The following is a 115,343-nucleotide window of genomic DNA, read 5'->3' on the forward strand; positions in this document are numbered from 1 at the left end:
TCGTTTATTAATAAAACGAAGGAGCAGTGTGGGGATTGAATATAATTTGTTTAAAAGAAAGGGGTCAGAGCATTTTTTTTAAAGAAATAGGCTCTGACCCCTTTGTGGTTGTTCCTTTTCACTGAGGGGTCAGAGCTACTGTTCTTATTTTAAAAACTATCCTGTCGTGCTACTGAGACACTTCCTACACCTAAATCGTGTAACTAAGAAGTACAAAAAAAGCTGCCCTGATGGGCAGCCTTTTCTTTATGCAATTTTTGAATATGCTACTACGGTTGAACTTGTGCCGAATATCCGCCGTATACAACAGGATCCGGTGTCGTATTGACGGCACGTATCCTGACCGGGTAGCTGCCACCGCCGTAATTGGGGCTGTTAAAAGTCAGCGTAGCGGTATTCCCACCGGCCACATCTATGACATTCCAGACGTCCTGGCGATAATACTCAACCTGGTATGCAGTGGCCCCCTTGACAGCTGTCCAGGTGACCGTGTAGGTGTATGTCGCGTACCAGTCCCAGTTATAGCTAGAATCAACGGCCAGGTTTGTCGGCACCCTGAGCGTGAACGTGGCTGACCTGCCGTCACTCAATGCGCTCGATCCTATATCATTGACCGCTCTTACTTGGTAAAAGTATTCAACTCCCGCCTCGATGGTCCCTTCGTTAACGGCCAGTTCCTCAGTCATGCTGGTCCCGGTCTGGTTTTCACTGATCAGGTTGTAATCACCATCGATGCCATTATCGGACCGATAAATAGTGTACCGCTTCGTCCAGGAATCGGCAGCGGACCATGAAACAGTTATTGTCCCGGCATTATAATCCATGGAACTTACCAGGTTTCCAGGCACTCCGGGAACATCGGGATTAGCATACCCTTCCGCTGCCGTAGCATTCATGGCGCTTTCCATTTCATTTACACCCGACGTACTCCAGGCAGTAATCTTATAGAAAAATGTCGTCCGGTCAGATACCGGCGCCATGGACGTATCATCATAGGCAACATTCCCCTCTACTACAGCGGGAGATATCTTGTCGGCGACTATTACCGGAGATGTGAAAGTGCTGGAGGTGCTCCTGTAAATCGTATAACCGCCGTTTGCGCCTCCTACTTCGCTCCAGGTAATGGTGATTACATTGGTCATTCCCCTGGAAGCTCTTACAGTCGTCGGTGGATTCAACTCGGCAGGTATGCTTCTGTCGACGGATCCCGTTTCCGAAAGCCCGCTATCGCTCTGGCCGCCGGAACTGAGGGCGATTACCCTGTAATAGTATGGAGTCATGTCTTCTATTGTCGTATCCTTGTCCTCATAGACAAGCCCGGTGACGTTTTCGGCGATCATGGAATACTCGCCGGCGAAACCGCCCTCATCGGGGGCTCTCATGATGGTGTATGACGCGGCATAGTCCGCTTCAGTCCAGGTAATCCTGACCTTCTCACCGAAGGTGGCGTCTGTGGCGGATAATACCGGTGTTCCCGGCCAGACCGGCACCTGCTGCAGCGCGGATCCTGAGATTATTTCGCTCTGCGCGCCTTCACCATACTCATTGACAGGCACCACTTTATAGTAGTACTTAACGTCGGGATCAACCGTTGTATCGGTGAATGACGTTTCCGTAATATCCGCTGCGTTAATCTTCGCGTAGGTTCCGTACTTTACGTTGCACCGGTAAACATTATAGGAATCAGCGTTTATTACACCATCCCAGTTCAGGGTGATCTGTCCTATTTCGTTTACGGGAATACTCACCGATTCCGGAGACATCGGTGCACCCTTCAAGGCAAAACCCATTACCTCGGCACTGGGAGCGCCCCATATAGATCCTCTGGCGGCCGCTACTCTGTAATAGAAAGTCCTCCCCGAACTTACGGGCGTATCGCTGTATGAAAGGCCGGTTACAGCGCTGGCAATGGCCTTGAACGATTCAGGCGTTTCAATTGCTTTGTATATCACGTAGTACCGGGCTCCTTCAACAGCGTCCCAGTTTAAGAGAACGCTGTCTTCCAGAGTCCCCTGCGTTGCACTGACACTGGATGGCGCAACAAGAGGCGTTCCATCCCCGGCATCCGAGCTTGTAACAGTATCGGTGCCGCAGGCGGACAGAACAAACGCCAGGAAACCGGTTATCAAGAGAGATTTAAAAAAACTTTTCAGTTTCATATTCATGCGCTCCTTTAAAAACTTTCAAATCGCAGTGCAGACAAGGTTCATCTGCCCCTGATCCTTATTTGTCTCTATTTTCTTCTAAAAAATCGTTTTCTTTCCGGCTTCGCTGTCAGTTCCCGAATCACCGCCGAACATCCTGTATGTCACGCCTATGGAAACACTGTACCTGCTCTCCTTGAAAGTCTTGTTCATGTAGCTGTTTGTTCCATCGGTCACTTTGACATACAGAACGTAATAAGTTGTCGCCTCTTGGAAATACTGATAAAAAGCGCCGATGTTGATATCCAGTCGCTCATTTACGCTGAATTTCGCTCCCGCACCGATCGTATGTGAACTGAGCAGCATGTCGGCCTCGTCGCGCTTTTCGGGCTTGATGCCGAAGTCGTTATAGAGATACCCTGTGCTGAGGGTTATCTGCGGACTGAGGATGAATTCCACACCGCCCCCAGCCTGGAAGCCCATATTGTAGTCCTTTTCCCTGCCATCTAGGTCGCGCAGCTGGCGGAAGGAGACCTGCGCCGAAGAGAGAAGCTTGAGCCAGTCAAAGAGCAGGTAGGATAGTCCCAGGTTGACCGTGGGCGCGTAGGTAACTTTCAGGTTTTTCGTTCCATTGCCGTGCGCATAGCCGGTGCCGCCATTGAAATCGTGATTTGATGTGCCGTCCTTGAATATATCGATATTGCCGCTTGACTCCACCGTGGCGGGAGCCATGAGGCTGTTCGTTTTCTTTTTCAGCTCCATGGGCAGGTAGTACTCCAGCCTTAGCGCTGCGTCCAGTCCTTTCAGGGCCGGGACCAGGGCTTCGGGCCTGAAGTGCGTCCCCAGGATAATGCCGTAGCCGATTCCCTTTGTATCGGTATCGATGTCCCAGTCATCGCCATCTTCTTGTGAAAGCCCGGTTCCCGCGCCAACTGGATCATAGATAATATAACTTGTATCTGTGACCTTGACCGACATGTTACCCGTAGCGTATATCACCCTGAACCCTCCCCCGGCCGAGAGCCAGTTCAGCAGCTTGTACGCCCCGCCCAGGGTAGCCCCGATGTACATCTCATTTCTTACCGCCTCGGCATCCCTCGAACACTGGTACATGACATTATCATTGCTAGCATTGGTTAAACCTGTATATTTGCCCAGAAGTATGCCCCAATCAAGCACGGCAAGGCCATCTCCGAAGGTCATGTCCGTTGCGGCCTGCATAACAGCGATATCAAGATAGGCGGCCCAGTTGTCCTGCTTCCATACTACATCGAATCCCGGCAGAACGGGAGCGGTAAGTCTGGCACCGTATTCATCAGGCAGGTTTCCCTTCCATGAAGGTAAAGTATTCATTGTTGGTTCAGGACCCATCAGCCCGGAATTCTCATTATCAATAGCATAGTAATTCATGGTGTGAGTTTTTTCCACATGATAGGTCTGGCTGGAAAAATTTATATACAGTCCGTTCCGGGCCATGAAGGCCAGGCCCGCCGGGTTATAAAAGGCCGCGTCAGGATCAATTGACGTATTCCTGTTCAGAGACCTCACATACTCCGTTGAATGGTTGGTCATCACACCGTCCTCCTGGTTGAGCTTGGACGCGTTACCGGCCATTCCCTGGAGAAGAAGCGCCAGGCTTATTCCGGCCATAAAAAATCTTTTTTTGATAAAATTTGGCATTATAATATCTTCCTTTTTCAATTTATCATATCCCGGAACGGCCTTATGCCGTCCTGGACACAGCACTCTGTCACTGTCCGTCACTCCAGGGCTCAAACCAGTTGTAGACGTTGTCGAACGGATATGGCCTGTTTGCCGCAAAGCTGTAATACTGCAGGTGCCATTCCTCTATTCCAAGATACCTGATCCCTGTATAGGAGTCGGGATCCTCTGCCGGATCGGCGTTGACAACCCTAAGATGGTAATCCAGTTCAGCCACGTTCTCACCGGCCGCAGTCCTGACATGGAAGGGAGGATTCAGGGTATAATCCCAGCCATCCTTGACAAAAATGCTCTCCAGGTCCGCCGTATGCGCCCCGTTTATAACAATGCCGCCGTCGTTGTACAGGTATCCCAGTTTTCCATCATTGTAATTGGTGAGGGTGATAGTGCTCACGGGAGCCGTGGTCACCACCCAGTTGACATGCCCAGACACGTAACCGTCACGATCAAATGTCCCCGGCTGCGGCTTGGTCCATGTTTCCTTTGAATTATCCATAGAGGGCCCGTATATACCCCAGTAGAATTCATCGGTGTTAAGCAGCTTGGCGTAGAGCCTGTATGTCTTAGTCGCTCCGCTGGCCGCTGTTACGGTAATGCTCACCACGGTCACATAGCCTGCGTCAAGATCAATGGTCGCAGTGGCAGTGCCGCCCGTATAATTCTGAGTCGATACGACTCCTGCCGCGGCACCGGCTGTTCCGAAATACCTTACTGCGGCGAATTGTACGCCTGAAGCCGCCGAATCATCAACCGCTGCCGTGACCGTTATGGAGCTGAAACCGTAAATTACCGTCACGTAGTCCGTTATGGACTTGGTAAACCGGACAGAGTTGGGATCATGATACGTGCCGTCACCGCGGTTGAACGTACCGGGATGTACAGGCCTGGTGCTCATGGCGCCCATTCCCACCCTGAGGCTCTTCAGATCAGCATTGGCGCTTGCGGTGCTGACAGTCGCTGTTATTTCATAATCCTTCATAGTGCCGCTGTCAGGATTTTCCACCATGATTAAAATCGAATTATAGCCCTCGTTGAGCGAGATCGCGCTCAGGTCAGCAGCAGGTGTTCCGTTGACTGACACTGCGACTGTCGCCGAAGAGGACTCGGCCTGTACCACAAGAGTCACGGGGATCATGGAGGCGCTGAGAGATACCGAGTATAATGTGGTGTCTTTATCAAAATCCGGGTTAATAGAGGTCCCTGTAATCGACAGGGCCACAAGATCAGCCGTTGTGGTGACCTGCTGTCTGAACACGTTCAGGGTATAGGTCTCGCTGGTCACACCGTCACCGGCGGTACAGATTGCCTCGATGACATTCATACCGGAAACAAGAGGAATCGAGCTCCAGTCGGCAACCTCGTCGCTATTGGCCCTCAGTTCCACAACGGCTCCATCACCGGCGGCGGATGCATAAGCCGTTACATCTATGTTATCCTCGTTAACGCTCGCGGAAAAAGACCTGTTGCCGCCGGCAGGATCAAAAGCTGGCGTCAGGTCAGCTCCATTAATTGAGAGCTCAGAAAGCGTAGCATCGGCATGCCCTGCCGTATGCCGGTTCACTCGGATGGTGTAAGCCAGTTCCTGCCCATCCTGAGCCACGACAGTAATGATAACTATATTCTCTCCCACCTCAAGGCTGATAGGTCCCGAGGGGTCTCTGTTTGTCAGCTCGGTTCCAAAATCGGGATCACCCAGGTATATCCTGGCCCAGGAATCCTTCTTCTCCGCAGTTACTGTAATTGTATTTATCCCGTTTGGGACATCAAGTTCATTCTCCCATTCGCCTGGAGAGAAGGGATATTTCAGAGCAAGCTTCGTTGCGTTGGGATCATCTTCATTATACAGTGAAGGGGCATCTACGGTCAGACTTGTTATAAAATAGTCTGAGCTCAGACCATCATCCATGTCTCCCACCATAACCCCTGCAGTCTCCACATCGCAGCCTGATAAAACCGCAATAAATAATACCGCATAAATCATTAAATACTTCCTGATAAGCTTCATAGAACCTCCATTCTAAATGTAAACCGGCAATTCAGTATGTTTTGTATTTTCAATTTTCCACAACCAGACTGATTATTTTTTTAATATCTAGAACCGTCCAGACGGTCTCATGCACTCTTTTAAAAAAAGGCATTTTTGAAATGCCCTGTTCCGATCACTAAATCCGGTTCATTCTATAATAACGTATAATGCTAATAAAATAATACATTCTCCATAATTGTCAAGATTTTTTACCGCAGAAACTCCAATAATACTACATTAACGAACATATAACCTATTTTTTTGGATAATATCAGAATCTGATCAGGATTTTATCATAAAACCAATCCACTTGGGCTTTTCCCAAGACCGATATCATTTTTCACTTGCAAAAGAGGCTCTGACCCCACATACATCGTCGAGGCTCTGACCCCGGTACATGTTATTTAAGGAATGATAAAAAACTTACATGAAGGAACTTTTATGAAATTTTTCCGTAAAAAAGTACCCCTGGCGCTTTTCTCATCACTACTGATGGTACTGGCCTTTCCAAGCCATGACATCTATCCCCTGCTCTGGATTGGATTTATTCCGCTTCTCATGGCCATGGAGGATACAACCGTACGGGAATCGTACTGGCTGGGCCTCATCACGGGATGGGCCGGTATTTGTGGTGCCTATCCCTGGCTGAGCCATGTGACCAAAATATACATGGAAGCCCCTGTACCGGCGAACTACCTGATATGGATACTCTATGGCTTCTATCATGGGCAGCTCTTCGGCCTTGCAGCGGCGCTTTTTACCTGGGCGCGGAAGAAAACGGCGCTGCCCGTTATCGTCATTTTCCCGATTATAATGACGGGCCTCTGGACCATCTTTCCGGCCCTGTTTTTCTTCAACCTGGGAAACGGCACAACGGGCTTCATCACAGCCCTGCAGGGCATTGATATCACCGGCATCTACGGTCTGGATTATATAATTGTCCTGTGCAGTGCCTTCATATACAGCATCATCCGGCATAAAAAATTAAAAACACCGGGGATAATCCTGGCCGGGGCTGCCATTATTCTCATGGTCTGGTTCAGCTACGGGATATATGCCCTGCATACATGGCGGGAGGCTCTGACCCCCGGGGAAACGAAAAAAATTGGCATCGTTCAGCCCAACCGCCCGTCATCGCTCTTCATACTCCCTCCCGAAGAGGGTTACAGTACCACCTATCCCCTGGAGATGGCCCTGAGCAAGGCACTGATCGGGGACAGACCCGACCTCATCATCTGGCCCGAAGGCAATTTTTACGGCTATTTCGAGGATATTTCCGTACGACTGGCCTTTATGAAACAGGTCCGCGACTGGGGGATTCCCCTGCTCTTCCATGATTATCCCTGGGACCTGGGCGCTACGGGCAAACTGTACCGGAACAGTTCCGTCCTCATCAGGGATGACGGCTCCTACGGCGGCCGCTATGACAAGCGCTTCATCGTTCCCTTCGGCGAATACATACCTTTTGTCAACTACGACTGGTCCATCATTCAAAGCCTGGAACTGCCGCCGCCGCTGACTCCCGGGAAGGGCCCCGTGACTTTCCACGCCGGCGGCATGAAAATTGATCCCCTCATCTGTTACGAAACACAGTTCAGCGCCTTTGTAGCCGATTCCCTCGGGAAGGACCCGCAGGGAAAGATAATCACGGTTCAAAGCAATGACGGGTGGTACGGCCGTGGATCGGAAGCGGCCCAGCAGAATTCCTCGATAATACTGCGGGCCGTAGAGAACAGGGTTCCCGTCATCCATGTAGTCAACAACGGTCCCTCCATGGCGGCGGGACCCGATGGCCGGGTCCTGTTCAGTTACGGTTTCTGGGAAAGGGGCAGTTGGATAGCATCGATCCCCTATAATGAAAAGAGCGGTGGTTCCTTCTATACCAGGCATCCCGCCCTTTTTACGACTTTGATGCGGATATTCTTTATAGTGCTAATCGCATGGGTGATATTCAGGAACAGAATTACCGCACCCAGATCACCCGGTCGTTCTTGACTCCCTGGGATACGATAAAATCCCGATACTTGGCGTCGATCTTGGTACCGTCAAGAACGGCCCCATAGAGACGGGCCTGGCGCAGATTGGTGCTGCTCAGGTCGGCGCCGGAAAGATTGGCCCCCCGCAGATCACAGTTGGTGAGATCGGCACCGCTGAAATCAACGCCGGAAAGGTTGGCATTGCTGAGATCGGCATCCTCCAGGCGTGATCCGATGATTTTAGCCCCGCTCAGGTCCGCTCCACGAAGTTTTACCATGCTCATTTCCGCTCCGTTCATTTCGGCGTTAGAAAGAGACGCATTGACAAAATTAACACCGCTGAGATTGGCACCGTTCATGCGAGCCTGAGGTATCTTCTTCCCGCCCAGGTCCACGCGGGTAAGCCGGGAAAAATAAAATTTTGTATTACTAATAGTGGCATTCTTCAGCCTTGAATCCCGCAAATCGGCGCCGAAAAAATTGACACCGTTGATCTCGGCATTATTGAAATCGGCGTCGATAATAAATGCCCCGCTCATATCCACATCTATCAGCCGGGCTTCCTCGAACTTGGCCTTTTTCAGCGTGGCCCGTATAAAATCGGCCCCTTTAAGGTCAGCCCGGGTAAAGTCGGCGCCGGTAAGATCCGATCCATAAAAACGGGCACCGCGCAGATCCGCCCCCCGGAAGGTGACATTACGCAGATCGGCATTTCTTAGATCAGCATTCGCCATTTTTACCGCACTCAGGTCGGCTCCGGCGCACTTGGCGTCCCGGAAGTCTGTCTCTTCGCAGATCGCTCCCGTGAGGTTTGCCGATTCCAGGTTTGCTGCCCTGAAGCTGCTTTTATTTATCGAGGCTTTGCTCAGATTGGTCTTTTTAAGCAGCGCCTCGTTCAGGTTGGCCCTTTCCATGACTACGTTGCTCAGGTCAAAACCGCTAAAATCCCGTTTCTGAAAATCGGACCCGGAAAGGCTTTTGCTGCCCTCCTGCAATTTCTTCATATCCTTGTCGGCACTGGAACAGCCGTATATCATAAAAGTGATTGTTATCATGCAGAAAAGCTTATTTTTCACGCTCATTCTCTTTCTCCTTGGATTATGCCTGATACTTTATAGTACATATACTGGTAATTAATCAATACAATTTTGCCCGGGCAGTGCAAATACCCGATATTCACCTCATCGGGGTCAGAGCCTGTTTCAGACATAAAAATTTATACCTGAAACAATAAGTTTTTTCTTTCCTTTTATATTTAATTATGCATGATAGTTGCGATTATTGAATCTACGGTGGAAAGGGCATTAAAACCGGACACAGGCAGGTTCCTGCAGTCCCGGTCACGCTGTACCGCACCACTTTACCTGAAAAAAGGAGACGGCAATGAGCAATTCACTCAACATCGAAACCCATAAGACAATCAATCACAACCTCTGCGGAACACCTAAAAAGATATCGGCGGGAGAGTCGCTCATAGAGATGAAAACGACCAAGGATATGGCCGTTGACAATAAGGGTCTGGTCCATGGAGGGTTCATCTTCGGGCTGGCCGACCATGCTGCCATGCTGGCGGTGAACCATCCCTTCGTGGTGCTCTCAGGATCCAGTTGCAGGTTCCTGAAACCCGCCATGCCGGGACAGCTGCTCATTGCCGAAGGAAAAATCATCGATGAAGACGGCAGGAAAAAGACCGCCAGGGTCACGGTGCGCAGGGAAAATGAAATCATTTTTACCGGTGATTTCACCTGCGTTGTCCTGGAAAATCACGTGCTGTCACCGGTTCAGCAAAGTTCCTGAAATTTTTTGCGCTTAATCCTGCATAGTATAAAAGGAGAGCCAGGATGAGATTAAACGGCGGCGATATCATTGCCATGACCCTGAAAAATCAGGGAATTTCCCATGTATTCACCCTTTGTGGAGGCCACATCTCACCGATCCTGGTGGGATGCAAAAAACAGGGACTGACTATCATTGATGTGCGCCACGAGGTGAACGCGGTTTTCGCCGCCGACGCCATGGCACGGCTTACAGGCAGACCAGGCGTGGCCGTCGTGACAGCGGGTCCCGGCGTCACCAACACCATCACTGCGGTCAAAAACGCCCTCATGGCCCAGGTGCCCCTCATCCTCCTGGGAGGAGCCGCTGCAACAGTCATCAAGGGCCGCGGTTCCCTGCAGGATATTGACCAGTTGTCGCTCTTCAAAACCGTGACGAAAATGGCCGTATCGTTAAAGAGAAGCTGTGATATCATCCCCGTCCTGGAGAAAGCCATGACGATTGCCCTCTCGGGCGTTCCCGGCCCGGTCTTTATTGAGTGTCCCATCGATCTTCTCTATGACCCGGAACTGGTCAGGAAATGGTACGGCAAAGCCTCGACGCCGGGAAATAAAGGTGATCTGAAAAGCAGGCTCCTATCGTGGTACCTGAACCGCCATGTCGATGCGATGTTCGCCTGTGACTTCTCCGATATGCACCCCCACGATCTGCCGGCCCGCGTTCTTCCGGTGCCGGAAAGAAAAATCCTGAGAGCATATAAAGCCGTCAAAAAGACCCGGCGTCCCGTCATGATAATCGGAAGCCAGGCCATGCTGCACCCTTCAGGGGTTTCCCGCCTGGCAGCGGCCGTTGAATCGATGGGAATACCGGTCTTTCTTACCGGTTCAGCCAGGGGACTGCTGGGCACCGACAGCGCTGTCCAGGTCCATCACCACAGAAGGGAAGCGCTGCAGCAGGCCGACACCGTCATCCTGGCCGGGATGCCCTGCGACTTCCGGCTTGATTACGGGCGGTCCATTAACCGGAAGGCCCGCCTCATTTCGGTAAACCGAAGCAGGCAAGACCTGTACCTGAACCGAAGGCCCAACCTGGCGGTTCACTCCGACCCGTTTCTTTTTATCCTGGGACTTGCGGCGCAGTTCACTTCTCATATCATGAACCATCAGGCCTGGCTTGACGAACTGAAGAGGAAAGACACCATTAGAGAAAAGGAAATCGTTTCCCTTTCAGGAAAAAAAACAGAAGGGATCAACCCGCTGTTCCTGCTGAGAAGACTGGAGGAATTTCTGAGTGACGATTCCATTATCGTGGCCGACGGCGGTGACTTCGTAGCTTCGGCGGCATATATCCTTAATCCCCGCAATCCCCTTTCATGGCTTGATCCCGGCGTATTCGGAACGCTGGGTGTTGGAGCGGGATTCGCCATGGGTGCCCGTTGCGTTCATCCCGAAAAAGAGATCTGGATCATTTACGGCGACGGAGCCGCAGGATACAGCCTTCAGGAGTTCGACACCTTTGTCCGCCACGGCCTGCCCGTCATCGGTCTTATCGGCAATGACGCGGCCTGGTCGCAGATCGTCCGCGACCAGGTTGAGTATCTTCATGACGACGTGGCTACATCGCTGCGTCATTCCGATTATCATCTCGTGGCTGAAGGATTCGGAGCGAAAGGGTATCTGCTGGACCGGAAGGAAAAAATCGATTCCGTATTCAGCAGTGCACGCAAAATGGCGCACCGGGGCACGCCGGTCCTTATCAACGCCATTACAGGAACAACGGATTTCCGTAAAGGATCGGTTTCGATGTAGCTTTTAAGGAACCTCTAAAAACAGGGTTTCTTATGCCTGCAAAGCAGGCAGTTCCAGAAGTGAAATCACACAGGATACAGATAAAGACTTTAATAGAAGAAAACACTCTGTCAACTGGATCAGTAAAATTTTTATTATGATTGCTTTTCTGCAGGCATGGCTCTATTCTTTGCAATCTGAAGTACCTACTTCAGAAAAATCAGGCACCTATGCACACATTCAGCAAACGAAGGTATTTTTTAATAATCCTTGCCGGTCTTATCCTGCCCGTACTACTGTCGGGCATGGCGGCCGCCATCCCGGAGTCCATACTGGCCGTGGACAGGATTGCCGAGAAGGTCCCCCTGACATCCTTTCTCGAATATTATGCCGATCCCTCGGGATATCTCACCCTTGAAGATATGCAGACACCGTCGTTTGATAAAGAATTTAAAAAAATGACGGGGCATAAACCGGGATTCGGCTATTCCCATTCATCGTACTGGTTCAGGCTTCGTATTGTTAATAAAAGCAAAGACCCGGTCTCCTGGTACCTGGAATGGGAATATCCTCTCACGGATATTATCGACTTCCACCTTCCATCGGCCGACGGGTATAAAACTGTTACCGTGGGGGACGCCCTTCCCTTTGCATTGCGCCCCTTTAATTACAGGACTTTCATAATACCGGTGAAAACAGAAAAAGGGACTCACTCTATCTACATGCGGGTAAAAACCAAGGGCTCCCTTATTGTTTCGCTTAATGCCTGGGCGGCTGAAATGTTCTATCCGTCAAAATACGGGGAATTTAAGACTCTCTGGTTCTTTTACGGATTCATGCTGGCAATGATATCCTACAACATTGTCATTTTCATCTGGCTCCGGCAGCGGGTATATCTGTTCCTTTCACTCTTTACGATTTCCTTTTCGGTATACACCATGATTCACAACGGACTGGCCTTCCAGTACCTGTGGCCAGCCAGTCCGGGCTGGGGAAACTCCAGCAACCCGGTTATCGCTTTCGTCGCTTCCATTCTGGCACTCCAGTTCGCCAGAACCTTCCTCGAAACGAAAAAGGAGGCACCCATACCCGATCGGGCCCTCAAGACCCTGATGATCACCGGCGGAGCGAATATCCTGCTCATGCTTTTCATTGATTACTATTATGCCTCGCAGTTGTCCACGGTGCAGGTCACGCTTTCCATGATAGCCCTCCTGGGCACCTCCCTGTATCTGCTGAAAAAGGGAAGCCGCGAAGCACTTTTCTATATCCTTTCATGGCTCTTTCTCTTTATCACCATCATGCTCCACATAATGCGCGCCTTCGGCATAATGGAAAGAACCATCCTGTCGGTCTGGGGATATTATTTCGGCGGATCCCTCATGATCCTCCTCCTTTCCCTGGGGATCGCCGACAAGCTGAGGACGCTGATTACGGAACGCGAGAGGTCTCAGGCCGAACTCTACACGGCGCAGCGGCTTATGGCGGTCCAGCTGGAACAGAAGGTCCTGGAACGGACCGAAGAACTGAAAAAGGCCCATGAACAGATTAACATGACTTACGAGGAAATGAAAAAGGACCTCCAGCTGGCGCGCACAATTCAGATGAATATCCTTCCCGATCCTGTGGAGGTTATCGGCGGTCTTCATTTCTGCGTCGAGTATATGCCTCTCATAGAAATAGGCGGCGACATCTACGACATCCATGAACTGGACGATGGGACCGTCAGGATTCTTCTGGCCGACGCAACAGGCCACGGAATCGTCGCATCCCTCATCACCATGCTTATCAAGAGCGAGTATGAACCGCTGAAAATAGAAAGCCCCGATCCCAGGACTATAATATATTCACTGAATGAAATCTTCTGTACTAAATACAAATCCCTGGAGATATTTTTTACCGGCCTGGTCATTGACATCAACAGGTCAAGGAATAAACTCACCTATTGCTCGGCGGGACATATGCCCCAGTACCTTATAATGAGCAAGTGTATCACGGACATACAGCGCACGGGAAGAGCCATCGGAATCATTAACAACATTGATTGTTATGAAAGGATACTGGACCTGGAGGAAAAATTTAAAATTCTTCTTTTTACCGACGGTCTCATCGAGGAAATGAATCAGAAAAGCACGTCCTTCGGCGATGAGAAGTTGAGAAGCATTGTTACCAGGCATTCTGAACGTCCGGTCCGGAACATCATCCAGGAAGTTTTACAACAGGTGTTTTCATCGATACATGATGAAAACCAGTGGGATGATATCACCATTATAGGCATTGAATAGTATCTGAAAAATCCGTAAATGTATTGACAATTTTCAACCAATCCCCTATGCCACAGCCATCGCACTAATCCAGAACAAGGAGATTACCATGAGTCTTCTCGAAAAAATCGAAGCTGAAATGAAAGAGGCGCTCAAGGCCGGAGATACGGTCAGGTCTGACACACTGAAAATGCTGAAAACCGATATCACCTACGAGAAAGCAAAAACAGGAGAAACCGTTTCCGATGAAAAAATCCTCGAGGTAATAGCCCGGGCTGCAAAAAAAAGGAAAGAGGCCATGACGGAGTACCGGAAGGCAAACCGTGAGGACCTGGCTTCCCGCGAGGCCCAGGAGCTGGCCCTCATCGAGGCCTATCTGCCGGAACAGATGGCCGAAGAAGATATCAAAAAATATGTCGCGGACCTCGTTGCTTCCATGGGCGGAGTCACTAAAAAGGATTTCGGCCGTGTCATGGGACAGGCCATGAAGGACCTTAAAGGCAAGGCCGATGGAGTCCTGGTGAAAAAAATCATCACTGAGAGCCTGGGAGAATAACAGAACGGGCTACTTTTTACTGCACGATGAATATACGAGGTCGTGCACATCCTCGCAGCTTACTATACCCCGGTACACGGGACAATCGCGGCACGAGGGATAGGGATGGAGGCATTTTTCATTCGAGGCCCAGCAGGGACGCGTTCGTACATTATAGGCAGGACATTCACTTCCATTCCTGGAGCCGCACTTTCTCAGCTTCCAGCAGGGCACAAAGGCGAGGATTCTCCTGATTCCTTCGAAGTTGAGGCCTTCTTCCTGTATCATTTTTTTGATACACCGCGTCTTCTCCAGTTCCAGGTCCGAATAGAGCCTTCTTCCCGTTTCTGTTTTAAAGGGAATCAGCAGGCCTTCGGCTTCGTAAAGACGCAGGGCATGGACCGAGACGCCCAGTTTCGCCGCCGCCACACCAATGGTGTAGACCGGTTCATAAAAATCACGTTCGAACCTTTCCCGGCCAGCTGCTTTGTTTTTGTCCTGTTTTATATCCACCACTGCCATATTATATCCCGTCTCTCAAACACCTTACTTCTTCGCAGCCAGTTTTACAGAGTCATCCCTAATAGTCAATATATATACTGTTCCGTTTATTCAAATACCTTTCGGCAAAAAAGCCCGAAAGGTATAATTGCGGTTAACCATGAGACTCGCTTTAACTCTCTTTGTCTCAACAGCCTTCCAGTTTTTTCTTTTTGCTTTTCGGTTTTACCGCGCCGCTACCTTTACTGTCAGTGCTCTTCACCGGATTGTCCGTTGATTTCACCGCATTTCCACCCCCGAAGTATGAAGATATGGATGCGGCAAGATTATACTTCAATATCTCATCATCAGAGGAATCCTTTGCCGGTTCAGGATTGAGTATGGCCGCGACCCAGTGATTGAATCCGCCTTCCAGAACATAAGCATCCTTTCCGGCCGCCTTAAGCACAAGCCATGCCTGGTGGGCGTGAGAATTGCCGTTGGAATAGAGAATGATCATTTTCGAATCGCTGAGATCCGTATCAATCGTGCTTCGTTTTAAAAGATTCTCCAGCGGGATATTTTCCGATGTTTTAATGTTTCCCTTCGCATATTCCTCGGAATTGCGAATATCGATGAGCTGATAATCGGTTTTACCTTCGATAATCCACTGCGACAGATCCTGCGGCGATACCTGATCGCCTTTTTCATTTATCGTTTTTGCCATCACCTCGGGCTCGAAACGATATTTATTTTTACTGGAGCCGGGAAGGAACAGCATGATCACCGCCAGGATAAGAGCCGTGTAAACCGCGATCTGCCTGTTTTCTAGTTTTAATTTCATATCTCTACCTCTTTGAATCGTTACGTCGCTATTCGACTATTTCACCGTATTTCTTTTCAACCCATTCCGCACCGAAAAAACCACCCAGGGCGATGAGGACAACAACAAATCCGACAACACCCGCCGAGACTCCTAAATATTCATAGATGGTCACGGTCCCCATGAACCCGCTGTATTTACCGCTGTAAAAGGCATCGATGGAGGGGGCTATCTCGCCGAAGACAAACATGCCGAGAAATATCCCTGCCAGGTAAAAAACGGCATCAACCTTCAGGGTGGCAAGACCGGCAAAAGATGTGCCGGGACAGTATCCGCCGATGGCGAAGCCAAAACCCATTATCACGCCACCGGCGATGCCGGACCAAAGATAGGTTGGATTGATCAGCATGCTGTTCACGTCGAGCCATCCAAAGGCATCTAAAAATATAATCCCTGCCATGGCCGTAATTATTGCCGTAAACATTACTTTAAAAACCGTCAGGTCCTTGAAATAGAATTGCCAGGCCAGCTTCCGTGAATTACCGAAACCTCCGCTCTCCAGGGCGAAGCCGAAGCCGATGCCGATCACAAAAGCAAAAACAAAATTTATTCCGTTACTCCAATTGCCGAATACCGCTAATGGTGCAAACATATCCTTTTCTCCTATGTCCAGAGTTTTTTAACAAATATTGCCATGAGGTACGCTCCGGCGAAGATGGCCATCATGGTTGCCCAGCTTCCCAGGGCAAGACTGGCCCCGCCCGAAAGGGCGACTCCACTGGTGCATCCCCGGGCCAGGCGAGCGCCGAAACCGAAAAGAGAGCCTCCCACAACGGCAAAAATCCAGCGTTGCTTATCCGTTATGCGTGGTCCCCGGTTTGTTTCTTTTTTGATACGTCCCGCCAACGCTCCGGAAATCAGGGCTCCCACGAGCACGCCCAGAACTTCGAAGACGAGCCAGTTATCAAAGGGATTTTTATCCCCGCCGCCGTAATGGGCGAGATGAGAATTATTATTCACATGCTCCGGCGAAACGGCCTTTTCGGCGGCCACAACGACGCGCATCATTGCTCCGGAAGCTCCCAGTCCCTGTCCTGAAATGAAAAATGATCCGAGAAGAACAAGGCCGAGAAGTACGCCGGCTATATAGGGCGACATATACTTTTTGGACTGCATATATTCCTTTCCTCCAAATATTATTTTATGCAAAAATGACTCTATCGTAACAGCTGATCAATGGACATATCCCGCCAGAGACAGCATACCTTTACCAGAACAAAGCGAAGCATGAGACCGCCGAAAAGCACCATGACGGGCGGAAGTACGGCTGGAATATCACGCCCCTTCATCTCGAGCCACTCGAATACCAGTGGAAGAAACAGGCCCAGGGTGAAAACGAATATCCAGAACACGGGGGTCATGATACTGCCTCCCAGGAGAAGCGAAATGGCCTCCTGCTGGGCCTTCCCGGACGTGAGCTGCCCGATAAAAAAGAGAAACAGTATGAACAATTCCACTACAATGAGTCCCATATCCATCCTGGCAAAATAATGCCGTTCATCATCACGGGAGAGGAGAGCGATGAGGGCCACTCCCGTGGACATCCCCGACACCAGGAACAGTGGTCCCAGTATTGCCGAGTTCCAGATGGGCCTGGCCGCAAAGGCGCTGAGAAGTATTCCCGTATAAATGCCGAGTCCGATGCCGATGGGTATGCCCGCCTTCGCGAATATATTTTTCCTGGTCTCGGCAAAATCCACTACCGCTTTAAACCAGGGCAGAAACCTGCCATCCCTGATCTGTTTTATCCTTTCTTCCACCCATCCGTACACCGCGGGAAATCCCTCACGAAAAGTAGCCAGGACCAGCAGGATCGTCACGGGATACACCAGCACCAATATCCATGAGCCCCATGACATGACCGATGTAACCTGAAAAGTTGTATAAAAACGCCACACATAAAGTTTGTGGGACAGATCAAGAAAAAGTGCGCCCATCCCCAGGGAGATAAGCACGGGGGCCAGGACCATTATTTTATTCGTGGCCACGGGATATTCCTTTCCCCTGTTCTTCAGTATCATCCAGGACGCCACGACGATAATACCGGCGGTCAGGCCGCCAAGGAAAAGATATACGGGTATTTCCCATCCCCATATTTGCCATCCCTGGGCGTGAGCGCCGGCCATTTTTTGCGTTGTGATGGTAATCTCCTTCATTATGACCTCTTCATCATGTTAAGTAATATATGTTGGGCTCCGTCCCCACTTCCGGCATGAGCACCCTGTATTGACGTTTTTTCAAAAGCAGCGAAACCGTGCTTTCGGGATTGTTCAGATCACCGAAAAATATGGCGTGAGCCGGACATACGGACATGCATGCCGGATCAAGTCCCTGATCCAGGCGGTGTTCGCAGAATGTGCATTTACTCGCATATCCCTCGGGCATGGTGAAGCGGGCGTCATAGGGACAGGCCGCCATACAGGCCTTGCAGCCCGTGCATTTCCCCGGGGTTACCAGCACCAGGTTTTCCGTGTCCTCGCGGTAATGGCTGGCCCCCGTGGGACAGGCGCTCACACAGGGAGCATCGGAACAGTGATTGCAGCGCTCGGACCGAACCTCCATGAAAAGGTGGGGATAGGAACCCGTGATCTCCTCGACTATCCAGTCGCGATGAAGCCCCTCGGGGACCTCGTTTTCAGTTTTGCATGCCACAACACAGGCTCCGCAACCCACACATACCTTTGTATCTATCACCATTGCGTATTTCTTTTTCATTTTTTTCATATCAGACACCCCTGTCAACCTACCCTGAAAGTCACAAAATTTCCATGCATGGCCTGCCCGCCCATTATGGGATCAACCTTGACACGGGTCATGAGGCTCTGGTCGTCAGCCCCTTTGTTGTAGGCCTTTTTCAACTGCTTCTGCGTGCTGCCAAAACCATGGACCATATATACGCAGTCGGGCCGTATTCTCTCCGTAACCTTCGCCCTCACCCTGTTGCTCTCCACACCGTCCTGGTTTACAAGACGGACATACTGTCCTGGCTTAATACCCCATTCCCGGGCCACGGCGGTGTTAATCCACACCTCGTTTTCACGATCGAGCTGGGTTAGAATCGGATTGTTCGTTGTCCTGGCAAAGGAATGAGAGGGCGACCGCCCATAGAGAAGACGAAAATATCCGCTCTCAGGCTCATCATGCCTGGTGAATTGCGGCACCGGATCGTGCCCATAATCCACCATAGTTTTTGAATAGAGTTCTACTTTTCCGCTGTCCGTGGAGAACCGGTAATTTTCGCCTTTGCCGATATAAAGCGGTGTTTCTCTTTCAAAATTCTTTACACCCACCTTCTTCATCTCTTCGAGGGACGAGCCGGCTTTTTTCAGTTTGAAATCAAGATATTCTTCCACGTCTTTCCAGGGGAAGTAAGCACCGAGTCCCATTTTATCGGCGAGATTCTTCGCTATCCACCAGGCTGGTTTCGAGTTGTAGCGCGGTTCGAATACGGGACTGCGAAGCGCTATCTGGGGCGTCCTCCCCTGTGAAGTCCTGATGTCGTCATAACGCTCCAGGTAAGTTGTATCGGGCAGCACCACATCGGCCCATCCGGTAATTTCCGTGGGCAGAATATCCACCACGACGACCAGTTCCAGGTCTTTAAGAGCCTTGATGGTCTTCTCCGGATTGGGAAGCGCCTTGAGAAGGTTTGACCCGTAGATGAACCATGCCTCGTAAAAACTCCCGTGATTATCTCTCACGGAATGGATCGTAGCGTCGCATACGCCGTCCGATATGGCCAGGTTTGCCAGCCCGAATTGGCCGCCGATATGCGTATCCTTGAATGTTTTTTTCGGTTTGGGAAAGGCCGGCACGGGAAACTCGGCAAGATGTGCCTTTTCGGGAAGGAAAAAACCTCCCTTCCGTCCCCAGCTTCCCAGCAGGGCGTTCAGGATTGCTCCTGCCCTGACACGCTGTGTGTCATCGCCGTACCACACGTTATGACGTCCGGGATGCAGTAAGGTGGCCGGTGCGTTCTTGGCCATTTCGCGTGCCGTCTCGCGGATGATATCGGGTTTGATCGTGGTAACAGGATAGGCCCACTCCGGTGTATTATTCTTTACCGCCTTTTTCAATTCATCGAAACCAACGGTGTAACGGGCAATATAGTCGGCATCGTATAGATTTTCCTCGATAATGACGTTAATCCACGCCAGCAGCAGTGCCAGGTCTGTACCCGGTTTTATGGGAAGCCAGTATCGGGCCTTGCCCGCTGCAATGGAAAAACGGGGATCGACCACAATCACCGTGGCACCCGCCGCGATGGCAGAAGTGAATTCATTCACCTGCTGGCTGTGGGTATTTTCACCGATATGCGACCCCAGGAGGACCACGCATTTGCTGTTTTTCATATCCGTGCGTTCCGGTGTATCAATGGGCTCACCGTAAGTGATGATATAGCCCTCCTCGCGGGGCCCCCGGCAGTTGGCATAGGACGGCGCAGCAAAGCTGTTTGTACCATAGGCCTTGAGCAGTGTTTTAAACCATTTACCACCCGATCCATGACTGAAAAGGGCCACGCTTTCCGGTCCATGTTTTTCGGCAATGATTTTCATTTTATCGGCAATGTAATCCAGTGCTTCATCCCAGGTCGCTTCACGGAAGGCCTGCTGCCCCCGTACCTCGGTTCTGATGAGAGGCGTTTTCAGCCGGTCAGGATCATCATATACACCGAACCCTGCGGATCCCTTGGTGCAAAGCCTGCCATAGCAATGCTCGTCCAGTTCATTGCCCACAAGCTTCCAGGGTACTCCGTTTTTAGTGTATGCCCATCCGGCACACTGATACGTGCACATTTCACAGTATGTTGGGGTTCGTGTAATACTGTCGGGTTTTCCATTCTCTCTGACATAGTCATAAATGACCTTGCCGGCACCGGCGGCAACGGCCAGACCGCCCACACCCGCACCTGCAATTTTTATAAACTCGCGTCGGTTTATTTTCCCTGCCATGGCAACTCCGTAAGCTATATCATTAGATTCATATTATAGTGATGCTTAATACCATATAATCTATATCATATAGTATAGATTATATGGATTTTAGTCAATATATTTTTTTTTAACATAATACATATTTTTCCTCATGGGGAGAGCAACACATGGATATTGTCCACGGACAGAACAACACAATTACATGCATTAATATGGAGCATATGTTCATTCCCGCCAGTGCAGACGGCAGAGAGTTGATTTCAATGGAAATTAAAGAATGATTGAGGACTCAGGATGGAAATTCAGATCAGTTTCTTCTGCTCAAATTCACTGTCAACAATACCCCTTTACAGGATCATTAACTATTCACCGTCATACCCAGGACCCGGCTGATAACGCTCTCCAGGTCTTCGAGGCGGAAAGGCTTTGTGGCCACTCCCAGGAAACCATAATCCAGGTATTTCGACATGACCGGATCATTGGAATATCCGCTCGATACAATGGCCCTGACACGGGGATCAAGTTCTTTCAGTTTTTGTATCGCCTTTTCCCCACCCATGCCGCCGGGAATAGTCAGGTCCATTATCACGCAGTCAAAGGGCTCTCCTGACTCAAGCGCAGACCTGTATTTTTCTATGGCTTCGTCGCCCGACACAGCCGTGGACACACGGTACGAAAGATGTCGCAGCATTTTTCTGCAGACATCGAGAACCATTGCATCATCATCCATGACCAGAATTCTTCCGCCGCCGTTATTTGTGTTTCTTTCTTCGGAAACGGTCATTTCCGCCATCGATGACGTGGCAGGCAGGTACACAGTGAAGACCGTCTCTTTTCCCGCCTGTGATTCAACATCAATATAGCCGCCATGCCTTTTTACAATTGAATAGGTAACGGAGAGCCCCAGGCCGCTCCCCTTTTCCCTGGTGGTGAAAAAAGGGTCAAAGATATTGGGAAGAATGTGTTCATTGATGCCCATCCCCTGGTCCTTTATGGCAATGCGCAGGTAATTCCCTTTTATCAGGGGGATAGTATCTCCGTCATTATAAAAGTTTTCCGCCTCTATCCTTACAATACCCTCATTGAGCATGGACTGCCGTGCGTTCAGCACCAGGTTGTGTATCACCTGGCTTATCTGCCCTTCGTCGATATCGGCGTTCCTGAGATCGGCGTCGATGACGAATTCCGATTTTATATTGGAACCGCTAAGCACGAACGATACGGTGTCCCTCAGAAGGCCTTCTATAGAGGTGGCCTTCTTAACCGGGGCCCCTCCCCGTGAAAAAGTCAACAGCTGCTGGGTCAGGTCTTTTGCCCGGAACGAAGCCCTTTCTGCCATGGTCAGTATTTCCATGGCGCGGTCATTTCCATCCACGTTGTGTTTTGCCAGTGATATATTGCCCACAATAGCAGTAAGAATATTATTGAAATCATGGGCGATACCGCCTGCCAGGATTCCCACGGATTCGATTTTTTTCGCCTTGAGTATCTCGTCCTCGGTCTTTCTCTGCCGCGTTACGTCATTCATTATGACAAACCGATATATGCCCACGGGCAATATACGGAATTCCACATCGCGGACATACCCGTTTTTACAGGTTACTTTCCACTCATGGGGCTTCACCTCTTTCCCGTCTTTCACGGCTTTCTCAAGGGCAACTGCCACGCCCCTTTTCACGGTTTCCCGCTGTTCTTCATCGGGAAAAACCTTCTGCCAGCAGATCTCGATGGTGGGGATTTCATCCTCGGTATAGCCGAACAGATCGATGACGCGCCTGTTCCTGAAAATGATATCGCCGTTATTGTCAAAAACCACCATGGCCAGAGGAGATTTTTCCATGAGTTCGCGGAATCGCTTTTCACTCTCGATGAGGGCGTCTTCGGCGGCCTTCCTGGCCGTAATATCCTCAATTATCCCGGCACCCCCGGCGATCTCGCCCTGTTCATCGTACCTGGTCTCGGTCTTCATCGACATGATTATGGTGGCGCCGCTCGTGGTTGATATATAAGGCCCTTCGTATAATCCCTCTTCACCGCTGAGCGGGGCCTGGATACAGCGTTCTATCCTTCTGTCGACAATCGATTTCAGGTCAAAATTAGTTAGTTTTTCCCTGGTCGATTTCAGCATCTCGACAAAACGGTCATTACAATGGGTGATGATAAAATCCCTGTCGTAATAGAATATACCCACGGGAGACTGATGAAAAAGAAGTCGGTGCTGTTCTTCACTCTGCCGCAACGCATCTTCAACGGCCTTTCTCACGGTAATATCAACAAAGGATGCCAGCACCGATGGCTGCCCCTTGAAGCTGATGTTGTCCGCCATGATCTGCAGCCACTTGATCGTTCCGTCACGGGAGATTAGCCGCATCTCGTACATCAAGGGGACCGTGTCGCCTTTGAGGCGGGCAAAATATCGTTCTAAAAACATCTTCCGATCTTCGGGATGGATTAAATTTTCAAGCACGTGAGACTCGGCGTTGAGGATTTCCATTATGGAATATCCGCTTATGAGAGAAATTCCTTTATTTGCATAGAGTATGCGCGGCGGAGTCCCCTGGGCAATGACATATCCGAGGATATTCTGGTTCAACACTTCCATGAGCCAGTCCACATTCCCCTTGAGATTTTCATTCTCTGCGCTCAGAATCCGGACCTGGTCCCGAAGATCGTCTATTTCCCTTTGTAGATTTTTTGAAGTCCCGAACATCAGTCCTCTTCAATCACTCCGTTAAACATACCAGAATGCGAACAGGCAACACAGCTGCGGTCACCATATTTTAGTATTTTGAGGGCCTGCATAAAGAAAAGTCAATACTTTTTTAGACGAGGCGATCGGCAAGGCCTGATGCGCGGGACACTCTTCGGGAAACTCCCAGAGACAGGATTTCCCGGTCAGCCATTACCTCCATGAGATTTCGCGCCCTTGTGAGTGCCGTATAGATGAGCTCCCGGGTAATGATGGGATAATTTTTGCCGGGGACGACAAAGAGAACCCGGTCAAACTCCGATCCCTGGCTTTTGTGAACCGTCATGGCATAAACCGTTTCATGGGCCGGCAGCAAAGAAGGCATGACAATCCTGGCCTGGCCGGGAACCGTGGAGGGAAAATAGACCCTGCGCCGCCCCGATTCATCCTCGCGCACAATCCCCATATCTCCGTTAAAAAGGCCCATGGAGTAGTCATTTTCCCGAACCATGACCGGCCGGTTGATGTAAAAAGCGCCATCCCTGGTGATGAGTCCGGCCTCTTCCAGGATTGACTCCACAAGCCTGTTCAGTCCGTCTACCCCCCATGGACCGCTTTTGACCGGTGTGAGTATGCGGTAACTGTTCAGCATTGAAAGGGCGGTCATGGCATCGTGTTCATTGATATACCGGCCGTAATTTTCCAGCACCGGTTTCATTATTGCCCCGCGCATGGCCCTTTCACCAGGCAGATCGTAGAAGGCGATTCCCTCACGGGGCCCGTACTCCTGGAATATGTTCATGAGCCCCTTACCGGTCACGCCCGAACGAACGGCGCTGCTGAGCCTGCCAATCCCCGCTTTTTTCTCGAAACGCCAGCTCCTGGAAAGCTGTATTACATTATTTTTCAGCAGCCCCTCGCGTTCAAGGGCACTGCCGCAGATGTCGGCCAGCACTGCACCGGCTTCCACGGAGGATAGCTGATCCCTGTCTCCAAGAAGAATGAGTCGTGCACCGGGTTTCAGTGCCTGGAGAAATTTTGCCATGAGGGCCGAATCGATCATGGACGCCTCATCTATGATAACGGCATCGTGATGCAGGGGATTCTCCCTGCCGTGACGAAAATGTATTGATCCGGGACGCGAACCAAGAAGACGGTGCAGCGTGGTTCCTTCAATTAAAGAAAATGCCTCCAGTACCCGGGACATGTCTCCTCTGCCCGCCGTACCGCCGCTGGAAATTAAATTTTCAATAACCGACCGCGCCTTATCAACAGCCTCGGCCATGCGTGCGGCCGCCTTGCCCGTGGGTGCCGCCAGAGCTATGGACATCGCCGGATCTTCACAAAGCATGAGAAAAAGTATCTTCGCCACGGTAGTAGTCTTACCCGTTCCGGGACCGCCGGAGATAACACAGAGCTTTCCCGCCAGGGCCATGCGTGCTGCTTCGAACTGAAGGTTCCCCTCCCCGTCATCGGGAAAGAGCCTGGCGGGAAGATCATCATCCCCGGCTCCCGTTGTTATATCTGCGGCTCCAACACGGCCGAGGAGCTCCCCGGCAATGATCTTTTCGTAGGTCCAGTAGCGGTGCAGGTACACCCTGCCGCGCTCCACCACGAGGGGGAAAAACCCGTCATCGCCTGCGGCAGCGCCGGACTCCGCCAGGCATGCCTCCCATAAGGCGGCATCGGGAAGCACCATGGAGGAGAGGACCGGATCATCGTCATCAACAGCCCTTCCGGCAAACTCCCGGAGTTCCATGCACACGTGTCCGCGGGACAGTTCCCTGCTCAGAAGCGCTGCCGTCAGACCCGCCAGGTCCGCGTGTTTTTCAGAGTGGCGCGCCATAAAAAGGGCCAGGTGCCGGTCAATATCATCGAAGGCCGAAGAGCCCGCAAGGGCCGGTAAATATGCCTGTTCCATGTCAGCCTGCCATCATCGTCATGATCTTTTCAACTTTTTCCCTGCCGGGCCGGTCATAAAAAATGCCGTACCGCGTCCCGGGATCGGCTCCCCGGAGAAAAATGTAGTACACCCCGCCGAAATTATTTTCATAGGAATAGTCCCCGAGAGTGAGGGACAGGTAGCGGTGAAGGGCCACGGTGTATATATGATACTGCAGATCATAGCGGTGCTTTTTCATGGCCTCGCGAAGTTTTTCTTCCCCGTAGTCTTCGGGCGAATCACCGAGGTAATTGGATTTCCAGTCGATAATATAATACCGTTCGCCGACACGGAAGATGCAGTCAATGAAGCCATGAAGAAACCCCTCCACCTCACCGATGCGTATATCGGCGTCAATGCACTGCAGGGAATCGGGAGAAAGATGCCCGATGGGGAAAAAGAATTCCAGTTCCGTAAGCCGGTCCTCCCATGGCACCATGGACAGCGTAAAGGAATCATCCTCCCCCAGACGAACCGCCAGTACCCTTTTCACCATGTCCCCTGCCAGTTCGACGGCAGAGCCGTTTTTCCCGGAGAGGTCATACTCGGCGAGAACGGCGGGAATCACTGTTTCCAGGTCCGGCGCCGTAAAATCAATAAGCTCGAATATTCTGTGGAGGGCCGTCCCCGTACGGGCTCCCCCGGGAAGGACAGCGGTTCGATCCCGGAAAACTGCCGCACCCTGCGCCTTTTCCGTGGTTTCTCCGGCCAGGCCGTCGCGGTCCTCGACCCCGGCGTACGAATGCCCCCCGGCAAGAGCGGAGAAGCTGCTTATTTTCCAACGCCGCGTAATTGCGCCGCTGAAACTCCGGCAGGCATATTCCGTATCGGGCAGGGAACGTTCATACCTGGAAGCACCCATGAGCGGGGCTTCCTCAATACTGATCACTTTGCTGTGCCCCAGGCGTTCCTCCATATCGTTGAGCAGATACCAGGCGGCGCTTCCCCCGGTTTTATTGAAATTCCCCCAGGCCAGGTAGCATCGGTGCTGGGCCCTTGTCACGGCAACATAGAAAAGCCGCAGCTTCTCCCCAAGGGATTCGCGGCCCGCTGCTTCAACGGCAGCAGCGTCATCGATACCGACGGCGAGATATTCCTTTGTCCCGTCATGATAGGTGAAGGCGCTCTCATCCCGGAGATCGGCGGTGTCCCACAGGAAGGGACAAAAAACAATGGGGTACTGGAGACCCTTGCTGCGATGGACTGTCACGATCCTGACAGCGTTTTCATCGCTTTCGAGGCGCTGTTCATATTCCTCGCTGCGGGTCTTCTCATCGCCAATTCGTTCCATGAACCATTTGACGAGATCATGCATACCCGTGACCCCATGCAGCGACTGCCGGTGCAGGAGTTCCACGAGGTGAAAGAGATTGGTGAGACGGCGCTCACCGTCCGTGGCGGCCATCAGACCCGTCTTTATACCGTTGTCGAAAAAAAGGCTGGAAATCATATAGATAAATCCCTTCTTTTCCCACAGGCGGTGATACTCCCTGAACCTCTGGAGCCATTCTTCACGGAGGACATCATCACGGTTGAAGTTTTCCAAATAAGGAGGATCATACCCCATGAGGTTCGTAACCAGGGCCCCGCGCATGGATGAGTCGTTTGAAGGCTCCGCCACGGCCCGAAGGACGAGCATGAGATCACGGGCTTCACCGGAGGCGAACACGCCGGCCACGCCGCTCATGATGGCGGGGATACCGGCGGCATCAAGGGCCAGCTTCAGGTCACGCGCCTCATACCATTTCTGTACCAGGATGGCGATATGACCGGGCCTGACCCTGCTACCGCCCAGGACGGCCCCGCCGGAAAGAAGGTGCTGTATCTCGGCCACAACTCTCTCGATGATCATGGGCTGCGCCGCTCCTTTTGACAGAGGCTGCTCCGAGGGATAGTTCCATATAACCAGGGGGGGCCGCCTTTCTCCGTTGACAAGCAGGGGACTCTCATCGGCCCTGCCTGCCGCTTCCACGTCTTCATACCCTATCCCCTGAAAAACAAAGGGATTCTCCCTGGCGAAAAGTTCATTGAAGGCCTGGACCAGGGGCGCTTCGGACCTCCAGTTTATCTTCAGGGTGTGCTTTTTGGCGATTTTACCCGAGGCTTCTATATACGAAAATACATCGGCTCCACGAAATCCGTAAATTGACTGTTTCGGATCTCCGATAAGAAAAAGAATCCCATCGCCGTGGTTGAATATGCCGTTGAATATGAAATACTGCAGCGCGTCCGTATCCTGGAACTCATCGATAAGGGCGGCCCTGTACTTTCCCCTGAGAGCGCGCACCAGCATTTCACCCTGTCCTTCCGATTTGAGCGCATCATAGAGCCGGACCAGGAGATCGTCGAAATACTGGACATTGTTCCGTTCCTTCCGCAGCGGCAGTTCATCACGCACGAAGCGGAAGAGTTCACCCTTCAGGCGGTGCATGTTCGATTCCATGGCATCCACAAGGTTTTGACAAAGGTCGAAGAACGGGTGTTCCGGCGTTGTCTTTTTTGCCTTTGTCTGCTCAGCCATATTGGACGCCGCGAACTTCGAAAACACACCGTAATCGGCATCGTCATGGTCCATGCAGAAATTCACCTGCCGGAAAAGCGTTTCCAGGGACTGATGTTTGAATCCGTTTTTAATGTTTCTATTCAGATCCGGCGAAGTCATGAGGATATTTTTTATATCCTCGGCAGAGGTTTTCCATTCATTCTTCACTGAATTCCAGGCCAGCAGGGCATTTTCCTGAACGGCGTCACGGGGATACCTGAGTTCCACGAGCTGATGATTGATGGCGACGCCGATGAAGGCCATGAGCATATCCACGGTAAATTTCCGGGACCGCAGGTATGCCGCCACGGGCGCCGGAGCCGGCACGATCATGTTCCGGTAATAATCTTCCACGATCTCCCGTACTATTTCACCCTGATCCGTGATCATTTCCACCGTATACAGGGAACCCGTTTCAAAGGCGTAATCGCCCAGAACGCGCTGGCAGAAACCGTGAATGGTGAAAATGGCAGCCTCGTCGAAACAGATGACAGCCTGCTTCAACAGGCCGAACCGTTCCTCTCTGTCGGGGCTCTCCAGCGAACGGTCTACAATTTTCCCTATATCATCCTCGGTGCCCCTCTCACAGACGGGCCGTCCCTCCCATATTTCCACGGCGGCCCGGAGAAAATGACGAATCCTCCCCTTGAGTTCCGCCGTGGCTGCCCTGGTGTAGGTCACCACAAGTATTTTTTCCAGGGGGATTTTCATCTCCACGATAAACCGCAGGAAGAGAACGGCAATACTGTAGGTTTTGCCCGTTCCGGCGCTGGCCTCTACCAGGGCGGTGCCCCGGAGCGAAACGGCATGGGGATCGAAGGGAATCCGCCTAGTCATTCACTGCCTCCTCGCGGGCATGGAGATTATAGTCCCTGAACACGATACGGGCGCAGTTTACAAAATCATCAGTCATGTCCCGAATATCCATACCGCCGAAACAGAGCTCAACATAGGGGTCACTTTCCCGCTCGCCGGCAATTTCAAAACCATCGTTCCATTTACCCATAGCCTTCTTCAAGGCTGACGCATGGCCCGGATCCCGTCCCTGGAAAAGACCTTCATAATAGGCCCAGGAGGAGGCGGGGAAGAAGGGTACGCAGCGCCCGAGTCCCTCGCGGAAGAGATCGATTATTCCCCGGAGTATATCCGCGGCGCCCTCAACCGGTTCCATGGACAGCTCCGCATTGTAAGAGAGAAACGTGCTTTTAACGGGATAGCCGGCGGTGCAAAGATAAAGATGATATATCCAGAGCCGGAGACGATCCATGGGCTTCAGGCCCGAGGGCCTGAAAAGAATCAGCTCATCGTCATACAAATTCTTTACCGCCGCCGAAAGTTTAACATCCCCACAGGGGATTGAAAGGACCCGCCGGCTGCATTCCTTTCCGGCCACGGCGCGGGTTATCCTTCCGCCGAAGTCACGGATGCGCGCCGACAGTCTTTCATAATCGAGTTGTCCCGCCGTACCATGGGGCAGCAGGCCTTTGGCCCGGTAAATCTCCATGAGACCGCGATCTTCTCCATTAACAAGAAAATGTTTCAGCAGATCATCGGACAGCATATAGCGCGACAGCCGGTCCAGGACAAACAGCTCCCGGTCATCATACTGCGCCTGTACAGGAGCCATATCGACATGGAGACGCCTCCCCAGAAAATGGGCCGAGGTGTTTTTCAGGAACCGGATCAGTTCCTCCACGCTCATATCCCCGAATTCTTCAGTGAGGTTCGGGAGGGGTATGCGATACCGGTAAAAATTTCGTCCCGGTTTTCCCTGGGAGGAGAGCCTTTTCGCCGCGTCACAGTTATCCTGCCGAAAGCTGAAGAGGCGGTCGTCGCCGCCGGCAAAATAACGGGGACTGAAAGACTGCAGGGGATGCTCCACGACAATGCGGTCCCTGATTCCGCCGGGATTCGATGAAATATAATTTTTTTCAATATAATCCAGGAGCTCCACCACCAGGTTCGAAGGAAGCATCTCGGAGTTATCCCTGATACTCCTTCCCTCGTAGCTGATATACAGTCTTTCCCGGGCCGAGAGAAGCGTCTCCAGGAAAAGATAGCGGTCGCTTTCCCGTGTGTTCCTGTCGCCGGGCAGGGGACTGAGGGCCATGAGGTCAAATCCCGGAGGCCTGGTGCGCCGCGGAAAGGCTTCATCGTTCATTCCCAGGAGACAGATGACGCGGAAAGGAATGCTGCGCAAAGGCACCATGGACGAAAAGGTCAGTCCGCCCGTTATAAAGCCCCGCGAGGTCATTTCATTATCGAAGCGTTCCGTAAAAAAATGCTTCATGACGGCAAAGTCCACGACCTCTGAAAAACCCGTTGTCTTTTCAACAGTCTCAAGCAGGTCGAGCTGGTTGCGGATGTACCGGAACTCATTCTCCTTTTCGTCGGTGGTCATAAAAAACGAATCGAGCATATCAATAAAAAACAGGCGCCACGCCGACAGGCTCCTGGCTTTCCCGACTCCCTCCACCAGTTCCAGAACCCTGGCCATAAAGGTCATGAATTTTCCCAGCACGCCTGCCAGGGTCCCTTCGATCCGGTCGAAGGGAAGGACATCATGAAAAAAGGCTTCCCCGCCGCCGGCCATGGCATAGCCCAGGATCATCCTGTCCAGGCCGGCAATCCAGGTATTTTCCTCGTATCCCGGAAGACCCAGCTTTTCCCTGAAAGCACCGTCGGCTCCCCATCGGATGCCTGTGTCGGCAACCCATTGCTGGAGCTGATCCAGGGCGGCCAGGTCAAGACCAAAATGATCGCGGACCGGTTCTGCTCCCAGGAGGGTGAGCACCTTTGATGCTTCAAGGCGGCTCACGGCCAGGTCGCAGAGGCCGAGGAAGAGCCCGGCTATACGGTTGGCCGAACTTATGCTCCTGTCGGCGATGGAATAGGGAAAACGGACATTCTCGCTGGCCGTGCCGAACACGGCGTCGATGTAGGGGGCATAGGCGTTGATATCGGGCGTCAGTATGAGAACATGGGACGGCATGAGGGTGCTATCCTCATCAAAAAGAGACAGCAGGTAATCATGGAGAACTTCCACCTCCCTCATGGCGCTGTGGCACGAGGCGACCCGAACCGAGGCGTCGCGGGGATCCAAGGGTTTTTTTTCCCGTACCTCCCCGCCGTTTTCCGATAGGTTAAGAATATCTCCCTGTATCCGCATCAGAAGCGTCTCCCCCTGCGGTTCATCAAAAAATGATTCTTCAGCGGCATCCATATCGCCGCCGGAATATATCGATGAAAAGAAATCCCTGCCCGATTTCCCCATGGAGGCCAGGAGGGTATTTCCCTTTTCATAATGGTATTCCTCGAGCGTCGTGTCCCGGTTTTTCAGTTTCATTCTCAGGCGCGCCAGTTCCCGGTCCGAGCGGATATCCCCCCAGTAATACCGGCAGGGATTCATGAGAAATAGGTGTACCGCCGTATGGGCGGACAGACCGCGAAGCAGGCTGATATAAAAATCGGGAAGTACCGATATGCCGAAGACCAGGACCCTTCGCGGAAGCCGGTTCATCGCCTCGGCGTCCGGTGATTCCAGGGCGCGCAGGCAGCTCATCAGTGAGGTATATCGGTTAGGATACCGGGAACCGTGTCTCTCCTTCAGGGCAAGCCAGATTTTCCGCTGCCACAGCTCATGGGGACTTTCATAAAACAGCTTCCCCGATTCCCAGGCCTGGAGCATCTGCGGCCGGTATATGGCGTACTGGTCAAACATATCGGCGATCTTCGAAGAAACCTGGTAGAGCTTGAGCGCGTTGCCTGCAGCATAGTCTGTCACGATGGACAGATCATGATCCTCCCCCGCCGTTTCGTCCAGAAATTTCATAATGGTCCAGGGAAAGGCGTTCCTTTCGAAGGGGGAACCGGCATACGAGGCGGATATGACGTCGCGTTCTATCATGGAAAGGAGTTCAGCCGGTGATATGAAAAGTCCGTTGGAAAAGATGCCGTTGTGGTCCGCCATGCGCAGCGAGAGCCACCGCTTCATTCCCTCGGTCTGGACCATAATCACCTCGCGATGAAACGGTGAAGGGGCCGGGTCCTCGCGGAGAACGCGGGCGGCCTCATGGGCGAGAGCTTCAAGCCTGTTGCTGGTATAGAGATGAATTCCCGGCGTTCCCGTCATGCCATGCCGTCCGCTGCTCCTGTAAGTGACTCTTTATACAGAAGTACAGCAGGTGACATAAGATGTCAAGGAAAAGAATGCTCACGAGCGGGATATTCTCACCGCAAGCCTTTCTTTTTTCCGTGCCTTCAGAAAAACAACCTGGCCCTCCCTGTCCTCGACGATATCCGCTCCCTGGGCCTCAATCGCATATCCCCGGGGATACTGCAGTGCCGGAACAAATATTTCCGTAGGCTCAGGAATATCCGGATCTGCCTCAAAGACCAGCACAAAAAGCCCGCTCATCAAGTCAAATTTCATTTCCAGCGGCGTTCCCTGTACCAGCCGTGCAAAGGGACGGACAAAGCCTTCCAGTGCCCTGCCGCCGCTGCTGCTGTCATTTTTGTCCGTCTGCTGATCGCGTGAAAAAATGCTCAGATCCTCCTGGTTCCAGCCATCGCCGGCGCGCAGATCGTTTCGGTTCGAGGCAGTATAGTTCCATTGCGTGGAATTAAGAAAGAGCCGGTCCATGGCATTGTACATGAGGTCCAGGGCCTGCACGTGCTTCTTCCATATCCTGCCGTTCCGCTTTCCCCTGTCCCATTTCCTGTAGGCCCGTGCCCCATTTATATCGTAGGGAATGCCGAATTCACCTATAAGCGTGGGACAGCCCCCGTTGATCGCTGTCGAGGCTTCCCGGAAACGACCCAGCTGGTGCACATACATGTTTTCGATATTGCGTAACCCGAAAACCCACCGGTCCCTGAGCAGATCCCTGGTGACGGGATAGCTCACCATTTTCAGGCCCAGTATCACGTTGTCATACCAGTGCGTGGCATTGATGAAGTTTTCCGGCATGCTTCCGCTTAAACGGGGATGATAAAAGGCCTTTTCGGCCGGCTTCTCACCGAAAATCATCCAGTCCTTCCTTATGGAACGGACTGCATCGGCTACACGGCCCATAAAGGGAGACAGGCAGTCCTCTTCGAATTCAACGGGCTTTCCCTTCACGGTCCGAAAGAAATCATTGCGCAGTATGGCAAAAGAGCCGTCCCCTTTCAGTTCCCAGGCCCCTGCCGACTGGAAGGGATCGGTGTGTCCCGGCAGCCAGATGGAGACCCTGTTCCTGTTGACTGTTACGGTCCCGCGGGGCACGGGCCTCCCTTTCAGCAGGGAAACCTTCGCCATGGGAACCTCGAGACAGAGGCCATGGGAAGCTGCCAGGGCGTTCACGGGCGACCAGATTATGCCCGGCATTTCCGGTTCCCCTTTGTAATAATCGACATCACTGAGATCCATAGCGCTGCCGATCCATCCCTGGCCGGGTTCATTGAGGGAATCGAAGCCCAGCACATGGGGCATATCCTTCACCCGTTTCGCCACCTGGACCATGGAATCGATATAATGCCCCTGCAGATAGTCCTGGACGTTTTTACCGTCAATCAACATTTCCGGTGCGAAGTCACGGCCGGCGAAAAAGAGCGTCCACATGATACCATTTACGCTGTACCGGTAATTGGTGAACCAGTTCATGGTGGGATAGTTTTCTTCCTGCCTGGGCCGGGGATCGCTGTAATCGTACTTCATCTGCATCACCAGGGCCGCGTCAGCGGCACTTATCTTCGTGTAATCAATACCGATTTTTTCAAAGAGCCAGCAGGGAGCGCCGTCACCGCCGGTCATGCGGCTCCATACATCCTGGTGAAAATCGACAAAGACAAACAGGCCGTACCTGCCGGCCATATCACATATCTTCGCGTAATAATCGAGATATTCCTCGTCATATTCCCCTGGTCCCCGGTGCTCCACGGCCTCCCAGGTGGTGAGGAGCCGCAGCACGTTAAACCCCCAGCCGCGAAGACGCGACAAGTGCTCATGGGCCTCATCGAGAGGGAAGGGTCTGCCGACAAAGGAAACCTCGCGGTGATCGGAAAAATCCGTGGGAATATGAGTCCCGCCGTCGGGCCAGGGCACCTTGCAGTCCCCGCCCAGGTTGACGCCGCGGAGAATTACCCTGCGGCCGTACTCATCGGTAAACCATTGCCCGTCTATGTGCAGTTTTGAAAGTTCCATCTTTTCGATCTCCTTTATCATGTTACTCGCTCATTTACTTATGGGCACCTCGAAAAATAAAGTTTTTCATTAACAATATAATGAAAAACTTTATTTTTCCCGATCACCCGCAGCATTTCTTGTATTTCCGTCCGCTGCCGCAGGGACAGGGATCATTTCTGCCGGGACGCATACCGGCAGCAGCAATCCTTTTCGCCGATTCTCTTTCAGCATCCCCGGCACGCTGCGCCTTCCAGCGGGCAGCCAGCATCGTTAAAACGGGATCGGCATGTTCAAAAAACATCCGGAACGCCTCGCAGAGATAGCTTTTGTTGTTTTCATGAGATACACCGTGCCTGTCCTTCGGGCACCCTCCACTGCAATAAACAAGCCACGGACAGGCGATGCAGTCATCATGAAGCGCCGATTTCAGCCTGCCGAACTCGAGCTGCCGCGGCGAATTGAGCATTGCAGCCAGGTCCTCCTTCATGAGATTTCCCAGGAACCAGGACTCCCCGACGAAAAAATCACATGAATAGACATCGGCGTTATGCTCCACGACAACATAGGTCCCGCATTCCTCCAGAAGAGTACAGTCGGGGGGATTCATTCCCACATAACGGTAAAACACCGAATCGAAAAAACGGACCGATATGGACGGAATCCCGTCATGAAAATCACCGATCCATCGATCAAAAATGGTGCACAGAAAAGAGCCGTATGCATCGGGCGTAACGGAAAAATCCTTCACCGCTAACGTATGGACCTCATGAGTTTCAACACAGGGAATGAACTGCATATACGTGAGGCCGTTTTCTTTTAGAAAATCATATGTCTCGCCGGCATGCCGTACGGAATAATCATTCACCACGGAAAGGGCATTGACGGCAACACCGGCATCGAGGAGAAGTTTTGCCGCATCAAATACTCTTGCCCAGGACCCCCTGCCACCGGCAGTCCTGCGATAATGGTCATGCACATGTTCCGGCCCGTCGATTGACAGTCCCACAAGAAAATTGTACTGTCGGAAAAAAGCGGCCCAGTCCCTGTCCAGCAGCAACCCGTTGGTCTGCATACCGTTTCCCATGACCTGCCCCCTGCCGTAGCGCTGTTCCAGTTCCACGGCCCTGCGGAAAAAATCCAGTCCCATGAGAGTAGGCTCTCCGCCCTGCCAGCCGATGGAGGCTTCTCCGGTGCTCTGCCCAAGGAGCTGCCTCAACATCTCCTCCAGCACCTCCATGGACATGCGGTGGGGGCTTCCGCCGGGAAACAGCTCCTGCTTCCCGTAATAAAAGCAATACCGGCATGCCAGGTTGCAGTCAGGCCCTGCCGGTTTAACAAGAATGGAATTCAGCTTCTTCATAGCCTTTTAATGACAATGGCCGTAAGGTCATCATCCAGCTCCTGCCGGCCCACCACGGAGTAGAAGTGATTCAGTATATAATTCAGAACCTCATCAGCGGTCCCCTGCGGCGCTTCACCGAAAGCTTTATTCAGACGTCCGTGCCCATATTGTTCATCGGAGCCTCCAATTATGGTTTCCACCAGTGAATCGGTATACAGAAGCAGAAAATCACCGGGGTTTACGGGCCGTGAAACACACCGGTAACGGTCCTCCATGGCGGCTATGCCGAGATAGTTGCCGCGGATACTCTCACCGCCGCCATCAAAGATCCCGACTTCGCCGCCGGCTTTTCTCAGCAGAACATCGGGATGACCGGCATTAACATAGTCTACCATGTCATCCCGAAATCGAAGAAGGGCGCCTGTGAGGTAGTTGTTCACTCCCCCCAGTTCCTCTATAAGATTATGGTTTCCGTCCTCGAGAACAACATTGAAATCGGGATGATCGATACCCCGGCTGAAACTGCGGAATATCATTGATCGGGCGATCATGGTTATGAGCCCCGATGCTATGCCATGCCCTGAAACATCAAAAATTCCCAGGCCGCGCAGTTTTTTATCAAAAACATAGAAATCATAGAAATCGCCCGATACCTGGACCATTGGTTTAAAGGTATAGGCAACGTCCCAGGAGTCCGATTGCGGAGCCTCAAGAGGCAGGAAGCTGCGCTGCACATTGGCGGCCATGTGCATATCACGCTCGGCTATCTCCTTAGTCCGTTTCAGGTTAACATTGCTCTCCTGCAGATAACGGTTCACCAGTTCCACTTCATTCAGCGCCTTATTGAGTTCGCGGGTTCTCTCGCCGACCCTCACCTCCAGGCTGCCCGTCAGTTCCCGCAGTTCATCGCGGTTCTTTTTGAGGTCCAGGTTCAGGTCATACAGATCGAGCCGCATAACATTTATCTCATCTGCCAGGCCCAGTGAGAAGAGAATGACTATACATGCCGAACCTATCTGGATGCCCCATTCGGTAAAGAATGCGGACGGGATCAGCCCGTAGCTCTTTAGACTGTAAAGGAAAAAACCGACAAAAAACAGGGTGAATCCTATGAGGATATATCTGCCCTGCTTTATATGGTTCCACCAGGCAACAACTCCCGTGGCATAGAGAAGAATAACGGCGTAGATATTGAAGGCAAGAACGGCCAGTATGCCGGTCTGATATCCCGGATACGGGGACCAGAAACACAGAACAACAGAAGGAACAGACACCGTGTATAAAATGAGCTTATCGATGAAGGGGAAATTTTTCCCCGTTTCCACATACGATCGTATAAAAAGCGATGACGTGGCAATATTAGTGCACATAAAGACCAGGAGGGATTTATTAGCCCACCATGGGGAACCGGGCCAGAGATATTGAAAGGCAAAACCGTTGAGAGTCAGATGAAACAGGGTCATGGAAACAATGAAAAGCGAATAGTAGATGTATTTGACCGTCCTCACGGAAAAGAAAAGAAGCAGGTTATACAGGGCCATCACTATCATAATGCCATAGTATATCCAGAAAAAAGGGAGTTCCCGGTTCAACCGTTCCAGAAAGGTAACGGGTTCCCAGGCATATATGCTGAAATTAAGAGAACTGGTTGTTTTTATTCGGAGATGGATGATATTCTTACCGCCTGCCAGGTTCACGGGAAAAATAAAATTCCGGTCCACAATGGGCCTGCTGGAGAAGGGATACGTGTCGCCGCTTACAATGGGATTCCCGACGGGAGGAAATAATTCCACCTGGTCAATCATAGGATAGCTGATCTCGATATACCGGAGACGTGAATGACTTCCGGGATTCTCCATGATGAGCCGTATCCAGTATACTGAATCGGTAAATCCGAAGTTCATTGAACCGGTCGTGTTCCGCTTCCACGCTACATCTCTCTTTAAGACATCTTCCACACTGAAGACGCCCCGTGCATCCTCCAGGTACTCGGCATTTTCGCTCAGATTCAGCATTTGAAACGAATCGCCAGGGGCAAGGGGATATTCCGACGCAGCCCCTGTTTCAGTACCGGCGTACAGTGCCAGCGCCATTAATATCAGCAATTTATACATGCACTCTATCCTTAACCGGGCAATGAAGTATACTATCGCTATAAAACCATTTGTGCAACCAAAAAAAGCGAATCCCCGGCCTTGACATAAACTATTTTTATGATAGAATAATGGACATGAGGATAGCACATGTTCAATAAATTAATCGATAACTTTTTAAGCAAATATATAAACGAGGATTTCCTTCTGCAGCAGAAGGCCCGGATTGTCACCATTATATCTATATGCATGATGCTGATAATACCGTCCGTTGTCGCCATATATACCATAATGGGACGGTCAAATACGGCTGTGACCATTCCCCTGGGCTTCCTCTTTGCCATTCTCGTGGCCCTGCAGCTCCTGCTGAAAAAGGGATATTACCGCATCTACGCGCACATGAACCTCATTGCCATACTCATCCTGATGTGGATAATCATTTTCAGCGACAGCGGCAAGCCTTACATAAATATCATCAATTCCCTGGTCTTTATCCTGGCGCTCATAACCATGATCCCCCTCATCACCCTGAGGAAAATGAAGGCCATTCCCCTTTATTTCGGTATCAACGCCACGGTACTCGTTGCATTCCTCTTAAAAACGAAAAAAGATTTAGGACTCTCTGATTTCATCATCAACGGACTCCTGGCCGATTATCTCATAGCCCTGTTTATCATGTCCCTCATAGCCTACTTTACCCTGAGAGTAAATATCTCAGCCATTGAAAAAATGGCCGAGGCCGAGATGGAAATCTCGGCCCAGAACGAAGAGCTCACGGCCGCCAACGAAGAACTGGAGGCGATGAATGAGGAGCTCACAAAGTCCCAGACGCGGCTGCAGGAAAGCGAAAATAAATACCGTGTTCTCTATGACAACGCCCTGGTGGGGATGGCAACCTTCAGGCTGTCGGACGGTACACTTACCAATGCCAACTCAACGGCGTATCGCATGCTGGGATACGCACAAAACGACAATATCATCGAGAAATTGAACCTTGCCGATCTTTTCCCGTCCAGCGATGAAAAAAACATGGTGATAAACGAACTGAAAAGCCGCAGGGAACTTTTTGATTATGAAATTCAGCAGCGAAAAAAAGACGGTTCCTTCATCTGGAGCGCCCTGTCAGCCAGGATCAATACAGATAATGACATTATAGAAGGGGTCTTTACCGATATATCAAAAAGCAAGTTTGCCGAGGAGTACATCCAGAAACTGACCTTCTTCGATTCCCTTACAGGGCTGCCCAACCGGAAAATGCTCATAGAAAAACTCTACACGGAGATACAGAAAACATACCGCCACCGCCAACATAATGTTTTCTCCCTCATGAGCATCGGTATCGACAAACTGAAAAATATCACCGATATCCACGGCCCTTCCGTGGAAAACAAACTCATCCGCAAAATAGCCCATCGTCTCCAGGAAGTATTCCGCGGCGATGATGTGGTTGCCCGCTATGACGACAACAAATTCATGATACTGCTCTCAGATATAGGCAATTCCGAGGGCGTGATCGAGATCGTAAAAAAAACCTTTTCCATATTCGAAGACCCCTTCGAGATAGAATCAAAGAGCATTTCCATCACAGCCAGCTGCGGCGTGACCATATATCCCTCCGACGGAGAATCACCGGAACTTCTCATTAAAAACAGCCTCCTCTCCCTGGACAGCGCTCGGGAAAAGGGAAGAAACAGCTATCAGCTCTTTAACGCTGAACTGAACGAAAAGATCATCAGCAATATTCAGCTCGAGGAAAAACTGACCCTCGCCATAAACAACGACGAGCTCATAACATACTTTCAGCCCAAGTACAATTACCACGGTAAGATCATCGGCATGGAATCACTGGTGCGGTGGAACTCTCCCGAAAAGGGAATGGTGGCCCCCCTCGTGTTCATTCCCCTGGCCGAACGCACGGGTCTCATAAAAAAGATCGGCTCCATCGTGCTCCTGAAATCATGCCGCCATAACAAGGAATGGCAGAACATGGGCTACCCTCCTCTACGCGTGTCCGTCAACATATCGCCGCCGGAAATGAATCATCCCGATTTCGTGTCGAACCTCGAGAGGATAATCCAGCAGACGGGCCTCGATCCGAAATGGCTGGAACTGGAAATAACTGAAACGGCCATCATGAGCAACGAAGACGAGGCGAGAAAGAAGCTTCTCGCCATCCACAGCATGGGTATTTCCATATCCATAGACGATTTCGGTACGGGTTATTCGTCGCTGAGCAAACTCAAGGACCTGCCCATCGATACGGTAAAAATAGATAAATCCTTTGTCGACAACCTGCCGCATGACCGCAAGGCCGTTACCATTGCCACGGCCATCATCGAGCTCGCCCATAACCTGGACTTTACCGTTGTGGCGGAAGGCATTGAAACCAGGGAACAGCTGGAATTTCTCAACAGCCTTTCCTGCGATCAGTACCAGGGATACTACTTCAGCAAGCCCGTGAGTCCCCATGACTTTGAAATGAAGCTTAAACAGGAACTGGAAGGAATGTAGTAAAAATGAATGACATCTCCCCGCAGATTAAAGATATAACCGATTCCTTCGTATCATCGGGGCGCAGGCTTTCCATCGGCCATGTGGAAATAATAACCCGGCAGGAGGAAGCATACCAGAGCATTTACAGTGCCACATGCATCGAAAATTTTAATCCTATCACCGTGGATGAGCTGCGGAAAAATCCCGACTTTCCCACAGACAATTCCGGGGAGAACAGGGAGCTTAAAGGAAAAAACAGTAAAAACCAGGATATCCATATTCTGATGATTCCCGTGACTTCTGACGACAACTCCTCCGTTATTTGTGTGTTTCAGAGTACCGCCCCCTTCGACAAAGAAAAATTGCCCTTCCTTCAGTTTTTCGCCGCTATGATTGATATTACCGGCAAGTACTCGATAAAAGACGCCTCGACCATACGGGGAAGCGACCGTTACAAGAAGGACCTCATCAACATGAGGGACATGCAGGCGAAGCTTTTTCCAAAATTCAACGTGGTGCGGGGATTTCAGATAGGCTCCGCATTTCTGCCTGCCGAGCTCATGAGTGGAAATTTCATCGACGGTTTCTACCTCGATGAAAACATCTACCAGGTAGTGGTATGTGATGTTTCGGGATATGACGCGGCATCAACATTCGCCGGGGCGGCCATCCGGACCCTTATCAGATCGGAAGCATCCAAGAAAATGACTCCATCGGTCCTCATAGAAACGATCACCATGAAGCTGAAAAATATAATTGCCGTTGTGCATGCGCTGATCTACATTTCGGTTTTTCAGTTCAACATTAAAACCGGAAAGACCATGATCTCATCCTACGGCCCGCTCATGACACTTTTTTACAATAAGAAAAAAAATGGATATGCCAACCTGGGGACCACCGAGGTGGGCAGGCTCCTGGCGAAACGGATTTTTTACAAGGATTTGTCGCTCATGATGGAACCGGGCGACATTCTCCTGTATTATTCCAACGGGATGATCAACGCGTCGAATGAAACAGGAAAGGAGCAGTACGGAGAAAGCAACCTCTATGCCAGCTTCATGAAGCAGAAGGAATCATCCTCCACGGACCTGGTGCATACCCTGATTGAGTCGCTCAACGATTACACCAATTATTCACCCCTCGAAGCCGATGTCATTCTCATCGCCATAAAGAGGGAAGCACAGGCCTGACCTATACCCGCGTCCCTTCCCTCTCATAGCGCAATTGCATGGACTGTGAGTCATGGATGTTCACTCCCGAAAGCCCTTCCCCGGCTGCGGAGATCATGGCCCTGGCTACTGTTGCGGCCTGGATCGCCCTGTATTTTCTCAGGGGACCGGAAAAGATGAAGGAAAAAATCCCGTAGAGCACGGTTCCCGCAGCCTCTCCCGGGCGTTTCTCACCGCGATCTCCCAGGAGCAGAGACGGACGAAAAATATGCACGGACCCGAAAGGCAGTGAAGACACATCCCTCTCCACCTCTCCCTTGACCCGGTTATAAAATATTTTCGACCTTGCATCGGCACCCAGGGCTGTGACGACAAGAAACTGCCGGGCTCCCATGCGTGATCCGAGCCGTGCGGCTTCCACAACATACGTGTAATCCACCCTGCGAAAATTCTCCCGTGTCTTTGCCTGTTTAATCGTGGTGCCCAGGCAGCAATATATGTCATCGACCCGGAAAAGTTCGACAAAATCCTCCAACCGGTTAAAATCGACGATATACTCCCTGAGCTTCCCGTGACTTTTCCCCACGGGTTTCCTTACCAATGCCGCAACAGTTTCATATTCGCCGGAATCGAGCAGCAGTTCAAGCAGGTTCCCTCCCACCAGGCCGGAGGCCCCCAGTATCAGCGCCTTTCTCTTCATTGTCCCCTCCTCTTTAATTCGATCCCACCGCACATTAAAAAGGCCGCTTCAACACAGCGGCCTCCATTCATTCTTTCCATGGGCTTAAAAGTGTTATTCCACCCACACAACATCGTTTCTGCCCCGGACACCATAAAGCTCCAGGACTGCTTTCCATTTTTTGCTGACTGTTGCGCCGGTGAAATCGGCATCATTAAGTCTCATGCCGGCCATTTCGGAAAAACTCAGGTCGGCTCCGCGCAAGTCTGCCGAGGCAAATTCCGCATCAGTCATATCGGCCAAACGCAGGTCAGCCATGCGCAGAGTGGCTTCCCTGAAATTGGCATTCTTCAGAACCGCGCTGGTCAGCATGGCTCCATTCAGATTGGCCTTGCTGAAATTTGCGTCGGTCAGAACGGCGTTCCGGAGGTCGGCATTACGCAGATCGGCGTTGGAAAAATTTGCCCCCGTAAGGTTTGCGCTGTTGAAATCGGCTCCATAAAGAAGGGCACCGGCAAAATCCGATTTCTGCAGGTCGCCGCCCCGGAAATTTTTGCTGTGATTTTTACTGTCCGGCAAGGCATGCTTGGGAGTACTCGTTCCGCTGAGATTGTAATAGGCCTTATTGCAGCCCGTGGAAAAGAAGGCGATTACTAAGCAAGCCGTGCAGATATGTATTTTATTCATGATTTTCCCCTTCATCGATTGGATACATTATCAGTATTATTATCAGAACTGGACAGCCTATGCTCTATATTTATAATATGCAACCATTTTATAAAAGTCAACAGACAAAAATCGATAACAGGCCCAATTGGACGGTTTTAATACCAATATGGATGGCTCTCTGTATTTACAGTTTTACTTTTGAAACGAAGGGAATATCAGCGAGTCCCCTGGCATGAGGTAAATCATCAACAGGTAGCGGCGGTCAGGCATCGATTATTTAAAAGGCCTGGCGCCGCGCCATGTTCTTCACGAGTCGCGGAATGCGGGAAGGCACCGTGACGTCATCCCTGTTTTTGCTGAAGCAGTTCGTTCATCTTTCCTGACCGGGTTTCCAGGTTCCTCGAAATACCCTGTATATCGCGCAGGTTCTTGGGCACTTCATCACCCAGGACCTTCATGCGCTCCATCCAGTCGACGATCTTCCTGACGAAGCCGGCCTGCTGGTCCGAATAATCTATGACATCTTTCGCGGCCTTGTCTACCTCAACTGTCGTTGAATAGAGCACCTTGCTCTCCTGGAATTCCTTCAGGGTATTGTTCTTCAGGCCCGTCATAAAGTCGGAGTTCTCCCTGACGAAAGAAATAACCTGGTCCAGGTATCGCGCCAGATTCTCGATCATGGATGAAACATTTTCAATATTATTTACGGTATTCTTGATTATCAGGGCTATTTCCTTGGATGAATCAACGCTCATGGTGGCAAGCTTGGATATTTCGTCGGCCACGACCGCGAAACCCTTGCCCTGCTCTCCAGCCCTGGCCGATTCTATGGCAGCGTTGAGCGACAGGAGGTTTGTCTGGTCGGCGATCTCACTGATGGTTTTTGAAATTTCACCGATCTTCTGTGAATTCATTCTCATGTCCGTTATGGACTCGACGGTCTCCCGCAGGTGCTGCTCATTTATCGTGGCCAGCCTCAGTGCTTCCTCGGCTTTAGTGCTCTGGGCCGTACTGTCATTATAGATGCCTTCCATGAGACTGGAAATTTCCTGTATCTTGGTGAAATTTTCTTCCACTGTCCTGTACTGAAAATTCGATTTGCCCCGTATTTCCTCGATGCTCTTTGAAATATCCGAGGAGATATTCATAACCTCTTCCATGAGCCGGGCATGCTCGCTTATGATGACGTCGATCTTTTCACTGGAATCGATGAGTTCCCTGCTGCCCGAGACGAGTTCCACGGCGGTCTCATCCACAGTGCTCAGGAGCCTCAGGGTCCGCACCTGCTCATCACCGATGATCTGTCGCTGTTGGAAATCCTTGCGCAGGTAATATTCTATAGTGAAGCAGGCAAACACACCGATTATGTTAGCCGATAAAAAAAAGAAATTATTATTTATGAACATGGAGAGCCCGTCGCTCCCCAGTCCGCCCGCATACCTTTTGTTCACCAGGATCTCCACGAATATGTATCCGGCCCCTACGATCGATGATGAGATTATGGCATATTTCACACGCAGCCTGGCCAGGGCATAGATCCACATGATGACCAGGAAGAGTCCGCTGAAATAAAAATCATATCCCAGCTCACTGGGCTTAGCGAGGCCGATCATCGTCACAATGCCCAGTCCCAGCACAATCCCGAGGAACGAGAGCAATAATTGATTATGTTTTTTAAAGAGGGTCCTGAATGATAGAATCATCATCCCTGCCAGGAGGGGGACGACAATGGCGTAACGGATAAACCAGACCGCGTATTTTGTTTCCGGAACAATGAGAATATCGAGAATACCGAAGGAGGCATAGAGTATTATGCCGAGTCCGAGCGCTATTCTCATTACAACGATAGACTTGTCAAAATAGTCATCGAGAAAACGCCGTTCAAGATTTTCGTCAAACCTCAGCCGGTACTTATCCAGTAGTTTTTTTATTATCGTCATGCGTGTGCCGTCCTCATGGGAAATTTCGATATGGGATACCATATATAATAGTCCAAAATTTCTATTTCATCAAGTGTTTTTTACCGGGTCCGGCAGAGCTGCATCATGGTGATTTCCCGTAATCGATTTTTTCCGGACATGTTCATATTCTGTTTCATCAGGCTTCATTTTTTTTCATACAGGTGGATAAAATAACTGCAAGCTGATAATTTTGTTGCAAATACTCCCTTTAAGGAGTACACTGTAAATATCATTTCAACAGGGATAATGGAATGACCATAAACAATGTTAACAATAAAAACCATGACAACGGTGAAGTGCGCTCATACTATCGTGATGAACTGCTGGGGATATGGAATGTCAGCCTCGTCATTCCCTCCCTGGGCAAACGATCGATCCCCGTCAAGGACATCACGGAAAACGGCCTTGCCTTTTATGCCATTTCCGGCTCGGATTTTTCCGAGGGGGATGAAATCAATTCCTATATTCACATCAGCGAGAAGATACGGTTTCCCCTGGTCTTCAGGGTTGTACATACTTTCAACGACGGACAGGGTGACCGAATCGGCTGCGAAATCACCGACCGTGATTCCCGTTCATACCGGGCATACAGAGCCTTTGTCCAGTTTTTGCACTACCTGAGCGAAATACACTGATCCGGTCCTCCGGCACAGACGGCATATATATACGGCGTGGGCATCATTACGATACTTTTTTAATGGCGATAAGGGTGATATCATCAACCTGCTCCCCCAGGAAGGAGACGGCCTCATTGAGTATGTTCGCAACAATATCACCGGCTTCCAGGGGCGCATTCTCTATCAGGGCATCCGTGAGTCTATCGTATCCGAACATTTCACCCGCTTCATTTTCAGCCTCGGAAATACCATCGGTAAAAAGAAGAATTACATCATCGTCATGTATCCCTATTGTATGATCGGCGAGAGTCCTCCTGATGTCACGCGTGAGACCAATCCATGTTCCCTCCGTTGGTATGACTTCCACCGTACCGCTGCCGGAACGGTAAACCATTATATCCTGGTGCTTCCCGGCCACGGTGATATATTTATCATCGAGCCTGATCGCCAGGAGCGTCATATACAGATCTGAACGCAGCCTTCTTATATTGCCGTGTATAACGCTGTTAACTCGGGCCAGCACATCGGAGGGACCGAACCCGGCTGACCTGTTCACGATGGAACAAATACTCGTCTGCGTCATCATCATGATGAGTCCCGATTCGACGCCATGACCCGACACATCTCCGATGGTCACCCAGTACTCACCATTGTCGGTCTCGATAATATCATAATAATCGCCCCCCACCTCTTCGGCCGGCAGCATGGATGCCGCGATTCGGTAAGAGCCTATCTGCTGTCGGTCCGGAAGGAGCGATGTCTGTATCTTCTTGGCTATTTCCATCTCTCCCCAAAGGGCGTCCCGGGCCATTTTCAGCTCCGTGATGAGTGAAAATTCTTTCTTAATCAGGGCATGTTTCACATGGGTAATGATGACCGAGATGATCACCGTGCCGCTCATGAAATAAAGGTTACTCAGAAGGTTCGGTCCCGATGCCCGGTTCCCATACAGAAGGTTGACCAGAATGTAAATTGAAACGACAAGAATTCCCGTCATGGCGGAATGAATGGCTTCCCAGGGAAGAAAAAGAGAAACGGCTATAATAATGAGATTCAGTCCCGCGTAATACCGGGCATCGAAGCCTCCCAGGTCCGCGGTCATAAGAGAGATACTGAGCCCGACTACCAGTGCCGCCATATAACCATTGATATACGACCAGCGGCCTGGCCGTGACTTCCTGAGAATGGCGAACTGGATTACGGCGAACAGCGTTGCAGTGACACGGTACACAATGAATCTGAATAAAAGGTCTGGCGGCACAGTTATATAATCAAGCAGGAAAAACATGGGAACCAGGGTGAAAACAAGAGCATCCAGCACCTTCGACCAGTCATGTATTATACGGTACAAGTAGAGGTCAAAGGTCATGCCTTCCAGTTCGGTGCCGTCATTCAGCCATGCCGGCTGCGTTTTTATCATACAACTCCTTTCAGGCTACAGCGGTTTTTTCGCATTGAGAAATATCTGGCACTTGCTGTCCTCGAAAAAAACATTGATATCCACGGCATCGGTATCGCGCATCAGATGCCGGAAATCATCCTCGGTCCGGTAATACAGGACCCAATCGAGCCAGTATTCCATGAACCACCTGCTGGCATTGGAAACATGGTAATTCCCCACAAGTATCTGCCCGCCCGGCTCAAGCATCTGGTACATTTTTTCCAGGACGACCTTCGCCACGGGCGGTGTCAGGTAATCAAAGAGGCCCATGGAATAGATAAAATTGAACTTGCCCCATTTTTTATCTATATCTTTTTCCCTCAGCATGGTCCTAACGGAATCCCTGATATAGGTCGCCTTCACCTGGTAACCCAGGGTCTTTTCGATTTCACAGATTCCCTTAGTGGCCTCCTGCAGCGCCTCCTCGTCCTGGTCGAGAAGCGTGACTTCAAAATTTCGGATATCATCCTCGCAGAGAAAGAGGTCCTGTAATTCATAGGCCGGACCGCATGCCACAGACATGATGCGCAGGGGCTCTCCGGTACGCCGGCTGAAGTCATCCTGCACGTGACGAAGAATCCGGGGAATCATAATCCGCCGGTTTCTCACCGACTGAGCCGCCGAAACCTCCACGCCGTACTTGTACATGAGTTTTGAAAAGGTCGTTTCCCCCACAAAGGCGTTATCGTATATCATCCTCATCATTTCCGAATCACCGGCATAGCCGCGGGGCTTGAGATTCGTCCTGGTCATGAATTCCGAACAGAGAATCATGGGCCACAGGCTTTTCCGTAAATAAAATCCGTGCAGTTCGTGGTCTTCCCGGGTAAAGTCCCGTATGACATCAGCCAGCCTGTCCATGGAATCCTGGAGGAAGTGAAGAAATTTCCGTCCCTCCGTATCCAGAACGGTCTGGGTGACCGATTCCCTCACCTCGGTGGGCTCGTCGGCGATCTTTCTGTCCAGGTCATCGAAGAAATGCTGGTACACGTTAAGATCAAAGATAAGATTGGATGTGTACCTGATGAAAAAATCCTTTATTTTTTCCTTCTGCGCCAGGACCAGGACAAGATTATTGTAATAGCTGTCAAAATTAACCAGTCTGCCGTCATTGAAAAAACCGTCAAAATCATATAGGTTCAGTATGAAAATAATCTTCCCCTTCCCGTCTTCCCTGCCCGTTCCCAGGAGAAACCTGCATGCGTCAAGGGAGTATTCCCTGCCTTCAGTTTGGATTATCAGTTTTTCGAACTGCTCGCCGTCCCTGACGGCCTGACCATCGTGGAGCAGAATGGAAAGAGAAAAACGCGATGAATATCCGACTTCTCCGGGTATCTCCCGGTTATTACCGCAGAGCCTGGCTTGGTATATTTTCTGTCTGTCTTCCATACTTTTAATTACCAATTATTATTATATTATTGTCGCCTGTTTCAAACACTCGCAGGGCCGAAAAAGAAAGCTCCTGCCATTTTTTTCCCCTGCTGTAGAATATGGTGATCTTATTTTTGTTCTCCTTCCCCTTCTCCAGCATCTTCGCAACGGGAGTGACCGTGGAGGAATTCATGAACTCAAGCTGCTGGAAATCCATGATAATTTTTTTATTTTCTTTTAGTCCCCTTTCAAGAGCCTCGGAAAGGATGGGGTTGAGAAATATCCCCGGCTCGCGTTCCGTGCTTTTTCCTTTCCAGTAAATGCTGATATCATCGGTCCCGTCATGCACCTCAAGGCTGAGAGTCTTATTGCTGAACGATTCGGATTGTTTCATGATATACCTCTCACTCTCACAGGTGGTATACGGCGGAGACGGCAATGCTGTTATCGGCAGCGGCATAGAAATCCACGATGGACTGCCCCTCATAGGCGATTCTCGTAAGCCCCAACCCGCTCTCCCCGTCTTCGAAGGGTTTGACCGCTATTTGCTGAAGTCTCTCTATATAGGCTTCGAAGGGATTCTGGTAACCTCGAATCCACTGGACCATTCTGTCGAGCTTCATAAGATTTTCATCCTCGCCGGAGCCGATGGGGTTTCTCACCTCCATGGTAATGATCCTGCCGGAAATCTCCACAGAATAGAAAATATCATTTTGTCCATTGCTGAAAGTACCGTATTTAATGGCATTTTCAATAAGTTCCCCCGTAACCATGATAACGGCATCAACGGACTCGGGAGAAACACCGTTGGCTTCCAGCATTTTTCTTGTAATATCCCGGGCCGTTTCTATTTCGTCCCAGTCCGGTTTAATATGCTTTTCAAAATAGGTTTCCATAACCGACTCCTGAAAAAATATGACACTTTTTGTTTGAGATGTAATTCTATCCCATGCCGGAATAAAAGTCAAGTTAAACGACCATCGACGGGAAAACCGATAGTAAATATTGTCTTTTCTCCGCTTTCGTATGTCAGAGCGCCTTTCAGCTGCTGTGCCATCATATCCACGAGTTTGAGTCCCAGCGCCCCTTCCTTCTGCACCGGAAAATCTTCCGGCAGACCCGGACCATTGTCGGCCACAGATAATTCAACACGGTCTTCCCGGACATGCAGAGCCACCTCTATTAAACCGTCTTCCATTCCGCCCCTGGCGTACTTAATGGCATTGGTGAGCAGTTCATTCAGTATCAAACCCAGGACCGAGGCCTTTTTCACATTCATGGTAACCTCATCCAGGATCATGGAAACTCCCGTATGCTTACCATACACCTTCATCACGGACCCGCAGAGTCTGCCCAGGTAGATATCGGCGCGTATTTCCCGCACATTGCCCGACTCATAGAGCATGGAATAGAGGTCAGATAGGATTTTAATGCGTCCTTCAAGATTTTTCATGGCAGTTTCCACGGCGGGATTCCCCGAACGCGCTCCTTCAAGGATCGTCAGGGAACCAATCATGGTAAGGCTGTTTTTGACACGGTGCTGAAGCTCCCGAAGCAATGCCCTGTTTTCTTCCAGGGCATCAAAAAGAGCCTTTTCATTTCTTTTTCTTTCGGTTATATCACGAACCAGAACAATGAAACGAGCGGTCGTTGTAGACGGATCCCCCATGATAGACGCAGACAACTCATACCAGGTTTCACCTTTTGGAACATTGAGTTTATAAGCCGTACCGGAATGGCTCCCCTTTTCAAGGGTCTCACGGAACATTATATCAAGCAGCGGAATCATGTCCGGCGGCATAACCTCATCAATTTTTTTCCCGATAAATTCATGGGGCTGCATATACAGTTCGTCCGTCTCGCGCGCATGAAATGCCAGGAACCGCCGGTCCATGTCCAGTTCAAACATAACATCCGGCAGGGCGCTTAAAACGGCTTTAAGATGTCCGTTTGCTTTTTCTTTTCCATTATCAGCATATTTCCGCTTGTTGATGGTATCTCTTTCCATCTTTTTCTTCTCGGTGATGTCCCGGACAAAGCCCAGGAGATAGGACTGTCCCGTCAGCGTGTCAATCTTTTTCCCAAAAGAGAGAAGGGCATCGATGATAATGCCGTCCTTCCGACGATAACGGTTTTCGTAAGCTTTCCACTCCCCCCGTGCATGACTTACCTCATCAACCAGGACCGGTCTCCTGGCGGGATCTTCATATATCGCCTCGGCTATGGATGTCCCGTTTACCGTATCGATCAGGTCCTGCGGTGAATCATATTTAAGTATCTCCACCAGTGCCTGGTTCACGTAAAAAAATTTGCCTTCCGGCGACGACTGGAACATGCCCAAAGGAACATTCTCCACGATGCTGCGGTACCGCTCTTCACTTTCCCTTAGTTTAAGGTGAGCCTCATGGAGCCTGAAGGCCATCCTGATTGAGGCCATGAGAATCGTCACACTGGAGTTCTTCAGCACATACCCATAAGAAGTTATTTTCTCCGTTTTCTCTACAACATCATGCTCCATATGCGACGAAACGAAAATGATGGGGATATCATGGTTTTTCAGAATAATTTCAGCGGCTTCGGTACCGTCAATTCCCTGCCCAAGATCAATATCCATAAGAATGAGATCAATGACCCCGGGATGCGTACTGACTTTTGCAACAGCCTCATGACCATCAAGGGCCTGGATGACATTGTACCCGTGGTCCATCAGCTGTTTTGATTCGAGCATCATGGTTGCGGCTTCATCTTCGACGAGTAGAATGGTTTTTTGATTTTCTTTACTCAAGGAAAACCTCTGGCTTTATTCAACAACAGTCTCAACATTTTCATGCCGACATGCATTCCGATCTGCCGGAAACGGAGTATAATCAATCCGGCATTGTACTCCCTGCAGAGGACTCTACCATGAAAAACCGTCCGTTTCAATAAAAAAAACTCCGGTACCGCCGGATTGTTTCCACACCCTGTTTCATTATGATCTTGACAAAATATCCCATCATTGCGGTTAGTAACTATATATTAAAAATACAGAAGGCCTATTATGAACGCTCCATCCTATGAAGAAATACTGCGCCAGGACATGGAGTCCCTGCGGAATTGCCCCCATGACATGAACTGCCAGGACTGCACTGAAGAACTGTGCGTGAAAATTGTATCAGTGGCAGACTTCCCCACCATGTTCGGACATTTTAAAATTGTGGGCTTTGTGAACAATAAAGATCAAAAAGACCATACAATAGTGCTGAAAGGTGATATCGGAAACGGTGACAATATTCTCACACGCATCCATTCGGCATGTCTCACCGGTGATGCCCTGGGAAGCCTCCGCTGCGACTGCGGCCCGCAGTTGCATTCAGCCCTTGATGCCATTGAAAAAGAAGGACAGGGAATCGTGCTGTACCATATGGCCGAGGGACGCGGCATCGGCCTCGTCAACAAGCTCAGGGCCTACGCCCTGCAGGATACGGGCGTTGACACCTTTGACGCCAACACCCTGCTGGGTTTTCAGCCCGATGAGCGCGACTACCGCATCCCGGCGGAAATGTTGAAGAAAATCGGTGTCAGGAGCGTGCGGCTTCTTACGAACAATCCTGAAAAAGTCATGGAACTGGAAAAATACAACATCATGGTTTCCGAGAGAGTCCATCATGAGCTCCCTCCCCAGAAACATAACAGGGATTATCTGCGGACCAAGAAAGACCGGTTTGGCCACATTCTCAGGCTGGATCACCTCTCAACGGACTGACCTGAAACAGGGGGTAACGGTCACCCCAGTATCTCTCTTATTTTTTTGGACAGGTCAATTATATTAAAGGGTTTCGATATGAACGCACCGGCTCCGGCATCAAGGATTTTTTTAACCCGCCTGTCATTGGCAAAACCCGAGGCCAGGAGCACCTTCACCCCGGGGTTGATGCTTTTTAGTTTTTTAAACACTTCGGATCCCGACATGTTCGGCATGGACAGGTCAAGGAGCACGCCGCTGATCTCATGGTGCCTGTCCCTGAATGTTTCAAGACCGGCGACGGCTCCTTCGGCAACAATAACAGTATAACCCAACTGGGCCAGGAACTCCCTGGCAACATCGAGGATCGACGGTTCATCATCTATTACCAGGATGCAGCCCTCTCCCCTTAATGGTTTCGCGCTTTCCTGTTTTACAGCATTTTTTTTCGATCCCTTCAGTGTCAGTTCGGGCAGATAGACCGTAAAAATAGATCCGCTTCCCTTCTGTGACTCGACATCAATAAATCCCTGATGCGCCGTAATGATGCTGTACGTCATGGAAAGACCAAGGCCTGTTCCTGCGATGTGTTCCTTGGTAGTGAAAAAAGGCTCGAATATTTTTTTAATGGTCTCCGAGTCCATGCCAACGCCCGTATCGGCAACACTGATTATTACATAGTTTATTTCTCCGTTTGCGCCGTTATGAGAATTAATAAAATCAGTCCCTGGTTTTATCCTGCCGGTTTTAACCGAGAGAACACCCCCTTCATCCTCTCCCTCTCCCCGCATTATAGTCATGGAATGAGATGCGTTGACACATATGTTCAGCAGGGCCTGTTCTATCTGCGTCCGGTCGGCATGAATATAGAGATGATCTCCCGCAACGGGAAACTCAAGCGAAACGGATTTCGGGAAGCTGTTCTGGGCTATTCTTTGTATGTGCTCCAGCGACGACATGACATCCATGGGTACCGGGTTTTTCTCTTCACGTCTCGACATGACCAGGAGCTGCCGTATGATGTCCGTTGCCCGGACCGTGGATTTGAGTGCCGTATCCAGATACTTGCTGATTTTCTCCTCATTCTGAAGCTGCTCCTTTTCCAGGTATGATGCGATGATTTCCAGGCTGCCCCGCATGGCACCCAGAACATTATTAAAATCATGAGCCAGCCCTCCTGCCAGGGTTCCTATGGCCTCCATCTTCTGGGCCTGGGCAAGCTGTTTCTGCACCTCTTCTTTTTCTTTTTCACTCTTTTTCAGTTCGGTTATATCCCGGTTGGAGGCACGGCGCCCCAGGAATTGGCCGTCCTCTCCAAAAACGGCCTGGCATATATGACTTATCCATCGAACGCTTTCGTCCTTCGTTACAATACGGAACTCGAGCTCATAGTCCCCGCAGGTCTGATCTCCGTGGCATCTATAATGATCATCCCACATTCCCCGGTCATCTTCATGTATGATATCCTTTATCAGCTGGGGTTTTGCCATGAATTCATCGGTAGAATAACCGGTGATACGCAGGGCAGCGGGACTCATATATACAATATCGCCCCCGGGATCGACCCACAGTTCCCAGTCATAGGTCCAGTCGATCATGGTCCTGAATTTTTCTTCATTCCGCTGAAGGGAAATCTCAAAATTTTTTCGTTCCGTGATGTCTCTCGTTATACAGAGAATTCCTTCAGGAACGGGAGTGACGCGCACTTCGCACCATCCCTTCCTGCCGTCTTCGAAATCAAATTCTGCCGTAATCATGTCGGGAATTCCCGAGTTCATGACGCTTTTAAAGGCTTCCCCAAAAGGTGTATTCTTATCCAGAGGAAAGAGGTCGACCAGCCTGTTCCCAAGAAGTTTTTCACGGGGTATTCCCATAAAGTGTACTGCCGCATCATTCACCATAGCGTATCGCCATTCGCGGTCAAGAACATATACGCTGTCGGGAATCGATTCCAGCAGTGTCAGGTAGCGTGTTCTCTGGCGCACGAGGTCCTGGCGCGACTCATGGAGCTTCAATGCCTGCCGCATGGATGTGATGAGTACGTCATCGCCGCTGTTTTTCACGACATAACCGCAGGAGGATATGGTATCAATTTTTTCCGAGATATCCCGGTCCATGTATCCTGAAAGGAAAAGCACGGGCAGTTCCCTAAAACTCAGTATCCTCTTCGCGGCCTCGATGCCATCCATTTCCGCTCCCAGCTCTATATCCATGAGCACCAGGTCGATTTGCGGTTCACTCCTGGCCAGGCCAACGGCATCCTCGCCGGTAAGAGCGAAAATAACCCTGTAGCCGTGCTGCTCCAGGATGCTTTTCAGCGAAAGCACCAATACGGCTTCATCATCAACCAGGAGGAGGGTCTTTACTGAAAAATCCGTCATGCGTCCTCTTTAGGGTAACCGTTATACAAATATCACCATGGTTATTCCAGTATTTCTTTCATTTTTACCGACAGTTCATACTTTGAATAAGGTTTTGCGATGAATCCACGCGCTCCATTTTTCAATGCCTTTTCTATGCGTTCATCATTGGAGAGTCCCGAAGCAAGAAGCACTCGTACTGCAGGATCAATCTTTTGCAGTTCTCTGATCATCTCAACTCCCGACTTCACCGGCATAGACAGATCCAGGAGTACGGCATCGATATTCCTGTGATTTTTTTTGAAAGTATCAATGCCTGCCAGGGCGCCCTCAGCGCCAACCACATAATAACCGCACTGTCGCAAAAACTCCTCGGCAATAAGGATCATATCTTTTTCATCGTCAACCACAAGAATCGTTCCGGTTCCCTGAACCGCCTGCAGCTGATGCTCTCTCCTGATACGCCGTACATCATCGACGGTATATTCCGGAATATATACACGCATCACGGTACCCACTCCCGGTTCCGAATACACATCAATAAATCCCTTATGCATTTTGATTATGCTGTAGACCATGGAAAGACCCAGTCCCGTTCCCAGATCGGTTTTTGTACTGAAAAAGGGCTCGAATATCCTCAGCCTCACATCTTCATCCATACCGACACCGGTATCGGTAAAGGAAATGAGAACATATGCCTTCCCTTTATCCGCTTCGGGATGAAGACTACAGAAATCAACATCGAATTCACGCCTTTCAATAGTAACAGTCATACGCCCTCCTTCACCTTCACCCTCACCACGCATAATAGTCATGGCGTGGGAGGCATTGACAGCGATATTCAGGAATGCCTGTTCAATCTGTGTCTCGTCAGCATGTATATACGCGGGTAAATCGAGTAAATGAAAATCAAGCTGCACGCTCTTGGGAAAACTATTCATGGCTATATTCAGTATATGTTCCAGGGAAAGATTGATATCTACAGGAGAAAGTTTCTGCTCCTGCTTCTTTGAAATCATCAATAGTTGGGAAATGATATCACGGGCCCTCTGGAAGGATGTCCTGGCCATATCTATATATCTTTCAATCTTTTCTCCCTTGGAAAGAACCTCCTTCTCAAGCAGTGTTTGAATAATCTCAAGACTACCGCTGATGGCGTTGAGGACATTGTTGAAATCATGAACCAATCCCCCGGCCAGGTTACCCACGGCCTCCATCTTCTGGGCCTGCATAAGCTGAAGCCTCACCGATTCCTTTTCATCTTCGGTTCTCTTACGCTGCACCACATTCCACAGGGAGTCAGAAAGAAGTGAGAGGATATCTACTTCATTATCTGTATAATCCTCCTCCTTATTGCCGACACCCATAATGGCCACGGTATCCCCCCTGTCCATAACCGGCAGGGACAGGAAACGCCTGAGTGGCACATGGCCATCGGGTAGTCCCTTTCGCCCCTTCGACAGGACGTAATTATTATTGATCACCGGCTTTCCCGTATGTATGCAGTCGGCCCATATTCCGGCACTGTCCAGCGGGTACTGCATGCCCTCACCTTGGGCCGAACAGCTCTTCCTTGTTTTTGCCGACCACGTCTGCAGCTGTATGATTTTTTTCTCGGAATTGTAAAGATGAAAAAACCCGATCTCACTGCCGGTGAGCCTGACTCCCTCTTCAAGCCCGAAATCAAGAAGTTCTCTCACGCTTGCCCTGTCCATAAGCCGGTTTAGTTCAAGAGCACAGCGCAGAGCCTCTTCGGCTTTTTTCTGTTTTGTTATATTCCAGGCGAAGGCCATTACACGGTCAATGGAACCTTCGTCGCTAAACAGAGGAACCGCATTAAACATCTGATGCTGGTTTTTTATGGTGATTTCAAAAGTTTGCTCTTCTCCCTGAAAGGCTTTACTACAATATTCCTTCACGAGAGCAGTCTGTTCGCCAAAGATTTCATCCAGCGTCTTTCCGGCATACGCCTCGGGATTCAGATTCCATCGCCTGAGCTCACCCCCCGTCATATATCCCACGGTAAGGTCCTTTTCAATTACCGAGATATAGGCGTGGGGAATATTTTCGGTTACCGCTTTCAGCAACTGCATCGTTCCGGCATTATGGTCCCTTATCATGATAGCCAGATGCGCCGCCAGGAGGTCTCTTGCCTGCGATACGCTCTGTTCAAATTCTTCACTGAATCTGTTGACTTTAGAGTCGAAAACACAGAGAGCCCCGAAGGGACTGCCGTCGGGATAGGAAAGGGGTAATCCCAGGTAGGCGATCATCCCCTGCTCCACTGCCGGGTTCCCGCGCCATCGGTCGTCATGAAGTGCGTCAGATACGAGGAGACTCTCGCCCGTACTGATGACCTCCTCGCAGAAAAGACCACAGTGATGGAAAAAGGACATACGTGCACCTTCATGAAAAATGTTTTCCGGAGTTCTGCTCGCCTTGAAGACCTCGACATATCCCTCATCTTCATGAAGTCTTATTATCAGAACTGCCGGAACATTTCCTACTCGTGCCAGGTGGTCGATGATCTTCTGCCATTGTGCAACGGTTTCATCGGGAAAGGGAATATTCCATCCCATCAAGCTGTCGGATTCAAATGCCTGCATTACTCTCTCCCTGAGTGGTTTGACAGCATTTCTGCTCCATTCATTAAAACAGTATACCAACAATAGAGTATATTCAATTTTTTTATTTGAGTATCCGGCATTCTCCCTCTAATTTTAATAAAAAAAGGGCTGCCCCTTTCGGTAGCAGCCCCGTGATTTTAAATATATTGGTCGGAATTTACAGTTTCGGCGCGGCCGGTTTTTCCACCGCGGGCTTATCAATAGACTGCTTTTCAATTGTAGGCTTTTTAACATCGACGGAAAATTTCTTCACCTCGGGTTTGACGCCTTCGAGGCTCTTTGCCGTATCACCTTTCAGCGCATCCACGGCTTCCTTTGCTTCCTCTTTGCCTTTATCCGCCGTTCCCTTGATGGCATCTATGTTGGCCTTGTCCAGGGCCTTCTGGTCCTCAACGCGCTGCAGGTCCTCGGCACGCTGTTTTTCCACGGCTTCTTTGGTCTGCTGCTTCATATCCTTGACCTGTTCCCGGATTTTCTCCCTTTCCTCTTCAAAGCGCTTGCGGATATCCTGCTGCATCTCTTTAATATCTTTCAGGATATTCTGGATTCTCTCCTTGTTGGCCGCGTCAAGTTCTTTGACATTGAGGGGTTTCCCGGGATCAACTTCCACTTCCTCTCCGGCATTGACTTCCACATATTCCGACTGTTCCACCGTTGCATCCTTGACTGCCACCTTTCCGTCGAGACACGAGACCTTCGCCTTGTTTCCCAGCTCTGATACCATGAAATCGGTTCCCCTGATAGCTGCGATCGTGGTGGGAGTTTGAATGACATATTCATCGGACTTGCTGAGTTTCTTGGTGATTTTCGACAAGGTTTCCCCTTTTTCTATAAAGAGTTTCGTCTGCTCCGAATTACTTTCCAGGTTAGTTACGAGCTGACGGACTTCCACAACGGTGTTCTCCAGAACCTTCACGGCGTTCTCACCAAAGTAGATATCCACAACGGACTTGCTGCCGGTGATGATTTTCATACCCTGGGTCACCACGTCGCCCACCTTCGCTTCATTCTTTTTTTCAACGGACATGAGATAAACCTCACCGCTGACAAAGTTAACCAGCCCCTCGCGGACTATTTCTTTCTGTTTTTTACAACTTATTCCGGATATGACAAATACGGACATAAGTACCAATACGACTAGACGTTTCATACGTTCCTCCCATTGTTTGTATGAGTTTTAATTCAATAATGCCAATCGGGTATTTAAAAATGATATGAAGCTTAACTTTTTATACACATGTAATGTACAGACAGGCTGGAATATTTCAACAAATAAATAATTCCGGGTGACTGAATAATGCCAAATTTTAGCAATTTTAACAGTCTTATTTTCATGGCGGCGGTATGATCGGCGCTAAAACTTGAGCACCTCGGACATGAAACTTTCCAGGTCATCGAAATACTTGTCATCATTGGTGAGCCGCCACATGATCATAGCCCCTTCATGGAGATGCAGAACACGCTGGGCAAGAATGCCGCAATCCATGGTCTGTCCGATCTCCCCTTTCTTCTTCATGCGCTCGAAAAAATCCCTGAGAATATTGTACCAGTTTTCAATAATGGTTCTGATGAGCTCATGCATTTCACCGTTGGTTGCATCGAGCTGAAATGCCGCTTCCGCAATAGGGCAGCCCCGGTATTTCATCTTCGTATCGTTTTTCAGCTGATTTACCCATTTCTTCATGAATTCCGAATAGGATTGACTTGAGGTGATATGACTGGCCAAAACCCCCGTGAGATACCGGTCATAGCGCAGGATACATTCTTTGACGAGATCATTCTTTGACGGAAAGTGTTGGTAGAAGCTTGCCTTTGCCACATTCGATTCGCTGATTATCTGGTTTACGCCGGTATTGAGCACGCCCTGTTCATAAAAAAGCCTGGTGGCGGTTTTAACGATTCTTTCATGCACGCTCTTTTTTTTATCTTCACCCTCTTTATTTGTATTCGTCATCAATATCCTGCTTATTTTTTTTAATTATTTTTATTGACACAGACAGACTTGTCTGTTTATTAGACAGACAAGTCTGTATATATCTAGAATGTCAGGTCTTTTAGCGCAAGCATTTTTATTCTGTCATCACGGGATATGTGCGGAATTAATTCACGTGAGTTGGTTCATGGTATAGAGATAATACCTCTTCCATAAACTTCTTCTGAAAACCGACGGCTTCATTTTTTTGAGGCGGGGAAAAGCCTTCCCGGCCGCCGTTACAGGTTATTTTTAACAATGTTGATCCTCAGGGTATATGAAAGTATACCCTGATCACTCCTCACACAAGCGCGGGAAACCGCGCTTTTTTTTTCGTGTTTCCACAGCAAGACAGTTATTTCTCAGCACTGACTGCAGTATGAATTTTCCCCGGTGATGCATTTTTGGCAGCGTCAATATTCCCTTCCCTGCCGATGGCCGGCATGGCAATCTTCATTGATTCGCTTTTATCCACATGCATATCGGGCCCTGTTCCATCTTCTTTCTCCCGGGGTACCAACTGAGGGTCGGCTTTCCTGTCATCACGGGATTCATCGTTCCCTGTCTTCTTCCCCTCTCCTTCATATTCATCGAAAAGACGGAGCTCATCGGTGGTCCGCCTGTCAAGGAACTGTTTCGCTGTCATGGCATGGCCCATAAATTTCTTGAATTGCTCCGTCAGTTTTTTGTCGAGATTGATCTCAATCCCGTAGAGGCGCTCATAGATATCGGCGATAAGCCGCATCTTCGCCGGCGGCGTGAAGTGCATGATGAGCCGGCTTACTCTTTCGATATTATTGAGCCTGATATAGCAGACAATCATGTTGCGGAATACAGGGTTATCGGAATCAAAGTGTGACGTGAGCATGAGATAATTCTCATAGAGACGCGCTGCAGCTGCATATTCCTGCCTCGCAAAATAATCGTTGGCTGCCACGAGAAACGATTCCCGTTTATCCGCTACGATGCGGTCAACATCAAGTTTCCTGGGGCGGTACTCGGCGCTTTTCATGTAATAATTGCCGTCAGCTTCAACAATGAAAGGATGTGAGTCCAGCGCCGCCTTCAGGACGGCGTCATAATCGTCTCCCCTGAGAATGCTCCCTTCGCCAAAGAGCGACCTCACTATCCGGGACAGCGCCGGCGTTGCGATTTCATGGGCCGCCCTCCCGATGGAATAATTTTTTTCATTGCCGAGGCGGATACCTGCGATATAGGTGTCACTACCCGAGACGAAATGAACCGTTGCCAGGGCATCCCTGAGATCATTAGAGCTCCCGGTCTTTCCGGCGCCGATGCCCCTCATGGCCGACATGGACCCTCTCCGCACCGTCTCGCGAAGCGCCGTATTGATGAGCAGCACGGCCGCTTCAATTTCACGACGGTCAAACCTGCTCAGAACCGGTATGGAAACGGGTTTATATTCAGGAACAGCCTCTGTCCCCCGCGGCATGAGAAGTGAATCGATATAGGTATGTTTTGTTATGATGCCCTCATTGGCGAAAAGTGAGAAAGCCAGGAGAAACTTATCGTAGCGCTGATCACCGTTGGACCCGCCCAGTATCAGTGAGCGATACGTGGTATGCTTCATGGAGGAATCCTGGATATTCATTGTCTCGTTCAGAAGCTCGGCGAAGGTCTCGGGCGTGACTATTTCCTGGATCTGGGCATGTACGCTGTTTACGGAATAGACCAGGGCTTCCTTTACAGTTATCCACTCACCGGTAAAACCACGGTAATTATCGGGTGTCCAGGACCAGCTTTCCCTGATCTGGTTTATTTCATCCTTTCGCTGGGGATATTTCAGGATATAATTCCGGTACGACATCTGCTGTTCCAGTGTATAATTGGCATAAGTAAGTTTTTTGTTGCGGACCCGGTCAGTGAGATTATATCCTTCGAGAAGAAAATAAAGGTCCAGTATGGGTTTCAGGCTGGAGCCCAGAGAGCGGTTGGCCATGGTCACCCAGTCCCAGTCATTTTTCCGCTTCGAATTGCCTCCCACATCGGCAACGATACGATTCACGACATAAATACTCCCATCGGCACTCCTGCGGTTCGCCCAGATTATCCTGCTTCCCCCGTCAAGCTGCACGGACGAGGGCTGCCCGTTCATCCTGAATTCCCCGTCGACATAAATAGTCCTGGCCTCGCTGTCGATTGCCCGTTGCAGAGACCGCTGCATGGATATGTTAACAGTAGTATTCATCACCAGCCCAGAATCGGAGCGTTCCTCCCCCAGCTCCTGATCAATCTCGCGCTTGATATTATTGACAAGCCGGTCATCCAGGGAATATACCGGCGGATGAAAATCAAAGCGTATCTTTTCGTTATGCAGTGCATTATAGTAATCGCTTTCGTCGATTTCCCCATGCCGAAACAGGAGACCCAGCAGATGATCGGTCCTGTTTTTCAGCCATCGGGCGACCGTATCATCTTTCAGAATCCCCTTATAGTTGTGCCTGCCCACACCGTATATGGCATTCTCCTCTTCCCAGGTCCCTATACGGGACGTATCGCCCGAAATTAATTTTTCAAGTTCCCGGGCTTTCAGGTAGCGCGCGTACTCTTTTATATATGAAGGCTTTTTAACCGCGCCGGCCAGAAACATCTGTTCCCGCAGGTTGAGTTCATCGAGGCTCCGGGAAAAATAGATTTCCGCCTGGGACCGGAATCCGATTATCTGTCCATGAAGATATCCGCCGAAGACATCGTTGACATAGGCTTCAAGTATATCATCCTTGTCCCAGAACCAGTACAGCAGCGCCGATGCCGGGAGCTCATGTTTTTTCTGTTCTATTTTCCGCTCATATCCCGATCCATTTCCGTTTATATCGGGAATGTACCGTGTGTACAACAGCTCCATAAGCTGGTTGGAAATGGAACTGCCGCCTCTCATATCGCTTTTAAAACCGCGTCTGAAATGATCGATCAGGGGTGGGAAATTATGACGTATCCATGAGATATCGTAAGAATTACCGAAGAGAAGCACCAGTTCCAGTACATCATGAGCGATCTTCTTTGCCGCCTGGGGAACGATGACAGGCAGGTCATTCCCCCTGTGCGGCAGCGGCAGCAGGTCGTTGTAAAAACGCCGGTCCTCCCTGAGTATGAGTCCTTTTTTCATCAAAGGGGGTATGTCGGACAGGTCCGCCCATTTTCTCGTATCGGCCTTGTGGTAAAGGACAGTGACGAAGGGGCGGTCGCCGTTTATTTCCCTGATCCAGCGCAGGGGACGCGGTGAATTCATAATTTTTTTCAGGACATCGCTGCTGACCCTTTCATAACCGATATCCGTTAACCGAAACAGGTAATACTTTCCGCCCGTAAAATCGTCGAGGAAACAATACAGTTTTTCCATCGCGGACTTGTCCAGTACCCGGTCCAGGAAACGGCGGTATGAGCGGTACCCATCGGAAGCCCGTTTTCCCAGGGCCTCACGGTCTACGGCAATTACGGTCAGGCCGTTCTGGTCGCTGATACGCATGTCTTTATAGGAATTGTAGCTGAGATCAACGGCAATATCGCCGTGATTTACGAAGCGGAAGAGCATCCCTTTCCCGGACCTGGCGCCTTTCAGTCTGAAATTTGAAAAATCGGTATTTCGGTTCATGCGGTAAATCCGGTTGGCCCTTTCGGCATAGGGAGACCTTACCGTCATTATTTCCCCGGGACGGTATATGCCGCTATGGAAATAATCATTCCGGAAAAGCCCGTAGAGTCCCAGGGTCACATCGGCAAGGAGGGGTATCGCCAGGAATGCCACTATGGCAGCAAGGGATATTTTTTTCATACCCAGGACGGTCTTCTGTATTCTGCTTCCCGGGTCCCTGGCGCGGATTTTTCCCGTCAGAAATAAGGCCGTCCCCTGGATCTCATCGACGGAAAAAAGCCGTTTCATTCTGATTTTGAACCGGGCCTTGTGACGGATGAATTCATCGGGAGCGAAATCGGGAAAATAATGCAGGATATAACTTTCCGGGAAGGGTCTCGCAAGCATTTTCCCGGAATATATCTTCCCCAGCCTGACAATGCCGCTCTGCGTGAATACTTTTTTCCGCTCCCTGTTTCCTGCCGTCTTCCCGTTGTGGTCAAGCCTGTCATCGATATGCAACAGATTCTCGATATAGAAACATCTTTCCCTTTCGTCATCGGCATAGATATTGGCAAGGCCTGTTTTTATCATTTTCGACAGCGGAGAACCGGGAATGAGGAAAGAGGGGGATTCTTTCTTTAAATACGCAAGGCCCCGCCGGCACTGGCGGTTGAGAGCATTTTTCATGGCTATGAAAATATTTCTTTTTCTTCCCAGCGCGGACCGCGTCCTGTTATACGTTCCCGATGAGTTGAGCGGCCTGTCCAGGATTTTAACGCCGCCCTTTCCGGTTTCCTTTTTAACGAAAAGCCGGTCTGCGCTATTTTTCACCGCCAGGGGATAAAACACACCATCGATTTCAATAATTTTTCTGAATATATTTTGCTTCCGGAGAATGCCTGCCGGGACGAGGGACAGAAACAGCACCAATTTTCTCAGGAGCGGGACCCTAAACCAGTAATCGCCGCATATCCATTTCGACAGGGGCAGGCAGTGAAGGAAATTATCCCGTTTTAATTTCATATCCGAGTCTCCAGTCGGGACATAGTGTGTCTATTGATTATGTCCTGAAGAAGTACTCTTAAATTATCATAAATTGCGATATAAGACAAGCACCGGGTTTTGATAAATAGTAAATATTAGCGGTTTTTTTCAGTTGATTTCACCCCTTATTCCGGTTCTTGAGAAAGGATAAAAATTCATCGAGAGGGATGGGTTTGCTGTAATAATACCCCTGGGCGATATCACAGTCCAGGGTATGCAGGAACTGCAGCTGTTCGACCGTTTCAACCCCTTCCGCCACCACCTTCATTCCCAGGCTGTGAGCCATGGCGATGATCGCCTTGGAAAGAGCAACATCCTCCTGGTCACCGGGCAGGTTCCTGATAAAGGACTTGTCTATCTTCAGTGTATGAATGGGAAAGCGTTTCAGGTAGCTCAGCGATGAGTACCCCGTACCGAAATCATCGATGGAAACGGTTATATCCATATTGACGATTTCGTTGAGCATGGCTATCATCTTGTCCACCTCATCAACGAGCATACTCTCGGTTATTTCTATTTCCAGGTTTTCCCTGGGGAAGGGAGACTCTTCAATTATGGATCGGAATCTTTCAATAAAGTTATCATTCCTGAACTGTCGGTACGAAACATTTACCGCCAGGGTGAGCGGCGTGTCATAAACCTCTTTCCACTGTGCCGCCTCTTTGCAGGCCCGTATCATCACATATTCGCCGATTCCCGTTATAAGGCCCGTGTCTTCAGCGACGGGGATGAATGAATCGGGAGGGACCATGCCCAGTTCATCGTTTTTCCACCGGAGCAGGCATTCGGCGCCCACAACCCTTCCGGAGTCGATGGAAATCTGCGGCTGGTAATAGAGAGAAAGTTCATTTTTTTCAATGGCATGGCGCAGGAGGGTTTCCATCCTGATCCGGCTGATGGCCAGGTCATTCAGTTCCCTGGAAAAGAAACGGAACCGGTTAGACCCCTCGTCTTTGGCGTGATACAGCGCGGCATCGGCATTCCTCATGAGAATCTCGGCGCTGTCACCGTCATTGGGAAACACGGTCATCCCGATGGTAGCCGACATGTTAAACTCATCGTTATGAATAAAAAATGGTTCTTCAATGGAAGCCAGCAGTTTTTCGGCGATCATCTCGGCCTCGACGGGATCGATGAGTTCCGGAACCGCGATAAAAAATTTATCTCCGCTGAAACGGGCCACGGTATCGGAGGCCCGTACACCTTTCCGAAGACGGTGTGCCACTTCCTTGAGCATCTCGTCGCCGATCTGGTGTCCTTTTGTGTCATTGATAATCTTAAAGTCATTTACATCAAGCAGCATGAGTACAAGATAAAGATCATACCGCGCGGCACGCTGTATGCCCTGGGAGAGTCGGTCCAGAAGAAGTACCCGGTTGGGAAGTTCAGTCAGGCTGTCGTAATTGGCCTGTCTGAAAAGTTTATCCTCATACTCCTTGTGGACCGTTATGTCCTCCATTATTGCCACAAAATTTCTGATGGAGCCGTCTTGCTTCTTTATGGATGAAATGCTGGCAAACTCCCAGAAGTCCTTGCCGTTCTTTTTACGGTTATGAAATTCACCGCGCCAGGTATCCCCGCCTTTTATCATCTCCCACAGCTCGCGATAGAATCCACGAGTCAGCGTGCCCGATTTAAGTATGCTGGGTTTTTGCCCAATGGCCTCGGCCGGCTTGTACCCCGTCACCTCGGTGAACTTGGGGTTGACGTATTCGATCACCCCGTCGGGATCGGTGATCATGACCATGGCCGGGTTCTGATCTATAACGAGAGAAAATTTTTTCAGCTCCTCCTCGGCTCTTCTTCGGTCGGTAATATCACGCACTATGGCCACGAGGTATTCTTCATTATCGAGCTTCAGTGTACTGAAGCTCACTTCGGAAGGGAAAACATCACCGCCGGACCTGACAAAATCCCATTCGGTAAAAATTTCACCGTCCCTGCTCATTTTTTCCATAATCAGTTTTGCCCTGACAGAGCTTTTTTCCCCATCGGACTGGTATTGGGGGGAAAAATCAAGGGGCGTTTTCCCCAGGAGATCATCCTTTGTCACGGCGAACATTTCCAGGGTCTTCCTGTTGCAGTCGAAAAAGCGGAGATCATTGAGAAGAATAATGGCGCTGTTGGCGCTTTCAAACAGAGTCCTGTATTTCTTTTCCGCCTGTTTTTTTTCCCTGATCTCCAGTTCCAGTGCGGCCGTGCGCTTCCGCACTTCATCCTCCAGGTGTTCCTGGTATTTTTTATTCGTCTGAATAAGGCGGGAACGGTCCAGGGCCTTTTCCACCTGGTGCAGGAGAACATCCATATCAAGGACCGGTTTCGTGATGAAGTCCCAGGCGCCCATGGATATGGACTTCATGGCCTTATCCACGGCTCCGACACCGGAAACAACGATAACGGGAAAATCGGGGTTATGGTCGAGCAATTTTTCCAGGACCTGGTAACCGCTCATTTTGGGCATGGAAAGGTCAAGAAGAACGATATCGGGATTCTCTTTTCGGTATTCCTCGAGACCCTGCTCTCCGTCAAAGGCCATGACGGTCTCATAACCGCTGTCGAGAAGAAAATCAGACAATGTTTCACAGAGGAGTTTCTCATCGTCAATGATCAGAATTTTCGATTTCTTGTCCATTTACTTGCGCCCGGTTATTCTCTTTTACCAGTCCAGGAGCCTATTATAACCGAAATATTATGAATTGTAAATAAAAATATTCCGGTAATTATTTCTTCTTTATTACTATAAGCGTGAGGTCATCGGAAAGCTTCCCGTTCCCGGTAAAGGCATGAAAATCATGCATGATATAGTCCAGGATTGAACGGGATGATTCGCCCGGCGCTTTGTGCAGGGCCCGTGCCAGGCCTTCGGACCCGTATTCCGTTTTTTCAGCATTGGTTCCTTCGGCGATCCCGTCGGTATAAACCAGCAGCACGTCACCCGGCTCCACGTTGAACTTGAGTGTGCGGTACGGAAAATCCATTGCCCGCACTCCGAGAAAGGCTCCCCTGAAATTACGGTCCCGGGAGTTGACCATTGAAACTACGCCGTTTTTACTCTGTCGGAGAACGAGATCGGGATGGCCTGCGTTGACATATTCAACCGTTTCATCGGTGAAACGCAGCACAATGCCGGTAAGGTAGTTATCCACGTTTTCAATCTCGTTAATGAGATCCCGGTTCGCCTCCTCGACCACGCTTCCAAGTTTCACGTCATTGTACCGGAAAAAATTCCGCTGAAAAACAGAACGTGCTATCATGGTGATAAGGCCCGAGGCGATGCCATGGCCCGACACATCGAGCAACACCAGTCCCTTCAGATCACCGTCTTCGACATAAAAATCATAGAAGTCGCCGGAGATTCCCGCCATGGGTTTAAAAACCAGGGCAATATCCCAGCCCGGTGTTTCAGGAGGCTCGGCCGGCAGAAGGGATTTCTGAACGTTCACTGCCATCATCATGTCCATCTCGGCTATTTTCCGAGCGCTGTTCAGTTCATCATTGGTCCTGGTAAGTTCTTCGTTGAAGGCCTCGACCTTTTCCATGGCGCTGAGAAGTTCTTCCGTTCTCTTTGTCACCTTGTCTTCCAGGTTATCCTTCAGATCGCTGAGATCCTGGTACATGAGTGAATTGCTGATGGAGATGGAGAGAGCCGAACGCACACTGTTAATAAACCGCGTCTCCTCATAATTCAGTTCCTTAAGAGTGAGACGTTCCCCGAGAAGCGCTACGCCGATGAGCTCGTTGTTCTGCACCAGGGGGAGTATATAACGCGAATTATTATCATCGAGCACTGCAAGCATCTTTTCCCTGATGTACAGGTAGTAGGGATCGGCGAGGACCATATCCCTGTCCGCAAGATGATTGGCGCCGATGAACCATTCCCGAATATCATCGTCCACGGCAATTTCTTTTCCGCCCTGGTTCCAGTAACCCTCCTTCTCATTCAACCTGATGAAAATATCCACCTCTCTGAAATACAGATTTTTCTGAAGTGTGCCGGTAAACACCCTGGTAAGCTCTTCGAGGGTCTTCAGGACCGATATGTTCTCGACAAACTGAACCTCCAGGCGCTGCAGGTTGAACTTCTGCTTGTTGAAAATCCTGTCAATAGCGGGCTGAATTATTTTCAGATAGAGGTAATTGAGAATAAACCAGACCAGTAACAGGAAAAAACCCGCGGCATATCCGAAATGCCCCAGGTACGGTTTCAGGAGATAATAGGCGATGATATTGGGAATCAGTATCAGAGAGGAAGTGACACCCCAGATTAACGTAATGTGCATTACACTCCTGATATCCATGAAGCGGTAACGCAGCACGCCGTATGCCAGCAGGGAAAGGGGAATGAACATGAAATTCCCGAAGGCGTAAAAGTCTATGCCGCTTATGGCAGGAATGTTGAGTATTGTAAGAATTGCCGTTGCCAGAAAAGAAAAGTTAATATACTTAAGCTTGAGCTTTTCCGTCGAGCCCGCAGCCGCCCTTATTTTATAAATAAAGAAAAACACACCAAAAATAGTGACAAGCATTGCGTAGACACCAAAAATTTTGAAGGCTATGCCGCCCCGGGCGCTGTATCCCCAGCTGTAGGTATACAGACCGTTAAAATAATATTCCGTAGGGACAAATCCCGATACGGCTGCGCTGATGATAAAAGATGCTATGACAAGAAATCTTTTATTCAGATTGAAGACCATCTGGAGGTACAGCAGCATGATGAAGGGAATATATACATAGATGAAATGGACTGACCGTTCCACCATCATAATTTTGTCCGTTTCCCCCCGGAATACCTGGTGTGAGATAAAAACAAGGGGCATAAAAGTCCACCAGAGGCACATAAGGGCAAAAAGTATGTTCTCACGCCGCATTTTACCCTTGATCACGGCAACAAGAGCCAGGACCCATCCCAGGAGCAGCGACAGGAGCGGCGGGATCACATAGAGATTGAATCGTCCAAATATAAGGTCCATATTTTTTATCCAGAAACTTTCAGTTTATGCGGCACCGGGAATATATCGGCATACATGCTGTCGTGAGAGACCGGCAGGAAGCGTCAGAAATCATTCCACGGAATGAAACATTTGCAGATGAGCAGAAAATATACAATTATCTATACAGTGTCAATTAAAAAAGAAAGGCAACAGAAAGACTAAAATTTTAAATTATTATTGCGGTTTTTAATCCCCCATGGCATTATACTGGAAAGTGCGCTTAATTTCAACGGTAATACACCGGTACACGCGCCATAACAATTTTCCGACAGGGGACATCATGACCACGGACCATATCAAAATGCTCTGCGATATCAGCGAGCTAAACAGCCTCTTTGAGGAAAGCAGCATCGACAACTGTCTCCAGAAAACCGTGGACATGGTGGCGGAACACATGAATGCCGATGTCTGTTCCATATATATTTATGATGAAAACAGCGGTGATCTGGTTCTGAAGGCGACGCGCGGTCTCGATCCGCAGTCGGTCAACAGAATCACCATGAAACTCGGCGAAGGACTTGTGGGTACGGCCCTGAAGGAACTGCGGATAATACGGGAGGACCGGGGAAACAGCAATCCCCTTTTCAAATTTTATCCCGGAACAAACGAAGAACTCTACGAAGCCTTCCTGGCCGTTCCCATTGTGCGCGGCAGATACAGGATCGGCGTGCTGGTTATTCAGCGGAAGCGGGGCAACCCCTTCGTGGAGCAGGATATCATGGCGATGAAGGCTACGGCATCACAGCTGGCCACCCTGCTGGAACATATCAAGCTGCTCCTGTCCACACAGCAGGTGCCGTCTCCAGAGCCCGGCATAACCGACCAGGGCTTATACCGGTTCCTGAAAGGCAAATCGGCCTCCAAGGGAATCGCCCTGGCTCCGGCCGTGGTAAAAAAGGACATCAAGCACGATATTCTCTTCAGGCGGAAAACTTTCGAGGAGATCTTCACCCTTGAACAGTTCGAAACAGCCCTTAAGAACACGGAAATACAGCTCGAAGACATGCAGCGGCGCGTTGAGGAAAAACTCGCCGATGCGGCGTCCCTCATTTTCGCATCCCATCTGCTCATGCTGAAGGACCAGGGATTCGTGGGCGCCATGCGGGACATGATCCGGATAGGAGAAAATCCCCCCAGCGCTATCGTGGCCATTTTCCTTAAATATAAGGGGCTTTTTTCAGAAAGTCCCAACCTCCTCATCAGGGAAAAAGTACAGGATATAGAAGACCTGACAAAACGGATAATGAACAACCTGCTCCAGCAGGTTCCCGAGGAGGCGGTTTACCGGGACCGCATAATCATCGCCAGGGACCTTTTCCCCTCGGAACTCCTCATGCTTTCCATTGAAGGAATAATAGGAGTTATCCTGGTAAGCGGCGGAGTCACTTCGCATGTGGGTATTCTGGCCCGCTCTCTGAAAGTTCCCCTGGTATTCATCGATGAACCGGACCTGCTGGGTCTTCCCGAAAATATCATGGTGCTCCTTGACGCGGAACAGGGAAACGTGTACATCAGTCCCGCCGAAGAAATTGTGGCCAGGTTCAGGGAGCAGGAAAAAACCCGTACGGCATTGAATGAGCGACAGACAATGATCAAGGGCCCGGCCCTGACAAAGGACGGCAGCCAGGTCAGAGTCATGCTGAACATCAACCTCCTCTCGGACATGCAGCAGGTGAGCATAGATGATATTGACGGCGTGGGCCTGTACCGGACCGAGTTCCCCTTCATGATACGGAACAGCTTCCCCTCGGAGGAGGAACAGTATTTCATATATAAAAAACTTGTCGACCAGATGAACGGAAAACCCGTTACCTTCAGGACCCTGGATATCGGCGGGGACAAGGTTCTCTCGTATTACGATGTTCCCCGCGAGGAAAATCCCTTCCTGGGCATGAGGTCCATCCGCTTCTCTCTGCAGCACGAAGATCTTTTCAAGCAGCAGATACGGGCGATACTCCGGGCCGGCGCCGGAAGCAACCTGAAGATAATGTTTCCCATGATATCATCTCTCGATGAATTTCTCCAGTCCAGGGCCATCCTCGATGTATGTCTCGAAGAGCTGCGCCGTGAAGGGGCCGAATATAACGCGGAACCCCTGGTGGGCATGATGGTGGAAATACCCTCAGTGGTTCCCATAATCGAAGACCTGGCTGACGAAGCCGATTTTTTTTCCATCGGCACCAACGATCTCATCCAGTACACTATCGCCGTGGACAGGACAAATGAGAAAGTAGCGGCCATGTATATTCCCCATCACCCCGCCATACTGCGGTCCCTGGAAAAGATTGCCCGGGCAGGAATCGCAGCAGGAATCGAGGTATCCATCTGCGGCGACATGGCTAACCAGGAACGCTATATCCCCTTCCTCCTGGGCATAGGCATCACGTACCTGAGCGTCGATGCCATGTATATTCCCCGCGTTAAAAAGACACTGCTGGAGATCGATATAAAAGAGGCCCGCGCAAGGGCACAGAAAATGCTGGCAGGGCGCACAATTATGGAGATTGAGACTCTCCTGGATTCCGCGGCAGAGGAAATTAAATTACCGGGATAGCCCCACCAGTCGCCGCCGGCGTATCGGCCGTGTTCGTATTCCCGGTCGAAATACCAGTTGATGTGCACTGACCCGGAACCGGAAGCCGTCACCGGAAGGTTTTGGCGCCGATTAGATAGCACTGTTACAACGGGCTTATCTCTTTTTTAATGCCGGTCCGCGTATGGCGCTATTAATATCTTGACATTTTATAAGAGCCCGGTCTACTCTCATCTATCGCCGCATATGGATTCACTCATTTATTCAGCCGGGAGGACCTCGATGAAAAACAAACTATCTCTTACACTGCCCATTTTTATTATCGCCCTTTTTGCCGGGAGTTTATTCATGATCAGCATGCTGCAGGCCCAGGGCGGTGATATCGGTTACCGCAAACTCATGCTGGGACAGAGTAAAGACCAGATCAGGCAGGTCATAAAGTCAAACTTTGGCAGCGAATATACCAGCACCGACGAAGGTGACAATGCCATTATATTGAGAAAAATGCAGGCGGCAAAGCCGGTCATTCTCATCGAGCTTCTCTTCGACCGGAACGACGTGCTATACAAGATAAATGTTAAGATCAGGAAGATACCGGGAAACCCGGTGCCCGATGACGTCATAAAAGTAATCGAGGACAAATACGGGAAGCCCGTCAAGCGCGACATCACCAGCGGCCTGGACATGGTTCTCCGGTGGAATATAAAGGACGGCAGGTATGATATCTTCTTCCAGAGCATATCGTCGTGGGACAAGTTTGACGTTCAGTATACCGACACATCGCTGCAGAAACGAAAAGAAGACTACGACAAAGAGATGAAGAGGAAACCCGTGAGCAGGGATCTGGAGTTTTAAAATGCATCGGTAATAGACGATGAATCCTCCCGATGACCCGAAGGGAAAAGCATGAGCACGATAAAAATTTCATTGTTGTCCATATGCGCACTGATTGTCATTACTATTGTCTTGTTTTTTTCTTCCACATCCTTTGTCGGCAGGCTGAATATTTCATATCCGGCGAAGACCGATTTCATTCATCCATCGAAAATGCTGGTCCGGTACGAGACCTTCATCGCCTCCACGATCTTGAGGCCGGCGTATGCGGGATTTGTCCGCAGCATCAACCTCACGGGAGATGAACGCATTCTCGATTTCGGTTCAGGCGCCGGCGGTGAGGCCCTTTTCCTGGCAAAGGCGATACAGGGCAAAAAGGGCACCCTCACCTGCCTGGATATTTCCCCGGCATGGCTCGAAGTAGTGAAGTCCCGGCTGGCGGAATATAAAAAGGTGTTCTATATGCAGGGTGATATTACCAGGCTGGACATTTCCCCAGGGTCCTTCGACGTCATCGTAGTCCGCCTCGTTCTCCACGACATAGACAGGGATCAGAGAAAGGCGGTGATCGCGGCTTTCAGAAAAATACTCGCAGCCGGCGGCTCCATGCATATCCTTGAACCTCTGGGAACGGGACACGCCATCGACGAGGATGAAATGCGGTCCCTGTTTAAAGAAGCGGGATTCAAGGAACGGTTTTTTAAAAAGAATTTTTCCTTTGTTATGGTCCCGCCCCGCACCATGGGCCGGGCGATTTATTACATCAATTGATTACCCTTTCTGCTCCTCCGTTGTTCCTCCGTTGCTGCTCCGTTGCTGCTCCTATACAGGCATAACCTCAAATTGCCTATAGGCATGAGTCATCTCTTTGGCTACTGCCATCCCATCAATAAAAAAAGGGGTGCCCTTTTCAGGACACCCCTTTTATATATCAAATGCTAAATTGTTTTACTCAGGAAGAACGCCCGTGTAGCACTCTTCGCTCATCTTGATCACAGCGCTCTCATCGAAAAGGAGAGATTCGGCGCGACCGAAGAATTTGGGCACTTCTGTTCCGATGTAGAACTGTGAAGACAGAACCTTACCATTATAGTAGGCAGCTTCCAGATTATCGGAAATGATTTTTGCGCGGTCAGCGCCTTTGGCGTCGCCCACGAGGGCTTTCAGCTTGGGCTGTGCAATAGTAAGCGCCCAGAGATGAACCCATCCCATGGCGACAACATACATTGCCTGCTGAAGAGGAGTGGCATGCATGAAAAGATTCATGAACTTGCCGCCGGCCATCTGCCCTTTCAGGAACTCGATGACTTCATCAAGCTTTTTGATAGACCGTTCTACCAGGTCGATATACTTGTCATCAACAATGCCCTTGGCTTTGCTGAGAGTATCGTTGACCCGCTTTCTCCACGTGGTGTAATTGAACTGCTCTTTGTTCATGAGGATCTTCCTCATGGTGAGGTCCATGGACTGGATACCATTGGATCCTTCCCAGATGGGGAGAATCTTTGAATCCCTCATGTATTTCTCTACAGGGTAGTCAGCACAGTATCCGTATCCGCCGTATACCTGAACTGCCTCGGAGGTAATATCAACACCCTTGTCCGTGCAGCCGGCTTTACAGATAGGAGTCAGTATCTCAACAAGTCCCGTTGCTTCCTTGGCAGCGTCGCTGTTCTTGTCCAGCATGCGCTCGGCCAGGTCGATGTTGTTGAACATGTAATAGATAAGCATCCGCTGTCCTTCCAGGTGCGACTTCATCCAGAGGAGCATTCTCTTAACATCGGGATGGTTCACGATGGTAACGCCTTTTGCCTCGGGATTGAGCATCTGTGTTACGTGAACGCCCTGTACCCTGTTTTTGGCATAGGTTACGGCGTGCATGTATGCAACAGAAGCATTGGACTGTCCCTGAAGGGCAACACCCATACGGGCGAAGTTCATCATGCGGAACATGATCTTCATACCCTGTCTTTCTTCTCCCAGGAGATAACCGACGCATTTACCGTTATCGCCGAAGGAAAGCTGTGATGTTGATGTTCCGGGAATACCCATTTTGTGCTCGATACCGGCGCACCATACATCGTTTCTGTCTCCCAGGGATCCGTCATCTTTGACAAAAAACTTGGGAACGATGAAGATGGAGATACCTTTTGTTCCTGGAGGGTCTCCTTCGATACGGGCAAGAACGGGGTGAATCATATTTTTATAATAGTCGTTTTCACCGGAAGAGATGAATATTTTTGTACCGGTGATGAGGTATGTTCCATCGGCCTGTTTAACAGCCTTGGTTTTCAGGGCTCCAACGTCGGAACCGGCATCGGGCTCGGTAAGACACATGGTACCGCCCCATGTCCCTTCCATCATGGGACCGATGTATTTATCCTTCTGCTCCTGGGTGCCGAAAACTTCGATCAACTCCATGGAACCGTGTGTAAGACCGGGATACATGATGAGCGGGTAGTTTCCTGCCATGAGTACTTCATTACATGCTGCACCCATGATTGCGGGCATGCCCATACCGCCTACGTGGGGATCGTCGGCAAGGCCCATGAAACCGGCTTCATAATACGCATTAAGAGCAGGCTTGTAGCACTTCGGAATGGCTACTTCTTTTGTCTGCGGGTCATAATGACATCCGCCTTCTGCGTCACCCTCTTTAGCCGTGGGGAATAACTTCTCAACGGCGATCTGCTCAGCAAGATCGAGAGTTGCTTCAAAGGTATCTTTGTCAAAATCGGCATAACGCTCGTGCTTAGCCAGTTTTTCCAGTTCCAGCAATTCAAAAAGCACAAAACGCACATCACGAGTGTCAACTAAAGGATTTAATGCCATAAAGGTCCTCCTGTTTAAAGTTTGTGTAAATCCCAATTAGATAAGCTTTATTATTTCAGCACTTTATAAAACGATAAAAGTACTGACGAGAGTTATAGCAAGGTTATTTATGCCTTTTATTCTCCCTAATTTTACGATGTTTATATGCATACCTTATTTTTCAAGCAAAATTAATTTTTTTAGCCGGCAGGACCGATTATTTACAGCTCCGATGAGTTCCACTTGGCTGCAAGCGTTTTTAAAGATCACCGCAGTGGCGCAGGGACACGGAGAAAGCACAGAGGAAGAAGGGCGGGGATATTTGTCAGCTCATGCCATCAACTGTTTATGCTATTTGCAAACGAACATCGGCACACATTTTAAAAGATTAAAAAGACATCTTTCGTGGTTGCATTTTTTACCTTTTCTTGATCAAAGAGTTGTTAATATAATTCATATGTTTTGGAAAAAAATAAAATCCTTGAAATTATAGCTGTTGACTGTTTATATTCCCGGAAACTTAACAAAAGCGGAGCGACCATGAGCAGCACAAAATACTGGATAGCCCTGGAACAGGCGCAGGGAATGGGACCGGCTCATCTCAGGGAGATATTTTCAACACTGAAAGAGCTGAATCTCTCTATTGTGGACCTTTTTGACCTGACTGAAGCTGAAATCCGCGGGGAATTTACCTTTTCTGATAAAATCATTGAGTCCATTATGCGGGCGAAGGAACTGGTGAGTCAGATCGAAGAAGACTACTTTTCACTCCTTGATGCCGGAATCAGCATCGTGCCTTTTTTTGCCGCCGAGTATCCCAGCCGATTCTTCGATACCATGGGAAACGCTTTCCCTCCAATCCTCTATACCGTGGGCGACAAGGCCATCCTGCAGGAAAAAAGTATCGCCATCCTGGGCGACAAAAACGTGAGCGAGAAAGGGGAAATGATCGCCTATGGTGCTGCACGGGAACTTGCACGGCATCATATTGTCACCGTAAGCGGTTTCGCCGGCGGCGTCGGCATGATTGCGCATCGTTCCGCCATAGAAAACGGCGGCAAGACCATCGCCATTGTCCCTTACGGCATCCTCCATCTCAAGGTTCCGCCCTTTATCCAGGAAGTTGTAAATCCCGACCGTATCATTTTTATATCCCCCTTCTACCCTACGACAGAAGTGAACAAGTTCAATGCTTTTATAAGAAATAAAATCGTATGCGGCCTGTCCCATGCCGTCTATATAGTGGAAGCACCGGTGGAGGGAGGTATTTTCGAAGCGGCAAAATCGGCTCAGAAGCTGGGCATCCCGCTTTACACAACGAAATACGCCGAGTATCCCGAAAACGCGGCGGGCAACCCGAAAATTCTCGACGAGATGGGTGGTCTGGCCATCCAGAGGAAAAAGGAAAGCGAACGGCTGGAGCCCAACATGGATCAGATCATGGCCCACGCCAAATTTGAGTGATCGTTCAGGCCGTCAGGACTTCTTTTTTTCCGGTTCCGGTTCGGGGATTTTTGCGCGCAGTTTTTCCCTGGTGAGGGTAAATCCGAATTTGATAAATTCGGGATAAAACACCACCTTTAACGGATGGGGATCATCGGAATAGGACCGGAGAACCCTCAGGACGAGATTGATTCCCAGGCCGGCTCCTTCCTTTAATTCATCATCGTCATTGACAAAACTGTTTTCTTTCGCAGGACTCATTCCCAGCTTTTTGATGATCTGCTGCTTCTCCACGGCCGTGATATTCTGGCTGTTGGTGACCCATATCTCGATGGCGTCAATCGTTGACTGAAAGGTGATGGTGATATAACGGTCATCCTGGCGCGCCAGTTGAAAAAGATTCGAATTGCCGTTCTCATCTATTTCATCCCTGAATCTTTCCAGGAAGACATGGTAATTCTTCTCGGCGGTGATACCCTCGGGAGCGGTAACATGCTTCTCGAACAGAAGCTTATAATTGGCTTTACTGGCGTTGATAGCCATCTCCTTGAGGCACACAAACAGATCACTGGTAAACATCTGCAGTTCCTGGCGCGTGAGCAGGAGGGTAATGATTTTCCTGATGAGCTCCCCTGTTTCCCTTTCAAGGTCATAAAGGCGGAGAACCACGCGCCACTCCAGGTCAGCGATGCTCATGGCCGAGGTGACATCAGTCAACTCTTTGATGATCTCTTTGACGGATACCTTCTCCCTCAAATCGACAAAACGTATCTTTTTAAGAAAGTTGATCTCCCGTTCATAGAATGGGTCGAGAAAAAACATGCCGAGATCCCTGTCATAGGACCATTTATGCTTCCGCAGGAGGTTGAGGAACTCGTCACGGCCCCAGATCGCCAGGTCACGGTTGTAAAAACGCTCACCCTCGTGCAGCAGCATACAGGCAAAAAGGTTCACTATTTCCTCTTCCGTGGGAAAATAGCTGATGAGTGTATTTGCCGCGGTCTGGCGCGGAACAGGCATTGTGGATGAGAATCCCGCGGCCCTGTTCAGGTTGAAGTTGGAATCCACCAGCTCACCCAGGTAATTCACCTGCTGGGTATTGAGGGAGTTGTTAATTATCTGACGGAAAAATTTTCTTATTTCTGCACTCATATCTTTTTCTATTTAAATTATTTATCGGCCATTCCACATTCAGAAACAGTAATAATATTCTACCCTATCTTCCATACTAATTTAAATACATTTTTTATGCCGATACAAAAAAAATTTCCTGGATAGTATCCGTTGAAGGCAATTTCTTTTTCCTGCACCCGGAAGCAACGACTTTTTTGAGGATATTTCCGGCGCAAAAGAGGCTGTCACACGTAACCATGGGACAGCCTCTTAAAAAAATATTAAATCACATGCCATGCATGAATTCTGTGCAGGTTTACAGCCCAGGCAGTCTGAAAATTTTCTTCTTCTTGCTGAGTTTATAATACAACCCCCAGGCCTGTTTCATCCAGTGACCAATAATGGGAAGGGGCAGCATAAATTCCCTTTTCTCATCGCGGTAAACAATACTGGCGCCATTCCCGCTGTCCATGATACAGAGAATATTCAGGTGATTTTTATATCCCCGCCTGGCCGGGCTCTGCTTTTCCATGGATTCAATGTTAAAGACGGCTGTTTTTGCCATGACCTCGGCAATGTGTCCCTGCTTGGCTCTCCATTCCGGTCCTTCAAGGGCCGCAACGTCGCCTATGGCGAAAACATTGGGCCGGCCCTCCACCTGGCAGTGATCGTCTATCCTGATAAATCCCGAATCAGAAAGGGGCAAATCCGACTCCCGCAATACGGCATGCCCGTCACCGGCGGGAATGAACATGGTGAAATCACTCTCCAGCCTGGAATCATCTTCAAAGACAACCCCATCAGCAACAAACTCTTTTATTTTTTTACCATAATGCTTCCTGATGTCCAGCTTGTTCAGATAGACATCGGTCATCTTCAGTGCCTTTTGCCCCATCCTGGCGCCCGGTTGAGCCATGGGCGCGAAAAATGTCAGTTCAAAATTTTTCCTCACGCCTTTTCTTTTTAGCAGATTATGTATATTGAATAAGACTTCAAAGGCAGGGCCCCCGCGTACCGTGGAAGTATCCCGTGGATTCCCGGCAAAGCCAATGGCAATTTTCCCGCTCTTTTTTTGAAGCAGGGAATCAATTTTATCCTTTATGGCCAGCGCCTCATCGGGCTCTCCGCAGATTGAAAGAAAATGTTCACGGCCTTTCGGTTTCAGTTTATGCGACCCCATGGCCACCACCAGGTAATCGTAACTCAGTTCCCGGTTCCGCAGATAAACTTTCTGATTTTTCGCCTCGATTTTCCTGACCTCATCGTGAATAAAGGTGAATTTATGAATTCTGCTCAATTCCTCCAGGGATATTTTTGCCTTTTCAGGCTTCATTGCTCCCGTGGGTATCCATATTGAGATGGGATACATGTACAGGTAATCCCTGTCCGATACCAGGGTCACATCAAATCCCCCTTTCTTTAAAAAGATGCCTGCCTCTACCCCGGCAAAACCGCCGCCCAGAATTAAAACACTTTTCATCACTCCTCCTCGGGAAAGATATTTGCATAATAACAGAATAATACCGATCCATATTTATTAGATTATTTAATATTTTATAAAATACTTAATTATCATATCATTTTCTATAAAAATAATTGAATGATTGCATTTTTTAAACAAATTTCTGCAAAAAAAGTTAAAAAATGCTGGAATGAAATAATGACTCCAACGATCTTATCAGCATCGAAGGAATATAATCATGAAAAAAATCCTTTTTGTAATTGCCGCCCTGCTACTTGCGGCCCTTTCAACCTATACCTGGTTCAACAGCCCTCCCCCCCTCATGCATGATGAGGCCTTCCTGGTAAAACCGGGAGAATCCCTGCACAGTGTAGGCGTTCACCTGAAGGAACAGAATCTCATCAGGAGCGTTCCCTTTTTCAAGGCCGCCTCATATATTACCATGCAGCGTCATATCAGGACGGGAAAATATAAGATCTATAAAGATATGACTACCATGGAAATATTCCGCAAACTGGCGAGTGGAGAAATAATAACCAGAAAAGTGACTATACCCGAGGGCTTCAACCTGTACCAGATTGCCGAACGACTCGATGAGAATGATATTACCGGCGAGGGGAAATTCCTCTATGCGGCCTTTGACGGCTCTTTCCTGCAATCCATCGGCATCAGGTCCCTTTCGGCCGAGGGATATCTCTTTCCCGACACCTATGTCTTCCCCGAAGACTGTGACGCCCGCGATGTCATTATCATGATGCACAAAAGAATGCAAAGCGTTCTGAAAGAACTGGGAGCCCGCGGGGACGGAGGTATGTCCGTTCATGAAATTCTGACCCTGGCCTCCCTGGTGGAAGAAGAGGCGCAGGTCCCTTCGGAGCGGCCCTATATAGCATCGGTCTTCCATAACCGGCTGGCAAGAGACTGGCGGATGGACTGTGATCCCACGGTCCGGTACGCCGTGAAAAAATTCACCGGCTCCATCACCCTCCGCGACCTGGAAACCGATTCCCCGTACAATACCTACAAAGTGAAAGGCCTGCCTCCCACGCCCATCACTTCCCCGGGACGAGATGCCATAAAAGCAACGGTAAAACCCATGAAGACTTCTTACTTGTTTTTCGTGGCCCGCAATGACGGATCACATTATTTTTCCAAAACGCTGCGTGAACACAACAAGGCGGTACTCTATTATCAGCGAGGAGAAAAGGTGGATTTCAGGGACAACCAGAAGTTGTAACGAACTCAGGAAAGACCGCGTTATAAGTATTTGACTCTTTCCGAATTGTTGGGAAATTACACTGAAAATTAGAGTTTGGTAAAATTTTTAAAGATAATCACGCAAAGGCGCCAAGACGCAAAGAGATATCTGAAATATAGTCATTCATTTATTATTTGATATGGTAATTGCATATGGAGTAAAGTAAGGCAAAAATAATATATGACTTTGCGTCTCTGCGACTTTGCGCGAATTCTTAATAGTTTTCGCTTGGGTCGAGTTAATAAAAAACGAGAGGCCGCATCATGAATCAGCAGGAGCACGGCATTCGGGGCAGAGTTCGTCTTTTACCGTAACAACACCGGCCGTACAGGTGTGTACGATTTCCTCCCTCCAGGGCATTTCTTTCCCGCAGTTTTTGCAGTATCGTTTTATCGTGATGGCCATAACTTCTATTTTATCTGATCAGTTCCTTCCAGCCGGTGCCGCAGCATGCGCAGGTCCTCCTGGAGCCAGCTCATGTGCTGCAAAAGAAGATGCCTGATATCCTCATCGGCCTCGCTCAGGGGAAGTCCGCTTTTTTTCTCATACTCATAGAGACGATGGGAAACCTGGGTCTCCCACTCACCCTTGATCCTGTCCACATACTCCACTATTTTTTCAAGTTCCTTTCCGCTCATGACGACCCCCTTTGTGAACAAGATAATAACGATGGACGATATCATAATGATAGTCAAATCCATGAGGCGAGTCAAGCGGAACTATTCTTATTTCTTTCCGCAAGGATATGAAGCAAGCGAAGCCCCATATTAGAACTGGATAATCCGTCATTCAGGCCTGGGAAGCAAACTTTTCTTGCCGGGACAAGCTGAGGAAGCAGAGATCAGAGGGTCAGAGCCTTTTTTTCATAAAAGGCTCTGACCCTCTGCTGTGTATCCTCAAATTTTGTTCATAACCGATATCGCTCCTTCGTGTAATAGATGACCACAAGAAACAACACAAGGAGCATATCGCCATGCCAAGACAAACCAGAAATATTGCCCAGGGGAATACCCATCACTGTTTTACCCGCTGCCACGGAAAAAGAGACCTGATGAAAAGCAGCCACGTACGCAAATACCTTATCGAGGCCGTTAAAAAATGCCAGGAAAAATATGATTTTGAGCTTATCGCTGCCGAACCCTTGACAAATCATATCCATCTTGTCATCCGCACCCTGGAGGACAAGGAAACCGTATCGCGGATCATGCAGTATGTCAAGGCGCGTATCGCCGAGATGTACAATCGGTCTACGGGAACCACCGGCCCTTTTTGGAATGAAAGATTTGGTTCCACTGTGATTGAGGAAGCGGATGATCCCGAGCAGTACCTGTTGTGGCTTTTATGGTACATTGGGTATAACCCGGTGCGCAAGAAGCTCGTGCGTGATCCCCGGCAAGCCGATGTGGGGTTTATCAATGTTTATCTCATAGAAAATTTTGAAGCTCCGGTGAAAATAACACGACATGCTTTTTTCAACCGGCTAGGCGATACTTTTTCAGCCTGCGTGGAGAAATTTCTCAAATATGAGGAGGCATATCGGAAACGCATGATACCGATTTTTTAAAAAAGGTTACAGGAGGGTCAGAGCCCGGCTTAGCTTTATGAGCCTGCCATGAGTTTACCTGAAAAAAGACAGGCTGTGGATAGTCACATCCATCAGTCTTCGGGCTCCAGGGTCACACGGAACTTCATTCCCTTCAGGCCCGTGTCGCGGCGGATACCGCCCATGATGAGATCAAAGAGTGAATCTATGTTCTCCACGGGCCTGGTCTTGTCGTCGGGACAGCCGTACATGAGCCAGCGCGTGACGATGAACTCCACGGTGCCGAGAATCACACTGCGCACAAAGTGGGGATCGATATCCTTTTTGAATTCACCGGTATTCTTGCCCTCTTCGATGATATCGATAATGATGGTGTAATACTCTCGCAGGTACTGGTAAATTTCCGTTTCCATGAACTTGCGGTTCGTCTTCAGGATCATGAGGGATATGGCGGCGAAATCGGCGTTTTCCTGGTAGTATTTCAGGAGATGGTAGATGACGCTGCGCAGCTTCCCTGTCTGGTCCCGGACATATTCCAGGTGGTCGTCAAGGATGCTTTTGCTGTGACGGATATTGTCCTCGGGTATGGAAAAGAGCAGCTCTTCCTTCGAGGAAAAATATTCATAGATGGTGGCGTCGGACACGCCGGCCTGTTTTGATACGTCGGAGATTGTGGCGTTCTGAAAGTCCTTCCGGGAGAAGACCACCTCGGCGGCCCGTATGATCTGTTCCCGGCGATTCTCCTTTTTTGTCCTGGTCGGTGATTTTTTCGCGGTCATTTTTTTCATCCTTTCATGGCATGGAGCCCTTTTCGTGTCCGGAGTTGCAGGGCAAAGACCCCGGCGCTCACATATCCTGCACGCTCTTTAAAAATCCCATGATAGTGTGCATCATGGGGTCAGAGCCGTCAATTAAGATTCCACGGCATGGTCATTAAAAGAAGTTTTTCTTAACATCATTTGTTTTTAAGCATTTTTTTAATAGTTATTATATATTTATAAAGCATTTTTCTTATATGCTATATGTTTTTTTATTTTTTTTAACATGCATAATCGTTTTTTGCTTGGAATTTATACAGGCTTTATAAAATATGATAGCAGATTTAATTACGTCGTCAATTTTATGTATATATCAGGAGTTACTCATGGCCAGCCTTCTTGTTGATAAACGCGATATTGAATTTCTTCTTTATGAGCAGTTCGAAATACTGAAGCTCACGGAAAAACCCCTTTTCAGCCATCTGTCGAAGAGCGAGTTCGATATGGTCCTGGAACAGGGCCTGCGCTTCGCCGAAAACGAACTGGCCCCCGTGAACCAGGACGGGGACCGCATCGGCGCGAAGTGGGATAACGGGAAAGTAACGGTGCCGCCGTCGTTTCACCGGCCCATTAAGCTCTTTGCCGAGCAGGGCTGGGTATCCTGCGCCGACGACCTTGAGGCGGGGGGACAGGGCCTGCCCATGGCACTTTTTACCGCCGTGAACGAAATGTTCCATGCCGCCAACACGGCCCTGAACCTGTACACAGGCCTGGTCCACGGCGCCGGCAAGCTCATCGAACTCTTCGGTACGGACAGCCAGAAGGAACGCTACCTGGAACGTCTCTACACCTACCAGTGGTCCGGCTCCATGTGCCTCACAGAACCGGGCGCCGGGAGCGACCTGGCCCAGATCACTACCAAGGCCGTAAAAATGCCCGATGGCCGCTATAAAATTTCAGGCCAGAAAATTTTCATAACGGCAGGCGATCACGACCTCACGGACAACATCATCCATCCAGTCCTGGCCCGTATCGAAGGGGACCCCGAAGGCATCAGGGGCATTTCAATTTTTATCGTGCCCAAGTACCGCCTCGATGAGAAAGGCGAAACCGGGGAGTTCAACGACGTGGTGTGCGCCGGGATCGAGCACAAGATGGGGATAAAGGGCTCGGCCACGTGCCAGCTCTCCTTCGGCGACAACGGCGACTGTATCGGCGAACTGCTGGGAAATCCCGGCCAGGGCATCATGATCATGTTCCACATGATGAATGAGGAGCGCCTCAACGTGGGAGTACAGTCCCTGGCGCTCTCTTCAACCTCGTATCTCCACGCCCTGAAATACGCCCGGGAGCGCCTCCAGGGAACGGACATACGCCAGAAGGGTCAGAGCACGAAGCTCATGCCCATCATCGGCCATCCCGACATCCGCCGGGGTCTCCTGTGGATGAAATCTTATATAGAAGGGATCAGGGCCCTGAACTATTACACAGCCCTGTGCATAGACCTGCGGAATGCCGAAGAAGACGAGGCGCTGAAAAAAGCGGCCGGGGTCCTGGTGGAATTTCTCACGCCGGTATGCAAGGCCTATTCCAGCGACATGGCATGGCGGATATGCTCCGAGGCCATCCAGGTTTTCGGCGGATACGGCTACTGCGGCGATTATCCCGTAGAGCAGTTCGCCCGGGACACCAAGATCACCTCGCTCTACGAGGGAACCAACGGCATCCAGGCCATTGACCTCCTGCACCGGAAAATGAGCATGGACAAGGGACGGGCCTTCGCCTATCTCATCAGCCGCATCGAAGAGACCATCAGCGACGCATCAAAGGACAGCGAGCTGGTCTCCCTGGCGGAAACAGTGCGGAAAGCAAAAGATGTACTCCTCGAGACGGCAGATCACTTTAAAAGCATGATCGGTGACGGCAAAATACCCGAGGCCTTCACCAATGCCGTGCCCTTTCTTGATATCATGGGCGACACCATCCTGGGATGGATGCACCTGTGGCAGGTCACTATCGCCCGGAAAAAACTGGAATCCCTATTCACTTCAAAAGGCGCCGGGACACCGCAGGAACAGAGTACAGTTATAAGCGAAAACGCCGAAGCGGCCTTTTATTCGGGGAAAATACATTCGGCCCGCTTTTTCATCAACAAGATACTTCCCATCCAGGAGGGAAAAGCCGTGGCTTTGCGGAACGACGATATATCTCCCCTGGAAATTCAAGACCTGGCCTTTGGCCAGGAACACAAACAATAAAAATAAAAAAGATTATTACATGACTGAAAAAAAAATCAGGGGAAACAGGGTATGGGGAAAATACAAAGAACGTATAACATGACGGATTATGACGAAACCTTCCGTCATTTCAAATGGGACATTCCCGAACAGTACAATTTCGTCCAGGACGACTTCGACAAGTGGGCCGCTGACAAGACACGCACGGCTCTCCTGACCGTTTCAGAAAACGGCATGACGGCATCGAAGCTCTCTTTCTGGGAACTGGGCATCCTGGCGAATAAATTCGCCCATGTTCTGAAGAATATGGGCCTCGTGAAGGGAGACCGGGTCTTTCTCATGCTGCCGCGCTCCGAAGAGTGGTACATCGCAATACTGGGAATGATCAAGTCGGGAATCATCGCCATGCCCACGCCTAACCTGGTAACAGGCCACGACATCGACTACCGGATTAACAGCGCCGGGGCGGTCATGGCCGTTACCGACGTTGAAGGAGCGGCGAAGGTCGATGCCGTGCGGGGAAAAATCCCCGGCCTCAAACACCGCATCATCACGGGCGGCGCCTGTACGGGATGGAGTTCCTTCGAAGACCTCATGCGTGACGCGCCCCGCACATATAATCCAGAAGATTTCGGCGGAAAAACAAGAAGTGATGATCCCATGCTCATCTATTTCACCTCGGGCACCACGGGCAATCCCAAGATGGTGCGCCATACCCAGTCCTACGCCCTGGCCCATGTTGTTACGGCGAAATATATCCAGGAACTGCGTCCCACGGACATCATCTGGGTCCATGCCGATACGGGATGGGCCAAGACGGCCTACGGGAAGCTCTTCGGTCAGTGGATCGTGGGCGCCACGGTCATGCAGTGGAAGATGGGGGCCAAGTTCGATCCCTCGTTCATGCCCGGCATGATTGAGCGCTACGGCGTTACAGCCTTCTGCGCCCCTCCCACGGTGTACCGGCTTCTTATAGGGCAGGTCGACCTCTCGAAATATGATTGGAGCGAGCTCCGCCATTCCCTGTCAGCCGGGGAGCCCTTGAATCCCGAGGTCATCAAGGCCTGGAAAGACGCCACGGGTCTGTCAATCTACGATTATTACGGCCAGACCGAAACAATCCCCCTTATTTCCAATTATCCCTGCGTTCCCATACGCGAGGGAAGCATGGGAAAACCCACACCGGGCCACGAGATTGCCATACTCGACGATGACGGCAATGCGGTGCCGGCAAACGAAGAGGGACACATCGCCGTTAAGATGAAGCCCGTCAACCCTCCCGGGGTTTTCACGGGATACTGGAAGGACGAAAACAATTCATCTTTTTCAGGGGACTGGTACTTCACCGGCGATAAGGCGTATAAAGATGATGACGGATATTTCTGGTTCGTGGGCCGTTCCGACGATCTCATCAAATCCAGCGGCTACCGCATCGGCCCCTTCGAGGTGGAAAGCGCCCTGCAGGAACACCCGGCTGTCCTGGAAAACGCCGTTATCGGCGCACCCGATGAGCTCAAGGGACAGATAGTCAAGGCCTTCGTGGTCCTGAACAAGGGCTATGAAGCCGGACCGGCACTGGTAAAGGAATTGCAGGAGCATGTGAAGAAAGTCACGGCGCCTTACAAATATCCCCGTGAAATTGAATTCGTTTCCGATCTTCCCAAGACTATTAGCGGGAAAATACGCCGCGTGGAACTGCGTAAAATGGAGATGGAACGGCGGAAAGTCCTCAATTAAGTTCACTGCCGAAGAGGCGGAGCATCCAGTCCTGGTACCAGGAACGGAGACGGAAACCATTGATGTAGCCGCAGTGGCCGCCGTGGGGATGAATGATAAGGCTTACCCGGTCATTCAGCTTTGCCTCGCGGAAATGATTCACATCGATAATGGGATCATCCTCGGCAGTGATGATGGACAGGGGCACTGCGGCGGCATCGAGATACCCTTCTTTCAGCGTATACCGGCCGAAGTAATCTGCGGCATTGCCGTAATCGGTATAACGGCGGATAAGCAGCTCCGTCATTTCCATGCAGGTATCCATGGTCATGATATCGCCGAAATCGTAAAGCTCAGGATAAAGCGCCTGGTTTATGGCCAGGGACCGTTTCCATTTTTTCAGAAAATATTTTTTTACCAGGGGATGCCTGTCAATATTTCTCGTGGCATCGAGAGGGTCCAGGGGTGGATTGATACACACCACGCGCTCCAGGCCCTGAATGGGACTTTCTCCGCAAAGACGGGACATGCGAAGAGCGAAATTCCCTCCCATGGAAAACCCCACGAGAAACACGGGACCCCGGCCAAAATCCAGCGCTGCCCGGCGGACCGCCTGCAGTGATTCATCAATGAGAGTGCCCAGGAAAAGCCCACTGTTCAGGCCGTGACTGGAACCGTGGTCCCGAAGATTCAGCCGGAATATATCATAGCCGCCGAGAAAAAGCCTTTTACCGGTGTTCACGATATAGGCCGAGTCAGCACTCCCCTCCCAGCCGTGAAGCATAATAACCAGCCCCCTTTCCTTCGGCTCCTTCCCGTGGGAAGAATGGAATCCCTGGAGCTTCACGCCGTCACCGGCATCGATGATCACCTCAACTGAGTTGCCCAGCATTTCATTTCTGCCCAGCCTGCGCAGACCGCTGCTGGAGAGCAGGGTCTGGAGCATGGGATTGCGGAGATACAGGGGGGCTGTAAAAATATCGGAATTTGCATTCATAGAAATTTTTATCACCATGAAATATTTTTTTCAGCAGAAATTATCGAAGACCACAACAAGTAGACCCCGGCGAAAACCCGTATAAGTATTTTACTGATGTCTTCGCCGTGGGTCTTCGAATCTTTGCGCATTGATTTTAAAATCAACTTTATGATCGTTGCATCACGATATAAGCTTCACATCTCCAGAGCTTTCCTTTCCCGAACCATCCAGTTTAAAAAATGCAATGACCTGCTTCAGTTCTTCGGCCTGTTTTCTCAGCATTTCCGAAGTCGATGAGAGTTCCTCCGACGTGGAGGCATTGCTCTGTGTTATCTCATTGAGCTGAGTCATGCCATTGTTAATCTGGGAAACGCCGTTATCCTGCTCTTCTGAAGAAGCGGTTATTTCCTGGATAAGGCGGGCCGTATTCTCGATGGCGGGAACTATTTCCTGCAGCAGCCGGCCGGCTTTTTCGGAAATCTCGAAACTGTTTGAGGTGAGATGACCGATCTCCTGGGAAGCCACCTGACTTTTTTCCGCCAGTTTGCGCACTTCGCTCGCGACAACGGCGAAGCCCTTGCCGTGTTCTCCGGCCCGGGCCGCTTCTATGGCGGCATTGAGCGCCAGGAGGTTCGTCTGGTAAGCGATATCCTCAATGAGCGTTATTTTCGCGTTGATATTTTTCATGGCTTCGACCGTATCCAGTACGGCTTTGCCACCCTCCCTGGCCTGTTCCGCGGCCTTCCGGGAAATAACATCGGTGTTCTTCGCATTCTGAGTATTCTGGTTGATACCGGCACCTATTTCCTCAAGCGAAGAAGTTATCTCTTCCACATTGGCGGCCTGTTCGTTCGAGGAAGAACTCATATTCTGCGATGTTGAGCTCACCTCAAATGAGGCCAGGGCCAGGGAATCGGCATTGACGGCGATCCTTCCCACCACATTACGCAATTGGCTCACCATATTGGAAAAGGCCCCGGCCAGCTTGCCGATTTCATCTTTGCGGTTCAGATATATTTCCGGCGGTTGCACCGTGAGATCGCCGGCGGCTATGGCGTCGGCCAGGTCAACCGAAACGGCCAGCGGCGTCGCTATATTCCTGGCAATGACGATGATTATACCGCTTAATATAATGGATGCAGCCAGTACAATGAGAATAGCAAATATCTTCATGGCGCTCACCGTTTCCAGAACCTTAGTCATGGGGATACCAATGGCCAGTGACCAGGGCGTGGTGCTTTTCCCAATGTAAAACGGCGAGCCAAGTACATACACATCGCTTTTCATCTGCGCGGAGTAAACAGTATAATGCTCGGTCTCACCTTTTTTAACGGCATCGGCAAATTTGTCGGTAAAATCACCGGACATATCCCGCTCTGTAACCCTCATCTGTTTTCCCAGGCGCGACGGATCAAAGTGACCCGCCACTATACCGCTATTCGAGAAAAGGGCCGAAACGCCCGTTTCAAAAGGTTTGATTTTGCTGATCTTGTCCTGGATATCGGAGAGGGCCACGTCTATACCGGCTATCCCCATAAACCTGCCATTCACCATTATGGGTACCACAAGAGAGGTGATCAAGGTGTCCTTACCGGCTATAGGATATATATAGGGATCTATGATTGCCTCGTTCTGTGTATTCTTCGGTATGAGGTAATAATCACCGGCACCCGCTTTTTCATAATCCATGAGAGGCTCAAGTATGATTTTCCCGGAACCACGGTTATAGTAGGGAATAAACCGGCCCGTCCTGTCGCTGCCCGGAGCATTAACGTAGGCGGCATCCATACCGTCAAAGGCATTGGGCTCCCAGCATGTATAGCTTCCAAGGAATTGAGGATTCTCCTTCAGGACGCCTTCCAGGATTGCTCCCAGCATTCTCCTGTCGGCGATACCTCTGGCCCGCAGAGTCCCAAAAGACTGGGCCATGATCCGTGCCGCATCCATGGCCACTTCCAGTTCTGCCTTGATTCCATTTCCATGATTCATGGACATTTCGTTGGCGTATTTGTACGCCATGTCCTCCTGGGCTGAGGAAAATTTTCCCAGCATGAAAGTCATGACAATGGCCAGTGCCAGGACATTCACCGAAACAAGCATAATAATCAGTTTGGCGCCGATTTTAAGATTTTTAAACCATTCCATAGTGCCCCCTTCTGTCTGTAAAATATTCCGATAGTACCGGACCGATAACACCCCTGTAGAGCAGACGATGTGGTCGCCATCCTCCGGATAAAAAATTCACGTTAAGCAATAATTGTATACCGGTTTGCCCCGCGGTTCAAGATAAAAAAAATCATGGCATATTTTTTATAAATGTACCGTTGTTATACTCTTCAAAGGCCTGTTCAAGCTCCTGGCGCGTATTCATGACGATGGGACCGTGCCAGGCCACGGGTTCCCCCAGAGGACTGCCGGAAATAAGAAGGAATCGCACCGGTTCACGGGCCGTTGTGACGGTGACAGGACCGCCGCTGCCGAAGGCCACAACATGATCTTCCCGTACGAAGGGATTCCTCTTTCTGTCAAAATACCCGCCGCCCGTGACGACATAAGCCAGCACCGTGTCATCCGGCTCGGTTGCGAGTCTGAAGACATTCCCGGGCGGAACAGTTATATCGAGATAGCGCGGTGCGGCAACGATATCCTGCGCCGGGCCTTTTACATTCTCAGCGGTACCGCATATAATCCGGATCTCGACACCGTTTTCCGCGGTCACGCAGGGAATGGAGTCTCCCGTAATATCCCTGTAGCGCGGCGCCATCATCTTGTGTGATGCCGGGAGATTGATCCAGAGCTGAAATCCCCTCAGCAGGCCGCTCCTTTCATCGGGCATCTCGGAATGGATTATCCCGCTGCCCGCCGTCATCCACTGCACGTCACCGGCATGAACGGTTCCGCTGTTCCCCAGACTGTCCCTGTGGTCAATGGACCCGTGGAGCATATACGTGACGGTTTCGATGCCCCGGTGCGGATGCCAGGGAAACCCGGCCCGGTAATCGTCGGGATTGTCGGAATGAAAATCATCGAGAAGCAGAAAAGGATCAAAAAGCGGGACCTCGTAAAACCCGAAGGCGCGTTTCAATCTCACGCCGGCCCCTTCCAGTGTCGGCTTGCTTCTTAGTATGCGGTGTATGAGCCGCTCGCCAGGCATAATATATCCCTCCTTTTTCAACAGTTCTCATTAAAATCCCTTTAAACAAAGCTCTGACCCCGATAAAAACCATGCCGTATTCATAATGCTGATATACTGATATTTTATCATGTGCAATTATGTTATTCAAGATAATTATTCACGATAAATATGCAGCATACGATACATGAGTGCTTTATTATGTCCCATGGAACGCCAGTCACTCAGCAACATGCTTGACAGCAGAACACACTGCGGTACAAAGTATAAACAGGAATATTACGATACCATGATGTATAAAGATTTTTCAAAAGAAAGGAATGTCATACTGGACAGCATAGCCGACGGCGTGTTCACCATCGACATGGATTATAAAATCACATCGATCAACCGCGCCGCCGAAACCATCCTGGGCATACGCGAGGAAGAAGCCCTGGGAAAGTTCTGCTATGAAATTTTTCATGCCAGCATCTGCGAGCATTCCTGCGCCATGAAGGAAACGCTGATAACCGGAAGAAACATCGTGAACCGGACCATCTTCATTGTCAATTCCCGGGGCGACAGGGTCCCGGTGTCTATCAGCACGGCCCTGTTGAAGAATGAAAAAGGTGAAACCATGGGCGGCGTGGAAACCTTCCGTGACATTACCGAAATCGAGGAACTGCGAAAAACCATTGAGGCCCGGTTTACCTTTGAGGATATCGTCAGCAAGGATAAGGTCATGCAGGAGATCTTTCATATCCTGCCCGACATTGCCGAAAGTGACAGCTCGGTGCTCATTGAAGGGCCCAGCGGCACCGGCAAAGAGCTCATGGCCAGGGCCGTGCACAATCTGAGCAGGCGAAGTGAAAAACCCATGATCACCATCAACTGCGCCGCCCTCCCCGACACCCTGCTGGAGTCGGAACTCTTCGGCTATAAGGCCGGGGCCTTCACTGACGCCCGGAAGGACAGGCCGGGAAAAATCGCCGCAGCCCAGGGAGGCACCATCTTCCTCGACGAAATAGGCGAGATTTCCCGGGCTCTCCAGGTAAAGCTTCTGCGCTTTCTTCAGTCCCATGAATACGAGCCCCTGGGTGACACGAAAACCGTAAAAGCCGATGTGCGGATAATCGCCGCCACAAATAAAAACCTGTACAGCGAGGTCCAGGCAGGAAATTTCCGCGACGATCTCTATTACCGTCTCAATGTCATCACCATAGACCTTCCTCCACTGCATAAGAGAAAGGAGGATATCCCCTTCCTGGTGAAACACTTCATACGTCAGTTCAACGCCCTGAAGGGTAAAAACATCGAAGGGGCCTCGGACGCGGTCATGAATGTCCTCATGGAATACAGCTACCCGGGAAATATCCGCGAGCTGGAGAATATCATAGAACACAGCTTTGTATTATGCAATGACTCCTATATCCAGCCTGCCCATCTTCCCCGCTTTCTGCGCGGCGCTGATACTCCCCTGCCGGAAACCATGACTCTCGACGAGGTGGAGCGCCTCTACATCATCAAGTCTCTGGAAAAAAATGACTGGAACCGCTCCAGAACAGCAGATGAACTGGGTATTGACGCGTCCACCCTCTGGCGCAAGATGAAAAAGTACCAGATCACACAGTGATATATTGCGTTTTGCAATAATCACAACAGAAAAACATTGCATATTGCAACACTTCTTCCCATCAGGCCCCGGTGGAGTGATATTTCATGTTTCAAATAATCTTCTTTCACCGCACCCTGAGAGGGCTTAAAACCTGTATTTTCACATAAACAGGCTCTGACCCCCTATATTTTCACGTCCTTAAAACAAATTTATACTCTCATTCATTTCCGGCACGAATCGTGCGTATATAGATAGTATGGATACGGAAAAAATAGCCATACCGGTTTTCACGGGCCGTATTTCCCCTCTCTTTGACGTGGCCAAAGAGTTCCATATTTTCAGCGTCCGCAACGGGGAGATTGTAAACAGCTATTCCGTGAACACGGCGGGATGCTCCGAGCTCTCCATCGTGGGGAAACTGAGACAGGAAGAGGCATCGGTGATAATATGCAGCGCCATAAGCCGATGCACGGCCGACACTGTAGTGGCCGGCGGGATAAATCTCATCCCGGGAGTGATCGGCTGTGTCGACGAGGTCATTAAAGCATATACAGAAAACAGCCTTGTCGTTGAGCGCTTTGCCATGCCGGGCTGTCAGGGCCGGGGAAGAGGACGCCGTCGGGCCCTGGGACAGTGTCCCTTCTATAATGGAAGCAATGATGAAAACGATATAAAAAGGAGATAAATAAATGAAAATAGCCATTACATCGGAAGGAAAGGACCTGCAATCAACCGTGGATCCCCGCTTCGGCAGGGCAAAGGGCTTCATCATATATGACGAGGCCTCGGGTAAATCGTCATATATCGACAACGTGCAGAATCTCAATGCTCCCCAGGGAGCGGGCATCCAGTCTGCAAAAAACATCGTCGATGCCGGCGCGGAAGTGCTCATCACGGGCAATGTGGGCCCCAAGGCCTTCAATGTCCTTAACCAGGCATCGGTAAAAATAATGATCGGCGCATCGGGGAGCGTGAGCCGGGCGCTGGAGGATTTCAAAGCAGGCAAACTCCAGGAGGCCGGGGATGCCAACGTGGAAGGTCACTGGTAACAAACATTTCATTTAAGGAGGTAAGGATATGCCGGGAAGAGATGGGAAAGGACCCGACGGAAAAGGGCCTATGACAGGTAGAAAGGCCGGACGGTGCGGCGGCAACAAAAACACAGAAGACACGAACCAGTTGGGCCGCGGAATCGGAACCGGCGGAGGAAGAGGAAGAGGACTCGGAAAGGGCCCGCGTGACGGAAGCGGCCCGGGAGCATCCCGTGGTGGAAAATTTAACCCTCCACTTCCCCGGGAAAAAGAATAGCTGTTCATCGGGGCGGGCGGAATTTTTTAAAAAGCGAATAAAACCTTGCAAAATATATAGAGAAATAAGCTGCTTGCAATTACACAAAAAGGTTATGGGGCTCTGAAAAATATTATAATGAGTCCTGAAGGACTAAAGGAGATTGTATGAAGGTTACAGTAGTATGTGAAAACACCGTGGGCGTTCCCATGCCCCGGGGACTGATCGGGGAGCATGGCCTCAGTTTCCTCATCGAGGGCGAAACACGGACACTCTTTGACACAGGCCAGGGAATGGGCGTCATTAAGAACCTGGCCATAATGGGAAAGGACGTCAAGACCCTGGACAGGATAATCCTCAGCCACGGCCATTTTGATCACGTGGGCGGACTTGCCGACGTTCTCGCTGCTAAAGGAACATCTATTCCCGTATACATCCACCCCGAGGCATTCCAGAAAAAAATCGCCCATGTGGAACTTCCGGGCAATGCACTGGAAATCCCCATTGGTTTCGGCTTATCCAGAGAAGAATATGAGGGCAAGGGAGCTCAGTTTAAAGATGTGAAGGGCTTCATGGAAATAGAAAAGGGCCTTTCGGCCATTAGTGAGATAGCAAGGCCCGCGGGATGGAAGACATGGGACGTGCGCCTCAAAGTGAAAGAAGGAGACGCCATTAAAAGCGATCCCTTCAACGACGACCTTTCCCTGCTCCTGGAAACTGACTCGGGCCCCGTTGTGCTCCTGGGATGCGCCCATGCCGGCATGGTGGAGATACTGCAGGACCTGAGCAATAAAAGCGGCCACAGGGAATTCCATGCCGTCATCGGCGGTACACACCTGGAAACGGCGCCGGCTGATTACGTGGAAAAAGCAATACAGGCGCTGTCGGATTTCAAGGTCAAAGTAGTGGCCACGTCGCACTGCACGGGTTATGCCCCGGCCAATAAAATAGCAACCCGTTTCAAGGAGGCCTTCAAGCCAGCTGCCGTGGGAAGTGTTTTTGATTTTTAAACAAGGATAGATGATGAATATAGCAATAGCGAGCGGAAAGGGGGGCACGGGAAAAACGACAGTTTCGGTTTCCCTGGCCCTGTACATGTCTAAAAAAGGTATCGACGTCACAATCGCGGATTGTGACGTCGAAGAACCCAACGTGGATCTCTTCTTAAAGACAACGGGGAAAAATACACTAGCGGCCCATTCGCTGAAACCATCGGTAGACATGGAAAAATGCAGCGGATGCGGCAAATGCCAGGATATTTGCGCCTTTTCTTCTATCGTCATGATCAAGGGAAAGCCCCTGGTTCTCCCCGACATGTGCCATTCCTGCGGGGGATGCAAGCTGGTATGCCCCGAAGGGGCTATCATGGAAATTGAAAAAGAGATAGGCACGATAGAAGAAAGCTCCGGCCCGCATCTCCGCTATATCGGCGGAAGGCTCAACATCGGGGAACCCATGTCGCCGCCGCTCATAAAACAGGTAAAAGAAAAGATCGGCACCGGCGCATGTGCCATTATTGACTCGCCTCCCGGAACTTCGTGCCCCGTAATCGAATCGATAAACGGTGCGGACCACATCCTGCTGGTGACAGAACCGACCCCCTTCGGCCTCAACGACCTTAAACTGGCCGTTGGTATGGTGAGGGAAACCGGCACACCCTTCAGTGTAGTCATAAACCGCTGTGATACGGGCGATGACGGGGTCCTGCAGTACTGCCGGGATGAGAATATTGACGTGGCCGCTTCCTTTCCCGATTCACGCGAGGCGGCGGAATACTATTCCCGGGGAGAGGTTGCGGAATACTTCGCGGATAAGTTTGCTCCCATCCTGGAAGAAATTTCATCGCGATTCTGTATCGAGGACTCAAACGCAGGGAGGAAGCGATGAAAGAACTGGTGGTTATAAGCGGAAAAGGGGGCACGGGAAAAACCAGCATCACCGCCTCACTATCCTCCCTGGCCGAAAACAAGGTCGTGGCGGACTGCGATGTCGATGCCGCCGACATGCATCTCATATTGAAGCCCCGGGTTCAGTTCGAAGAAGAATTTGAAGGGGGCCGCATGGCCGTGATCGACCCCGCAGCATGCACGTCATGCGGAGAATGCACGCGCCTCTGCAGGTTCGACGCCATCAAAGTAACTGACGGCGTATACAGCGTCAAGAAGCTTTCCTGTGAGGGGTGCAATGTCTGCGCTCACTTCTGTCCCGTCGGGGCCATAGAAATGAAGGATAAAATCGCCGGCAAATGGTTTATTTCCGACACACGGCACGGCCCATTTGTCCATGCCGCCATGAACATTGCCGAGGAGAATTCAGGCAAACTTGTCACAAAAGTACGCCAGGAGGCAAAAAAAATTGCCGTTGAAAAGGGGCTGGATTTCATCATCACCGACGGTTCCCCCGGCATCGGATGCCCTGTCATAGCATCCATTACGGGAGCCGACCAGGTACTCATCGTCACGGAACCGACCGTATCGGGATACCACGATATGCGCCGCACTGTGGAGCTCATCAGCCACTTCAGGATACCGGGGATGGTATGCATTAATAAATATGATCTCAACATGGATGTTGTTGCTGAAATAGAAGAATTTTGCAAAACAAACGGGATAGAGGTGATAGCCCGGGTACCCTACGACCGTGATTTCACCAGAGCCATGCTTAACGCACAGAGCATCATAGAATATTCCGGCGGGACCACATCGGCGATCATACGGGCGATGTGGGAAAAAATACTGTCGTCTCCTGCCGTGGCGGAAAAGTGAATTCTTTTATGGCAACTATCACCACTCGCTCACTGCCGTTCGCTGGAGACACGGAGTTCACGGAGATTTTTGTATTATACTTAACTCAAATTGCAGTCTCCGCCTTCTCCGTGTCTCCGTGGTGATATTTTTAAGAATTTAACCTGGAAGTATTTTTCTCACAGGGAGGTAAAAGTATGATTAACATTTTTTTATTGCGTGATTATCAAGTAAGCTGAAAATTGAAAAACTAAATTTTATTAAGGGAGAAATACAACATGACTTTTAAAAACAATAAAACAGGCACGGCTATCCCCGTCCATTCGGCAACGGATATCACAAAACAGAAGGAGGAGCAGGACCTGAAGGAGAATCTTGGAAAAATCAAACACAAGATAGTAGTCCTTTCCGGAAAGGGCGGCGTAGGGAAAAGCACCGTGGCCGTAAACCTGGCCGTGTCCCTGGCGGAAAAAAAATTCCGCGTCGGCCTTCTGGATGTGGACATTCACGGCCCCAGCGTTCCCAAACTTCTGGGACTGGAAAAAAACAAACTCTCGGCCGACGAAAATGAGAAATTGCTGCCGGCCGTATATAGTGACCATCTCAAGGTGGTTTCGGTGGGTTTTCTTATCGACGATGAAAAAGATCCTGTTGTCTGGCGCGGCCCTCTGAAATACGGCATTATCAAGCAATTTCTTAAAGACGTGGCCTGGGGAGAACTTGATTATCTCATCATCGATTCTCCTCCCGGCACAGGTGACGAGCCTCTTTCAGTATGCCAGCTTATTGAAGACGCAGCAGGAGCCGTCGTGGTCACCACGCCCCAGGACGTGGCACTTATAGATGTAAAAAAATCCATCACCTTCTGCCACAAGCTCAACATGCCGGTTCTGGGTGTGGTGGAAAACATGAGCGGGTTTACCTGCCCCCACTGCGGAAAAACCGTGGATATTTTCAAAAAAGGCGGCGGAAAAAGCATGTCGGAGGAGATGAACGTGCCCTTCTTGGGCGCCATCCCCATTGACATTTCCATCGCCCACGGGGGTGATGCGGGTAAACCGGAAATTCTCGCCAATCCGGAAAAGACCACGGGAAAGGCCTTTACGGAAATACTGAACAATATTTTGAAAAATATATCCAAATAAAAAAGGAGAATGATATGAGAATAGCAATCCCCGTAGCCAACGGCGCACTGTGCATGCACTTCGGTCACTGTGAACAGTTTGCCATAATCGATGTGGATGTGGAGAAAAAATCCATTCTTAAAAAAGATTTCGTGACACCCCCGCCCCACGAGCCGGGACTTTTACCCCGCTGGCTCGCCGAAAAGGGCGCCACGTGCATCATTGCCGGGGGCATGGGCGGCAGGGCCCAGGACCTCTTTACGCAGAATAACATCCGGGTCGTAACGGGCGCACCGGCGGAGAGCCCGGATAAAATCGTCGAGGCCTTTCTTGACAATAAACTGGTCACGGGCCCCAACACCTGCGATCATTAAAAAAATGTATGTAGGGACAGTTTGTTATATGCCGGGACAGGTTTCAAACCTGTCCCGGCACATATTCAATTAATAAAATAACCCACGGCCCGCCACTGTCCCCTCTCATCGGCCATGGTTACGGTTTCCACGGCCTCCATTTTCTTTTCAAAGGACGAGCGGAACTGGATTAAGACATATTTTCCATCGGGAGCGCCGGGCAGACCCCGGGCAAGCTCAACTGACAGTTTGCTCCGCGATATGATCTTCCCCAGGGGATTCCTCACGGCATACACGTTCCTGCCCCATTCCTTTTCCGACATATAGTTTTTAAATAATTCACCGGCACCGGTATAACTGTCACCATATTTCCCTTCATCAATCAGCTTAAGCCATGTTTCCGCGGCCGACACAGCGGAATTGGCAGCCTCACTGTCCGACACGGCACGGGCATTTCCGCAGCTCCCCATGAACGCGGCAAAAATCATCACTATCGATAGCACCTGTTTTCTTTTCACGGTATTCTCCTGTATAACTGGTATTTTCAATCCTACATCATGAAGAAAAAAAGTCAACAACTATGGAGCATATCCCCATTGATAGTATTCTGTATTATATTTTCCCATCCACGAACACCCGCCCGGAAATAAGGCAGCGGTAAAACCGGTTTTTAATTTGACTCTCCTGGTATATGCAACTAAAGTTGGCTCAACGAAGTATCTGCCAATGAAAATTAAAATTGCCGCAACGCTGATGTTCCTTTCTGTCATCTTCCTTTCAGGCCCGCACCTGATAAGCGCCGGGGAAAAGGACTATACCCGTGATCCCCGCTACACGGAATTTTCACGCCTGTACCGGGCCTACGAAGAAGCAGCGGCGTCAAGGAATTACGCAGCGGCACTTAGGCCTCTCTCCAGGGCCCTGGACCTGGGTAAAGAGATATTCGGTGAGACTTCCGCCACGGCGGGCGTATTATACGACAGGCTGGGATACGCCGAATTTGCCACGGGCAGCTTCGACCGGGCCATTACGTTTTTTAACCGGGCCGTGGAAATCTACAAACTGAATTACGGACCCGACAATGAATACACCGGCACAGTCTACATCAATATCGGCGAGGCATACCGGAGCAAGGGCGATATCGACCGGGCCCTGGAATTTCACTTTTCGGCCCTGCGGATATATACACATAAACTCGGCGCGGAACACACCTATGTAGGAACGGCCTGCAACTATATCGGCGGCGCCTACAAATCCATGGGCCGGTATGACACGGCCATCGAATACTACCGGAAAGCCCTGGATATTTACCGGAAAAACCTGGGAGAAGACCATGAGTTCACGGCCACGACCTACACCAACCTGGGCGGCGCCCATGAACCGAAGGGCGACTACGAAAAGGCCGTGGAATACTACCTGAAGGCAATCCCCATCTACCGGAAAACCCTGGGCGATGAACATCCCTTCCTCGCCGTTGCCTACAACAACCTGGGACTGGGATATTATTACCTCCATGACGGCGTCCGGTCGGCACAGTACTATGAAAAGGCCCTGGCTATCTACCTGAAAACGATGGGAGAACATCATCCCCATACCGCCTACACCTGGATCAACCTGGGACTCGCGTACCGGTCAATCAATAATACCGACAAGGCCCTTGCGTATTACGGAAAGGCCCTTGACTCACTGGAAAAAAGCGGCGACCGCGACGGATATATACAGGTCCTTGCCCACAGGGGAGAGCTCTTCCGGAATATGGGCGACATGGATCGCGCGTCGGACTCTTACAGAATGGCCATATCGTCAATCCTGAAATCCCGGCTTGAAATAGGCAGGGGCAAGTCGGCTTTCGCCTCACGGTATGGATATATCTTCAGCAGCCTCATTGATATCGAACTAGCCAGGGGCCGTATAGATAAGGCCTTCATGACAGATTCCCTGAAGAAGGGCCTCTCCATAGCGGAGGATATGAGTCTCGGGGATGCCCTGGAACATGGCGGTGTTCCAGGGGACAGGGCGCATGCGTTGATTTCACTGGCAAACGAAATTGAAGTCCTTGAATCACGCAGAAACGTTGCAACTGCCAAAAGCGACAGAGATGAAGCCGACAGCCTGGTAAAGCAGATATGGGAGCTGGAGGCAAAAAAAGATTCTCTTGATACGAAATTGAAAAAAGACTATCCCCGTTATGAGGCCCTGCGCTCACCAAAACCTCCCACGGTTGAAAAGCTGCAGGACGCCCTTTCCACCGATGAAGCGCTGGTCAGTTACAGCCTGGACGATAAAAACTGCCTTGCCTTCATAATAACAAAACAGGGCGGCCTGGACATGGTAAAACTGGGTCGGGAAAGCGATCCTCCATACTGGAAAATAACCGTCAATACGGAAAACCTCCACGCCCTGCTGAAACATCCCCTGGAAAGCAGCAGTCTGACAAGGATAACCGACGATCGGGGCGGTGTGATCCTCTGGAACCGGGAGAAGGAAGACTGGAAATACACTGTTGACAATACAGCCGTATACCTGCGCCGGCCTGAGATGATGCCCCGGGCACTTCTTCCCGATAGTGCCGGGCAGACCGATCCGCTGCGGAAAGCGGGAGTTCTTTCAGGCAAATTAAATTCACGGGAAGCCGGGGCCCTGCGCCAGTCCCTGTCAATGACACTCTTCGCCGATCTGCTGGAACCGGTATTGCGGAAAACCCGCAATGCCCGGAATATCATCATAATCCCCGACGGGCCTCTCTATTATGTTCCCTGGGGCATACTGGGAAACGGCGGTGACACGCTCTTTTCATCGACCCACGTTCACCGCCTGGTGCATTCCTCCACGGTGTGGCTGAACCTGAGAAACCGGAAAGTGGGAACGTCCCGCTATCCGCTCCTTGCCGTGGGCAATGCCGTCTACAATAAAGACCACGCCGAGATGACGGGAACACGATCCGGCAGGTCACGGTCGGCGGGCGGAACGGCGATCTCGGCAATCATAAAGAATAATCCCGGCGAAAAACCGGGCGACGAAAAAAATGAAGCGGTTTATGACAACCTGCCCGGCACCGACCAGGAAGTGCGGGCCATCATCGGACTGGCCTACGGTGAAAAAAAAGCAACCGGCCCCCATTCGCTCACGGGAATCGCAGCGAATGAAGATATCATTTTCAGTATGAACGATTCCCGCATGCTGTCACAGTACGGCATTATCCACTTTGCGGCCCATGGACTCTTTGTTGACGGCAATCCTTCCATGAATGCCATTGTTCTCACGCTCCCCCCCATGGCAAAATTATACCGGAAAGACGCTTACGTTTCATACATGGCGCAGCACGGAGACCTGAAAAGAGACGGATACCTGAGGCTGGGAGAGATCAAGTCCCTGGACCTTCAATGTGACCTTGTAGTCATGAGCGCCTGCGAGACCTCCATGGGGAATATTGTCAATGGCGAAGGCATGATCGGACTTCCCCAGGCCTTTCTTATAGCGGGTTCCCGGTCCGTTATGGCAAGCCTCTGGCCCGTTGATGACGAGGCGACCTTTATCCTCATGGAAGAGTTTTACAGAAATATCTTTAAAAAACATATGGGACCCCATGAAGCCCTGCAGAAAGCCCGTGAGGTCATACGCGCTGAATATGATGATCCCTATTACTGGGCACCCTTTATCTTATATGGAGAATAAAACATGACTGTTAAGCATATCCGCCCGATTATAGCTGCCGTCACCTGCATTACTATCATGTCCCTGCCCCCGGTCCTGTCAGGAGAAATAAAGGCGGCAAGGTACAGAGTTTCTTTTTTGCTGGGCAGTGTTGAATTACGAAACGACGATAAAAGCACAACCGTAAAAAACGGTGATTTTATCAACGAGGGGGATATTCTCTTCGTTGGAGATAAATCCCTGGTTGAACTAAGGCCGGAACAGGGCGATGCGAGTTTTAAAATCTCCGGTCCCCTGGTATACCGCTGCACCCGGTACAAACTCGCCAAAGACTTCAGCCGGAATAACCTGGCTTACCGGTTCTACAGCAAGCTGGCGCAGGATACCTATCACTACTACCCCAGGACCATTATCAGCGCGGTACGCGGGGAAAAAGACGATGAGGCCGAAGTAAGAAACCGTGAACAGAGTGAGGCATTGAAGGAAGCCATTGATCTGTTCAGGAATGCCCGCCTCGACGAATCATTGAGAACCTTTGAAAAAATTGCCGCCCAGAAAGGTCTCCAGAGACATGTCCTCTATCTCATTGACTTTTACAGGGCCGAGATCCTCTTTACACAGCTGGACTATCCCGGGGCGATGGCCCTGTATCTGTCGGTATACAAGACACGCAACAAACAATTCATGCACAGCGAAATAGCCCTATGCAGGGCCATACTCTGTGCGGTTTACTCCGACAGGCCGGAACAGGCCCGGAAGCTCATCGCCGAGTATGAGAACATATACGACAATAAGGGCGCCTACATGGCAATGCTCGGTGAGCTGAAAAGCGACCTGGCGGACCCGCAGCCGGAACAATAGTCCGATGCCTGATGAATACATCACATACTGAAATTAATATTTACACCGATGGCAGCTGCAATCCTTCACATAAAACAGGCGGCTGGGCTGCGATATTATTAATGAAAGGACAAAAAATTTCTTTAACGGGCGAAGAAACAGAAACAACACATAACCGGATGGAACTGCTGGCCATCATCAGGGCGCTTGAGTATATCATGGCCCAGGGCACTACACCCTGCTCCATTATAATACATTCCGACAGTCAATATGCCGTATCGCTGATCGACCGCAGGGAAAAACTCATAGCCGCTTCTTTTATGACAAAAAAAGGCAGCGACATAAGGAACAAGGACCTGGTTATGCTACTCTTCAGTTACATTGAATCGTTACATCCTGTTTTCAAAAAAGTAAAAGCGCATCAGCGCAAAAGCGAGTCAGACAACTATAACCGTGACGCCGACAAACTGGCAAGAAAAACAGTACGCGAGCAAGTCCGTAAACATTACACTGATTAAAAGCAGCTCTATTTTTTCTCCGGGAAGTATATATGAAAATTCTTGTTGATGCCGATGCCTGTCCCTCAGCCATAAAGGATATACTGATCCGGGCTGCGGAACGGGTCAGGATACCCGTTATTTTTATCGCCAATCAGCATGTCCGACTGCCTGTTTCGGATTATATCTCAATGATACTCGTCGAGGCCGGACCTGATATTGCCGATGACAGGATAGTTGAACTTGCGGAAGACGGCGACATTGTTATCAGTGAAGATATTCCCCTGGCCGATCGCGCGATAGATAAAGGAGCTTTTATAATATCTACACGGGGTGAACTGTACACAAAGGAAAATATCAAACAACGCCTTGCCACGCGTGATCTGCTGAATGATCTCCGCAGTGCCGGAATAGAAACGGGAGGCCCCGACCGATTGAGCCAGAAAGATATCAGGATGTTCGCCAATCAGCTGGACCGGTTTTTGACAAAGCACTGCTGAGCAACATCTCGAACTGTTTCTGCCTCCCGGCAATAATCAAAGTAATCATCGGCGTATCCAAAAATAAAAATCCATAATGATTTATTGACATTTGACCTTTCCCCTTCAGTTCAATAATTCCTTGACTTCCCGTCTCGTTTTTACAGAATCTGTTTCGAAATCAAAAATTATTTATGGGATGATAATCCTGAATCATCCCATGCAGATTAAATAGAATACGGGGTTAACTGTTATGGAAAACCAGAATGCACGCGAACACTGGGGATCACGATTGGGGTTTATACTTGCCGCCGCGGGTTCGGCTGTCGGTCTGGGCAACATCTGGAAATTCCCCTATCTTGCCGGTGAAAACGGGGGAGCGGCCTTCGTATTAATATACCTGCTCTGTATTCTGATACTGGGGTTACCCATCATGATCGCCGAGATCGTCATCGGCAGGCACACAGAAAAAAATCCCGTTGGCGCCTTCAGGACCATCGGGGGAGGAAGATGGGTCATTGTGGGCTACATGGGGGTCATTACCGGCTTTCTTATCATGACCTATTACAGCGTCGTGGGCGGCTGGACCATGGGATATATGGTAAAAAGCCTTTCGGGCACCATAACATCAATATCGAGCACCCGGATGTCCGAAGATATTTTCTCAGCGTTCATACAGGACCCTGTTCAGATGCTTGCATATCACTCCCTTTTTATCTCAGCCACGGTCTTCATTGTATATCGGGGGATATCAAACGGTATTGAAAAATGGACCAAGGTACTCATGCCCGTACTCTTTATCATCATATTAATTCTTATCGTACGGTCCGTCACGCTTCCCGGCGCGGAAAGAGGTCTCTCTTTCTACCTCATGCCCGATTTCTCAAAAATCACCACCAAGGTCATTATTGAAGCCCTGGGCCAGTGTTTTTTCAGCCTGAGCCTGGGCATGGGAGCCATGATCACCTATGGAAGCTACCTGTCGCGCAAGGAAAAGATACTTTCTTCAGCCCTGCAGATAGTGATCCTCGACACGCTCGCTGCCTTTCTCGTGGGACTGGCCATTTTCCCCGCGCTCTTCGCCGTGGGCATGACTCCAGAAAAAGGGCCCGGGCTCACGTTCAATGTGCTTCCCGTGGTATTTTCCAAAATGCCCTATGGATCCATTTTCTCAACGCTCTTTTTCATGCTCCTGTTTATCGCGGCCCTCACTTCATCCATATCCCTGGTACAGGTAGTTGTATCCTATACCACGGATGAATGGGGCTGGAGCCGCAGAAAGGCGGCACTCTCTACCGGAGCAGCTATTCTCCTCCTGGGCATACCCGCCGCGCTTTCCTTCGGCGCCATGAAAGATGTTAAAATCTTCCTGGGCAATACCTATTTCGATTTTATGGATAAAGTGACGACCATTTACATGCTTCCCATTGGAGGGCTTTTAATCGCCATTTGCCTGGGATGGAAATATGGTCTGAACAATACCATGCATGAACTCGATCCCGACACCAACAATGTGCTCCTGGAAAAAATATGGGCCCTTTCGATTAAATATATAGCGCCCCTGCTGCTCGTGGCGATTATCGGATATTTTGGTATTTACAGTATGGTGAAATAAGCGGATGGTCGAAAGGAAAAACCTGTTTTTTCGAAGTGTTGGTAAATCACATTGACAAAGATATACATTCCCTGTACAATAAAGTAGAGCAATTATCAATAACAACAGGGGGAATCAATCATGACCATACATAATTGGAAATCAGCTTCCCGGTTAATCATATTATTCCTGGCATGGTTTTTACTTGCAATTATCGCTCCCTTACTCGCATCGGAAAGCCGTAGCGGCATATCTCCCGATGAGGCGCTGACGCTTTTGAAAACAGGCAATGAACGCTACAGCACCGCCAGGATGATACACCCCAACATCACCAGGCTGAGAATGGAGGAAACGGACAAAAACGGCCAGCATCCCTATGCTACGATAATCGGCTGTTCCGATTCCCGCGTTCCCCTGGAACTTATCTTTGACGCGGGCCTCGGGGACATTTTCGTAATCCGCGTTGCCGGCAATGTCGCCGATACTGACGAAGCCGGTTCCATTGAATACGGCGTGGACCACCTGGGAACGCCCGTGCTGATCGTTCTGGGCCATTCAAAATGCGGAGCAGTAACGGCCGTTGCAAAAGGTGACGAAGTCCATGGCAACATCCCCCGTCTAGTTGACAACATCGGGCCCGCCGTAGATAAAGCAAGGGAAAAACTCGGAAATGATTTTTCCCCCGCCCTGCTTGAAGCTTCGATCGTAAACAATGTATGGCAATCCATCGAGGACCTCTACACGAGAAGTCCCTCAACAATACAACGCGTACGGGAAGGAAAGCTCAAAGTCCTGGGTGCGGTTTACCATCTTGAATCGGGAAAGGTTGAATGGCTTGGCGAGCATCCGCAGCAGAATTCTCTGTTAAAGCAGGGTGATACAATCTTTATTTTACCGGCCCTCACACCGTCTATGTTCCTGACAACGGGAATTATCCTCGTACTGCTGATCGGAGCCATGTTTTTCTTTGTGAGCCGCAAACGAATTATAAAGATGGGAATAAAAGGAAGAGTATATGCAGCGTTTCTTTCATTGATTGCGGTCACGTGCATTGCTTCGATATATGCCATACGGGCATCATCGGTTTATTCATCGCAGCACTTCACGTTATCCATCATAATTATGTATGTTCTCATTCCGGCCGTAATTGTCCTTGTTTTTTCATTTATTTTCGCCGGTTCAATTCTCACTTCCTTCCGCACCATTATAAGCACCCTCAAGAAGGAGGTCGGGGAATCTCCCGCGGAATAGACAGGACTTAAGAGGATTTTCCGTTTAAGGAATTGACATTGTCCCGACAATACTATACACTTTACAGAAGAGAATGCTTATGAAAACATTGAACTGTATCCTTCTCCTGACTTCCGCACTGTTCCTCCTTAAGTGCAATCCCATGTATGAGGATGTTCAGGGGAAAATGCGCAACTCGCTCCACCCCTCCAGGCCCCCATTCAGCACCATATACCATGGGGCCTCATTCCGTTTCCCCTATGGCGCCTGCGATGAAGTGCAGTGCCACGGCGCAGACCTGCGTGGAGGTAACTCAGGAGCACCATCGTGCTATTCCTGTCACGGTAACAAGTGGACCATCTTTACAACGACCCATACTCTTAAAGTGGCAGGCATATATCACCACACTGCCGTAGATACGGGAAGCACCACGGACAACACCTCATGGTTCAGCACGTGCAAGGACGCCGCCTGTCATGGCGTCAATCTGGAAGGTGTGGCAGGAGCGGGCTATCGCTGCCAGGATTGTCACAACCCTATTCCGGCTCCAGGACACCGCAGCAAGAAGGAAGGGGCATGGCATCACTTTAATTACAGTCATGAGAATCCATCTGTGTACTGCAGCGGTAGCGTATGCCATGGCGCAAGTGGTGAGGGTACCGGAACAACGTTAGCTCCCCCCTGTTCAACGTGTCATGATTAACATGATGAATCGGCCGTTCTGTACGCTAATAATATTTTATATAGAAATGAACTCAGCAAAAGGATATATGAAACATAAAACGGCAATCATACTGCTGGTAATCACAGCCATCTTCGCCGGGGCCTGTTCCTTTTTCAGGCCTGCCGAAGAACACTCCTTCGGTGATGAGTGCAAGCACTGCCACGGAGAAAAGCTTCAGGGCGTGCATAACGTGAAAGCCACATGCGGACAGTGCCATGACCTGAAACCCATACGTCCCGAAGAAATTACTGACGCGGCCCGCAAAGAGGCAGTTCTGTCGGAGCCCCACATACATCGTGTGAAAAACATGTTCAGCAGCACACCGTCATGCTTCAATTGTCATCGCAGGACAGATTTTTAGGGACGAGGTACAACTATGAAAAGCAGACTCATCGCCCTTTCGCTCATGATTCTTCCGATAATTTCAGGACCGGTTTTTGCCGGCGGTACCGTTCCCTACATCTTCAATCTTCCCACCTCCCAGACCAATGGTTCAAAGGTCTTTATTCTGGACGTGGGGCATCGTTATTTTGATGTCAACCGGCACACCACCAACATAAACCTGTCCCTGTCCTATGGTATCATCGATCCCCTGGACGTACTCCTGGGCTACTCATTCAAAAATAAGGATATCGTTCTGAGCGGGAAATATAACATTCTCAATGACTTCAGCGCGAGTGATATCTTCTCACTTTCAATAGTCCTGGGCGGGGGATTCAAGGATACGAACGGTATCAATAACTCCCTGTCCCTGTCCTACGCCGACAAGGCGAACATCGATTCGCAGACCACACTCCCCATGAAGGACCGTCCCTCTTTTTTCACCCAGGCCGTCATGGAAAAACATTTTTTCAGCAACAAACTGACCCTGGGCATTGTCCCCACCTTCGCCTATAACACCAATTTCTTCGGCATAAACAGCAGCTACGATTTTACCTTCGGCGCCGGGTTCCAGGCCGGTTATTACATCTTCGATCACGTGGCCCTCTGCAGTGAGGTGACCATGAATATCTTCGGCTTCGCCTTCAAGTACGTGAACTACAATGCCGGGGTAAAATACGCCGGATACCGGCACACCTTTTCCCTCTGGGTAGGCAATAGCGCCGGCTACTCACCCGTGGAATATGTTACGGGAAACAATGTCCTGACGCCAAAATTCAGCTTTACTTTCACGCGCGAATTTGATCTATAGAACTGAACCATAGAAAAAGGAGTCTTACTGCCGATGAAAAAATGGGTCTATACCTTTAAGAGCATTCGTGTGGATACGGTAGAAAAACCGGTACTCGGGACGGGCTACTCCAGAATGGCACTGGAATTTGATATGGCGAGTGTTCAGGAACACCATCTTGAACTGGGCCTTCTGCAGATTCTCCGCGACCGGACATGGAAAATGAATATATCCCTGTCGGCCATGGTTATCTTCGCTGTTTTTTCCCTCCTCTACGGCCTGCTTAAAATAGGCCTCAGAGTGGATTTTGGCGCGCCCGAAGGAGCCCTGGTCCGCAATATCTATATCCTGTCCCTGGTTCTTTCTTTCCTTTTTATCTGGATATTGTTTTCCCTCCGGTTCGGTATAACAAACCTGAAAAAAGAAGCGGTGGAAAAGGAACGGGGACCGGGAACCTGGAAACTCATCGATGAAAAAGAATGGGACCGGTTCTACCGCCTGTGGAAACTGGCCAGGGAAAAGGAAGAAAAAGACCTGGAGGAATTTAAAAATAAACTTGCCACAAAAGACACGAAATAGAAAATTCCCCTTTAAAAGACCTGTCCGTGAGGCAGGTACATTCAACTGACACGAACGCCCCAGACCGGGGCGACAAACCATGACCGAGAGGAAATACCCATGCAGATCAACGAAACGGCAAAAACAAACTTTTCCGGCCTCAGCGCCAATCCCTATCCCGGAAGGGGCATTGTCATCGGCACATCCCCCGATGAAACGAGCATCTATCAGATTTACTGGATCATGGGCAGAAGCGCCAACAGTCGCAACCGGATATTCCTGAAAGAAGACAACAATTTTCTCAAGACCAAGGCCTTCGACGAATCCAAAGTGGAGGACCCTTCCCTAATCATCTACTATCCCCTTAAGCATATAAAAAACGCCCACATCGTTACCAACGGCGACCAGACCGACACAATTCATGAATCGATCAAAAAAGGCGGCTCCTTCGAAGACGCTCTGCACACGCGCGATTTCGAGCCCGACGGCCCCAACTTCACACCCAGGATTTCCGGCATCACTGATCTGGACGACAAAAAATATATTTACCGGCTGGCCATTAACAAGACCATCGGCAACAACGAAAAATATCCCCTGCGTCAGTTCTTCTGCTACGCATCGCCCCTGGCGGGTTTCGGCCACATGATCACAACCTATTCCGGCGACGGCAATCCACTTCCCTCATTCCAGGGAGAGCCGCTCATCGTGCCCATATTTGACAGCATCGGGGAAAACCTGAAAAACTACTGGGGAGCCCTGAACAGCGATAACAGGATATCCCTCCTGGTGAAAAAAATAGACCGCCGGGAAGGAACCGTTGAGATTGTCGTGGAGAACAAACTGGTTTAACTGGCAGCACTTTGGTATACCAGGCATTTAAGGCAGGCTAACGCACAGGGGTGTCACCAAAAGGCACCCCTTTTGTATTTCCCTATGTCTCGAAATCGGGGTCGGGGATTGTTCTTCCGGTTTGAATTGCTTTGTCAGTTTGAGTGCGGGTTACTGGTTTTTTTCGTAATGTTCAAGGCCGAAATAGGTAAGCATATCCTGAAAAAGGGACTCGGCGCGGATATCCTTTCTTCTGTCAATGTAGAGTTTGAAATAGCCTTCGAAATCCTCGCGCATATGATTGAGTATTTTTCTCGTCTCTTCCCGTTCCTGCGTGTCAAGGATCTCCTCACACCGTTTATAGGCATCAAGAAGGTGTTCCGTCAGCATCCTGATATCATCACAGATCTTTTCGATATCAGAGCTCAACCGCGAAATTATTCTTTTCTGGTTCATGTCAGCACACATATGAAATATACATCACTAAAACGCGGCTAGTATAAAACAACGGGCTTCTATTGTCAATATCATTTCATAATGTGAAACGGATTGATAAAAATGATACGGGTAAATATTTCTTGATATTTGCCGGATTTCATTTACACTATTGCGATGATGTCTATAAATAGTATCCGGAAATATCCCGCTATCGATATCATTCGCATGGACAATGATCGGGGAAACGGCATGGACGGATCTCAGGCAGAAAAACATGCAATGACTGAAATGTGGTAATTCATAATGGGACCAAAAAATAGAATTTCAGCGTTTATGGGAAAAATCACCGGTACCACTTCGGGAAATCCCGATACGGCGCTCATGGAATACATGACAAAAACCGTGCTCATTGTTCTTACCCTGGTGAGCGCTTCTTTTTCAATCATTTCCATGGCGGGATGGATTTTCAACATCATTCCCGGCGATACTGTACTTATCCTCCTTTCCATGAACCCTCTTTTTATAACAGGATGGCTCCTTGCCCGGCATGGATACTGGCGCCTTGGAAGCCTGATTCCCCCAACCCTTATTTTTTCTTCTGCTGTGTATGGCAATTACATCGGCGGTATCGATGCGCCGGCCATGCTCCTGTATGTTACTGCTATAATCCTGGTGGCCATGCTCAGGGGAATCCGTGATATGTACTGGGCCCTGTTTTTCTCCCTGGCTTCTTACCTTGGCCTGGGAGTGGCGCATCACCTGCATATAATTGAACAGATGCGCTCGGGCAAAACGGTCTTCATGAACCGCATAACCGTCACCATTTCCGTCATCACGGGAATCACTCTACTGGTCCGCTTTCTGATCATCCAGTTCCGGAAAGCCCTGGACCAGGCACGCAGTGAAATCAGGGAGCGCAGGGTCGTGGAGGAAGAGCTCCGTGTCAGCGAAAAAAAATACCGTGACCTGGTGCAGAGCGCCAATAGTATCATCATCCGAATAAACATGCGAGGCGAAGTCACGTTCTGGAATGAATTCGCCGAAAGCTTTTTTGGATTTCGCAGCGATGAAATCATGGGCCGCAACGTCGTGGGGACCATTGTTCCCGAGAGCGACATGGCAGGCACAAACCTGAAACTCATGATGGAAAATATCCTGAAAAACCCCGAAAGCTTCCGTTCCAATGAAAATGAAAACATGACACGCGACGGGAATCGGGTCTGGATAGCCTGGGCCAACAGGCCCATCCTGGACTTACAGGGAAATTTCCAGGAGATCCTCTGCGTGGGCAATGATATCACGGAAAGAAAACGAGCCCATGAAGAAAAGGAAAAAATGCAGGATCAGCTTATCCATGCCCAGAAAATGGAGGCCATTGGAACGCTCACGAGCGGCCTGGCTCATGATTTCAACAATATTTTAAGCGGCATCATGGGGAGCCTGAGTCTTCTGGATAATCTGCTGAAAAAGGAAACCATAAACAGGCGGGATAAGTCTGATAACTATATCAGAACAGCCCTGGAGTCGTCCCGACGGGCATCGGATATGATACGTCAGCTCCTGCTCCTGTCGCGGAAACAGGACATCAGCCTCGAACCCATCGACATAAACGAATCGCTCAGTCATGTAATCAACATCTGCATGAACAGCTTTCCAAAAAGTATTACCGTCAATGCACAATACAGCGAAAAACCCACGATCGTCATGGCCGACTCTATTCTCATCGAACAGATTTTCCTGAACTTCTGCGTCAATGCCTCCCATTCAATGACGGTTATGAGAAATCCCGGTAATGCCGAGGGGGGCGATCTAACCGTTACCGTTTCATCGGCACAAATACATGAAGAAGAATGGCCACAGTCCCATGAAAACAGCCATGGCGGCCGCTTTGCGGCTATTGAATTCAGCGACACGGGAATCGGCATGGACAAGGAAACACAGGAACGTATATTCGAACCCTTTTACACCATGAAAAAAAATGAAGGAGGGACGGGCCTTGGGCTTTCCATAGCCTACGGCTTTGTCAGTCGCCTTGGTGGCTTCATAAAGGTCAAGTCCGCCATAAGTAAGGGATCAACTTTCACCATTTTCCTGCCGGAACTGAGTGATAAAACGGTATGCCGCGAAAGAATGGAAGCCCCCAAAGATCTCATCAGCGGCCACGGTACCATTCTGGTCATCGATGACGAACCGTTCGTACGAGATGTTGCCGGAGACTCCCTCACATCATGCGGTTATGAAGTTATTACCGCCCATGACGGCATGAGCGGCATTTCAATGTACCGGGAAAGACGGGAAAGTATCGACGCCGTACTCCTGGATATATCCATGCCCTACATGTCGGGGCTCGAGGTCCTGGGAAAACTGAAGGAAATCAATGAATCCGTTGTGGTGATACTCAGTTCAGGTTACTCCGACGACCCCCGGGTGTCAGCCGGGCTTGAACAGGGCGCTGCGGGATTTATCCGGAAACCCTACACAGCCGGGGAACTATCCAGCTGCATATATGAAATTCTGCACAAACACCGATGATTTCACCTCATCATGTTAAGATTCCATAAATTTTTGCGGGAATGGCGCTACCGCCCTACCACTGAAATAAATTTTATTTGACGAAATTACCCATAAATTTATGTATAATCCCTTCCTGAAATATTTTTAACCGGGGATTAAAATGATTACTTCAAAGGACTCAACTGAAAACAAAGAATACTTTTCGAAAAGTGATGGTGTTTCTTCACGCGTGAAACGCATCGGCGTACTTACCTCGGGCGGCGACTGCAGCGGTATGAACGCCTGCGTGCGCTCCATTGTCCGGACCGCCCTGTCCCAGGGCATCGAAGTCTACGGCTTTAAAAAGGGCTACCAGGGCCTTCTGGACAATGATTATCGCAGCCTCACATCCCAGGACGTTTCCGGCAAAATCGGCCGGGCCGGCACTTTTCTTCAATCGGCGCGCTGCCTGGAATTCAAAACCGACGAAGGAATGAAGCGCGGCCATGAAAACCTCATCGACCTGGGCATCGACGGGATCATTGTCATCGGCGGAAACGGCTCCCTCTCAGGAGCGCTGAAGCTCCATGAGATCGGTGTTCCTGCCGTGGGCGTTCCCGCATCAATAGACAATGACCTTTACGGGACGGACATGTCCATGGGCGTCGACTCTGCTCTCAACGTGATTGTCAACGCCGTTGATATGATCAGGGACACGGCCTCGAGCCATGACCGCATGTTCATTATCGAGGTGATGGGAAGAAACTGCGGCTACCTGGCCCTGGCTTCAGCCGTGGCAACAGGAGCCGAGGCGGCCCTCATACCCGAGGTACCTTACAACCTTGATGAAATCGCGCGCAGGCTCAAGCGCCGCTTCAAGGAAAAGAAAACAAACAGCATCATCATTGTTTCTGAAGGCGCCGGATCGGCCGCGGATTTCGCCGCAAAGCTTACGGGGAAAGTGGGGTATGATATACGCGTCTCCGTACTGGGACACATGCAGCGCGGGGGAAATCCCTCGGTGTTCGACCGCGTACTGGCGAGCAAGATGGGCCGTAATGCCGTACTGGCCCTGGAAAAGGGCGAGAGCGGCGTCATGATGACCTACTGTGACAGTGTATATTCATCCATATCCCTGAGCGAGGCACTGTCGAAGCAGCGGCCCCTGTCGCAGAGCCTCCTGGATCTCGCGGCTCTGCTGGAGAGCTGACGGGCACACGGATATCAGCGCCCCTCTTCATCAAATCCGGTGGTGAATTCTGATCATGAAAATTAACACTGTTTTTATCTTGACAAAAAAACCGTCCAGGTGGATGATGAGTGACATGTCAGTCATCATCCACCTGGAGGAAATATGAAAAACTATTCCAATTCCCGCAGCCTGATCATGACCTTACTTATGGCAACCCTATGTATGACGGGCTGTTTCGAAAGCCTGAATCCACCGATAACTGATGAAACCAATAATATAACGCCTGCAAATATTGATGAAAGCAGCCCCTATCAATTTGCCAACGGCTGCTATTCCATGGAATTTACCCGGACCGGCGAATCCCTGGAGGGGCAAAATACATGCTACAGGGCCGGGGACAACGGGGAACCTTTTTTCATGAAACCGGCAGCATTGGGACAGTATATCTTCCATGACAGCCGGGGACGCTATCTCGCCATAGTAAAAACTATCACGGGCTATCGGCCCGTAAGAACGGACAGGCTGAACACCGGTGCCATCTGGGAATTGAAATGGGAAAACTCCATGGAAGGCTATGTTCTGCGTTCTATCCAGGCCGGTCTCATCCTTGAAATGAACGAAAAAGGGGCTCTGACCCTGACGCGCGAAACCTCGGAGCGGTGCCTCGTCGCCTTTACTGAAACCGAAGGATGCAGGAGCTTCCCCGAGGCCGATCTGAATGTCAATCTGAACATCGATGCGAAAAAGGCACTTTCACGGCCCAATCCCGGAACCCCCGGTGATAAGTATTCCGACAGGGAACCTGTTACGGGTTACGCCGATACACATGCCCACCTGAACCACTTCCTGGGCTCGGGCCAGACCACCTTCGTGGGCGAGACCTTCAATCCCCTGGGAATCACCGAAGCCTTGAAGGACTGCTCGTCCCTGCACGGCATCGATGGTGTAACCGATCTTTTCGGCATGGCCGTGGACGGCCATGCGTCTCATGACACTTCGGGCTGGCCCGATTTTAATTTCTGGCCCACAACGTATACCAGCACGCATCAGCAGGCCTATTACCGCTGGCTCGAACGATCCTGGCTGGCCGGGCAGAGGGTCCTGGTACAACAGATGGTGAGCAATGAAATCCTGTGTAACATCAAGAAACTGATTCCCAGTGAAAAAATCGGCGTCACCTGTGATGACATGGAAATCGCCGAGCTTCAGCTGAATAATATCTACGAGATGCAGGATTACATCGATGCCCAGTGCGGCGGCCCCGGACAGGGCTGGTTCCGCATCGTCACATCGTCACGGGAGGCCCGCCGCGTTATCGCGCAGGGTAAGATGGCAGTCTTTTTGTCCCTTGAATTCGACACGGTCTTCGGGGCCGGTATTGATTATTTCGGCCGCTATGAGAGCGGAAAAATATCACGGGAAGAGCTCGACGATGAGCTCCGCAACATAGAGGAGCAGCTCGATTATTTTTATGAACGGGGCGTACGCAGCGTGTTCCCCATCCATGCCTTCAACAACGGTTTCGGCGGAGCGCAGCTCTATCAGACACCAATTTTCAACCTGGTCAACATGATGGAACGCGGATCATTCTTTGACGTGGAGGCTGCATCCAATCCCCGCATACAGTACCGGGAAGACGGCATTGCCGTGGATAATCCCGATGAGATGCAGGCCCTGTTCCCCTTCCTGCCCTTCGTGCCGATAACGGCTGAAGGCCAGGGTCACTCCAACACCCTGGGCATGAGCGGCCTGGGCGAATGGCTCCTGGAGTTACTTATAAACAGAAGAATGATCATAGAGATAGACCATATGGGCGAACACACACTGGACCGGGCCATGGAAATATTATGGGAGGCGAAATATCCCGGGGTCATAGCTTCACATACCCGCATTATCGATCTCAAGGAAGGCCAGAAGGCCTGGGAGCAGCTTGATATCCCCCGCATGATTAAGATATTGCAGTTGGGAGGCATCGTGGCCCCCATGCTCTGGGAAACACTGGAAGGACACCAGAAATGCGTTGCCGATTACCTGAAGCTCATGATGGACGGCGGCGGCAGGATAGAAAACGAACAGTATGAAAAATACGGGCAGAACGAAGTCCATGCCTCATGGTATGATATGAATGACGAATCCCTGGACGACCTGGTATGGGGCGTTCCCTATGCCACGGACGTTAACGGCGCCTGTCCCCTGCCCAACTTCGACACTTTCCCGCAATTTCAGGAAACCATAGAATACGGCTTCGGTCCTCTCTTCCCGGGTGTATATTCACCGGGCACGGAGATATCTTTTGAAAAACAGGTAACGGGCAGCCGCATCTTTGACATCAACGGCGACCGGGGCATGGCCCACTACGGCCTTATGCCGGACATGATCAGAAAGATGCAGCTTGATCCCGAAACTGTATTGATGCAGCCCTTATTCAATTCGGCCGAAGCCTACCTGAGGATGATGGAACGCGTTGAACGCTATTCTGACACATACCCGGCAAGGGACAGTGAGTACTGGGAATAATACTTACTTGTTCCGGACCGACACACCGGGAAAGCCGGGCTCACTCCACCTCGCGTTTTTTCCATAACAGGTATATGGCCGGATACACAAGAAGTTCCATGATAAATGAAGTGAACAATCCGCCCACCATGGGCGCGGCAATCCGCTTCATCACATCCGCTCCCGTGCCCATGGACCACATTATGGGCATGA

At 50.1% G+C, this 115,343-nt stretch carries 85 protein-coding genes (1 of these 85 running past the window's edge); 41 read left to right on the forward strand and 44 right to left on the reverse strand.

What is annotated here, in order from left to right:
* Positions 1-269: 269 nt before the first annotated feature.
* The 3 genes from CVV44_13705 to CVV44_13715 all read right to left on the reverse strand — a co-directional run bounded on the left by CVV44_13705 (position 270) and on the right by CVV44_13715 (position 5,871).
* Positions 270-2,165 (reverse strand): hypothetical protein, encoded by a 1,896-nt coding sequence (locus CVV44_13705; protein PKL37405.1) that lies wholly within the window; start codon positions 2,163-2,165, stop codon positions 270-272.
* A 78-nt stretch (positions 2,166-2,243) separates the two neighbouring features.
* On the reverse strand, positions 2,244-3,845 hold the full coding sequence (locus tag CVV44_13710) for a hypothetical protein (protein PKL37406.1): 1,602 nt from the start codon (positions 3,843-3,845) through the stop codon (positions 2,244-2,246).
* A gap of 49 nt (positions 3,846-3,894) precedes the next feature.
* Entirely contained in the window at positions 3,895-5,871 is a 1,977-nt protein-coding gene (locus tag CVV44_13715; GenBank protein PKL37407.1) for a hypothetical protein, read from the reverse strand.
* A 432-nt stretch (positions 5,872-6,303) separates the two neighbouring features.
* Here CVV44_13715 and lnt point away from each other — a divergent pair, with 432 nt between their 5' ends.
* Positions 6,304-7,887 (forward strand): apolipoprotein N-acyltransferase, encoded by a 1,584-nt coding sequence (gene lnt / locus CVV44_13720; protein ID PKL37408.1) that lies wholly within the window; start codon positions 6,304-6,306, stop codon positions 7,885-7,887.
* On the opposite strand, the gene CVV44_13725 is transcribed toward lnt, so the two are convergent.
* Positions 7,856-8,950 carry a hypothetical protein gene (locus CVV44_13725; protein ID PKL37409.1) on the reverse strand — a complete coding sequence of 365 codons (1,095 nt, stop codon included), beginning with the start codon at positions 8,948-8,950 and terminating at the stop codon, positions 7,856-7,858. The two genes, lnt and CVV44_13725, sit on opposite strands and share 32 nt — an antisense overlap.
* A gap of 301 nt (positions 8,951-9,251) precedes the next feature.
* Between CVV44_13725 and CVV44_13730 the strand changes: the two genes are divergently transcribed.
* The 4 genes from CVV44_13730 (at position 9,252) to CVV44_13745 (ending at position 14,251) form a co-directional block, all read left to right on the forward strand.
* On the forward strand, positions 9,252-9,665 hold the full coding sequence (locus tag CVV44_13730; protein ID PKL37410.1) for a thioesterase: 414 nt from the start codon (positions 9,252-9,254) through the stop codon (positions 9,663-9,665).
* A gap of 44 nt (positions 9,666-9,709) precedes the next feature.
* The gene (locus CVV44_13735) at positions 9,710-11,452 is read left to right on the forward strand and encodes an acetolactate synthase (GenBank protein PKL37411.1); all 1,743 of its coding nucleotides are present in this window, start codon (positions 9,710-9,712) and stop codon (positions 11,450-11,452) included.
* A gap of 209 nt (positions 11,453-11,661) precedes the next feature.
* Positions 11,662-13,716, forward strand: a complete 2,055-nt coding sequence (locus CVV44_13740; protein ID PKL37412.1) for a hypothetical protein — start codon at positions 11,662-11,664, stop codon at positions 13,714-13,716.
* Positions 13,717-13,804: 88 nt separating this feature from the next.
* Positions 13,805-14,251: a glutamyl-tRNA amidotransferase gene (locus tag CVV44_13745; protein PKL37413.1), complete on the forward strand. Its 447-nt coding sequence runs from the start codon at positions 13,805-13,807 to the stop codon at positions 14,249-14,251.
* Between the two features lie 9 nt (positions 14,252-14,260).
* Here the strand turns inward: CVV44_13745 and CVV44_13750 are convergent, their stop codons facing one another.
* The 14 genes from CVV44_13750 to CVV44_13815 all read right to left on the reverse strand — a co-directional run bounded on the left by CVV44_13750 (position 14,261) and on the right by CVV44_13815 (position 37,322).
* Complete coding sequence (locus CVV44_13750; GenBank protein ID PKL37414.1) at positions 14,261-14,752, reverse strand: MerR family transcriptional regulator; 492 nt, start codon at positions 14,750-14,752, stop codon at positions 14,261-14,263.
* A 166-nt stretch (positions 14,753-14,918) separates the two neighbouring features.
* Positions 14,919-15,554, reverse strand: a complete 636-nt coding sequence (locus tag CVV44_13755; protein ID PKL37415.1) for a hypothetical protein — start codon at positions 15,552-15,554, stop codon at positions 14,919-14,921.
* A 28-nt stretch (positions 15,555-15,582) separates the two neighbouring features.
* A complete protein-coding gene (locus tag CVV44_13760; protein PKL37416.1) occupies positions 15,583-16,185 on the reverse strand; it encodes a sulfurtransferase in 603 nt (200 codons plus the stop codon).
* Between the two features lie 11 nt (positions 16,186-16,196).
* Complete coding sequence (locus tag CVV44_13765; GenBank protein PKL37417.1) at positions 16,197-16,709, reverse strand: hypothetical protein; 513 nt, start codon at positions 16,707-16,709, stop codon at positions 16,197-16,199.
* A gap of 41 nt (positions 16,710-16,750) precedes the next feature.
* Complete coding sequence (locus CVV44_13770; protein PKL37418.1) at positions 16,751-17,749, reverse strand: nitrite reductase; 999 nt, start codon at positions 17,747-17,749, stop codon at positions 16,751-16,753.
* A 13-nt stretch (positions 17,750-17,762) separates the two neighbouring features.
* Entirely contained in the window at positions 17,763-18,308 is a 546-nt protein-coding gene (locus CVV44_13775) for a tetrathionate reductase (protein PKL37851.1), read from the reverse strand.
* A 23-nt stretch (positions 18,309-18,331) separates the two neighbouring features.
* Positions 18,332-20,545 carry a nitrate reductase gene (locus CVV44_13780; GenBank protein PKL37419.1) on the reverse strand — a complete coding sequence of 738 codons (2,214 nt, stop codon included), beginning with the start codon at positions 20,543-20,545 and terminating at the stop codon, positions 18,332-18,334.
* A gap of 340 nt (positions 20,546-20,885) precedes the next feature.
* Positions 20,886-23,237: a hypothetical protein gene (locus tag CVV44_13785; GenBank protein ID PKL37420.1), complete on the reverse strand. Its 2,352-nt coding sequence runs from the start codon at positions 23,235-23,237 to the stop codon at positions 20,886-20,888.
* Between the two features lie 112 nt (positions 23,238-23,349).
* The gene (gene recD, locus CVV44_13790; GenBank protein ID PKL37421.1) at positions 23,350-25,137 is read right to left on the reverse strand and encodes an exodeoxyribonuclease V subunit alpha; all 1,788 of its coding nucleotides are present in this window, start codon (positions 25,135-25,137) and stop codon (positions 23,350-23,352) included.
* A 1-nt stretch (position 25,138) separates the two neighbouring features.
* Entirely contained in the window at positions 25,139-28,537 is a 3,399-nt protein-coding gene (gene recB, locus CVV44_13795; protein ID PKL37422.1) for an exodeoxyribonuclease V subunit beta, read from the reverse strand.
* Positions 28,530-31,832: an exodeoxyribonuclease V subunit gamma gene (recC, locus tag CVV44_13800; protein ID PKL37423.1), complete on the reverse strand. Its 3,303-nt coding sequence runs from the start codon at positions 31,830-31,832 to the stop codon at positions 28,530-28,532. The genes recB and recC overlap by 8 nt, the downstream gene beginning before the upstream one ends.
* Before the next feature lie 81 nt (positions 31,833-31,913).
* Positions 31,914-33,884 (reverse strand): glycosyl hydrolase family 5, encoded by a 1,971-nt coding sequence (locus CVV44_13805; GenBank protein ID PKL37852.1) that lies wholly within the window; start codon positions 33,882-33,884, stop codon positions 31,914-31,916.
* Positions 33,885-33,987: 103 nt separating this feature from the next.
* The gene (locus tag CVV44_13810; GenBank protein PKL37424.1) at positions 33,988-35,226 is read right to left on the reverse strand and encodes an anaerobic sulfatase maturase; all 1,239 of its coding nucleotides are present in this window, start codon (positions 35,224-35,226) and stop codon (positions 33,988-33,990) included.
* Positions 35,223-37,322 (reverse strand): hypothetical protein, encoded by a 2,100-nt coding sequence (locus CVV44_13815; protein ID PKL37425.1) that lies wholly within the window; start codon positions 37,320-37,322, stop codon positions 35,223-35,225. Before CVV44_13815 ends, CVV44_13810 begins: the two co-directional genes overlap by 4 nt.
* 129 nt (positions 37,323-37,451) lie before the next feature.
* Between CVV44_13815 and CVV44_13820 the strand changes: the two genes are divergently transcribed.
* Positions 37,452-39,812, forward strand: a complete 2,361-nt coding sequence (locus CVV44_13820) for a hypothetical protein (protein ID PKL37426.1) — start codon at positions 37,452-37,454, stop codon at positions 39,810-39,812.
* Positions 39,813-39,817: 5 nt separating this feature from the next.
* Positions 39,818-40,984, forward strand: coding sequence for a hypothetical protein (locus tag CVV44_13825; protein PKL37427.1), 1,167 nt, complete (start codon positions 39,818-39,820; stop codon positions 40,982-40,984).
* Position 40,985: 1 nt separating this feature from the next.
* Here CVV44_13825 and CVV44_13830 read toward each other — a convergent pair whose 3' ends face one another.
* The 3 genes from CVV44_13830 to CVV44_13840 all read right to left on the reverse strand — a co-directional run bounded on the left by CVV44_13830 (position 40,986) and on the right by CVV44_13840 (position 44,293).
* Positions 40,986-41,663 (reverse strand): oxidoreductase, encoded by a 678-nt coding sequence (locus tag CVV44_13830; GenBank protein ID PKL37428.1) that lies wholly within the window; start codon positions 41,661-41,663, stop codon positions 40,986-40,988.
* A gap of 93 nt (positions 41,664-41,756) precedes the next feature.
* Complete coding sequence (locus tag CVV44_13835) at positions 41,757-42,344, reverse strand: hypothetical protein (GenBank protein ID PKL37429.1); 588 nt, start codon at positions 42,342-42,344, stop codon at positions 41,757-41,759.
* A gap of 308 nt (positions 42,345-42,652) precedes the next feature.
* A complete protein-coding gene (locus tag CVV44_13840; GenBank protein ID PKL37430.1) occupies positions 42,653-44,293 on the reverse strand; it encodes a hypothetical protein in 1,641 nt (546 codons plus the stop codon).
* Between the two features lie 230 nt (positions 44,294-44,523).
* On the opposite strand from CVV44_13840, the gene CVV44_13845 reads away from it, so the two are divergent.
* Positions 44,524-44,907, forward strand: a complete 384-nt coding sequence (locus CVV44_13845; protein PKL37431.1) for a hypothetical protein — start codon at positions 44,524-44,526, stop codon at positions 44,905-44,907.
* A gap of 46 nt (positions 44,908-44,953) precedes the next feature.
* On the opposite strand, the gene CVV44_13850 is transcribed toward CVV44_13845, so the two are convergent.
* The 5 genes from CVV44_13850 to CVV44_13870 all read right to left on the reverse strand — a co-directional run bounded on the left by CVV44_13850 (position 44,954) and on the right by CVV44_13870 (position 50,486).
* On the reverse strand, positions 44,954-46,309 hold the full coding sequence (locus CVV44_13850; GenBank protein PKL37432.1) for a LacI family transcriptional regulator: 1,356 nt from the start codon (positions 46,307-46,309) through the stop codon (positions 44,954-44,956).
* A gap of 15 nt (positions 46,310-46,324) precedes the next feature.
* Complete coding sequence (locus tag CVV44_13855; protein ID PKL37433.1) at positions 46,325-47,719, reverse strand: class I SAM-dependent methyltransferase; 1,395 nt, start codon at positions 47,717-47,719, stop codon at positions 46,325-46,327.
* Between the two features lie 4 nt (positions 47,720-47,723).
* Positions 47,724-48,098, reverse strand: coding sequence for a hypothetical protein (locus tag CVV44_13860; protein PKL37853.1), 375 nt, complete (start codon positions 48,096-48,098; stop codon positions 47,724-47,726).
* 13 nt (positions 48,099-48,111) lie between these two features.
* Complete coding sequence (locus CVV44_13865; protein ID PKL37434.1) at positions 48,112-48,597, reverse strand: ATP-binding protein; 486 nt, start codon at positions 48,595-48,597, stop codon at positions 48,112-48,114.
* A gap of 68 nt (positions 48,598-48,665) precedes the next feature.
* A complete protein-coding gene (locus CVV44_13870) occupies positions 48,666-50,486 on the reverse strand; it encodes a hypothetical protein (protein ID PKL37435.1) in 1,821 nt (606 codons plus the stop codon).
* Positions 50,487-50,741: 255 nt separating this feature from the next.
* Here CVV44_13870 and ribA point away from each other — a divergent pair, with 255 nt between their 5' ends.
* Complete coding sequence (ribA, locus tag CVV44_13875) at positions 50,742-51,446, forward strand: GTP cyclohydrolase II (protein ID PKL37436.1); 705 nt, start codon at positions 50,742-50,744, stop codon at positions 51,444-51,446.
* Between the two features lie 20 nt (positions 51,447-51,466).
* On the opposite strand, the gene CVV44_13880 is transcribed toward ribA, so the two are convergent.
* The 7 genes from CVV44_13880 to CVV44_13910 all read right to left on the reverse strand — a co-directional run bounded on the left by CVV44_13880 (position 51,467) and on the right by CVV44_13910 (position 67,993).
* Complete coding sequence (locus CVV44_13880) at positions 51,467-53,806, reverse strand: hypothetical protein (protein PKL37437.1); 2,340 nt, start codon at positions 53,804-53,806, stop codon at positions 51,467-51,469.
* A 41-nt stretch (positions 53,807-53,847) separates the two neighbouring features.
* Positions 53,848-56,391 carry a hypothetical protein gene (locus tag CVV44_13885; GenBank protein ID PKL37438.1) on the reverse strand — a complete coding sequence of 848 codons (2,544 nt, stop codon included), beginning with the start codon at positions 56,389-56,391 and terminating at the stop codon, positions 53,848-53,850.
* A 178-nt stretch (positions 56,392-56,569) separates the two neighbouring features.
* Entirely contained in the window at positions 56,570-57,562 is a 993-nt protein-coding gene (locus CVV44_13890) for a hypothetical protein (GenBank protein PKL37439.1), read from the reverse strand.
* Positions 57,563-57,766: 204 nt separating this feature from the next.
* A complete protein-coding gene (locus CVV44_13895; protein ID PKL37440.1) occupies positions 57,767-58,366 on the reverse strand; it encodes a hypothetical protein in 600 nt (199 codons plus the stop codon).
* A gap of 373 nt (positions 58,367-58,739) precedes the next feature.
* Positions 58,740-63,002 carry a hypothetical protein gene (locus tag CVV44_13900; GenBank protein ID PKL37441.1) on the reverse strand — a complete coding sequence of 1,421 codons (4,263 nt, stop codon included), beginning with the start codon at positions 63,000-63,002 and terminating at the stop codon, positions 58,740-58,742.
* Between the two features lie 139 nt (positions 63,003-63,141).
* On the reverse strand, positions 63,142-65,655 hold the full coding sequence (locus CVV44_13905) for a hypothetical protein (GenBank protein PKL37442.1): 2,514 nt from the start codon (positions 65,653-65,655) through the stop codon (positions 63,142-63,144).
* Between the two features lie 88 nt (positions 65,656-65,743).
* Complete coding sequence (locus CVV44_13910; GenBank protein PKL37443.1) at positions 65,744-67,993, reverse strand: hypothetical protein; 2,250 nt, start codon at positions 67,991-67,993, stop codon at positions 65,744-65,746.
* 217 nt (positions 67,994-68,210) lie between these two features.
* Between CVV44_13910 and ptsP the strand changes: the two genes are divergently transcribed.
* The 3 genes from ptsP to CVV44_13925 all read left to right on the forward strand — a co-directional run bounded on the left by ptsP (position 68,211) and on the right by CVV44_13925 (position 72,152).
* Positions 68,211-70,568 carry a phosphoenolpyruvate--protein phosphotransferase gene (ptsP, locus tag CVV44_13915; protein ID PKL37444.1) on the forward strand — a complete coding sequence of 786 codons (2,358 nt, stop codon included), beginning with the start codon at positions 68,211-68,213 and terminating at the stop codon, positions 70,566-70,568.
* A gap of 261 nt (positions 70,569-70,829) precedes the next feature.
* Entirely contained in the window at positions 70,830-71,402 is a 573-nt protein-coding gene (locus CVV44_13920) for a hypothetical protein (protein PKL37445.1), read from the forward strand.
* A 51-nt stretch (positions 71,403-71,453) separates the two neighbouring features.
* Positions 71,454-72,152: a hypothetical protein gene (locus tag CVV44_13925; protein PKL37446.1), complete on the forward strand. Its 699-nt coding sequence runs from the start codon at positions 71,454-71,456 to the stop codon at positions 72,150-72,152.
* 177 nt (positions 72,153-72,329) lie between these two features.
* Here the strand turns inward: CVV44_13925 and CVV44_13930 are convergent, their stop codons facing one another.
* On the reverse strand, positions 72,330-74,213 hold the full coding sequence (locus CVV44_13930; protein ID PKL37447.1) for an acyl-CoA dehydrogenase: 1,884 nt from the start codon (positions 74,211-74,213) through the stop codon (positions 72,330-72,332).
* 109 nt (positions 74,214-74,322) lie between these two features.
* Here CVV44_13930 and CVV44_13935 point away from each other — a divergent pair, with 109 nt between their 5' ends.
* Together CVV44_13935 and CVV44_13940 are read left to right on the forward strand one after the other, a co-directional pair.
* Complete coding sequence (locus tag CVV44_13935; protein ID PKL37448.1) at positions 74,323-74,685, forward strand: hypothetical protein; 363 nt, start codon at positions 74,323-74,325, stop codon at positions 74,683-74,685.
* Between the two features lie 47 nt (positions 74,686-74,732).
* Positions 74,733-75,656, forward strand: coding sequence for a hypothetical protein (locus CVV44_13940; GenBank protein PKL37449.1), 924 nt, complete (start codon positions 74,733-74,735; stop codon positions 75,654-75,656).
* 12 nt (positions 75,657-75,668) lie between these two features.
* Here CVV44_13940 and CVV44_13945 read toward each other — a convergent pair whose 3' ends face one another.
* Positions 75,669-76,787: a hypothetical protein gene (locus tag CVV44_13945; GenBank protein ID PKL37450.1), complete on the reverse strand. Its 1,119-nt coding sequence runs from the start codon at positions 76,785-76,787 to the stop codon at positions 75,669-75,671.
* 277 nt (positions 76,788-77,064) lie between these two features.
* Positions 77,065-78,228 carry a sulfide:quinone reductase gene (locus CVV44_13950; protein PKL37451.1) on the reverse strand — a complete coding sequence of 388 codons (1,164 nt, stop codon included), beginning with the start codon at positions 78,226-78,228 and terminating at the stop codon, positions 77,065-77,067.
* A gap of 220 nt (positions 78,229-78,448) precedes the next feature.
* Here CVV44_13950 and CVV44_13955 point away from each other — a divergent pair, with 220 nt between their 5' ends.
* A complete protein-coding gene (locus CVV44_13955) occupies positions 78,449-79,447 on the forward strand; it encodes an endolytic transglycosylase MltG (protein PKL37452.1) in 999 nt (332 codons plus the stop codon).
* A 431-nt stretch (positions 79,448-79,878) separates the two neighbouring features.
* Here the strand turns inward: CVV44_13955 and CVV44_13960 are convergent, their stop codons facing one another.
* Positions 79,879-80,106 (reverse strand): hypothetical protein, encoded by a 228-nt coding sequence (locus CVV44_13960; protein ID PKL37453.1) that lies wholly within the window; start codon positions 80,104-80,106, stop codon positions 79,879-79,881.
* Between the two features lie 335 nt (positions 80,107-80,441).
* Here CVV44_13960 and CVV44_13965 point away from each other — a divergent pair, with 335 nt between their 5' ends.
* Positions 80,442-81,032: a hypothetical protein gene (locus CVV44_13965; protein PKL37454.1), complete on the forward strand. Its 591-nt coding sequence runs from the start codon at positions 80,442-80,444 to the stop codon at positions 81,030-81,032.
* 92 nt (positions 81,033-81,124) lie between these two features.
* On the opposite strand, the gene CVV44_13970 is transcribed toward CVV44_13965, so the two are convergent.
* A complete protein-coding gene (locus CVV44_13970) occupies positions 81,125-81,799 on the reverse strand; it encodes a TetR/AcrR family transcriptional regulator (GenBank protein PKL37455.1) in 675 nt (224 codons plus the stop codon).
* 302 nt (positions 81,800-82,101) lie between these two features.
* Between CVV44_13970 and CVV44_13975 the strand changes: the two genes are divergently transcribed.
* Both CVV44_13975 and CVV44_13980 read left to right on the forward strand, forming a co-directional pair.
* A complete protein-coding gene (locus CVV44_13975; protein ID PKL37456.1) occupies positions 82,102-84,027 on the forward strand; it encodes an acyl-CoA dehydrogenase in 1,926 nt (641 codons plus the stop codon).
* 78 nt (positions 84,028-84,105) lie between these two features.
* On the forward strand, positions 84,106-85,743 hold the full coding sequence (locus CVV44_13980) for an acyl-CoA synthetase (protein PKL37457.1): 1,638 nt from the start codon (positions 84,106-84,108) through the stop codon (positions 85,741-85,743).
* Here CVV44_13980 and CVV44_13985 read toward each other — a convergent pair.
* The 3 genes from CVV44_13985 to CVV44_13995 all read right to left on the reverse strand — a co-directional run bounded on the left by CVV44_13985 (position 85,736) and on the right by CVV44_13995 (position 89,855).
* Positions 85,736-86,737 carry an alpha/beta hydrolase gene (locus CVV44_13985; GenBank protein PKL37458.1) on the reverse strand — a complete coding sequence of 334 codons (1,002 nt, stop codon included), beginning with the start codon at positions 86,735-86,737 and terminating at the stop codon, positions 85,736-85,738. The genes CVV44_13980 and CVV44_13985 overlap by 8 nt on opposite strands.
* Before the next feature lie 144 nt (positions 86,738-86,881).
* Complete coding sequence (locus tag CVV44_13990; GenBank protein ID PKL37459.1) at positions 86,882-88,846, reverse strand: hypothetical protein; 1,965 nt, start codon at positions 88,844-88,846, stop codon at positions 86,882-86,884.
* Positions 88,847-88,997: 151 nt separating this feature from the next.
* Positions 88,998-89,855 (reverse strand): hypothetical protein, encoded by an 858-nt coding sequence (locus tag CVV44_13995; protein PKL37460.1) that lies wholly within the window; start codon positions 89,853-89,855, stop codon positions 88,998-89,000.
* A gap of 268 nt (positions 89,856-90,123) precedes the next feature.
* Here CVV44_13995 and CVV44_14000 point away from each other — a divergent pair, with 268 nt between their 5' ends.
* The 9 genes from CVV44_14000 (at position 90,124) to CVV44_14040 (ending at position 96,957) form a co-directional block, all read left to right on the forward strand.
* Positions 90,124-91,446, forward strand: coding sequence for a Fis family transcriptional regulator (locus tag CVV44_14000; GenBank protein ID PKL37854.1), 1,323 nt, complete (start codon positions 90,124-90,126; stop codon positions 91,444-91,446).
* Between the two features lie 238 nt (positions 91,447-91,684).
* Positions 91,685-92,113 carry a hypothetical protein gene (locus tag CVV44_14005; GenBank protein PKL37461.1) on the forward strand — a complete coding sequence of 143 codons (429 nt, stop codon included), beginning with the start codon at positions 91,685-91,687 and terminating at the stop codon, positions 92,111-92,113.
* Between the two features lie 4 nt (positions 92,114-92,117).
* A complete protein-coding gene (locus tag CVV44_14010; GenBank protein ID PKL37462.1) occupies positions 92,118-92,477 on the forward strand; it encodes a dinitrogenase iron-molybdenum cofactor biosynthesis protein in 360 nt (119 codons plus the stop codon).
* A 28-nt stretch (positions 92,478-92,505) separates the two neighbouring features.
* A complete protein-coding gene (locus CVV44_14015; protein ID PKL37463.1) occupies positions 92,506-92,736 on the forward strand; it encodes a hypothetical protein in 231 nt (76 codons plus the stop codon).
* Positions 92,737-92,882: 146 nt separating this feature from the next.
* On the forward strand, positions 92,883-93,725 hold the full coding sequence (locus tag CVV44_14020; protein ID PKL37464.1) for an MBL fold metallo-hydrolase: 843 nt from the start codon (positions 92,883-92,885) through the stop codon (positions 93,723-93,725).
* Between the two features lie 10 nt (positions 93,726-93,735).
* Positions 93,736-94,602, forward strand: a complete 867-nt coding sequence (locus CVV44_14025; GenBank protein ID PKL37465.1) for a (4Fe-4S)-binding protein — start codon at positions 93,736-93,738, stop codon at positions 94,600-94,602.
* Positions 94,599-95,480, forward strand: coding sequence for a (4Fe-4S)-binding protein (locus CVV44_14030; protein PKL37466.1), 882 nt, complete (start codon positions 94,599-94,601; stop codon positions 95,478-95,480). The genes CVV44_14025 and CVV44_14030 overlap by 4 nt, the downstream gene beginning before the upstream one ends.
* 257 nt (positions 95,481-95,737) lie before the next feature.
* Positions 95,738-96,604, forward strand: a complete 867-nt coding sequence (locus tag CVV44_14035; protein ID PKL37467.1) for an ATP-binding protein — start codon at positions 95,738-95,740, stop codon at positions 96,602-96,604.
* 14 nt (positions 96,605-96,618) lie between these two features.
* Positions 96,619-96,957, forward strand: coding sequence for an ATPase (locus tag CVV44_14040; GenBank protein PKL37468.1), 339 nt, complete (start codon positions 96,619-96,621; stop codon positions 96,955-96,957).
* A gap of 65 nt (positions 96,958-97,022) precedes the next feature.
* Here CVV44_14040 and CVV44_14045 read toward each other — a convergent pair whose 3' ends face one another.
* Positions 97,023-97,424 carry a hypothetical protein gene (locus CVV44_14045; protein ID PKL37469.1) on the reverse strand — a complete coding sequence of 134 codons (402 nt, stop codon included), beginning with the start codon at positions 97,422-97,424 and terminating at the stop codon, positions 97,023-97,025.
* Positions 97,425-97,662: 238 nt separating this feature from the next.
* Between CVV44_14045 and CVV44_14050 the strand changes: the two genes are divergently transcribed.
* The 11 genes from CVV44_14050 to CVV44_14100 all read left to right on the forward strand — a co-directional run bounded on the left by CVV44_14050 (position 97,663) and on the right by CVV44_14100 (position 108,532).
* Positions 97,663-100,611: a hypothetical protein gene (locus tag CVV44_14050; protein PKL37470.1), complete on the forward strand. Its 2,949-nt coding sequence runs from the start codon at positions 97,663-97,665 to the stop codon at positions 100,609-100,611.
* Between the two features lie 3 nt (positions 100,612-100,614).
* Positions 100,615-101,451 (forward strand): hypothetical protein, encoded by an 837-nt coding sequence (locus CVV44_14055; protein ID PKL37471.1) that lies wholly within the window; start codon positions 100,615-100,617, stop codon positions 101,449-101,451.
* Between the two features lie 11 nt (positions 101,452-101,462).
* On the forward strand, positions 101,463-101,948 hold the full coding sequence (locus tag CVV44_14060) for a hypothetical protein (GenBank protein PKL37472.1): 486 nt from the start codon (positions 101,463-101,465) through the stop codon (positions 101,946-101,948).
* Between the two features lie 32 nt (positions 101,949-101,980).
* Positions 101,981-102,427 (forward strand): YaiI/YqxD family protein, encoded by a 447-nt coding sequence (locus CVV44_14065; GenBank protein ID PKL37473.1) that lies wholly within the window; start codon positions 101,981-101,983, stop codon positions 102,425-102,427.
* Between the two features lie 232 nt (positions 102,428-102,659).
* Positions 102,660-104,021: a sodium-dependent transporter gene (locus CVV44_14070; GenBank protein ID PKL37474.1), complete on the forward strand. Its 1,362-nt coding sequence runs from the start codon at positions 102,660-102,662 to the stop codon at positions 104,019-104,021.
* A 120-nt stretch (positions 104,022-104,141) separates the two neighbouring features.
* Positions 104,142-105,251 carry a hypothetical protein gene (locus CVV44_14075; protein PKL37475.1) on the forward strand — a complete coding sequence of 370 codons (1,110 nt, stop codon included), beginning with the start codon at positions 104,142-104,144 and terminating at the stop codon, positions 105,249-105,251.
* Between the two features lie 455 nt (positions 105,252-105,706).
* Complete coding sequence (locus CVV44_14080) at positions 105,707-105,904, forward strand: hypothetical protein (protein PKL37476.1); 198 nt, start codon at positions 105,707-105,709, stop codon at positions 105,902-105,904.
* Positions 105,905-105,925: 21 nt separating this feature from the next.
* A complete protein-coding gene (locus tag CVV44_14085; protein PKL37477.1) occupies positions 105,926-106,315 on the forward strand; it encodes a hypothetical protein in 390 nt (129 codons plus the stop codon).
* Between the two features lie 15 nt (positions 106,316-106,330).
* Positions 106,331-107,146: a hypothetical protein gene (locus CVV44_14090; protein PKL37478.1), complete on the forward strand. Its 816-nt coding sequence runs from the start codon at positions 106,331-106,333 to the stop codon at positions 107,144-107,146.
* Between the two features lie 33 nt (positions 107,147-107,179).
* Positions 107,180-107,704 (forward strand): hypothetical protein, encoded by a 525-nt coding sequence (locus CVV44_14095; protein ID PKL37479.1) that lies wholly within the window; start codon positions 107,180-107,182, stop codon positions 107,702-107,704.
* 99 nt (positions 107,705-107,803) lie between these two features.
* The gene (locus CVV44_14100) at positions 107,804-108,532 is read left to right on the forward strand and encodes an inosine monophosphate cyclohydrolase (GenBank protein ID PKL37480.1); all 729 of its coding nucleotides are present in this window, start codon (positions 107,804-107,806) and stop codon (positions 108,530-108,532) included.
* A 150-nt stretch (positions 108,533-108,682) separates the two neighbouring features.
* On the opposite strand, the gene CVV44_14105 is transcribed toward CVV44_14100, so the two are convergent.
* On the reverse strand, positions 108,683-108,979 hold the full coding sequence (locus CVV44_14105; protein PKL37481.1) for a hypothetical protein: 297 nt from the start codon (positions 108,977-108,979) through the stop codon (positions 108,683-108,685).
* A 273-nt stretch (positions 108,980-109,252) separates the two neighbouring features.
* Here CVV44_14105 and CVV44_14110 point away from each other — a divergent pair, with 273 nt between their 5' ends.
* The 3 genes from CVV44_14110 (at position 109,253) to CVV44_14120 (ending at position 115,151) form a co-directional block, all read left to right on the forward strand.
* Entirely contained in the window at positions 109,253-111,481 is a 2,229-nt protein-coding gene (locus CVV44_14110; GenBank protein ID PKL37482.1) for a hypothetical protein, read from the forward strand.
* Positions 111,482-111,692: 211 nt separating this feature from the next.
* Positions 111,693-112,652: a 6-phosphofructokinase gene (gene pfkA, locus CVV44_14115; protein PKL37855.1), complete on the forward strand. Its 960-nt coding sequence runs from the start codon at positions 111,693-111,695 to the stop codon at positions 112,650-112,652.
* A gap of 144 nt (positions 112,653-112,796) precedes the next feature.
* Positions 112,797-115,151, forward strand: coding sequence for a hypothetical protein (locus CVV44_14120; protein PKL37483.1), 2,355 nt, complete (start codon positions 112,797-112,799; stop codon positions 115,149-115,151).
* 40 nt (positions 115,152-115,191) lie between these two features.
* Here the strand turns inward: CVV44_14120 and CVV44_14125 are convergent, their stop codons facing one another.
* Positions 115,192-115,343 carry the 3' portion of a CusA/CzcA family heavy metal efflux RND transporter gene (locus CVV44_14125; GenBank protein PKL37856.1) on the reverse strand. The gene runs 3,085 nt beyond the window's last position, so only the last 152 of its 3,237 coding nucleotides appear in the window; its start codon lies beyond the right edge, outside the window — the gene reads right to left on this strand; its stop codon occupies positions 115,192-115,194.

Source organism: Spirochaetae bacterium HGW-Spirochaetae-1, from assembly GCA_002839375.1.
GTDB lineage: Bacteria > Spirochaetota > UBA4802 > UBA4802 > UBA5550 > PGXY01.

Coding starts and splice junctions, on each gene's coding strand:
- recC (PKL37423.1), bottom strand. CDS start 31,832: ATGACGGGAACGCCGGGAATTCATCTCTATACCAGCAACAGGCTTGAA.
- CVV44_13895 (PKL37440.1), bottom strand. CDS start 58,366: ATGACGAATACAAATAAAGAGGGTGAAGATAAAAAAAAGAGCGTGCAT.
- CVV44_13830 (PKL37428.1), bottom strand. CDS start 41,663: ATGAAGAGAAAGGCGCTGATACTGGGGGCCTCCGGCCTGGTGGGAGGG.
- CVV44_14040 (PKL37468.1), top strand. CDS start 96,619: ATGAGAATAGCAATCCCCGTAGCCAACGGCGCACTGTGCATGCACTTC.
- CVV44_13900 (PKL37441.1), bottom strand. CDS start 63,002: ATGAAATTAAAACGGGATAATTTCCTTCACTGCCTGCCCCTGTCGAAA.
- CVV44_13780 (PKL37419.1), bottom strand. CDS start 20,545: ATGGCAGGGAAAATAAACCGACGCGAGTTTATAAAAATTGCAGGTGCG.
- CVV44_13930 (PKL37447.1), bottom strand. CDS start 74,213: ATGGCATTAAATCCTTTAGTTGACACTCGTGATGTGCGTTTTGTGCTT.
- CVV44_13840 (PKL37430.1), bottom strand. CDS start 44,293: ATGGTATCCCATATCGAAATTTCCCATGAGGACGGCACACGCATGACG.
- CVV44_13945 (PKL37450.1), bottom strand. CDS start 76,787: ATGAGTGCAGAAATAAGAAAATTTTTCCGTCAGATAATTAACAACTCC.
- CVV44_13715 (PKL37407.1), bottom strand. CDS start 5,871: ATGAAGCTTATCAGGAAGTATTTAATGATTTATGCGGTATTATTTATT.
- CVV44_13775 (PKL37851.1), bottom strand. CDS start 18,308: ATGAAAAAGAAATACGCAATGGTGATAGATACAAAGGTATGTGTGGGT.
- CVV44_13890 (PKL37439.1), bottom strand. CDS start 57,562: ATGAAACGTCTAGTCGTATTGGTACTTATGTCCGTATTTGTCATATCC.
- CVV44_13880 (PKL37437.1), bottom strand. CDS start 53,806: ATGACGGATTTTTCAGTAAAGACCCTCCTCCTGGTTGATGATGAAGCC.
- CVV44_13995 (PKL37460.1), bottom strand. CDS start 89,855: ATGCCTGGCGAGCGGCTCATACACCGCATACTAAGAAGCAAGCCGACA.
- CVV44_13845 (PKL37431.1), top strand. CDS start 44,524: ATGACCATAAACAATGTTAACAATAAAAACCATGACAACGGTGAAGTG.
- CVV44_13730 (PKL37410.1), top strand. CDS start 9,252: ATGAGCAATTCACTCAACATCGAAACCCATAAGACAATCAATCACAAC.
- CVV44_14105 (PKL37481.1), bottom strand. CDS start 108,979: ATGTGTGCTGACATGAACCAGAAAAGAATAATTTCGCGGTTGAGCTCT.
- CVV44_13960 (PKL37453.1), bottom strand. CDS start 80,106: ATGAGCGGAAAGGAACTTGAAAAAATAGTGGAGTATGTGGACAGGATC.
- CVV44_14055 (PKL37471.1), top strand. CDS start 100,615: ATGACTGTTAAGCATATCCGCCCGATTATAGCTGCCGTCACCTGCATT.
- CVV44_13975 (PKL37456.1), top strand. CDS start 82,102: ATGATAGCAGATTTAATTACGTCGTCAATTTTATGTATATATCAGGAG.
- lnt (PKL37408.1), top strand. CDS start 6,304: ATGATAAAAAACTTACATGAAGGAACTTTTATGAAATTTTTCCGTAAA.
- CVV44_13905 (PKL37442.1), bottom strand. CDS start 65,655: ATGGACAAGAAATCGAAAATTCTGATCATTGACGATGAGAAACTCCTC.
- CVV44_14050 (PKL37470.1), top strand. CDS start 97,663: ATGAAAATTAAAATTGCCGCAACGCTGATGTTCCTTTCTGTCATCTTC.
- CVV44_13785 (PKL37420.1), bottom strand. CDS start 23,237: ATGTTCGGGACTTCAAAAAATCTACAAAGGGAAATAGACGATCTTCGG.
- CVV44_13955 (PKL37452.1), top strand. CDS start 78,449: ATGAAAAAAATCCTTTTTGTAATTGCCGCCCTGCTACTTGCGGCCCTT.
- CVV44_14060 (PKL37472.1), top strand. CDS start 101,463: ATGAATACATCACATACTGAAATTAATATTTACACCGATGGCAGCTGC.
- CVV44_13735 (PKL37411.1), top strand. CDS start 9,710: ATGAGATTAAACGGCGGCGATATCATTGCCATGACCCTGAAAAATCAG.
- ribA (PKL37436.1), top strand. CDS start 50,742: ATGAACGCTCCATCCTATGAAGAAATACTGCGCCAGGACATGGAGTCC.
- CVV44_13740 (PKL37412.1), top strand. CDS start 11,662: ATGCACACATTCAGCAAACGAAGGTATTTTTTAATAATCCTTGCCGGT.
- CVV44_14005 (PKL37461.1), top strand. CDS start 91,685: ATGGATACGGAAAAAATAGCCATACCGGTTTTCACGGGCCGTATTTCC.
- ptsP (PKL37444.1), top strand. CDS start 68,211: ATGGCATTATACTGGAAAGTGCGCTTAATTTCAACGGTAATACACCGG.
- CVV44_14020 (PKL37464.1), top strand. CDS start 92,883: ATGAAGGTTACAGTAGTATGTGAAAACACCGTGGGCGTTCCCATGCCC.
- CVV44_14065 (PKL37473.1), top strand. CDS start 101,981: ATGAAAATTCTTGTTGATGCCGATGCCTGTCCCTCAGCCATAAAGGAT.
- CVV44_13810 (PKL37424.1), bottom strand. CDS start 35,226: ATGAAGAAGCTGAATTCCATTCTTGTTAAACCGGCAGGGCCTGACTGC.
- CVV44_13725 (PKL37409.1), bottom strand. CDS start 8,950: ATGAGCGTGAAAAATAAGCTTTTCTGCATGATAACAATCACTTTTATG.
- CVV44_13750 (PKL37414.1), bottom strand. CDS start 14,752: ATGGCAGTGGTGGATATAAAACAGGACAAAAACAAAGCAGCTGGCCGG.
- CVV44_13855 (PKL37433.1), bottom strand. CDS start 47,719: ATGGAAGACAGACAGAAAATATACCAAGCCAGGCTCTGCGGTAATAAC.
- CVV44_14085 (PKL37477.1), top strand. CDS start 105,926: ATGATTAACATGATGAATCGGCCGTTCTGTACGCTAATAATATTTTAT.
- recD (PKL37421.1), bottom strand. CDS start 25,137: ATGGAACAGGCATATTTACCGGCCCTTGCGGGCTCTTCGGCCTTCGAT.
- CVV44_14100 (PKL37480.1), top strand. CDS start 107,804: ATGCAGATCAACGAAACGGCAAAAACAAACTTTTCCGGCCTCAGCGCC.
- CVV44_13835 (PKL37429.1), bottom strand. CDS start 42,344: ATGAAGGGGAAAATCATGAATAAAATACATATCTGCACGGCTTGCTTA.
- CVV44_13885 (PKL37438.1), bottom strand. CDS start 56,391: ATGCAGGCATTTGAATCCGACAGCTTGATGGGATGGAATATTCCCTTT.
- CVV44_14120 (PKL37483.1), top strand. CDS start 112,797: ATGAAAAACTATTCCAATTCCCGCAGCCTGATCATGACCTTACTTATG.
- CVV44_13745 (PKL37413.1), top strand. CDS start 13,805: ATGAGTCTTCTCGAAAAAATCGAAGCTGAAATGAAAGAGGCGCTCAAG.
- CVV44_13940 (PKL37449.1), top strand. CDS start 74,733: ATGAGCAGCACAAAATACTGGATAGCCCTGGAACAGGCGCAGGGAATG.
- CVV44_14030 (PKL37466.1), top strand. CDS start 94,599: ATGAAAGAACTGGTGGTTATAAGCGGAAAAGGGGGCACGGGAAAAACC.
- CVV44_13965 (PKL37454.1), top strand. CDS start 80,442: ATGCCAAGACAAACCAGAAATATTGCCCAGGGGAATACCCATCACTGT.
- CVV44_13865 (PKL37434.1), bottom strand. CDS start 48,597: ATGGAAACCTATTTTGAAAAGCATATTAAACCGGACTGGGACGAAATA.
- CVV44_13755 (PKL37415.1), bottom strand. CDS start 15,554: ATGAAATTAAAACTAGAAAACAGGCAGATCGCGGTTTACACGGCTCTT.
- CVV44_14000 (PKL37854.1), top strand. CDS start 90,124: ATGATGTATAAAGATTTTTCAAAAGAAAGGAATGTCATACTGGACAGC.
- CVV44_13825 (PKL37427.1), top strand. CDS start 39,818: ATGAATGACATCTCCCCGCAGATTAAAGATATAACCGATTCCTTCGTA.
- CVV44_14070 (PKL37474.1), top strand. CDS start 102,660: ATGGAAAACCAGAATGCACGCGAACACTGGGGATCACGATTGGGGTTT.
- CVV44_13980 (PKL37457.1), top strand. CDS start 84,106: ATGACGGATTATGACGAAACCTTCCGTCATTTCAAATGGGACATTCCC.
- CVV44_13820 (PKL37426.1), top strand. CDS start 37,452: ATGTTCAATAAATTAATCGATAACTTTTTAAGCAAATATATAAACGAG.
- CVV44_14010 (PKL37462.1), top strand. CDS start 92,118: ATGAAAATAGCCATTACATCGGAAGGAAAGGACCTGCAATCAACCGTG.
- CVV44_13770 (PKL37418.1), bottom strand. CDS start 17,749: ATGAAGGAGATTACCATCACAACGCAAAAAATGGCCGGCGCTCACGCC.
- CVV44_13925 (PKL37446.1), top strand. CDS start 71,454: ATGAGCACGATAAAAATTTCATTGTTGTCCATATGCGCACTGATTGTC.
- CVV44_14095 (PKL37479.1), top strand. CDS start 107,180: ATGAAAAAATGGGTCTATACCTTTAAGAGCATTCGTGTGGATACGGTA.
- CVV44_13970 (PKL37455.1), bottom strand. CDS start 81,799: ATGAAAAAAATGACCGCGAAAAAATCACCGACCAGGACAAAAAAGGAG.
- CVV44_14045 (PKL37469.1), bottom strand. CDS start 97,424: ATGATTTTTGCCGCGTTCATGGGGAGCTGCGGAAATGCCCGTGCCGTG.
- CVV44_14110 (PKL37482.1), top strand. CDS start 109,253: ATGGGACCAAAAAATAGAATTTCAGCGTTTATGGGAAAAATCACCGGT.
- CVV44_13705 (PKL37405.1), bottom strand. CDS start 2,165: ATGAATATGAAACTGAAAAGTTTTTTTAAATCTCTCTTGATAACCGGT.
- CVV44_13765 (PKL37417.1), bottom strand. CDS start 16,709: ATGCAGTCCAAAAAGTATATGTCGCCCTATATAGCCGGCGTACTTCTC.
- CVV44_14090 (PKL37478.1), top strand. CDS start 106,331: ATGAAAAGCAGACTCATCGCCCTTTCGCTCATGATTCTTCCGATAATT.
- CVV44_14075 (PKL37475.1), top strand. CDS start 104,142: ATGACCATACATAATTGGAAATCAGCTTCCCGGTTAATCATATTATTC.
- CVV44_13910 (PKL37443.1), bottom strand. CDS start 67,993: ATGGACCTTATATTTGGACGATTCAATCTCTATGTGATCCCGCCGCTC.
- recB (PKL37422.1), bottom strand. CDS start 28,537: ATGACTAGGCGGATTCCCTTCGATCCCCATGCCGTTTCGCTCCGGGGC.
- CVV44_13850 (PKL37432.1), bottom strand. CDS start 46,309: ATGATAAAAACGCAGCCGGCATGGCTGAATGACGGCACCGAACTGGAA.
- CVV44_14080 (PKL37476.1), top strand. CDS start 105,707: ATGGCGTCAATCTGGAAGGTGTGGCAGGAGCGGGCTATCGCTGCCAGG.
- CVV44_13920 (PKL37445.1), top strand. CDS start 70,830: ATGAAAAACAAACTATCTCTTACACTGCCCATTTTTATTATCGCCCTT.
- CVV44_14035 (PKL37467.1), top strand. CDS start 95,738: ATGACTTTTAAAAACAATAAAACAGGCACGGCTATCCCCGTCCATTCG.
- CVV44_13950 (PKL37451.1), bottom strand. CDS start 78,228: ATGAAAAGTGTTTTAATTCTGGGCGGCGGTTTTGCCGGGGTAGAGGCA.
- CVV44_14015 (PKL37463.1), top strand. CDS start 92,506: ATGCCGGGAAGAGATGGGAAAGGACCCGACGGAAAAGGGCCTATGACA.
- CVV44_13815 (PKL37425.1), bottom strand. CDS start 37,322: ATGTATAAATTGCTGATATTAATGGCGCTGGCACTGTACGCCGGTACT.
- CVV44_14025 (PKL37465.1), top strand. CDS start 93,736: ATGATGAATATAGCAATAGCGAGCGGAAAGGGGGGCACGGGAAAAACG.
- CVV44_13990 (PKL37459.1), bottom strand. CDS start 88,846: ATGGAATGGTTTAAAAATCTTAAAATCGGCGCCAAACTGATTATTATG.
- CVV44_13760 (PKL37416.1), bottom strand. CDS start 16,185: ATGTTTGCACCATTAGCGGTATTCGGCAATTGGAGTAACGGAATAAAT.
- CVV44_13805 (PKL37852.1), bottom strand. CDS start 33,884: ATGGAACTTTCAAAACTGCACATAGACGGGCAATGGTTTACCGATGAG.
- CVV44_13985 (PKL37458.1), bottom strand. CDS start 86,737: ATGGTGATAAAAATTTCTATGAATGCAAATTCCGATATTTTTACAGCC.
- CVV44_13935 (PKL37448.1), top strand. CDS start 74,323: ATGCCTTTTATTCTCCCTAATTTTACGATGTTTATATGCATACCTTAT.